The organism is Streptomyces sp. NPDC029674 (assembly GCF_044903205.1).
Lineage (GTDB): Bacteria > Actinomycetota > Actinomycetes > Streptomycetales > Streptomycetaceae > Streptomyces.
The window spans coordinates 70,285-177,199 of sequence record NZ_JBJDPY010000009.1; the positions used below are offsets into that span (position 1 = coordinate 70,285).

93 protein-coding genes, 2 tRNA genes, 1 pseudogene and 1 riboswitch are annotated in these 106,915 nt (G+C 71.1%); of the genes and pseudogenes, 57 read left to right on the plus strand and 39 right to left on the minus strand.

Going from position 1 to position 106,915, the window contains the following annotated elements; all coding sequences use genetic code 11:
• Window positions 1-205 precede the first annotated feature (205 nt).
• From ACI2L3_RS22255 to moeZ, 5 genes are all read left to right on the plus strand, one after another.
• Complete coding sequence (locus ACI2L3_RS22255; RefSeq protein WP_404754114.1) at window positions 206-1,948, plus strand: DUF3492 domain-containing protein; 1,743 nt, start codon at window positions 206-208, stop codon at window positions 1,946-1,948.
• Complete coding sequence (locus tag ACI2L3_RS22260; RefSeq protein WP_404754115.1) at window positions 1,945-3,309, plus strand: hypothetical protein; 1,365 nt, start codon at window positions 1,945-1,947, stop codon at window positions 3,307-3,309. Before ACI2L3_RS22255 ends, ACI2L3_RS22260 begins: the two co-directional genes overlap by 4 nt.
• A gap of 162 nt (window positions 3,310-3,471) precedes the next feature.
• Window positions 3,472-4,431, plus strand: a complete 960-nt coding sequence (locus tag ACI2L3_RS22265) for an NAD-dependent epimerase/dehydratase family protein (protein WP_404754116.1) — start codon at window positions 3,472-3,474, stop codon at window positions 4,429-4,431.
• Entirely contained in the window at window positions 4,419-5,168 is a 750-nt protein-coding gene (locus tag ACI2L3_RS22270; RefSeq protein ID WP_404754117.1) for a spherulation-specific family 4 protein, read from the plus strand. Before ACI2L3_RS22265 ends, ACI2L3_RS22270 begins: the two co-directional genes overlap by 13 nt.
• A gap of 63 nt (window positions 5,169-5,231) precedes the next feature.
• Window positions 5,232-6,410 (plus strand): adenylyltransferase/sulfurtransferase MoeZ, encoded by a 1,179-nt coding sequence (moeZ, locus tag ACI2L3_RS22275; protein ID WP_404754118.1) that lies wholly within the window; start codon window positions 5,232-5,234, stop codon window positions 6,408-6,410.
• A 45-nt stretch (window positions 6,411-6,455) separates the two neighbouring features.
• Here moeZ and ACI2L3_RS22280 read toward each other — a convergent pair whose 3' ends face one another.
• The 3 genes from ACI2L3_RS22280 to ACI2L3_RS22290 all read right to left on the minus strand — a co-directional run bounded on the left by ACI2L3_RS22280 (window position 6,456) and on the right by ACI2L3_RS22290 (window position 12,527).
• Complete coding sequence (locus ACI2L3_RS22280) at window positions 6,456-8,024, minus strand: alpha/beta hydrolase (protein WP_404754119.1); 1,569 nt, start codon at window positions 8,022-8,024, stop codon at window positions 6,456-6,458.
• 93 nt (window positions 8,025-8,117) lie between these two features.
• Window positions 8,118-9,662: an alpha/beta hydrolase gene (locus tag ACI2L3_RS22285; RefSeq protein ID WP_404754120.1), complete on the minus strand. Its 1,545-nt coding sequence runs from the start codon at window positions 9,660-9,662 to the stop codon at window positions 8,118-8,120.
• An 81-nt stretch (window positions 9,663-9,743) separates the two neighbouring features.
• Complete coding sequence (locus ACI2L3_RS22290) at window positions 9,744-12,527, minus strand: lysylphosphatidylglycerol synthase domain-containing protein (RefSeq protein ID WP_404754121.1); 2,784 nt, start codon at window positions 12,525-12,527, stop codon at window positions 9,744-9,746.
• Window positions 12,528-12,691: 164 nt separating this feature from the next.
• Here ACI2L3_RS22290 and ACI2L3_RS22295 point away from each other — a divergent pair, with 164 nt between their 5' ends.
• The 6 genes from ACI2L3_RS22295 to nudC all read left to right on the plus strand — a co-directional run bounded on the left by ACI2L3_RS22295 (window position 12,692) and on the right by nudC (window position 23,775).
• On the plus strand, window positions 12,692-13,069 hold the full coding sequence (locus tag ACI2L3_RS22295; protein ID WP_404754383.1) for an MGMT family protein: 378 nt from the start codon (window positions 12,692-12,694) through the stop codon (window positions 13,067-13,069).
• A gap of 167 nt (window positions 13,070-13,236) precedes the next feature.
• Complete coding sequence (locus ACI2L3_RS22300; RefSeq protein ID WP_404754122.1) at window positions 13,237-16,833, plus strand: ATP-dependent helicase; 3,597 nt, start codon at window positions 13,237-13,239, stop codon at window positions 16,831-16,833.
• Window positions 16,834-16,974: 141 nt separating this feature from the next.
• Window positions 16,975-17,676 (plus strand): hypothetical protein, encoded by a 702-nt coding sequence (locus tag ACI2L3_RS22305; RefSeq protein WP_404754123.1) that lies wholly within the window; start codon window positions 16,975-16,977, stop codon window positions 17,674-17,676.
• 83 nt (window positions 17,677-17,759) lie between these two features.
• On the plus strand, window positions 17,760-21,347 hold the full coding sequence (locus ACI2L3_RS22310) for a UvrD-helicase domain-containing protein (RefSeq protein ID WP_404754124.1): 3,588 nt from the start codon (window positions 17,760-17,762) through the stop codon (window positions 21,345-21,347).
• 10 nt (window positions 21,348-21,357) lie between these two features.
• The gene (locus ACI2L3_RS22315; protein ID WP_404754125.1) at window positions 21,358-22,761 is read left to right on the plus strand and encodes a dipeptidase; all 1,404 of its coding nucleotides are present in this window, start codon (window positions 21,358-21,360) and stop codon (window positions 22,759-22,761) included.
• A gap of 66 nt (window positions 22,762-22,827) precedes the next feature.
• On the plus strand, window positions 22,828-23,775 hold the full coding sequence (gene nudC, locus ACI2L3_RS22320) for an NAD(+) diphosphatase (protein WP_404754126.1): 948 nt from the start codon (window positions 22,828-22,830) through the stop codon (window positions 23,773-23,775).
• 5 nt (window positions 23,776-23,780) lie between these two features.
• Here nudC and ACI2L3_RS22325 read toward each other — a convergent pair whose 3' ends face one another.
• Window positions 23,781-24,023, minus strand: a complete 243-nt coding sequence (locus ACI2L3_RS22325; protein WP_404754127.1) for a mycoredoxin — start codon at window positions 24,021-24,023, stop codon at window positions 23,781-23,783.
• Window positions 24,024-24,113: 90 nt separating this feature from the next.
• Here ACI2L3_RS22325 and ACI2L3_RS22330 point away from each other — a divergent pair, with 90 nt between their 5' ends.
• The 5 genes from ACI2L3_RS22330 (at window position 24,114) to ACI2L3_RS22350 (ending at window position 28,064) form a co-directional block, all read left to right on the plus strand.
• Entirely contained in the window at window positions 24,114-26,381 is a 2,268-nt protein-coding gene (locus ACI2L3_RS22330; RefSeq protein ID WP_404754128.1) for an ATP-dependent DNA helicase UvrD2, read from the plus strand.
• Between the two features lie 163 nt (window positions 26,382-26,544).
• Window positions 26,545-26,883: a hypothetical protein gene (locus tag ACI2L3_RS22335; RefSeq protein ID WP_404754129.1), complete on the plus strand. Its 339-nt coding sequence runs from the start codon at window positions 26,545-26,547 to the stop codon at window positions 26,881-26,883.
• A 169-nt stretch (window positions 26,884-27,052) separates the two neighbouring features.
• Entirely contained in the window at window positions 27,053-27,421 is a 369-nt protein-coding gene (locus ACI2L3_RS22340) for a WhiB family transcriptional regulator (protein ID WP_404754130.1), read from the plus strand.
• On the plus strand, window positions 27,418-27,741 hold the full coding sequence (locus ACI2L3_RS22345; protein ID WP_404754131.1) for a hypothetical protein: 324 nt from the start codon (window positions 27,418-27,420) through the stop codon (window positions 27,739-27,741). The genes ACI2L3_RS22340 and ACI2L3_RS22345 overlap by 4 nt, the downstream gene beginning before the upstream one ends.
• A gap of 131 nt (window positions 27,742-27,872) precedes the next feature.
• On the plus strand, window positions 27,873-28,064 hold the full coding sequence (locus ACI2L3_RS22350) for a hypothetical protein (RefSeq protein ID WP_404754132.1): 192 nt from the start codon (window positions 27,873-27,875) through the stop codon (window positions 28,062-28,064).
• A gap of 19 nt (window positions 28,065-28,083) precedes the next feature.
• On the opposite strand, the gene ACI2L3_RS22355 is transcribed toward ACI2L3_RS22350, so the two are convergent.
• Together ACI2L3_RS22355 and ACI2L3_RS22360 are read right to left on the minus strand one after the other, a co-directional pair.
• Entirely contained in the window at window positions 28,084-29,475 is a 1,392-nt protein-coding gene (locus tag ACI2L3_RS22355) for an ABC1 kinase family protein (protein WP_404754133.1), read from the minus strand.
• A gap of 41 nt (window positions 29,476-29,516) precedes the next feature.
• Window positions 29,517-30,677 (minus strand): TOMM precursor leader peptide-binding protein, encoded by a 1,161-nt coding sequence (locus ACI2L3_RS22360; RefSeq protein ID WP_404754134.1) that lies wholly within the window; start codon window positions 30,675-30,677, stop codon window positions 29,517-29,519.
• A gap of 202 nt (window positions 30,678-30,879) precedes the next feature.
• Here ACI2L3_RS22360 and ACI2L3_RS22365 point away from each other — a divergent pair, with 202 nt between their 5' ends.
• The 4 genes from ACI2L3_RS22365 (at window position 30,880) to ACI2L3_RS22380 (ending at window position 34,761) form a co-directional block, all read left to right on the plus strand.
• Window positions 30,880-31,503 carry a M48 family metallopeptidase gene (locus ACI2L3_RS22365; protein ID WP_404754135.1) on the plus strand — a complete coding sequence of 208 codons (624 nt, stop codon included), beginning with the start codon at window positions 30,880-30,882 and terminating at the stop codon, window positions 31,501-31,503.
• 117 nt (window positions 31,504-31,620) lie between these two features.
• Window positions 31,621-33,297: a TerD family protein gene (locus ACI2L3_RS22370; protein WP_404754136.1), complete on the plus strand. Its 1,677-nt coding sequence runs from the start codon at window positions 31,621-31,623 to the stop codon at window positions 33,295-33,297.
• 11 nt (window positions 33,298-33,308) lie between these two features.
• Window positions 33,309-33,989 (plus strand): AIM24 family protein, encoded by a 681-nt coding sequence (locus ACI2L3_RS22375; RefSeq protein WP_404754137.1) that lies wholly within the window; start codon window positions 33,309-33,311, stop codon window positions 33,987-33,989.
• A gap of 16 nt (window positions 33,990-34,005) precedes the next feature.
• A complete protein-coding gene (locus ACI2L3_RS22380) occupies window positions 34,006-34,761 on the plus strand; it encodes an AIM24 family protein (protein ID WP_404754138.1) in 756 nt (251 codons plus the stop codon).
• A gap of 113 nt (window positions 34,762-34,874) precedes the next feature.
• Here ACI2L3_RS22380 and ACI2L3_RS22385 read toward each other — a convergent pair whose 3' ends face one another.
• Both ACI2L3_RS22385 and ACI2L3_RS22390 read right to left on the minus strand, forming a co-directional pair.
• Window positions 34,875-35,399 carry an NUDIX hydrolase gene (locus ACI2L3_RS22385; protein ID WP_404754139.1) on the minus strand — a complete coding sequence of 175 codons (525 nt, stop codon included), beginning with the start codon at window positions 35,397-35,399 and terminating at the stop codon, window positions 34,875-34,877.
• A complete protein-coding gene (locus tag ACI2L3_RS22390; RefSeq protein ID WP_404754140.1) occupies window positions 35,396-36,877 on the minus strand; it encodes a zinc-dependent metalloprotease in 1,482 nt (493 codons plus the stop codon). Before ACI2L3_RS22390 ends, ACI2L3_RS22385 begins: the two co-directional genes overlap by 4 nt.
• Window positions 36,878-37,068: 191 nt before the next feature.
• Between ACI2L3_RS22390 and ACI2L3_RS22395 the strand changes: the two genes are divergently transcribed.
• The 4 genes from ACI2L3_RS22395 (at window position 37,069) to ACI2L3_RS22410 (ending at window position 40,204) form a co-directional block, all read left to right on the plus strand.
• Window positions 37,069-38,181, plus strand: coding sequence for an SDR family oxidoreductase (locus ACI2L3_RS22395; protein WP_404754141.1), 1,113 nt, complete (start codon window positions 37,069-37,071; stop codon window positions 38,179-38,181).
• A gap of 116 nt (window positions 38,182-38,297) precedes the next feature.
• On the plus strand, window positions 38,298-38,759 hold the full coding sequence (locus ACI2L3_RS22400; RefSeq protein ID WP_404754142.1) for a molybdenum cofactor biosynthesis protein MoaE: 462 nt from the start codon (window positions 38,298-38,300) through the stop codon (window positions 38,757-38,759).
• Between the two features lie 122 nt (window positions 38,760-38,881).
• Window positions 38,882-39,052 (plus strand): hypothetical protein, encoded by a 171-nt coding sequence (locus ACI2L3_RS22405; RefSeq protein ID WP_404754143.1) that lies wholly within the window; start codon window positions 38,882-38,884, stop codon window positions 39,050-39,052.
• 60 nt (window positions 39,053-39,112) lie between these two features.
• A complete protein-coding gene (locus tag ACI2L3_RS22410) occupies window positions 39,113-40,204 on the plus strand; it encodes a PDZ domain-containing protein (protein ID WP_404754144.1) in 1,092 nt (363 codons plus the stop codon).
• Between the two features lie 81 nt (window positions 40,205-40,285).
• On the opposite strand, the gene ACI2L3_RS22415 is transcribed toward ACI2L3_RS22410, so the two are convergent.
• On the minus strand, window positions 40,286-40,825 hold the full coding sequence (locus tag ACI2L3_RS22415) for a PPA1309 family protein (RefSeq protein WP_362996365.1): 540 nt from the start codon (window positions 40,823-40,825) through the stop codon (window positions 40,286-40,288).
• A 159-nt stretch (window positions 40,826-40,984) separates the two neighbouring features.
• On the opposite strand from ACI2L3_RS22415, the gene ACI2L3_RS22420 reads away from it, so the two are divergent.
• From ACI2L3_RS22420 to ACI2L3_RS22435, 4 genes are all read left to right on the plus strand, one after another.
• Window positions 40,985-43,912, plus strand: coding sequence for a UPF0182 family protein (locus ACI2L3_RS22420; protein WP_404754384.1), 2,928 nt, complete (start codon window positions 40,985-40,987; stop codon window positions 43,910-43,912).
• Between the two features lie 50 nt (window positions 43,913-43,962).
• A tRNA-Met gene (locus ACI2L3_RS22425) sits at window positions 43,963-44,036 on the plus strand.
• 233 nt (window positions 44,037-44,269) lie between these two features.
• A complete protein-coding gene (locus ACI2L3_RS22430) occupies window positions 44,270-46,063 on the plus strand; it encodes a sel1 repeat family protein (RefSeq protein WP_404754145.1) in 1,794 nt (597 codons plus the stop codon).
• A gap of 116 nt (window positions 46,064-46,179) precedes the next feature.
• Window positions 46,180-46,253: transfer RNA gene (locus ACI2L3_RS22435), tRNA-Met, on the plus strand.
• Window positions 46,254-46,307: 54 nt separating this feature from the next.
• On the opposite strand, the gene ACI2L3_RS22440 is transcribed toward ACI2L3_RS22435, so the two are convergent.
• The 4 genes from ACI2L3_RS22440 to ACI2L3_RS22455 all read right to left on the minus strand — a co-directional run bounded on the left by ACI2L3_RS22440 (window position 46,308) and on the right by ACI2L3_RS22455 (window position 49,662).
• The gene (locus tag ACI2L3_RS22440; RefSeq protein WP_404754146.1) at window positions 46,308-47,447 is read right to left on the minus strand and encodes an ABC transporter substrate-binding protein; all 1,140 of its coding nucleotides are present in this window, start codon (window positions 47,445-47,447) and stop codon (window positions 46,308-46,310) included.
• Window positions 47,444-48,316 carry an ABC transporter permease gene (locus ACI2L3_RS22445; RefSeq protein ID WP_404754147.1) on the minus strand — a complete coding sequence of 291 codons (873 nt, stop codon included), beginning with the start codon at window positions 48,314-48,316 and terminating at the stop codon, window positions 47,444-47,446. The genes ACI2L3_RS22440 and ACI2L3_RS22445 overlap by 4 nt, the downstream gene beginning before the upstream one ends.
• The gene (locus ACI2L3_RS22450) at window positions 48,313-49,089 is read right to left on the minus strand and encodes an ABC transporter ATP-binding protein (RefSeq protein WP_404754148.1); all 777 of its coding nucleotides are present in this window, start codon (window positions 49,087-49,089) and stop codon (window positions 48,313-48,315) included. Before ACI2L3_RS22450 ends, ACI2L3_RS22445 begins: the two co-directional genes overlap by 4 nt.
• 156 nt (window positions 49,090-49,245) lie before the next feature.
• A complete protein-coding gene (locus ACI2L3_RS22455) occupies window positions 49,246-49,662 on the minus strand; it encodes a Fur family transcriptional regulator (protein WP_404754149.1) in 417 nt (138 codons plus the stop codon).
• A gap of 139 nt (window positions 49,663-49,801) precedes the next feature.
• On the opposite strand from ACI2L3_RS22455, the gene ACI2L3_RS22460 reads away from it, so the two are divergent.
• Complete coding sequence (locus tag ACI2L3_RS22460) at window positions 49,802-51,271, plus strand: catalase (RefSeq protein ID WP_404754150.1); 1,470 nt, start codon at window positions 49,802-49,804, stop codon at window positions 51,269-51,271.
• Window positions 51,272-51,337: 66 nt separating this feature from the next.
• On the opposite strand, the gene ACI2L3_RS22465 is transcribed toward ACI2L3_RS22460, so the two are convergent.
• On the minus strand, window positions 51,338-51,745 hold the full coding sequence (locus ACI2L3_RS22465) for a cyclic nucleotide-binding/CBS domain-containing protein (protein ID WP_404754151.1): 408 nt from the start codon (window positions 51,743-51,745) through the stop codon (window positions 51,338-51,340).
• 200 nt (window positions 51,746-51,945) lie between these two features.
• Entirely contained in the window at window positions 51,946-52,746 is an 801-nt protein-coding gene (gene hisN / locus ACI2L3_RS22470) for a histidinol-phosphatase (protein ID WP_404754152.1), read from the minus strand.
• A gap of 159 nt (window positions 52,747-52,905) precedes the next feature.
• Here hisN and ACI2L3_RS22475 point away from each other — a divergent pair, with 159 nt between their 5' ends.
• Complete coding sequence (locus ACI2L3_RS22475) at window positions 52,906-53,511, plus strand: TetR/AcrR family transcriptional regulator (RefSeq protein WP_404754153.1); 606 nt, start codon at window positions 52,906-52,908, stop codon at window positions 53,509-53,511.
• Between the two features lie 15 nt (window positions 53,512-53,526).
• Here ACI2L3_RS22475 and ACI2L3_RS22480 read toward each other — a convergent pair whose 3' ends face one another.
• The 4 genes from ACI2L3_RS22480 to ACI2L3_RS22495 form a co-directional block, all read right to left on the minus strand.
• Window positions 53,527-53,850 carry a multidrug efflux SMR transporter gene (locus tag ACI2L3_RS22480; protein ID WP_362996345.1) on the minus strand — a complete coding sequence of 108 codons (324 nt, stop codon included), beginning with the start codon at window positions 53,848-53,850 and terminating at the stop codon, window positions 53,527-53,529.
• A 121-nt stretch (window positions 53,851-53,971) separates the two neighbouring features.
• Window positions 53,972-54,982, minus strand: a complete 1,011-nt coding sequence (gene rsgA, locus ACI2L3_RS22485) for a ribosome small subunit-dependent GTPase A (RefSeq protein WP_404754154.1) — start codon at window positions 54,980-54,982, stop codon at window positions 53,972-53,974.
• Window positions 54,983-54,998: 16 nt separating this feature from the next.
• Window positions 54,999-56,348, minus strand: coding sequence for a 3-phosphoshikimate 1-carboxyvinyltransferase (gene aroA / locus ACI2L3_RS22490; protein ID WP_404754155.1), 1,350 nt, complete (start codon window positions 56,346-56,348; stop codon window positions 54,999-55,001).
• 92 nt (window positions 56,349-56,440) lie between these two features.
• Complete coding sequence (locus tag ACI2L3_RS22495) at window positions 56,441-57,175, minus strand: M50 family metallopeptidase (protein WP_404754156.1); 735 nt, start codon at window positions 57,173-57,175, stop codon at window positions 56,441-56,443.
• Window positions 57,176-57,276: 101 nt separating this feature from the next.
• Here ACI2L3_RS22495 and ACI2L3_RS22500 point away from each other — a divergent pair, with 101 nt between their 5' ends.
• The 10 genes from ACI2L3_RS22500 to ACI2L3_RS22545 all read left to right on the plus strand — a co-directional run bounded on the left by ACI2L3_RS22500 (window position 57,277) and on the right by ACI2L3_RS22545 (window position 67,372).
• Entirely contained in the window at window positions 57,277-58,098 is an 822-nt protein-coding gene (locus ACI2L3_RS22500) for an SOS response-associated peptidase (RefSeq protein ID WP_404754157.1), read from the plus strand.
• A gap of 1 nt (window position 58,099) precedes the next feature.
• Window positions 58,100-58,738, plus strand: a complete 639-nt coding sequence (locus tag ACI2L3_RS22505) for an alpha/beta family hydrolase (protein ID WP_404754158.1) — start codon at window positions 58,100-58,102, stop codon at window positions 58,736-58,738.
• Between the two features lie 231 nt (window positions 58,739-58,969).
• Window positions 58,970-59,653: a sigma-70 family RNA polymerase sigma factor gene (locus ACI2L3_RS22510; RefSeq protein ID WP_404754159.1), complete on the plus strand. Its 684-nt coding sequence runs from the start codon at window positions 58,970-58,972 to the stop codon at window positions 59,651-59,653.
• Window positions 59,650-59,958: a mycothiol system anti-sigma-R factor gene (rsrA, locus tag ACI2L3_RS22515; RefSeq protein ID WP_404754160.1), complete on the plus strand. Its 309-nt coding sequence runs from the start codon at window positions 59,650-59,652 to the stop codon at window positions 59,956-59,958. Before ACI2L3_RS22510 ends, rsrA begins: the two co-directional genes overlap by 4 nt.
• Before the next feature lie 165 nt (window positions 59,959-60,123).
• Window positions 60,124-61,470 carry an HD-GYP domain-containing protein gene (locus tag ACI2L3_RS22520; protein ID WP_404754161.1) on the plus strand — a complete coding sequence of 449 codons (1,347 nt, stop codon included), beginning with the start codon at window positions 60,124-60,126 and terminating at the stop codon, window positions 61,468-61,470.
• Complete coding sequence (locus ACI2L3_RS22525; protein WP_404754162.1) at window positions 61,467-62,726, plus strand: HD-GYP domain-containing protein; 1,260 nt, start codon at window positions 61,467-61,469, stop codon at window positions 62,724-62,726. The genes ACI2L3_RS22520 and ACI2L3_RS22525 overlap by 4 nt, the downstream gene beginning before the upstream one ends.
• Before the next feature lie 139 nt (window positions 62,727-62,865).
• Entirely contained in the window at window positions 62,866-63,846 is a 981-nt protein-coding gene (locus tag ACI2L3_RS22530) for a tetratricopeptide repeat protein (RefSeq protein WP_404754163.1), read from the plus strand.
• Between the two features lie 63 nt (window positions 63,847-63,909).
• On the plus strand, window positions 63,910-64,560 hold the full coding sequence (gene def / locus ACI2L3_RS22535) for a peptide deformylase (RefSeq protein WP_404754164.1): 651 nt from the start codon (window positions 63,910-63,912) through the stop codon (window positions 64,558-64,560).
• A 314-nt stretch (window positions 64,561-64,874) separates the two neighbouring features.
• Complete coding sequence (gene cyc1 / locus ACI2L3_RS22540) at window positions 64,875-65,999, plus strand: epi-isozizaene synthase (protein ID WP_404754165.1); 1,125 nt, start codon at window positions 64,875-64,877, stop codon at window positions 65,997-65,999.
• Window positions 65,996-67,372, plus strand: coding sequence for a cytochrome P450 (locus tag ACI2L3_RS22545; RefSeq protein WP_404754166.1), 1,377 nt, complete (start codon window positions 65,996-65,998; stop codon window positions 67,370-67,372). The genes cyc1 and ACI2L3_RS22545 overlap by 4 nt, the downstream gene beginning before the upstream one ends.
• A gap of 67 nt (window positions 67,373-67,439) precedes the next feature.
• Here ACI2L3_RS22545 and ACI2L3_RS22550 read toward each other — a convergent pair whose 3' ends face one another.
• The 8 genes from ACI2L3_RS22550 to ACI2L3_RS22585 form a co-directional block, all read right to left on the minus strand.
• Window positions 67,440-68,462 carry a ribonucleotide-diphosphate reductase subunit beta gene (locus ACI2L3_RS22550; RefSeq protein ID WP_404754167.1) on the minus strand — a complete coding sequence of 341 codons (1,023 nt, stop codon included), beginning with the start codon at window positions 68,460-68,462 and terminating at the stop codon, window positions 67,440-67,442.
• Window positions 68,462-70,873, minus strand: coding sequence for a ribonucleoside-diphosphate reductase subunit alpha (locus ACI2L3_RS22555; RefSeq protein ID WP_404754168.1), 2,412 nt, complete (start codon window positions 70,871-70,873; stop codon window positions 68,462-68,464). Before ACI2L3_RS22555 ends, ACI2L3_RS22550 begins: the two co-directional genes overlap by 1 nt.
• 130 nt (window positions 70,874-71,003) lie before the next feature.
• Window positions 71,004-71,140, minus strand: a riboswitch (cobalamin riboswitch).
• A gap of 48 nt (window positions 71,141-71,188) precedes the next feature.
• Complete coding sequence (locus ACI2L3_RS22560) at window positions 71,189-71,689, minus strand: GNAT family N-acetyltransferase (RefSeq protein WP_404754169.1); 501 nt, start codon at window positions 71,687-71,689, stop codon at window positions 71,189-71,191.
• Between the two features lie 79 nt (window positions 71,690-71,768).
• Entirely contained in the window at window positions 71,769-73,397 is a 1,629-nt protein-coding gene (mctP, locus tag ACI2L3_RS22565) for a monocarboxylate uptake permease MctP (protein ID WP_404754170.1), read from the minus strand.
• Entirely contained in the window at window positions 73,394-73,648 is a 255-nt protein-coding gene (locus ACI2L3_RS22570; RefSeq protein WP_404754171.1) for a DUF3311 domain-containing protein, read from the minus strand. The genes mctP and ACI2L3_RS22570 overlap by 4 nt, the downstream gene beginning before the upstream one ends.
• A gap of 121 nt (window positions 73,649-73,769) precedes the next feature.
• Complete coding sequence (locus tag ACI2L3_RS22575) at window positions 73,770-73,967, minus strand: CstA-like transporter-associated (seleno)protein (RefSeq protein WP_404754172.1); 198 nt, start codon at window positions 73,965-73,967, stop codon at window positions 73,770-73,772.
• Entirely contained in the window at window positions 73,964-76,078 is a 2,115-nt protein-coding gene (locus ACI2L3_RS22580; protein WP_404754173.1) for a carbon starvation CstA family protein, read from the minus strand. The genes ACI2L3_RS22575 and ACI2L3_RS22580 overlap by 4 nt, the downstream gene beginning before the upstream one ends.
• A 100-nt stretch (window positions 76,079-76,178) precedes the next feature.
• On the minus strand, window positions 76,179-76,961 hold the full coding sequence (locus ACI2L3_RS22585; RefSeq protein ID WP_404754174.1) for a GntR family transcriptional regulator: 783 nt from the start codon (window positions 76,959-76,961) through the stop codon (window positions 76,179-76,181).
• Between the two features lie 288 nt (window positions 76,962-77,249).
• Here ACI2L3_RS22585 and ACI2L3_RS22590 point away from each other — a divergent pair, with 288 nt between their 5' ends.
• From ACI2L3_RS22590 to ACI2L3_RS22605, 4 genes are all read left to right on the plus strand, one after another.
• Window positions 77,250-78,524: an extracellular solute-binding protein gene (locus ACI2L3_RS22590; RefSeq protein WP_404754175.1), complete on the plus strand. Its 1,275-nt coding sequence runs from the start codon at window positions 77,250-77,252 to the stop codon at window positions 78,522-78,524.
• A 95-nt stretch (window positions 78,525-78,619) separates the two neighbouring features.
• Entirely contained in the window at window positions 78,620-79,609 is a 990-nt protein-coding gene (locus ACI2L3_RS22595) for a carbohydrate ABC transporter permease (RefSeq protein WP_404754176.1), read from the plus strand.
• Window positions 79,606-80,436, plus strand: a complete 831-nt coding sequence (locus tag ACI2L3_RS22600) for a carbohydrate ABC transporter permease (RefSeq protein WP_404754177.1) — start codon at window positions 79,606-79,608, stop codon at window positions 80,434-80,436. Before ACI2L3_RS22595 ends, ACI2L3_RS22600 begins: the two co-directional genes overlap by 4 nt.
• 6 nt (window positions 80,437-80,442) lie before the next feature.
• Window positions 80,443-81,951 carry a glycoside hydrolase family 3 protein gene (locus tag ACI2L3_RS22605; RefSeq protein WP_404754178.1) on the plus strand — a complete coding sequence of 503 codons (1,509 nt, stop codon included), beginning with the start codon at window positions 80,443-80,445 and terminating at the stop codon, window positions 81,949-81,951.
• A gap of 106 nt (window positions 81,952-82,057) precedes the next feature.
• On the opposite strand, the gene nagB is transcribed toward ACI2L3_RS22605, so the two are convergent.
• Window positions 82,058-82,843 (minus strand): glucosamine-6-phosphate deaminase, encoded by a 786-nt coding sequence (nagB, locus tag ACI2L3_RS22610; RefSeq protein WP_404754179.1) that lies wholly within the window; start codon window positions 82,841-82,843, stop codon window positions 82,058-82,060.
• 246 nt (window positions 82,844-83,089) lie between these two features.
• A complete protein-coding gene (locus ACI2L3_RS22615; RefSeq protein WP_404754180.1) occupies window positions 83,090-83,896 on the minus strand; it encodes an SDR family oxidoreductase in 807 nt (268 codons plus the stop codon).
• Window positions 83,897-83,990: 94 nt separating this feature from the next.
• Here ACI2L3_RS22615 and ACI2L3_RS22620 point away from each other — a divergent pair, with 94 nt between their 5' ends.
• Both ACI2L3_RS22620 and ACI2L3_RS22625 read left to right on the plus strand, forming a co-directional pair.
• Window positions 83,991-84,608, plus strand: a complete 618-nt coding sequence (locus ACI2L3_RS22620) for a TetR/AcrR family transcriptional regulator (RefSeq protein ID WP_404754181.1) — start codon at window positions 83,991-83,993, stop codon at window positions 84,606-84,608.
• A gap of 299 nt (window positions 84,609-84,907) precedes the next feature.
• Window positions 84,908-86,374: a sensor histidine kinase gene (locus ACI2L3_RS22625; protein ID WP_404754385.1), complete on the plus strand. Its 1,467-nt coding sequence runs from the start codon at window positions 84,908-84,910 to the stop codon at window positions 86,372-86,374.
• A 187-nt stretch (window positions 86,375-86,561) separates the two neighbouring features.
• Here ACI2L3_RS22625 and ACI2L3_RS22630 read toward each other — a convergent pair whose 3' ends face one another.
• Both ACI2L3_RS22630 and ACI2L3_RS22635 read right to left on the minus strand, forming a co-directional pair.
• A complete protein-coding gene (locus tag ACI2L3_RS22630) occupies window positions 86,562-86,819 on the minus strand; it encodes a WhiB family transcriptional regulator (RefSeq protein WP_016639615.1) in 258 nt (85 codons plus the stop codon).
• Window positions 86,820-87,135: 316 nt separating this feature from the next.
• A complete protein-coding gene (locus ACI2L3_RS22635) occupies window positions 87,136-88,104 on the minus strand; it encodes a diacylglycerol/lipid kinase family protein (protein ID WP_404754182.1) in 969 nt (322 codons plus the stop codon).
• An 80-nt stretch (window positions 88,105-88,184) separates the two neighbouring features.
• Here ACI2L3_RS22635 and ACI2L3_RS22640 point away from each other — a divergent pair, with 80 nt between their 5' ends.
• On the plus strand, window positions 88,185-88,643 hold the full coding sequence (locus tag ACI2L3_RS22640; protein WP_404754183.1) for a hypothetical protein: 459 nt from the start codon (window positions 88,185-88,187) through the stop codon (window positions 88,641-88,643).
• Between the two features lie 61 nt (window positions 88,644-88,704).
• Here the strand turns inward: ACI2L3_RS22640 and ACI2L3_RS22645 are convergent, their stop codons facing one another.
• From ACI2L3_RS22645 to ACI2L3_RS22655, 3 genes are all read right to left on the minus strand, one after another.
• Window positions 88,705-89,736, minus strand: a complete 1,032-nt coding sequence (locus tag ACI2L3_RS22645) for an RNA polymerase sigma factor SigF (RefSeq protein WP_404754184.1) — start codon at window positions 89,734-89,736, stop codon at window positions 88,705-88,707.
• Window positions 89,733-90,146: an anti-sigma regulatory factor gene (locus ACI2L3_RS22650; RefSeq protein ID WP_404754185.1), complete on the minus strand. Its 414-nt coding sequence runs from the start codon at window positions 90,144-90,146 to the stop codon at window positions 89,733-89,735. The genes ACI2L3_RS22645 and ACI2L3_RS22650 overlap by 4 nt, the downstream gene beginning before the upstream one ends.
• A gap of 247 nt (window positions 90,147-90,393) precedes the next feature.
• On the minus strand, window positions 90,394-90,654 hold the full coding sequence (locus ACI2L3_RS22655) for a UBP-type zinc finger domain-containing protein (protein WP_404754186.1): 261 nt from the start codon (window positions 90,652-90,654) through the stop codon (window positions 90,394-90,396).
• Window positions 90,655-90,700: 46 nt separating this feature from the next.
• Here ACI2L3_RS22655 and ACI2L3_RS22660 point away from each other — a divergent pair, with 46 nt between their 5' ends.
• Window positions 90,701-92,299: a Na+/H+ antiporter gene (locus ACI2L3_RS22660; protein WP_404754187.1), complete on the plus strand. Its 1,599-nt coding sequence runs from the start codon at window positions 90,701-90,703 to the stop codon at window positions 92,297-92,299.
• Between the two features lie 129 nt (window positions 92,300-92,428).
• On the opposite strand, the gene ACI2L3_RS22665 is transcribed toward ACI2L3_RS22660, so the two are convergent.
• From ACI2L3_RS22665 to ACI2L3_RS22675, 3 genes are all read right to left on the minus strand, one after another.
• Window positions 92,429-93,373, minus strand: coding sequence for a 1-aminocyclopropane-1-carboxylate deaminase/D-cysteine desulfhydrase (locus ACI2L3_RS22665; RefSeq protein ID WP_404754188.1), 945 nt, complete (start codon window positions 93,371-93,373; stop codon window positions 92,429-92,431).
• Between the two features lie 85 nt (window positions 93,374-93,458).
• A complete protein-coding gene (locus ACI2L3_RS22670; RefSeq protein ID WP_404754189.1) occupies window positions 93,459-94,049 on the minus strand; it encodes an N-acetylmuramoyl-L-alanine amidase in 591 nt (196 codons plus the stop codon).
• 138 nt (window positions 94,050-94,187) lie between these two features.
• A complete protein-coding gene (locus tag ACI2L3_RS22675; RefSeq protein WP_404754190.1) occupies window positions 94,188-94,424 on the minus strand; it encodes a hypothetical protein in 237 nt (78 codons plus the stop codon).
• Window positions 94,425-94,767: 343 nt separating this feature from the next.
• Here ACI2L3_RS22675 and ACI2L3_RS22680 point away from each other — a divergent pair, with 343 nt between their 5' ends.
• The 8 genes from ACI2L3_RS22680 (at window position 94,768) to ACI2L3_RS22715 (ending at window position 102,431) form a co-directional block, all read left to right on the plus strand.
• A complete protein-coding gene (locus ACI2L3_RS22680) occupies window positions 94,768-96,174 on the plus strand; it encodes a family 2B encapsulin nanocompartment shell protein (protein WP_404754191.1) in 1,407 nt (468 codons plus the stop codon).
• A gap of 102 nt (window positions 96,175-96,276) precedes the next feature.
• Entirely contained in the window at window positions 96,277-97,347 is a 1,071-nt protein-coding gene (locus ACI2L3_RS22685) for a family 2 encapsulin nanocompartment cargo protein polyprenyl transferase (protein ID WP_404754192.1), read from the plus strand.
• Window positions 97,348-97,498: 151 nt separating this feature from the next.
• The gene (locus tag ACI2L3_RS22690; protein ID WP_404754193.1) at window positions 97,499-98,164 is read left to right on the plus strand and encodes a GNAT family N-acetyltransferase; all 666 of its coding nucleotides are present in this window, start codon (window positions 97,499-97,501) and stop codon (window positions 98,162-98,164) included.
• A gap of 52 nt (window positions 98,165-98,216) precedes the next feature.
• Complete coding sequence (locus ACI2L3_RS22695) at window positions 98,217-98,519, plus strand: hypothetical protein (RefSeq protein WP_404754194.1); 303 nt, start codon at window positions 98,217-98,219, stop codon at window positions 98,517-98,519.
• A 340-nt stretch (window positions 98,520-98,859) separates the two neighbouring features.
• A complete protein-coding gene (locus ACI2L3_RS22700; RefSeq protein ID WP_404754195.1) occupies window positions 98,860-99,621 on the plus strand; it encodes a hypothetical protein in 762 nt (253 codons plus the stop codon).
• A 107-nt stretch (window positions 99,622-99,728) separates the two neighbouring features.
• Window positions 99,729-100,358, plus strand: coding sequence for an HAD-IA family hydrolase (locus tag ACI2L3_RS22705; RefSeq protein WP_404754196.1), 630 nt, complete (start codon window positions 99,729-99,731; stop codon window positions 100,356-100,358).
• A gap of 139 nt (window positions 100,359-100,497) precedes the next feature.
• A complete protein-coding gene (locus tag ACI2L3_RS22710; protein WP_404754197.1) occupies window positions 100,498-101,436 on the plus strand; it encodes an oxidoreductase in 939 nt (312 codons plus the stop codon).
• Between the two features lie 62 nt (window positions 101,437-101,498).
• Window positions 101,499-102,431: a sigma-70 family RNA polymerase sigma factor gene (locus ACI2L3_RS22715; RefSeq protein ID WP_404754198.1), complete on the plus strand. Its 933-nt coding sequence runs from the start codon at window positions 101,499-101,501 to the stop codon at window positions 102,429-102,431.
• Window positions 102,432-102,441: 10 nt separating this feature from the next.
• On the opposite strand, the gene ACI2L3_RS22720 is transcribed toward ACI2L3_RS22715, so the two are convergent.
• A complete protein-coding gene (locus ACI2L3_RS22720) occupies window positions 102,442-104,535 on the minus strand; it encodes a GTP-binding protein (RefSeq protein ID WP_404754199.1) in 2,094 nt (697 codons plus the stop codon).
• The gene (locus tag ACI2L3_RS22725; protein ID WP_404754200.1) at window positions 104,474-105,631 is read right to left on the minus strand and encodes a lysostaphin resistance A-like protein; all 1,158 of its coding nucleotides are present in this window, start codon (window positions 105,629-105,631) and stop codon (window positions 104,474-104,476) included. The genes ACI2L3_RS22720 and ACI2L3_RS22725 overlap by 62 nt, the downstream gene beginning before the upstream one ends.
• Before the next feature lie 119 nt (window positions 105,632-105,750).
• On the opposite strand from ACI2L3_RS22725, the pseudogene ACI2L3_RS22730 reads away from it, so the two are divergent.
• A pseudogene (locus ACI2L3_RS22730) lies at window positions 105,751-106,915 on the plus strand (sensor histidine kinase); the annotation flags it as partial.

Consider the following 106,915-nt stretch of genomic DNA (forward strand, 5'->3'; position numbering starts at 1 on the left):
CGTCGACGTTCCCGCGTGCGGCGCCGCCCCCCCCCCCCGCGCGCGCCCGCCCCCCCCCCCCCCCCCCCCCGCCCCCCCCCCCCCCGCCCGCGCCCCCCCCCCCCCCCCCCCCCCCCCCCCCCACCCGCATGACCGCATACGTTCGTCCCGCTGCGAGCCGCCGGCCCAACGGCGGCTCACCGAACGGGAGATCGGGGGTGCGCTCGTGCGCGTCGGACTGCTTACGGAGGGTGGCTATCCGTATGTGAGCGGTGAGGCGAGGCTCTGGTGCGACCGGCTCGTACGGGGGCTCGGGCAGCACGAGTTCGACATCTACGCGCTCAGCCGCAGCGAGGGGCAGGAGGCGCGGGGCCGGGTCGAACTGCCGCCCCAGGTCGCCCGGGTGCGCACGGCACCGCTGTGGACCGTCGACGACGAGGCGCTCCGCGCGGCGGGACCCCGTGGCGGCCGCGGACGGCGGGCGCGGCGGAGGTTCGCCGAATGCTTCGGAGAATTGGCGGGGGCGGTGTGCGAGCCACCCAAGCCGTCAGACCCGCCCCGGGATGTGGCGGACCGTTTCGGCAACGCTCTGTACGGGCTCGCCGAACTCGCCCGCGACGAGGGCGGTCTGGTCGGCGCACTGAGATCGGAGTGCGCCGTCCGGGCGCTGGAGAGCGCCTGCCGCGCGCCCGGCGCACTGCGCGCCGCCCACGCCGCGCGAGTGCCCGACCTGCTCACCGTCGCGGCCCTGATGGAGCGGGCGCTGCGGCCGCTCTCCCTCGACTGGTACGGGGCCGACGGCCTCGCCGCCGTCGACCTCTGCCACGCCGCGTCCGGGGGACCCGCGGCGCTGCCGGGGCTACTGGCCGGACACTTCGACGGGGTGCCCTTACTCGTCACCGAGTACGACGTGCGGCTCCGCGCGCGCTACCTCGCCTCGGGCGACACGGACCTCGGCGCGACGGCCCGGGCGCTGCTCGCCTCCTTCCACGGCCTCCTCGCCGCCGAGGTCTACCGCCGGGCCACGCTCATCACCCCCGGCGACACCCATGCCCGGCGCTGGCAGGAGCGCTGCGGCGCCGACCGCGCCAAGCTGCGCACGGTCCACCCCGGCATGGAGTCCGACCGCTTCTCGGAGATCGGCGAGGGGGGCTACGACGACTTCCCCGCCGACCCCGACACCCTCCTGTGGGTCGGCCGTATCGAGCCCGCCAAGGACCTGGTCTCGCTGCTCCACGCCTTCGCGGAGATCCGCGGGAAGGTGCCGGGGGCGCGTCTGCGGGTCGTCGGGGCGCCCGCCGAGGGGCCCGAGGCCCTGGCCTACCTCGCACACTGCCGGGCGCTCGCCGCCCAGCTCTTCCCCGACGAGGTGAAGGGCGCGCACTCCGTGGGCGCAGGCCCGGTCTCCTTCGAGGAGCTCGGCGGGCCCGACGTGCCCGGACTCACCGAGGCGTACGCCTCCGCGGGCGTCGTCGTCCTGTCGAGCGTCGTCGAAGGCTTCCCGGCCGGCCTGGTCGAGGCCATGTTCTGCGGGCGCGTGACCGTCTCGACGGACGTCGGCGCGGTGGTGGAGGTCATCGGCGGCACGGGGCTCGTCGTGCCGCCGCGCGATCCGCGGGCGCTCGCGGAGGCGTGCGTGGCGCTCCTGCGCGACCCCGCGCGCTGCGCGCGCCTGGGGGCGGCGGCGCGGGCACGGGCGCTCGAGCTCTTCACCGTCGAGCAGAACGTCGCAGCGTTTCGAAGCATTTACCTGGAGATCGTCTCGCACTGCCCGGTCCGCAGGGACGCGGTGAACGAGGCGGGCGAACCGGTGCCGTTCGCGCATCCGGCGGAGGCGTATCTCCCGGGGCGCTGGGCGGTCACGGTGGGCCCGGCATCCGGGGCGGAGCCGGGGGCCGAGGGCGGCGGGGTGCCGAGCTGGGCCGCGGAGGAACCGGCTCAGGAGCCGCTGAAGGGAGCCGCCGTATGAGCCGTACGAGCCGTATGAAGCGGGACGAGCTGCCGGGGGCCGGGGTGACCTCGCTGGTCGGCGGGGGATCGGTTCCCGGGTTCGGGGAGGGCGCGCTCGGTGAGCTGAGCGGTGACGACGACGGTGACAGCGGGTGGGACGCGCGCGGCAAGGGCGGACGCGACAGCGGTGACGGCGGTGGTGGCGCACCGTCCTCGCGCGCTGCCGCCCCCGCCGAGCCTCCGAGGCGCGGCCCCGCCGACCCCGTGAAGGCCCTCATGCACCGCCACCGCGACCTGTGCGAGCGCGCCGTCGACCCGCTGGAGATCGCGGCGGGCCTGGAGGCGCACGGCGTTACCGACCGGGTGGCCGCGAACTTCCGGCACCGGGACGTGTTCGCACTGGCCGAGGAGATGTACGCGCGCGTGCCCGGCGTCACCGCTCCCGACGACGTGGGTACGGGACGGGGCGCACACGGGGTACCCGAAGTGCCGCGCGGCTGGGCCCTGTTCGCGCTGCTGCCCGGCGCCGTGTGCGCGGCAGCCGTGGCCGGACTCGGATTCGGTCCCGGGTTCGGTCTCGGCGAGGGGAGCGCGCGCCTTGCGCTCGCGCCCCTCGGCGCGCTCGCCGTGGGCGCGGCCCTGCACATCGCCCTGCGGTACGGGCCGTTGCGCACCGTCGCCCCTCGATCGCCCGCCACGCGCGCGTGGGTGTGCTGGCTCCTCGCGTACGCCCTTCTCGGCGACGGCCTCCTCAAGGGCATCGTCGCGGGGGACCCGGACGGGCCCGGCGACCTCTGGGACCCGGCGGTCGCCACGCTGCTCGGCCTCGCGCTGGCCGTCGCGCCCGCGATCTGGTGCGCTCGCCTCTTCGCGGTACGGGCCGGGAAGCGGCTCGCCACCAGCCGCGGACTCGCCGAATTCACCGCCTCCGTAAGGCCGTTGCTGCTCGGTGTGTTCGCCCTCTTCCTGGGGGCGCTCGTGGCGGTGCTCGCGCTGGCGTACGCGCTGCTCGGCAAGACGGGGACGAGCGCGGACGGCGGCGCATCGGCCCTCGCCGGTGCCGCCGCCCTCGGAGCGCTGCTGCTGCTCGCGCGGCTGCTCGGCGTCCACGGCTTCGTACGCGCCCCCGCCCTGCTGCTCGGCGCCGCCGGTGCCGCTGAAGCGGCCGCGCCGGCGCTGGTGTTCGCGGGCCGGCTGCCCGGATGCGACGCGCTGGCCGCGCCCGTCACGCGCGCCGTCGAGGCGTGGGGCCCCGGTGTCGTACCGGCCACCGCCTGCGGTGCCGCCGCCCTCGTCCTCCTGGTCCACGCGGCCAGGACCCTGACCCTGGCCTCCGCCCACGCCGGTTCCCGTGACGCGCCGAACGACGACGCGCCGTGAGGCAGCGCCCGCGGCCCGGACCACAGACCCACCAGACCACTCTCCCGCGGGGCCGACACCGCGGGCCCGATCCCGTGCACCACGGCAACGTCCTGAAGGAGAAAGACAGATGACCACCCGCAGCCGTCTCCGCCGCCGAGCGGCCACCCCGGGAGGCGCCCGATGAGGGTGCTGCTGATCGGAGCCAACGGATACCTCGGCCGGTTCGTCGCCGACCGGCTGCTCGCCGACCCGGCGGTGCAGCTCACCGCACTCGGCCGCGGCGACGACTCGGACGTACGGTTCGACCTCGCCAGCGGGAGCCCCGGCGCGCTCACCCGCTTCCTGGACGCCGTGCACCCGGGCGTCGTCATCAACTGCGCCGGTGCCACCAGGGGCGGCGCCCGCGACCTGACCCGGCACAACACCGTCGCCGTCGCCACCATCTGCGAGGCCCTGCGGCGCAGCGGCTGCGGGGCGCGCCTCGTGCAGCTGGGCTGCGGCGCGGAGTACGGGCCGAGCCAGCCGGGCTCGTCGACCGCCGAGGACGCGGTGCCCCGGCCCGGCGGTCCCTACGGAGTCAGCAAGCTGGCCGCCACCGAGCTGGTGCTCGGCTCCGGGCTCGACGCCGTCGTCCTGCGGGTCTTCTCGCCCGCCGGGCCCGGCACGCCCGCAGGATCGCCCCTCGGGCGGCTCGCGGAGGCCATGCGGCGCGCGATGCAGGCGGGGGACGGCGAGCTCAAGCTCGGCGGGCTCGGCGTGCAGCGGGACTTCGTCGACGTACGCGACGTGGCGCGCGCCGTGCACGCCGCCTCGCTCTCCGCCGCGCAGGGCGTCGTGAACATCGGCGCGGGCCGCGCCGTACGTCTGCGTGACGCGGCCGCCGTGCTTGCCCGCGTCGCGGGGTACGGCGGAGCGCTGCACGAACTCGACCAGGTGCCAGTGCGGGCATCCATCGGCCACCCCCGGGGCGAATCGGAGCACGGGCTGCCGGCCGCCGCCGCGTACCCCTACCCGGACGGCTGCGGCAGCTGGCAGCAGGCCGACGTGCGCACCGCGCGCGACCGGCTCGGCTGGCGGCCCCGCATCAACCTCGAAGAGTCACTCGCCGACATCTGGATGGAGGCCGCATGCCGCATCTGACCAGGACCAAAAGGGGCGCCGCGAGCACCGAGGTGCGCATCGGCTTCGGCATCCCCGGCTTCGCCCACCCGCTCGTCGCTCCCGTCGAGTGGTCACAGCTCGCCCGCCCCGGCACCCCTTTGAAGTGGGTTGTCCTGAATGTGGCGAACGGTCCGGGGGAGCGGCCCGACCCGCACTGCCTGGAAGCGGCGGGCCGCCTGCGGAACGCGGGCGTCCGCGTACTCGGCCACCTCGACACGACGTACGGCGCCCGCTCCTTCGGCGAGCTGGTCTCCGACGCGCACCGCTACCTCGACTGGTACCAGGTCGACGGCTTCCTCCTGGACCGCTGCCCGACCGGGCGGGCGGCGCTCCCGGAGGTGCGCAGGACGGTCGCGACCCTGCGCGCCCTGGTCGACGACGCGCACATCGTGCTGGGCCACGGCACCCACCCGTACCCCGGATACGCCGAGACGGGCGACCAGTTGGTGACCTTCGCCGGCCCCTGGAGCGACTACCGCTGGTCGCAGGTGGCCGAGTGGACCGCCGACTACCCGCCCGAGCACTTCTGCCACTTCGTGCACGGCATGCCGCGCGGACATCTCGACGAGGCGCTGCGCATCGCCCGCTGGCAGGGCGCCTCGACGATCTACTTCACGGACCGGGTGGACGGGGGCGGCCCGGGTGACCCCTGGGAGTCCATGCCCGGGTACTGGGACGAAATCGTCTCGCGTATCGGAACAGGTGTCTCGGAATGAAGAAGGGCGTGGCAGTGTTACTTGCAGAACAACCGTTCCGCATTACCGACCAACGGAGTCCCCGTGTCGCTGCCACCCCTGGTCGAGCCCGCATCCGAGCTCACCGTCGATGAGGTTCGCAGGTACTCCCGCCACCTGATCATCCCCGACGTCGGGATGGACGGGCAGAAGCGGCTGAAGAACGCCAAGGTGCTGTGTGTCGGCGCCGGTGGCCTCGGGTCGCCGGCGCTGATGTACCTGGCCGCGGCCGGTGTCGGCACGCTCGGCATCGTCGAGTTCGACGAGGTCGACGAGTCCAACCTGCAGCGCCAGATCATCCACAGCCAGGCGGACATCGGCCGCTCCAAGGCGGAGTCCGCGAAGGACTCGGTCCTCGGCATCAACCCGTACGTGAACGTGGTCCTGCACGAAGAGCGGCTCGAGGCCGACAACGTGATGGACATCTTCAGCCAGTACGACCTGATCGTCGACGGCACCGACAACTTCGCGACCCGTTACCTGGTCAACGACGCGTGCGTGCTGCTCAACAAGCCGTACGTGTGGGGCTCCATCTACCGCTTCGACGGCCAGGCGTCCGTCTTCTGGAGCGAGCACGGCCCGTGCTACCGCTGCCTCTACCCGGAGCCCCCGCCGCCCGGCATGGTCCCCTCCTGCGCCGAGGGCGGCGTGCTCGGCGTGCTGTGCGCGTCGATCGGCTCCATCCAGGTCAACGAGGCCATCAAGCTCCTCGCGGGCATCGGCGAGCCGCTCGTCGGCCGCCTGATGATCTACGACGCCCTGGAGATGCAGTACCGCCAGGTCAAGGTCCGCAAGGACCCCGACTGCGCGGTCTGCGGCGAGAACCCCACCGTCACCGAGCTCATCGACTACGAGGCCTTCTGCGGCGTCGTGTCCGAGGAGGCCCAGGAGGCGGCGGCCGGTTCGACGATCACTCCCAAGCAGCTCAAGGAGTGGATCGACGCGGACGAAAAGATCGAGATCATCGACGTCCGCGAGCAGAACGAGTACGAGATCGTCTCGATCCCCGGCGCCAAGCTGATCCCGAAGAACGAGTTCCTCATGGGCACCGCCCTCCAGGACCTGCCGCAGGACAAGAAGATCGTCTTGCACTGCAAGACGGGTGTCCGCAGTGCGGAAGTCCTCGCGGTGCTGAAGTCCGCGGGCTTCGCGGACGCGGTGCACGTGGGCGGCGGCGTGATCGGCTGGGTCCACCAGATCGAGCCGGAGAAGCCGGTCTACTGACCTGCTGAAGAGGCCCCGCTCACCTTCGGTGAGCGGGGCCTTTCTTCATGAGCAGACCTTGCCGTCCTTCGGCGCCTTGCCGTCCAGCAGATACGTGTCGATCGCGCCGTCCACGCAGTCGCTGCCGTTGCCGTACGCCCCGTGGCCCTCGCCCTTCCAGGTCAGGTGGACGCCGACGCCCTTGCCGAGCTCGTCCGCCATCTTGCGGGCACCTTCGTAGGGAGTGGCCGGGTCACCGGTGTTGCCGACGACGAGGATGGGAGCGGCGCCGGGCGCGCTCACCTCGGGGGAGTCGTGCAGCCCGGCCACCGGCCACTCGTGGCACCAGCCCGCCGTGTCCCAGCCCAGGAACTCCCCGAAGACCGGCGATATCTCCCGGAACCGGTCCAGGCGCTTCTCCGCCTCTTCCGGAGTGGTCCGCACCTTGGCGTCCAGGCAGGAGATCGCCCGCTGGGAGTGGCTCTGCGTGCTGTAACGCCCAGAAGCGTCACGTTCGTTGTACGCGTCGGCGAGCTGGAGCAGGGTCGAGCCGTCGCCCTTCTCGGCGTCCTCCAGGCCGCGGGTCAGCGCGGGCCAGGTCTGCTTGCTGTAGAGGGTGACCAGGATGCCGGTGTGCGCGAGGGACTCGGTGAGCTTCCGGTCGCCCGAGGTGCGCATCGGCTCGGCGTCCAGGCGGTCGAAGAGCTTCTCTATCTTCGCGGAGCCCGCCTTCGGGTCCTCGCCGCGGGACTTGAAGTAGTTGTCGAGGGCGCGCTGGAAGCCCCGCGCCTGGTTCTCCGCGTGGCCGATCGGGTCCGCGCTCGGGTCGACGACCGCGTCGAAGACGGCCCGGCCCACCCTCTTCGGGAACAAGTGTGCGTACACGCCGCCGAGTTCGGTGCCGTACGAGACACCGAAGTAGTGCAGCTTGTCGTCGCCGAGGACCTGGCGCATGACGTCCATGTCGCGGGCGGCGTCGTCGGTCGAGATGTGCCCGATGAGCTTCTTCGAGCCGCGCTCGCAGCCCGCGCCGAAGTCCGCGGCGTCCTTGAAGTACGCCTCCTTTTCGGCCGCGGAGTCCGGCGTGAGGTCGACCTTCTTCTCGGCGGCCTGCGTCGCCCTGTCGTCACGGCAGCGCACGCCCTCGCTCGCCGCGACCCCGCGCGGGTCGAAGCTCACCAGGTCGTACCGCTCGCGCAGCGCGTCGTACGAGTCGGCGAAGGACGGGAGCCCGGAGACGCCCGAGCCGCCGGGACCGCCGAAGTTGAAGAGGAGGGAGCCGATGCGGTCGCCCTTGCCCGTGCTCCTGGCGCGGATCAGGGCGATCCCGATGGTCTCGGCGTCCGGCTTGTTGTAGTCCAACGGCACCTTGAGCGTCGAGCACTGCCACTCGGCGCCCGGCGCGCTGCCTCCCTCGGGTGCCTTGCAGCGGCTCCAGTCCAGCTTCTGGGAGGTCAGCGAGGCGGGCAGGGGCGAGGAGGGATCCGGCTTCGGCCGCGGTTCGGGAGCGCTCGCCGAAGGGTTCTTCCCGTCGCTCCCGTCCCCGCTGTCGTCGGACGAGCCACAGCCGGCGGCCAGGCCCGCCACCAGCACTCCCGCGGCGGCCATGGCCGCGGACCGTACAAAACGCTGCATAGAAGCGCTTCCCCCCTCGGAAGACAGTTCAGGCCATAGTAGGCGGGGCCTCCGACAGCGGTTCGGGGCGGTTCCGACAGCGCTTCGGGGCGGTCAGGAGCAGACCGTCCCCGCCTTCGGAACCTTCCCCTCCAGCAGATAGCCGTCCACGGCGTCCCGCACGCACTTGTTCTTGCTGTCGTACGCCCCGTGGCCCTGGCCCTTGTACGTCAGCTCGACGCCGACTCCCTTGCCGAGCGCCCGCGCCATCTTGCGGGCGCCCTCGTACGGTGTGGCCGGGTCGCCGGTGTTGCCGATGACGACGATGGGCGGCGCGCCCTCGGCGCTCACGTCGGGGTGGTCGGCCTGGCCCTCGACCGCCCAGTCGGTGCACCCGACCATGCCCCACGCCAGATAGTCACCGAACAGCGGTGAGGCCTTCCGGAACTCGGGGAGCTTCTTCTCGACGTACTCCGTGCTGTAACGCGCCTTGTCGTCGGCACAGTTGATGGAGACGTTTGCGGACTGGATGTTGCTGTACTCGCCGTCCTCGTTGCGTCCGTTCATCGAGTCGGAGAGCGCCATCAGGATCTTGCCGTCGCCCTCGTAGGCCTCTTCGAGGCCCTGCGTGAGGTAGGGCCAGAAGTCTTTGGAGTACAGGGACTGCGCGATGCCGTTGGTCGCGGCGGTCTGCGTCAGTTCGCGCGGCGGCAGGCCGGTGATCGGCTTCTTGTCCAGGTCCTTCAGGAGCTTCGCGATCCGGTCCTTGACGTCCTGCTCGGTGTCGCCGACCGGGCAGTCCGCCTCCTGCGACGTGCAGTCCTTCGCGAAGTTGTCGAGCGCGAGCTGGAACCCCTCGGCCTGGCCGCGCGAGCCCTGTTCGGCGGTCTCGGTGGGGTCGACGACCGCGTCGAAGACGGCCCGCCCCACCTTCTTCGGGAACAAGTGTGCGTAGACCCCGCCGAGTTCGGTGCCGTACGAGATGCCGAAGTAGTGCAGCTTGTCGTCGCCGAGGACCTGGCGCATCAGGTCCATGTCGCGGGCCGCGTCGGTGGTGCGGACGTGCGCGAGGGTGTCGCCGGCGTTCTTCTCGCAGCCGCTGTTGAACGCCTTGACGTTGTCGACGAGCTTCTTCTTCTCGGCCTCGTCGTCGGGCGTGGAGTCCTGCTGGAAGTACGTGTCGAGCTTGTCGTCGTCCTCGCACTCGATGCCCGCGCTGCGGCCGACGCCGCGCGGATCGAAGCTCACCAGGTCGTAGCGGGTGCGCAGCTTGGCGTACTCGTCTCCGAAGGCGGGCAGCGTGGTGATGCCCGAGCCGCCCGGGCCGCCGAAGTTGAAGACGAGGGAGCCGATGCGGTCCCCCTTGTCACCGCCGGCGGCCGCCTTGATCAGCGCGATGTCGACCGTGTCGCCCTTGGGCTTCGCCCAGTCGAGAGGCGCCTTCATGGTGGCGCACTGCCACTTCGCGCCGCCCGGCAGCGGGGACGGGGCGTCGCCGCCGCCCTCGGAGGCGGCGGGCGCGGGACAGTCCTTCCAGCTCAGCTTCTGAGCGGACAGGTCCTCGTCCTTGGAGTCGCTGCCGCCGCACGCCGCGAGCGTGGCGGACAGCAGCAAGGTGGCGGCGGCCAGCGCGGTGGCGCGCGGTTGGTGTGTGGGCATGTGCTCATCCTGAAGGGGGAGCAGGCGGGACGCTCGGGGCGCGGGCCGTGTGGGTGAGAAATCGGCCACAGGGCCCGGGGCTCAGAGCAGCCCCTTCCTTGTCAGGTGGTTGAAGAACAGCCACCCCGGAAGCACCGGCAGCCACAGCGTCAGGAGCCGGTAGAGCAGCACCGCGGGCGCCGCCACGTCCTTGGGCACACCCACCGCGATCAGGCCGAGTGTCAGCGTCGCCTCGACCGCGCCCACACCGCCGGGCGTCGGCGCCGCCGAGCCCAGGGCATTGCCCGCGAGGAAGACGACCGCGACGCTCGCGAGGCTCAGCGACGTCATCTGTTCGTTGCCGAAGGCCCGCACCGAGGCGTCCAGGCAGAGCACGAACATCAGGGTGAGCAGCAGCATCCCGCCGATGCCGGTGAGCAGCTTCTGCGGCCGCTGCAGCACGTCCAGCATGCGCGGCACGACACCGGCGAAAAGCGACCGCACGCGCGTGACGACGAATTTCCGCAGGAACGGGATGGCGGTCACCACGAGGACGAGCACCGCGACCGACAGCAGACCGGCGATGACGGTGCGGGACGGCGTGAACGACGGCGTCTTCTCCGTACCCGTCAGATAGCCGAAGATCAGCAGCAGCAGGATGTGCGAGCCGAGTCCGAAGAGCTGCGAGGCGCCGACGCTCGCCACCGCGAGCCCCGAGCGCACCCCGGACCGCTGGAGGAACCGGGTGTTCAGCGCGACACCGCCGACCGCCGCGGGCGCCACGATCTTCACGAACGACCCGGCGACCTGCGCCGCCACCGCCCGCAGGAACGGCACCCGCTCCGGCACGAAGCCGAGCAGGCTCATCGCGGCGGCGAAGTAGCTCAGCGCGGAGAAACCGACGGCCGCCGCCACCCAGCCCCACTCCGCCTCCTGGAAGAGCGTGCCGAATTCGACGTGGGTGAGCTGCGACAGCAGGAAGTAGGCGCCGATGGCACCGGCGATGAAGCTGATCAGCGTGCGCGGCCTGATCCGCTCCAGCTGCGCCGGCTCGACCGGCGCCGTCGGGCGGATGAGCAGCACCTGGTGGCGGATCTGGGTGAGCAGATCCTCCTCGCGGGCCTGCTCCAGGGCGTCGTCTATGGCCTGTTTCTCGGCCTGCCGCTCCTGCTTGGCCGCCTGCTTCTCCTGCTTCGAGGACTGCTTGTCCGTGCGGCCGTCCCCGGCCACCTCGGCGCGCACGCTCTGCCGGGACTTGCGGGAGGCCTCCAGGACGGCCTCACGCTCGCGCTGGGACCGTTCCCGGGCCAGCCTGGCCAGGGTGGAGCGGGTGGAGCGGGTGAGGGCGATGGGCTGCAGCAGCGGCAGGCAGTCGGCCACCGCGTCCGGGCCGAGGACCTCGACGGCGGCGGCGACCGCGCGCTCGGCGCCCACCCGCAGGCCGAGGGCGGTCAGGAGCTGGGCGATGTCGATGCGCAGGACCAGGTCGCCCGCGGCGATCTCACCGCCCCGCAGGTCCGTGAGGATCACGGTGCCGGAACGATCCACCAGAATCGCGTCGCCCGCGAGTCTGCGGTGCGCGATACGGCGTGATTGCAGCGCCTGCACCTGCCGCCAGGTGTCGCACAGCAGTTCGTCGGTGACGGCCTCGTCCGGCAGCGAGTCGAGGGTGCGGCCGCCCGTGTGCTCGTAGACGAGCATCACGGCGTCGGGGCCGAGCTCGGAGGTGGCGATCAGCTTGGGCGCGTTCGCCCCGGCCGCGATGGCCGCGTACGCGAGCAGGGCCTCCTGCTCCAGGGCCTGGCGCAGCGACTGCAGGCTGCGCCGCTGGGTGATGCCCCGCAGGGTGAGCCTGCGCCAGACGCGGTAGAAGAAGCCCTGCGCCTGCTGCTCGCGGTCGATGACCGTGACGTCGAGGGGCGGGCCGTCCTCCAGGGTGACGAAATAGCGGCGGCCGCGGTCGCCGTGCTCGCTGTCCGCGGCGTCCTCGCGGGCGGCGCTCACCGGGTGGAAGCCGACGTGCCGCAGGCCCACGAGCAGGGTCTGGCCGGTCGGCCGTACGTTCGGCGAGCCGACCGCGTAGAGCGTTCCGTACGCCACGGCCCAGCCGATGAGCACCGTGAGGATGATCGAGAACGGCGTCGTGTAGCCGGTGACGAGCATCGTGAACGCGTCGAGCAGCAGCACCACGAAGAGCACCAGGCGCCAGCGCGGTCTGCGGGACATGCCGACGGCCGTCATGTACGCGATGACGGGCGCGAGGTAGCCGTGCACCGGATCGGTGAACGCGTGGAGGTCGGCCGGGGACGGCTTGGTCAGCGCGTCCTGGATGGAGCCGGGGGCGGCCTTCGCGACCCAGAGGTCGGTGGCCAGCGTCACACCGTGCGCGAGCACGGCCGCCAGCACGCCGTCCGCGATGCGGAGCCCGTCCCGTTTGATCAGCCGCTCGATCGCGAAGGCGACGGGGACGAGCAGCACACCGATGCTGGCGACCAGTCCCGCGACCTTGATCAACAGATCGGGCGCCTGCTCGGTGCCCTTGTCGATGTCCTGTTCGAGCCCGGACGTCGTGCCATGTGCGAACGCGGCGATGGCCAGCAGCACCGCGATGGCGAGGACGCCGACGAGGAGCCGCATGAGGTCCGAGGGGCGGTGCACGCGCGCGGCGAGGAGCGGCTCGTCGCCGGCGACACGGTCGGCGTGGGCCCCGTCGTCGGAGCAGCCCGCGCCCTGCGCGAGGTCGTCCCCGACGCCTTGCTTCTCGTTCTTTTCGCTGTTCAGGGGGTGCTCACCGGTGTCCGGGCGCGACTCGGACGCAGAGGTGCCCGCCTTCTCATCGGGATGCACGCCCTGCCGCTCCGTCGTCTCTTCTTGATCTCGTATCACCAGTCACCGCCCGCACGATGGTGGCATGTCTCGGTCCGGGAGGGAGGCATCAGGGGGCAACGCAAGGCTGCGAAGTGGTCACGAAACGACACTTTGCGCCCCGTCGCGCGGGCCGGGGCACGCTCTGTGCCGAGCCCGTCACCATGTCGGTGGGGTACGGCAGGATGGTCCGGATGAGCGAGTTGCCGGAGTACGCGGAACGGGTCCTGGAGGTCGCGGAGCTGATCCCTCCGGGTCGGGTGATGACCTACGGGGACGTCGCCGAGTGGCTGGAGGAGGGCGGCCCACGACAGGTCGGACGCGTGATGGCCCTCTACGGAGGAGGCGTTCCGTGGTGGCGCGTGGTGCGCTCGGACGGCGTGCTGCTGGCGGGCCACGAACTGCGTGCCCTGGAGCGGTACCGCGAGGAGGGCACTCCGCTGCGCCGGGCGTCGCGCACCGCCCAGGGGCACGTTCCGAAGCTCGACATGCGGCGGGCCCGGTGGGACGGCGGGGCGGGCGGCGCGGACGGCCGGGCGGGCGGCGCGGGAGCTCACACCTGACAGCTTCCGGCATCCGGCGGACCGGCGGGGGACCGATGGCCCGTACGGGGGAAGCCACGCGTCCTCCGCGCCCACTGGCGTAGCGTCGACAGCACGCATCCCCTTCACCCCGCGGCCATCGCGCAGCCGCTCTTCGACCAGCACACCCACCAGGACCGGCGACCCACGTGAGCTCCCCTTCTTCCACTCGGCACATCGGGCACCCGCCGCACCACCAGGTGCGACAGGGGACCCGGGATGCCTACCGACTGGTGCGTACACCGCCGACTCCGTCGGACCCCCCTCGCTTGGACGCAGGTCAGCGGCGTGTGGTTGACCACAAGGGGGGTCCGCTGCTGGTCCTGGCGGGGCCCGGCACGGGCAAGACGACCACCCTTGTGGAGGCCGTCGCCGCGCGGGTCGCCCGGGGCGGGGACCCCGCGCGGATCCTGGTCCTCACCTTCAGCCGCAAGGCCGCGGTGGAGCTGCGCGACCGCATGGCGCTGCGCATCGGGGCGGCGCGTGCCCCGCAGGCCACCACGTTCCACTCCTTCTGCTACGCCCTTGTCCGCGCCCACCAGGACGCCGAGCTGTTCGTGGAGCCGCTGCGGCTCCTGTCGGGACCCGAACAGGACGTGGCGGTACGTGAACTGCTCGCCGGCCAGATCGACCTCGCGCAGGAGGGCCGCGGGCACATCCGCTGGCCGGACGAGCTGCGCGCCTGCCTCACCACCCGGGGCTTCGCCGACGAGGTCCGTGCCGTGCTCGCCCGCAGCCGTGAGCTGGGCCTCGGCCCTGACGCCCTGGAGGCCTTCGCCCGCCGCAGCGGCCGGCCCGACTGGGGCGCGGCGGCGGCCTTCCTCGCCGAGTACCTGGACGTACTCGACCTGCAAGGAGTGCTCGACTACGCGGAACTGGTGCACCGCGCGGTGCTGCTCGCGCGCCGCCCCGAGGTGGCGCGCGAGCTCGGCGCGCGGTACGACGCGGTCTTCGTGGACGAGTACCAGGACACCGACCCCGCCCAGGTACGGCTGCTGCACGCGCTGGCCGGCGGCGGCCGCACGCTCGTCGCCTTCGGCGACCCCGACCAGTCGATCTACACCTTCCGGGGCGCCGATGTGAACGGCATCCTGGAGTTCCCGCACGACTTCCCGCGCGCCGACGGCAGCCCGGCGCCGGTCGAGGTCCTGACGACGTCCCGCAGGTCGGGCGCGGGTCTCCTCGCTGCCACCCGGCTGCTCACCCGGCGCATGCCGCTGACCCGGCTGCCCGCCGAGAAGGTACGGGCCCACCGGGAACTGTCGCCGGTCAGGGACGGCGGCGGCGTCGAGGTGTACACGTACCCGACGGCCGGTACGGAGCTCGACAACATCGCGGACATCCTGCGCCGCGCGCACCTGGAGGACGGCGTCCCCTGGGGAGAGATGGCGGTCCTGGTCCGCGCCGGCGCCCGCACGATCCCCGCGGTCCGCCGCAGCCTCAGCGCGGCCGGTGTCCCCCTGGAGATCGACGGCGACGACATCGCGCTGCGCCACGAGCCGGCGGTGACACCGCTCCTGACGGCGCTTCGGGTGGTGGCGACGGCGGTCGACGCGGAGGCTTCTGGGGGTGAGCCGGAGTCCGGGGGGGAGCCCTCTGGGGTGGAGGAGCGTGAGGCGGGGGTTTCCGGAGGGAACGTCTCTGAGGCGGACGGAACTGAGGCGGAGGGGCTTGGGGCTGAGGGAACTGAGGCGGGCGGAACTGGGGCGGACACCTCCGTAGTCGCGCTCTCCGAAGAGACCGCTGAGAGCACTGCCTCCGGTGCGGTCGCCCCCGAAGCCGCCGCTCCGGAAGCCGCCGCTCCCGAAGCCGCCGCTCCGGAAGCCGCCGCTCCCGAAGCCACCACCCCCAACCCCGAATCAGCCGCCCCCAGCTGGCTCGACACCGAGACCGCCCTCGCCCTCCTCACCTCGCCCCTGGCCGGCATGGACGCCGCCGACCTGCGCCGCCTGGGCCGCGCCCTGCGCGAGGAGGAGCGCGCGGCGGGCAACCACCTGCCGCCGCCCTCCGACGAACTCCTGGCCCGCGCCCTCGCCGAGCCGGAGCGGCTCGTCGCACACGATCCGACGTACGCCCGCGGCGCCCAGCGGCTCGGCGCGCTGCTCCGCAAGGCCCGTGAGCGCCTCGCGGGCGGCGGCACCGCCGAGGAGGCGCTGTGGGAGCTGTGGGACGGCACGCCGTGGCCAAGGCGCCTGGAGCGCACCGCGCGCCGCGGCGGCGCGGCCGGCCGCAACGCCGACCGCGACCTCGACGCGGTGTGCGCCCTGTTCGCCGCGGCGGCCCGCGCGGAGGAGCGCACGGGCGGACGCGGTGCCCTCAACTTCCTGGAGGAGACCGAGGCGCAGGACATCGCCGCGGACACCCTCACGCGCCGGGCGGCACGCCCCGACGCCGTACGCCTGATGACGGCGCACCGCTCCAAGGGCCTGGAGTGGCGGCTCGTCGTGGTCGCGGGCGTCCAGGAGGGCCTCTGGCCCGACCTGCGCCGCCGCGGTTCCCTCCTGGAGGCCGACCGCATCGGCCGGGACGGCCTCGCCGAACCGCTCAGCCCCGGAGCGCTCCTCTCCGAAGAGCGCCGCTTGTTCTACGTGGCCGCCACGCGCGCGCGTGAACGCCTCGTCGTGACCGCCGTGAAGGCCCCGGCGGACGACGGCGACCAGCCGTCCCGCTTCCTCACCGAACTCGGCGTCGAACCGAAGGACATAACGGGCCGCCCGCGCCGCCCCCTGTCCGTCGCCGCCCTCGTCGCCGAGCTGCGCGCCACCACCGTCGACCCGCGGGTCTCCGACACCCTGCGCGAGGCTGCGGCCCAGCGCCTGGCCCGCCTCGCCGCGCTCAGCGACGCCGACGGCCGTCCGCTGGTGCCGGCCGCACACCCCTACCGCTGGTGGGGCATGTACGAGCCGACGGCTAGCGAGGTCCCCCTGCGGGACCGCGACAAGCCCGTCGTGCTCTCCGGAAGCGCCCTCGACCAGCTCGCCAACACCTGCTCCCTGCAGTGGTTCCTCGGCCGCGAGGTGAAGGCCGACGCACCCGCGACCGCCGCCCAGGGCTTCGGCAACGTGGTGCACGTCCTGGCCGACGAGGTGGCCTCCGGACGCACCCCCGCCGACCTCGCCGTCCTGATGGAACGCCTCGACTCGGTGTGGGACGCGCTCGCGTTCGACGCGCCCTGGAAGTCGGCGCAGGAGAAGGAGCACGCGCGCGTGGCGCTGGAGCGCTTCCTCCAGTGGCATGTGATGGACCGCGCGAGCCGCACCCCCGTCGCCAGCGAGCACGGCTTCGACGTGACCCTGGAAGCCGGTCCCTACGAAGTACGCGTACGCGGCTCCATGGACCGCATCGAACAGGACGCCGAAGGCCGTGCCTACGTAGTCGACTTCAAGACCGGCAAGCAGTCCCCGACCGCCGCCGAGGTCGCCCGCCATCCGCAGCTCGCCGTCTACCAGCTGGCGATCCGCGAGGGTGCTGCGGACGAACTCTTCGAAGGAGTACGTCCCGAACCCGGCGGCGCCGAACTGGTGCAGCTGCGCCAGGGCGCCGCCAAGAAGAACGGCGGCGAGACCCTCCCGAAGGTGCAGGCCCAGGAGGCGCTCTCCGGAGAATGGATCGGCGACCTCCTCGCGACGGCCGCCGGCAAGGTCCTCGATGAACGCTTCACGCCCACCACGGGCCAGCACTGCACGCACTGCGCCTTCCGCGCCTCGTGCAGCGCACGCCCGGAGGGCCGCCACGTGGTGGAGTGACTCCGGCACGCCCGCACCACCCGTGGCGATTGTCACGACGCGTCACCCGGGCACATAGCAGCCTCCGGAGCGATCTAAAGTCTCCGTAAAGACATCCTGTGCACCGGCTGAAGGTGCACCTTTTCGAGGAGATGCGCGTATATGGCAGCCAACCGGAAGCTCCTGGCAGTGGCCGTCACCTGTGCCGCTGCCATCATCGGCGTCACGGGCTGCAGCAGCGACGGCGGCGACAAGGACCCCTTCGACGGCATGAGCGCCGACAAGATCGCCGAGAAGGCCTCCAAGGCGTCCAAGGACGCCGGGTCCTACCGGATGAAGGGCCAGATGAAGCAGAGCGGCCAGGTGAGCGACATCGAGTTCGCGGTCGCGGAGTCCGGCGACTGCAAGGGCACGATGGGCTCGGCCGAGAAGGGGAAGGCCGAGTTCCTGTCCGCCGGCGAGTTCTCCTACTCCAAGGGTGACGACAAGTTCTGGGAGGCCACCGGCGGCGGCGCCACCGCCGAGCTCCTCAAGGGCCGCTGGGTGAAGCAGCCCAACAAGGGCGGCAAGGCCGTCTGCAACCCGGACGACATGTTCAGCAACAAGAACCTCAAGAAGCTGAAGCGTGAGGACGACGCCGAGGTCGGCGGCGCGAAGGCGGCCGTCCTGACGCGCAAGAAGGGCGACGAGACCACCACCTTCTACGTCGCCCTGGAGGGCAAGCCGTACTTCCTGAAGGTCGTGAACAAGGGCAGCGACGGCCCCGGAACCGTGACGTTCAGCGACTACGGCAAGAGCGTCGAGGTCAAGGCCCCGCCGGCCAGTGAGGTCGTCGACCCGAAGAAGCTGGCCGCGGGTTCCTGACCCCACGCCTCCCTAGAGCGGACGGTGGCCGCTCGCATCCGGGTCCGCCCCGGTTGTCAGTGGCCACCGCTAGCCTCTCTGACGTGTCACCTCGCATCACCGACCCCGAGCAGCTCAAAGAGCTCCTCGGCATCCCGTTCACCCCGGAGCAGACGGCCTGCATCACCGCGCCGCCCGCCCCGCAGGTGATCGTGGCCGGAGCGGGGTCGGGCAAGACGACGGTGATGGCGGCCCGCGTGGTGTGGCTGGTCGGCACCGGCCAGGTCGCCCCGGAGCAGGTCCTCGGCCTGACGTTCACGAACAAGGCGGCGGGAGAGCTCGCCGAGCGCGTGCGCCAGGCGCTGATCAGGGCGGGCGTCACCGACCCCGACGCGGTCGACCCGGACAACCCGCCGGGCGAGCCGGTCATCTCCACGTACCACGCCTTCGCGGGCCGCCTCCTGACCGACCACGGCCTGCGCATCGGCCTGGAGCCGACCTCCCGCCTCCTCGCCGACGCCACCCGCTTCCAGCTCGCCGCGCGCGTGCTGCGCGAGGCGCCCGGTCCCTACCCCGCGCTGACCCGCTCCTTCCCCGACCTCGTCAGCGACCTCCTCGCCCTCGACAGCGAGCTCGCCGAACACCTCGTGCGGCCCGAGCGGCTCCGCGCGTACGACGGCGAACTGCTGCGGGCCCTGGAAGGCGTGAAGCTCACCAACGCCGACCTGCGCAAGGTCCCCGAGACGGCCGCGGCCCGGCTCGAACTGGCCGAGCTCGTCGAGCGGTACCGCGCGGCGAAGCGCTCCCGCGACCTCCTCGACTTCGGCGACCAGATCGCCCTCTCCGCGACGCTGGCCCGCACCCGCGCGGAGGTCGGCGAGATCCTCCGGGACGAGTTCCGCGTCGTCCTCCTCGACGAGTACCAGGACACGTCGGTCGCCCAGCGCATCCTCCTGTCCGGCCTCTTCGGAGGCGGCACGGGCCACCCGGTGACCGCGGTCGGCGACCCCTGCCAGGCCATCTACGGCTGGCGCGGCGCCTCCGTGGCCAACCTCGACGACTTCCCCGACCACTTCGCGTACGCGGACGGCCGCCCCGCCACCCGCCACGCGCTCAGCGAGAACCGCCGCAGCGGCGGCCGCCTCCTCGACCTCGCCAACGGCCTCGCGGAGCCCCTGCGCGCCATGCACGCGGGCGTGGAGGCCCTGCGGCCCGCGCCGGGCGCCGAGCGCGACGGCGTGGTGCGCTGCGCCCTCCTGCGCACGCACGCCGAGGAGATCGACTGGCTCGCCGACTCGATCGGCCACCTCGTCCGCACCGGCAAGGCGCCCGGCGAGATCGCCGTCCTGTGCCGCACGGCCACGGACTTCGCCGAGATCCAGTCCGCGCTGGTCGCCCGCGACATCCCGGTGGAGGTCGTCGGCCTCTCCGGACTGCTGCACCTCCCCGAGGTCGCCGACCTCGTCGCCGTCTGCGAAGTCCTCCAGGACCCGGGGGCCAACGCCTCCCTGGTGCGGCTCCTGACCGGCCCGCGCTGGCGCATCGGCGCCCGCGACCTCGCCCTCCTGGGCCGCAGGGCCCGCCTCCTCGTCCGCCCCGGGCACGCCGCCCCCGACGACCCGGACCGCCGCCTCGCCGAAGCCGTCGAGGGCGTCGACCCGGCCGAGGTGATATCGCTCGCGGACGCGCTGGACACGTTCCTGGAGTCCCCCCTCGACCCGAACGCCGCCTCCGGAGCGGACGACGGGCTGCCCTTCTCGGCGGAGGCCAGGGTGCGCTTCGCCCGGCTCGCCGCGGAACTGCGCGAGCTGCGCCGGTCACTGGCCGACCCGCTGATGGACGTGCTGCACCGCGTGCTCGCCGTGACCGGCCTGGAGGTGGAGCTCTCCGCGTCACCGGGCGCCCTGGCGGCCCGCCGCCGCGAGACCCTCTCCAACTTCCTGGACGTCGCCGCCTCCTTCGCCGCCAACGACAGCGGCGCGTCGCTCCTCGCCTTCCTCGGCTTCCTGCGCACCGCCGCCCAGTACGAGAAGGGTCTCGACAACGCCCTGCCGGGCGGCGAGAACACCGTCAAGGTGCTCACCGCCCACAAGTCCAAAGGCCTGGAGTGGGACGTCGTCGCCGTCCCCGGCCTGGTCAACGGCACCTTTCCCAGCGCCCAGGGCCGCGAGAAGTGGACCGCTCAGGCCAAGGTGGTCCCGCACGAGCTGCGGGGCGACGCGGCCACGCTGCCCGACATCGACACGTGGGACGCCAAGGGCATGAAGGCCTTCCACGAAGAGATGAAGGACCACCAGCGCACCGAGGAGCTCCGCCTCGGGTACGTGACGTTCACGCGCCCCCGCTCCCTGCTGCTCGGCTCGGGCCACTGGTGGGGCCCCTCCCAGAAGAAGCCGCGCGGCCCCTCCGACTTCCTCCAGGCCCTGCACGACCACTGCGCGGCGGGCCACGGCGAGATCGAGGCCTGGGCGGACGCGCCGGCCGAGGACGAGGAGAACCCCGCGCTCCACGAGGCGACCGCCGACCAGGCATGGCCCCTCCCGCTGGACGACGCCTCCCTGGCCCGCCGCCGCGCCGCCGCACAGACGGTCCTCGCCCACCTGGACCGCCTGACGGGAGAGGGCACACCGGAGCCCGCCCGCTCCCACGAAGAGACCCACCCGTCGGCGCACGACGACGTGCCCCCGGCCGCCGACCCCGAATGGCCACCCTCTCCGGAGGACGACGAACCTCCCTACGACGACCTCGGCGTCCCCGACGCCGACCCGGCGGACTGGGACTCGCTGGCCACCGAGCGCCCGGCGGCCCCGCACCCCGCGGACGCACCGGGCGGTGACGGCCACGCACGCGTGCCGCACCCCGCCCCCGCGCCCGACGCCCGCCCGCACCCCGCCGACCGCGTCCCGGACAGCCGCCCCGCCCCGGAGCAGCCCGGCCCCCGCCTCACTCCGGAGGAGGCCCGCACCCTCGCCTCCTGGGACCGCGATCTGGACGCCCTGACCGGAGAGCTCCTGCGTGCCCGCGAAGCCGTCAGGGACGTGCCCGTGCCGCCCTCGCTCACCGCGTCCGAGCTGATGCGCCTGGCCGCCGATCCCGAGGGCTTCGCACGGGACCTCGCCCGGCCCATGCCGCGCCCGCCGCAGCCCGCGGCCCGCCGCGGCACCCGCTTCCACGCCTGGATCGAAACCCGCTTCGAGGAGCTCACCCTGCCGATGCTCTCCCCGGAGGAGCTGCCCGGCGGCGGACCCGACGAGGCCGAGATCGCCGACGAGCGGGACCTCGAAGCCCTCAAGGAAGCCTTCGAACGCACCGAGTACGCCCACCGAGCGCCCTACCGCGTCGAGGTGCCCTTCCAGTTCGTGATCGCGGGCCGCGTCATCAGGGGCCGCATCGACGCCGTCTACAAGGAAGGCGACGGCGCCGACACGACGTACGAGATCGTCGACTGGAAGACCAGCCGCACCCGCACCGCCGACCCCCTCCAGCTCGCCGTCTACCGCCTCGCCTGGGCCGAGCAGCAGGGCGTCCCCCTGGAGTCGGTGAAGGCCGCCTTCCTCTACGTACGCAGCGGGGAGGTCGCCCGCCCGAGGGACCTGCCGGGCCGCGACCGGCTGGAACGCCTCCTGCTGGAGGAACCGGCAGGCGTCCCGGGTGACGAGCCGCCGGACGAGCCCGCCCCGGATGGCGGATAGGCTCGTGACCATGAGCGAGACACCGGACAACGCCGTCCGCACGTACATCGAGAACCACCGCGCCGCCTTCCTCGACGACCTCGCCGAGTGGCTGCGCATCCCGTCCGTGTCGGCCCAGCCCGACCACGCCGGGGACGTGCGCCGCAGCGCGGACTGGCTCGCCACAGCGCTCAAGAAGACCGGCTTCCCGACCGCGGAGGTCTGGGAGACGCCCGGTGCGCCCGCCGTCTTCGCCGAGTGGCCCTCCGACGACCCGCAGGCACCCACCGTGCTCGTCTACGGCCACCACGACGTCCAGCCCGCGGCCCGCGAGGACGGCTGGCACACGGACCCCTTCGAGCCCGTCATTCAGGGCAAGCGCCTCCACGCGCGCGGGGCCGCCGACGACAAGGGCCAGGTGTTCTTCCACACCCTCGGCGTCCGGGCCCACCTCGCCGCCACCGGCCGCACGGCACCCGCGGTCAACCTCAAGCTGCTCGTCGAGGGCGAGGAGGAGTCCGGCTCCCCGCACTTCCGGGCACTCGTCGAGGCCCACAAGGACCGCATCGCCGCCGACGCGGTGATCGTCTCGGACACCGGCATGTGGTCGGAGGACACCCCGACCGTCTGCACGGGCATGCGCGGCCTCGCCGAGTGCGAGATCCAGCTGTACGGCCCCGACCAGGACATCCACTCCGGCTCCTTCGGCGGCGCCGTGCCGAATCCCGCCACCGAGGTCGCCCGCCTCGTCGCCGCACTCCACGACGAGCACGCGCGCGTGGCGATCCCCGGCTTCTACGAAGGCATCGTCGAGCTCACCGACCGCGAGCGCGAACTCTTCGCCGAGCTGCCCTTCGACGAGGGGCGCTGGCTGAGCGCGGCCAAGTCGCACGGCACCCGGGGCGAGGCCGGGCACACCACCCTGGAGCGCATCTGGGCCCGCCCCACCGCCGAGGTCAACGGCATCGGTGGCGGCTATCAGGGAGTGGGCAGCAAGACGATCATCCCGTCGTCCGCCCTGGTGAAGCTGTCCTTCCGGTTGGTCGCCGGCCAGGACCCCGACCGCGTGGAGAAGGCCGTGCGCGCCTGGGTCGCCGACCGCGTCCCCGCCGGCATCCGCCACACGGTCACCTTCGCCGCCGCCACGCGCCCGTGCCTGACCCCGCTCGACCACCCCGCCCTGCAGTCCGTCGTGCGCGCGATGGGCCGCGCCTTCGAGCAGAAGATCCGCTTCACGCGCGAGGGCGGCTCGGGCCCGGCCGCCGACCTCCAGGACGTCCTCGGCGCGCCCGTGCTCTTCCTCGGCATCTCCGTCCCCTCCGACGGCTGGCACGCGCCGAACGAGAAGGTCGAGATCGACCTGCTGCTCAAGGGCGTCGAGACGACCGCTTACCTGTGGGGCGACCTTGCGGAGAACTGGCGCGATGCACACTGACAGCCGCCGGCCCGCCGCACCCGTCCCGCCGCACCACCCAATCCATCGGGGGAGTTGGAAGCACCTGTGACCACCTGGACCGACCGCACCGCAGACCGGCCCGTCTCGCTGACCGCGCCGAGCGGCATCGACCGCGCGGCGCACCACCGCATGGACGAGGCGTGGCTGGCCGCCGCCTGGAGCCATCCCACGACCCGGGTCTTCGTGGTCTCCGGCGGCCAGGTGCTCATCGACGAGACGCCCGAGGGCGACACCGAACTGGTGATGACGCCGTCCTTTGAAGCGCCCCTCACCGAGGAGCACCGCTACTTCCTGGGCACGGACGACGACGGCGTCAGCTACTTCGCGCTCCAGAAGGACACCCTGCCGGGCCGCATGGACCAGTCGGCGCGCCCGGCCGGACTGCGCGAGGCGGGGCTTCTGCTCTCGCCCAGGGACGCGGGCCTGATGGTGCATGCCGTCGCCCTGGAGAACTGGCAGCGGCTGCACCGCTTCTGCTCGCGCTGCGGCGAGCGCACGATCATCGCGGCGGCCGGCCACATCCGCCGCTGCCAGGCCTGCGGCGCCGAGCACTACCCGCGCACGGACCCCGCCGTGATCATGGCGGTCAGGGACAGCGAGGACCGCATCCTCCTCGGCCGCCAGATGCACTGGCCCGAGGGACGCTTCTCCACCCTCGCGGGCTTCGTCGAGCCGGGGGAGTCCATCGAGCAGTCGGTGCGGCGCGAGGTCTTCGAAGAGGCGGGTGTCACGGTCGGCGACGTCGAGTACGTCGCGAGCCAGCCCTGGCCCTTCCCGTCCAGCCTGATGCTGGGCTTCATGGCCGACGCCACCTCATCGGAGATCAACGTCGACGGCGAGGAGATCCACGAGGCCCGCTGGTTCTCCCGGGAAGAGCTGCGGGCCGCATTCGAGTCCGGGGAGGTCCTGCCTCCCTACGGAATCTCGATTGCGGCCCGGCTGATCGAGCTCTGGTACGGCAAGCCCCTGCCGAAGCCGGGGACCGTCGGCTAAGCCGCTCAGACGGCCAGCTTCTGCTTGACCTGCGCCAGCGAGGGGTTCGTGAGCGTCGAGCCGTCCGGGAAGAGAACGGTGGGAACCGTCTGGTTTCCGCCGTTCGCCTTCTCGACGAAGGCCGCGGAGTCCGGGTCGTGCTCGATGTTGACCTCGGTGTACGCGATGCCCTCACGGTCCATCTGGCCCTTGAGGCGGCGGCAGTAGCCGCACCATGTGGTGCTGTACATCGTCACAGTGCCCGGCATGTCTCGTGTGCTCCTTCGTTGCTCGGGGTGCGTCATCGCAATGGGTCGAACGTACGCGACCCGGCCACCATTCCCGCATTAGTACGACCGGTGACGTCCCCCTGTGGACAACCGGCTCGTCCGCCCCTTGCGACCTGGCAAGCTGGCTGGGTGACATCAGCAACGCACTCCACCCTCTTCCCGCAGGTCCCGGACTCCCCTGACGCGGTGCTCGACGGGCTCGACCCGGAGCAGCGCGAGGTCGCCACCGCCCTGCACGGGCCGGTGTGCGTCCTGGCGGGCGCGGGCACCGGCAAGACCCGCGCGATCACGCACCGGATCGCCTATGGGGTGCGCGCCGGAATGCTGCAGCCCGCCAGTGTGCTGGCCGTCACCTTCACCAATCGCGCCGCGGGCGAGATGCGCGGCCGCCTCCGCCAGCTCGGTGCCTCCGGCGTCCAGGCCCGGACGTTCCACTCCGCGGCCCTGCGCCAGCTCCAGTTCTTCTGGCCGAAAGCAGTCGGTGGCCCGCTGCCCCGGATCGTCGACCGCAAGATCAAGCTCGTCGCGGACGCGGCCGCCGCCTGCCGCATCCGCCTCGACCGCAATGAGCTGCGCGACCTCACCAGCGAGATCGAGTGGTCCAAGGTCACCCAGACCGTCCCCTCGGACTACGCGGCCGCGGCCGCGAAGTCGGGCCGCGACGTCCCGCGCGACCCGGCCGAGATCGCCCAGCTCTACGCCGCGTACGAGGACCTCAAGCGCGACCGCGCCGTCATCGACTTCGAGGACGTGCTGCTGCTCGCCGTCGGCATCCTCCAGGACCGGCACGACATCGCCGAGCAGGTCCGATCCCAGTACCAGCACTTCGTGGTGGACGAGTACCAGGACGTGAGCCCGCTCCAGCAGCGCCTCCTGGAGCTGTGGCTCGGCGAGCGGGACAACCTGTGCGTGGTCGGCGACGCCAGCCAGACGATCTACTCCTTCACCGGCGCGACCCCCGACCACCTGCTGAACTTCCGCACCCGCCACCCCGGGGCGACGGTCGTCAAACTGGTCCGTGACTACCGCTCCACCCCCCAGGTGGTCCATCTCGCCAACGGCCTGCTGTCCCAGGCCCGCGGCCGCGCCGCCGACCACCGCCTGGAGCTGATCTCCCAGCGCGAGCCCGGCACCGAGCCGGTCTACACGGAGTACGCGGACGAGCCGGCCGAGGCCGAAGGCGCCGCCCGCCGCATCCGTGCCCTCCTGGCCGACGGCGTCCCCGCCAGCGAGATCGCGATCCTCTTCCGTACGAACTCGCAGTCGGAGATCTACGAACAGGCGCTCGCCGACGCGGGCGTGCCCTATCAGCTCCGCGGCGCCGAGCGGTTCTTCGAGCGCACCGAGGTGCGTGAAGCGGGCGCGGCCCTGCGCGGCGCCGCCCGCTTCGGAGGCAACGACGCCCTCCTCGACGACGTGGTGGACCTGCCCTCCCAGGTGCGTGCCGTGCTCTCCACCAAGGGCTGGACGACCGAGCCGCCCGCGGGCTCCGGGGCAGTCCGCGACCGTTGGGAGTCGCTGGCCGCGCTGGTGCGGCTCGCCGAGGACTTCTCGCGGGCCAGGCCGGAGGCGACCCTCGCCGACCTCGTGGCCGAGCTCGACGAGCGGGCGAACGCCCAGCACGCGCCCACCGTCGAGGGCGTCACCCTCGCCTCGCTGCACGCGGCCAAGGGCCTGGAGTGGGACGCCGTGTTCCTGGTGGGCCTCGCCGAAGGCATGATGCCGATCACGTACGCCAAGACGGACGAGCAGATCGAGGAAGAGCGCCGCCTCCTCTATGTGGGGGTGACCCGCGCCCGCGTCCACCTCTCCCTCTCCTGGGCCCTCTCCCGGTCGCCGGGCGGCCGTCCGAACCGGCGCCCCAGCTGCTTCCTGGACGGCCTGCGACCGGGCTCCGGAGCGGGTTCGGCCGCCCGCGCCGCGGGTGGCGGTCCCGGTGGTGTCGAGCGCGGCAGCGGCGGCGCGGCGGGCACGACGGCGGGCAGACGCGAGCGGAAGAGCCGTACCCCGGCCCGCTGCCGGGTCTGCGGCCGGACCCTGACCGACGCGGGCGAGATGAAGCTCATGCGGTGCGAGGACTGCCCGTCCGACATGGACGAAGGGCTCTACGAGCGGTTGCGGGAGTGGCGGGCCGGCCAGGCGAGGGAGCTGGGACAGCCCGCCTACTGCGTCTTCACGGACAAAACCTTGATCGCCATCGCGGAGGCCGTGCCCGACGACGAGGGCGAGCTGGCCCGGATCCCCGGGGTCGGGGTCCGTAAGTTCCACCGCTTCGGAGCCGACGTCCTCGCCATCTGCGCAGGTCAGGAGCGTGTAAGGGGCGCCGATGAGGAATGATTCAAACTCGTCGAAAAAATAGTTTGCGCATGCGCGACGAAGACCCATAGGTTCTTAACACGGAAACGGCGGCTTCTCCGAAGCCCCGGTTCCGTGCTGTACTTGATAGCCCGCAGGATCGGTTCCGGTCGATCCCCTAGACGCCGAGAGGAGGCGAATTCCAGTGATCAGCATCAACGAGAGCTTCATCAGCACCGCGAAAATGACCGATCGCTCGGTCGTCGCTTCCTGCCTGCTCGGCTGCTCGAACCAGGGCACCGGTCTGTCCGGCGGCATTCCCGCCATGCGTCCGATGTCCTCCCTGCCTCTCGCCGGTCTTCGCGTCAGCGTGGCCAATGAGGGCAATGAGCGACCGACCAAGGCACCGGAAGCAGCAGTAGCGGAGGCGCAGGCCCAGGCCTATGCCTTTGCGGCAGCCGGTGCCGGATTCCGGAAGCAGACGACGCAGCACCACACGATGTGGGCCTTCCGTGGGCTCGAACCCTGGAGTGATCCAGTCTGATCCTCGATCAGACCGGCGCCTTCAGGGCCGCGGAACCCCACCCGGGATCCGCGGCCCTTCTGTTTTCCCCAAAACAGGGAGACAGAGCGAAGGGGCCGACAGCAAGACCCGGTACCAGCCGCCAACCGGCCGACCCAGGCCGGCACGACCAGACGAGGAAAACACCACCGTGCAACTCGAAGCGCACGCCCCGTCCGTACCGCCTTCACAAGCGATCACCCCGCCCACACCCACGGAGGACCCGGCCTTGACTCCCCTCACCGCGCTCACCGCGCTCGACGACGCCATCGAGAACCTCGGCGTACCCGTCCCCTGCCGTGCCTACGACCCGGAGGTCTTCTTCGCGGAGTCCCCGGCCGACGTCGAGTACGCCAAGTCCCTCTGCCGGACCTGCCCGCTGATGGAGGCCTGCCTCGCCGGCGCCAAGGAGCGGCGTGAGCCGTGGGGCGTCTGGGGCGGCGAGCTGTTCGTCCAGGGAGTAGTCGTTGCCCGCAAGCGGCCCCGTGGCCGCCCGCGCAAGAACCCGGTCGTCGCATGAACACCGCCGGAACCATCGACCGCCCCCTCACGCACGACCCCAAGAAGCAGGCCCCGATGAAGGCAGCCACCCGCGAGCCCGCCGGCTCCGCGACCCCAGACTTCACCACCACCGGCGCGCACGTCCCGCGCCAGAACAGGACCCGTGAGATGCAACTCATCCCAGAAGCCATGGCTCGTGCGCATATGCACGAACGCATGCGTGAGGCCGACGCCCAGCGCCCGGCCCAGCGCCTGCTGGCGGCCCGCCGTATGCAGCGCCGCGCGGAGCGCGCCTCGCTGCGTGCCCGGCGCGCGCTCGCCATCGCGGTCATGCAGTAAGAGCCGCGAAGGCGCGACGCCACGACGACAGAAGCCCGCGGGGGACGGTCCGAACGGACCGTCCCCCGCAGTGTGTTGTGCTCCGTGCGTTGAACTCGGCGAACACCTCGGTACGGCGATATGGTCGGCCGGTGGACCAGCAGAATCCCCGGCCCGCGGAGACGGCGAACCTCGTCTGCTCCCGCTGCGGCACGGTCGCCGAAGGCACACCACCGACCTGGACCTGCTCCGTGGAGAACGGCACCCGTCACTACTTCTGCGACGCCTGCTCGCGCGAGAACCTCAGAGCCATCGAAGGACGCCTCGACTCCGACTGGTGGTGAGCGGCGGACCTTCCGAGGCTCAGGCCTCCACCGCCGCGCCCTCCTCCTCGATCTCCTCGGCCTCCCCTGCCTCCTCGAGCTCCTCCGTCTCCTCCACGAAGCCGGGCAGCCACTCCTCCAACTCGTCCCGCATCCGTACCGTCGCGCCCAGCTGGCACAGCACCCCGATCGTGCTGATCGTGACGCGGTGGATCAGCAGATACGCCGGAGGCAGGTTCAGATACCGGCCCAACTGGTAGGCGGGGGAGCGGACATCGGCCAGCCGGGCCGCGTTCTTGCGCATCCAGGCACGTGTGAACGTGTACTCGTCTACCGCTACGGGCTCGATGATCGGCAGCAGGTAGTCGAGCACCGCCTGCGGTTCCAGATCGACGGACTCCTTGACGAAGCCCTCCTCGCACAACATGTCGTAGACGGCGTCGGCCTCGTCCTCCAGCGTCAGCCGCAGCGACCTCCCGATGGTCGGGGGCAGCCCGTCGGGCAGCCGGTCGACCGTGCCGAAGTCGAGGACACCGAGGCGGTACCCAGCCTTCTCGTCGTGGAGCAGGCGGAAGTTGCCTGGGTGCGGGTCGGCGTGCAGCAGCCCCGTGCGCGTCGGCCCGGAGAAGAGGAAGCGGGCCAGCAGCTGGCCCGCCCGGTCGCGCTGCTCCTGTGTGCCGTCGGAGATCACCTCCGAGAGAGGCGTCCCCTCCATCCACTCGGTCACCAGGACCTGCTCGCCCTGGTGCACCACCTGGGGCACCACCACGTCCGGGTCGTCCGCGAACTCGTCCGCATGCGCCTGCTGGGCCTGCGCCTCCAAGGCGTAGTCGAGCTCCTCAGACACACGGTCGCGCAACTCCGCGATGAGGGGCTTTATGTCCATCCCCGGTATCAGCGGTCCCAGGAGCCGGGCGAACCGGCTGAGTTGGTTGAGGTCGGAGAGCAGCGCCTCGCCCGCCCCCGGGTACTGGACCTTGACCGCCACCTCACGGCCGTCCGACCAGACGGCCCGGTGGACCTGCCCGATGGACGCCGCGGCCGCCGGCTTCTCCTCGAACTCCAGGAAAAGATCGCGCCAGTCCTCGCCCAGCCGCTCCTCGAGAACGGAGTGCACGGTGCGGGTCGGCATCGGGGGCGCCGCTTCCTGCAGCTTCGTCAGGGCCGCACGATACGGTCCCGCGATCTCCTCCGGCAGCGCGGACTCGAAGACGGACAGCGCCTGCCCGAACTTCATGGCACCGCCCTTCAGCTCGCCGAGGACCTTGAAGAGCTGCTCGGCCGTGCGCTGCTGCAGCTCGCGCCCCACGATCTCCGCCGACTTGCCCCCGATCCGCTTGCCGAGCCCCCAGGTCGCCCGCCCCGCGAAGCCGAGTGGCAGTGCGGCCAGTTTGGCGGTTCGGGTGACCGCCTTCCGGGGAAGATCAGACATGCGCCCCTCCAAATCCCAGACAGCCGCGCCTTCTCAGGCGGTTACCCGGCCATTGTTGCGTGCGGCTCCGTGTCAGCGGTGGGCCGATCCCCCTTAACGGACACACCCGCCCCACAAGAGCATGATGGATGCGGCCAAATCGGGCTCGAGCGCCACTCGAATCCGGGGACAGAGGCCGTCCAGCGCACCCCCGCGTCGGCCGGTGAGGCGCCGTCCAGGAAGGCGAGGGCATGCCCCGCCGCAAGCCCGGCGACCGACGTGGACAGGGCCAGGTCGCACGCCGGTGCCTGGCGCGCGGGCCCGGAGCGCCACTGGGCCAGCATCCGGGGCCAGGTGGGATCGCGGTCCGCGCGCTGCCGGAACAGACACTCGGCACACGCGGTCGTCCCCGGCAGGACCAAGGGGCCCACCACTCCGGTCCCTTCGATCACTCCGGCGTAGAGATGCGGGATACCGGACGCGAGCAGCTCCTCGGCCGTGGCGGGTGCGGGAGCGTACGCATCCAGGCCGTCCCTCGGAGCGATGATCACGAGAGACAGGGCCGCTTCCCCGTCGGAGTCGGCGGACGGGCGCGGTTGCCGAGGTGGCCTGCCGGGTGCCGACTGCCGCACGATCCGGCGCGCGGTCGTGTCTCTGCGCTCCCCGACGGACTCGGCGGGCAGCCCGCCCGGTGCGACGTCCCACGGCTGTACATGCCCGCCGTCCAGCACATCGACGCGGCCGACGCCCGCGCCCGCCAGCACGGAGGCCACCACGGCGCCGACCCGCCCCGCGCCCCTGACCCGCACCCGCATCGCGCGCCGCGCCGCGACCTTCGCCATAGCGTCGCCCGGCTCGGGCGACAGGAGCGACAGCGAGGCCAGATCGGCGCGCAGCCGGTCCATGACCTCACCCTGCTCACGCAGCGCGTCGGCCGCGGGGCCGCCGCCCGTCGAGTCGTCGAGGAGGCCGGCCCGCGCGAGCTCGCCCAGGAGTCTGTCCACGTGCCCGTCGGGCAGTCCCATCCGCCGGGCCTCCTCGCGCAGGAGCGGCACTCCGCGGGTGCCGTCCAGCAGGGTCAGGAAGCTGCTCGTCGCCGTGTCCATCGGGCCGAGCACCAGGGCGTGCGCGGGCGCCACCCCGAACTGCACGGTGCTCAGGTCCCGCCAGCCGCGCCGCAGCGCGGGCTTCAGGATCGGATGTGTGGTCGGTGCGCTCGTCATGGTCGTCCCCCGTCGGCCGGCCGTCGCGGTCCCGTTCGCCGCGTCGATCGAATGCCAGAATGCCCGCCTCACCGAACGCCCGCGTCGCGTTGTCCACAGGCGGTGGGTATTCGTCGTACTAATCAGACGCACGGGGAGCGGAACAGCGCCGAACCGTCCCGGAGGCGGGACTTCCCCCATGCCCAGCGGGTAACGTCGGGGCGTGCCCGCCGACCCGTCCTCTCGCGTCGCTGGGGAGACCTCGGTGCGTCGCGCCGGAGCTCCACAGCGCAGCACGACCAGCCCGTCACCCTCCGGTGCGGGGGCCAGTGCGGTCGAGGTCCGGCGGAGCGCCCGTCGCCGCAGAACGGTCTCCGCGTACCGGGAGGGCGACCGCACCGTCGTCCTCATCCCGGCCCGCATGTCCGAGGCCGAGGAGCAGCGCTGGGTCAACGTGATGCTCGACAAGCTCGCGGCCCAGGAGAGCAAGCGCCTCCTCGGCGACACGGAGCTCGCCGAGCGCGCCGGGCAGCTGTCGGAGCAGTACTTCGGCGGCCGCGCCAGGCCGGCCTCCGTTCGCTGGGTCACGAACCAGAACACCCGCTGGGGTTCCTGCACCCCGGCTGAGGGCAGCATCCGTCTTTCGCACCGGTTGCAGGGCATGCCCGAGTACGTCGTGGACTACGTGCTCGTCCACGAGCTCGCCCACCTTCTCGTCCCCGGCCACGGGCCCCGTTTCTGGCGGCTCCTGGAGGCCTATCCCCGCACCGAGCGGGCGCGGGGGTACCTCGAAGGGGTGGTCGCGGCCGGTCGGCTGCCCCATCTTCCCGCCGCCCGCGAGGAGTGAACGTCCGCCGCGTCTCGCGGTTGTGTAGCGGGTCTGTACCGGCTTCGCCCGTCGTCGGACTTTGCGGTTAGCCTGACGCGACGCATTCACATTCGGGATGGGGGACGGTCGTTACGTATGGCCAGGGAATTCCAACGCGGCCACAAGGCCAAGGTCAGTGACCTCACCGCGGGCACCGATCTGTACGTCGGCGTGCAGATCTCCGCACCGGGACTGACGTTCGACATCAGCTGCTTCGGCCTCGACGCGAGCGAGCGGCTCTCGGACGACCGTTACTTCATCTTCTTCAACCAGCCGAAGTCACCCGAGGAGTCGATCCAGCTCCTGGGCGCCCAGGCGGGCGACACCGAGTCCTTCCGGGTCACCCTCGACCGCATCCCGCCGCAGATCCAGCGGCTGTCGTTCACGGCGACCATCGACGGTGCCGGACAGATGTCGCAGGTCGTCTCCGGGTACGTGCGCATCGTCGCGGGCGGCGAGGAAGTGGCGCGCTACGCCTTCAGCGGCGCGGAGTTCTCCACGGAGCGCGCCGTCATGCTGGGCGACTTCTACATGAAGGACGTCTGGCGCTTCGCCGCGATCGGCCAGGGCTTCGACGGCGGGCTCGACGCGCTCCTGAGGAACTTCGGCGGCGAGGTCGCCGAGGAGGAGCCCGCCGCCCCGCAGCCGCAGGCCGCCGCGCCCTCCTTCGCGCCGCCCGCGCAGGCCGAGGCACCGCCCGCGTTCGGCGCCCCCGCGGCCGCCGCGCCGCCCCAGGTGCCCGCACCCGCCCCGGCTCCGGCCCCGGCCCCGGCTCCTGTGCAGAACTTCGCGCCGCCGCAGGGCGCCACCCCGCCCCCGCCGCCCGCTCCCGCGGACCCGTCGGTGCACGCCGCGCAGACCGTCGTGGCCCCCATGCACCAGCCGCCGACGGCCCCCTCGCCGTACGGCCAGCCCGGTCAGCAGCCTCCGCAGCAGCCGCAATTCGGCCAGGTCCCCGGCCAGCAGCAGATGCCGGGCCAGACCCCGCCCCCGCCGCCCGGCTACGGCCAGCAGCCCGCCGCCCCCGTGCCGCCGCCCGGCTACGGGCAGCAGCCCCCCGTCGGCCAGTACCCCGGCCAGCCCGCCGCCCCGCAGGGTGCGGCACCGCAGGGCGCCGGTGTGGCCGCGGCCCTCCAGAAGTACCGCGAGGCCCCCACCGGCCAGCGCTGGACGCAGCAGAACGAGAAGCTGGTCCGCGTCGACCTGGGCGTCGCCGACCAGCCGATCCTCGCCCGCCAGGGCAGCATGGTGCTCTACCAGGGCAAGGTCGAGTTCAGCTACAAGGGCGCGGGCTTCGCCGGGCGCATCGTGGGCAACTCCACCGGCCAGGAGATGCAGCTGATGCGCTGCTCGGGCCGTGGACAGGTCTTCCTCGCCGAGGAAGGCACTCACTTGCACCCCATCGAACTCCAGGGCGACGCGATCTGTGTCTCGGCGGAGAACGTCCTCGCCTTCGACGAGTCGCTCCAGCACGAGGTGCGCAGGATCGAGGGCCACGGCATCCCCGGTGGCGCGCTGTTCGTCATGCAGTTCCAGGGCACCGGCACCGTCATCGTGAAGACCCACGGTGTGCCCGTCGTGCTGCCCGTCACGCCGACGACCTTCGCCGACTGCCACGCCGTCGTCGCCTGGTCGGCCGCCGCCCAGGCGATCGTTTCCAGCCAGGTCCGGCTGCGCAGCAACGCGTACGCGGGGTCCACGGGGGAGAGCGTGAACCTCCAGTTCCGCGGCGCGCCCGGCAATTTCATCGTCGTCCAGCCGTACGAGGTCTGAGGGAGCCCGTCATGAATCAGCAGCTCGCGGGCTTTGCTCCCGCACCCGTCGCCGCCCGCATGGAGAACCACGGCCACCACATGGTCAAGGTGGCCATGCAGACCGGCAACGACCTCCTCGCGCGCGTGGGCTCGATGGTCGCCTACGAAGGGTTCGTGCAGTACGAGCCGAATCCGCCCGCCGTCCGCCAGGTCGCGCGCGAGTGGATGACCGGCGAGGGCGCGCCCTTGATGAAGTGCTCCGGAGACGGTCTCCTCTACCTCGCCGACTACGGAGCGGACGTCGTCGTCATCAACCTGGCGGGCGACTCCCTCTCGGTGAACGGCACCAACCTCCTCGCCTTCGACACGTCCCTCCAGTGGGGCGTCGAGCGGGTCAAGGGCATGGCCAAGTTCGCCGGGCAGGGCCTGTGGAACATCAAGATCTCCGGTCAGGGCTGGGTGGCGCTGACGTCCCGGGGCACCCCGATCGTCGTCGACTGCGGCCGCGGCGAGGACGAGACGTACGTCGACCCGGACGCCCTGATCGCCTGGTCCCCGAACCTCAAGGTCAAGGGCAAGCGCAGCTTCAAGGCCGGCTCCCTCATCGGGCGCGGCAGCGGCGAGGCCTACCAGATGGGCTTCTCCGGAGAGGGCATCGTCGTCGTACAGCCCAGCGAGGACAGCACCGACCGTCTCCGAGCACGGGGCTGAGGGGGAGCACAACACCATGCAGAGCCCACTTTTCGCACACGCCGAGCAGCAGACCCAGGAGCGCTACTCCGTCCAGAACCCGCAGCTGCTGCGGGTCGCCCTGGAAGGCCACGACGACGTCCTGGCCCGCAAGGGGTCGATGGTCGCCTACCAGGGGCTGATCGAGTTCGACGCCGAGTACCAGAGCCAGGGCAACCAGCGGGCCCGCGCGCACACCGGCGAGGGCCTGGACCTGATGCGCTGCCACGGCCAGGGCACGGTCTATCTCGCCAACCTCGCCCAGTACATCCACGTAGTGGATGTGGACCAGGACGGCCTGACCGTGGACAGCAGCTACGTCCTCGCGATGGACTCGTCGCTGACCCACCAGGTCATCGCCGTCGACAGCCAGTACGGCATCTCCGGCTCCGGCAAGTACCAGCTCAACATCTCAGGGCGCGGCAAGGTCGCCCTGATGACGTCGGGCCAGCCGCTGATGCTGCAGGTCACGCCCGACCGGTACGTCAACGCGGACGCCGACGCGATCGTCGCCTGGTCCAACGGCCTGCGCGTCCAGATGCAGGCCCAGACCCATTCCTCGGGTGTCTGGCGGCGCCGCGGCAACACGGGTGAGGGCTGGGAGCTCAGCTTCATGGGCCAGGGTTACGCCCTCGTCCAGCCCAGCGAGATGCTGCCGCCCCAGAACGCGGTCATCGGGCGGGGCGCCCAGGCGCAGTTCGGTGTGGGCCAGCAAGGGGCTCGGGGGCAGAACCAGGGCAACGTCTGGAGTTAGCCACCGGAAACCCACCGGAACCCACCGGAACCCATCGGAACTGAGGGGCGCGGGGATCTGCGGGCCGTATGTGGCTGGTCGCGCAGTTCCCCGCGCCCCTGACGGGGCACGCCCTACAGGCGTGCCCTCGTCGCCTCCACCAGCCGTACCACCGACTCGTCCGCCACCCCCGCCACCTCGTCGTACGCGAACCAGCGCAGGTCCAGTGACTCGTCGCTGATCGCCTCGACCGCGTCGGACGGGGCGAGCGCGGCGTACTGGACGTCGAGGTGCCGGGTGCACGGGCCCGGGATCGGGTGCCTGTCCAGGCGGACCGGGCCGCCCGCGAGGAGCGTCAGGCCGGGCACGCCGGACTCCTCCGTGGCCTCACGCAGCGCCGCAGCGGCCAGGGTCGTGTCGCCCGGCTCGCAGTGGCCGCCCATCTGGAGCCACATCCGCAGCTTCTTGTGCAGGGTCAGCAGTACGCGCCCACGGGACGGGTCGACCACCAGGGCGCTGGCCGTCACGTGCCCGTCCGTGCAGGCCTTCCACATGCCGTCGTCACCGTGCGCGGACAGGTGGTCCAGGTAGGCCTGGCGCAGTTCGGGCTGGTCCTCGTACCCCTTGAGCACGAGGACCGTGTCGTCGTACAGGCTCACTTGTCGTCGCCCTCGGAGGGCCGCTCGTCGCCCTCGTCGCCCTCGTCCTTCTTCAGGTCCGGCTTGGCGGAGGAGCCGCCGCCCGCCGCCTCGCCGAGCATCTTGTCCAGCTCGGAGAAGTCCAGCTGCTCGCGGTGGACGAAGCCGTCCGGGTCGTCCAGGTCGGAGGCAGTCGGCAGCATGTCCGGGTGCTCCCACAGGCCGTCGCGGCCGTCGACACCGCGTGCGTCCGTGAGCGAGGCCCACAGGCGCGAGGCGTCCCGCAGCCGGCGCGGGCGCAGCTCCAGGCCGATCAGCGTGGCGAACGTCTGCTCCGCGGGGCCACCCGTCGCGCGGCGGCGGCGCAGCGTCTCCCGGAGGGCGTCGGCGGACGACAGGCGGGGCTTCGCGGCCGCGTGGACCACCGCGTCCACCCAGCCCTCCACGAGCGCGAGAGCCGTCTCCAGGCGCGCCAGAGCGGCCTTCTGGGCGGGGGTGTCCTCCGGCTGGAACATGCCCTGCTGGAGCGCTTCCTGCAGCTGCTCCGGGTTCTGAGGGTCGAGCTGGCCGACCACGTCCTCCAGCTTGGCCGTGTCGACCTTGATCCCGCGGGCGTAGCCCTCGACGGCGCCGAACAGGTGCGAGCGCAGCCACGGGACGTGGGCGAAGAGCCGCTGGTGGGCGGCCTCGCGCAGCGCCAGGTAGAGCCGCACCTCGTTCTTGTCGATGCCCAGGTCCTTGCCGAAGGCCTCGATGTTCACCGGGAGCAGCGCGGCCTTGCCGGACGGGCCGAGCGGAAGGCCGATGTCGGTGGAGCCGACGACCTCGCCCGCGAGCACGCCGACGGCCTGGCCGATCTGCTGGCCGAACATGGCGCCGCCCATGGAGCGCATCATGCCGATCAGCGGGCCCGCCATGGCCTGCATCTCCTCGGGCAGCACGTCGCCCATGGCCAGGCCGACGCGCTCGGCGACCGGGTCGACGAGCTCCTTCCAGACCGGCAGGGTCGCCTCGACCCACTCGGCGCGGCTCCACGCCACGGCCGTGCCGGACCCGGACGGCAGCGACGTCGCGTCGTCCAGCCACAGGTCGGCCAGGCGCACGGCCTCCTCGACGGCGGAGCGCTCGGCGGGGCCGACGCTGGCGTCCTTGGTGCCGTCCGCCGTGCCCTGCGACACGGTCTGGCGGGCGATGTCCTTGGCCATGTCCCAGTTCACCGGGCCGCCCTCGTACGAGAGCATCTGGCCGAGCTGCTGGAACGCGGCGCCCAGATCGGTCGGGTTCATGGAACCGAACATCGCGGCGAACGGATTGTCACCGCCGCCCGGCCCGCCCATTCCGGGGAACCCCCCGAAACCGAACGGGTTCGCGGGGCCACCGGCGCCCTGCCCGCCCTGGCCCCCGCTCTGTCCCTCTCCAGGGGATCCCTTCTTCTTGCCCTCGTCGCCGTCTTCCGGCTCCTCCGGCGGAAGGCCGAATCCGAATGGGGTGTCACTCACGGGATTCCTCGGCTCGTCAGGCCGCCGGTATCGTTCCGGCGGCGGCTGCCCTACAACACCACCCAGCGTAGACACCGTGACGGGTTCGGGCCTCGGTGCTTCGCCGACTCATGGCCTGCGGCAGGATGGATGCCACCTGGTACGTACGCGTCATACACGTACGTACTGAAGACAACCGCTGGAGACGCCCGGTGAGTTCCCCAGATCCACAGGTTCGCGCAGCGCGAAACCCCTCAACCCCGGCCCCCGTCCGAGGCCCCGTGGTCGCCGTGACCGGCGCCGCCTCCGGAGTGGGCGCGCTGCTGACCGAGCGCCTCGCCGCATCGGAGGCGATCAAGCAGGTCATCGCCATCGACGAGCGCCGGGGCGACTGTACGCAGGCGCAGTGGCACATCCTGGACGTACGGGATCCGGCCATCGCGGAGAAGCTGCGCGGGGCGGACGTCGTGGTGCACCTGGCGCTCGATCTCGACCTGGAGACGGACGCCGCGGCCCGCACCGCGTACAATGTACGAGGCACCCAGACCGTGCTGACCGCGGCCGCGGCGGCCGGTGTGCACCGAGTCGTGCTCTGCACGTCGGCGATGGTCTATGGAGCGCTGCCCGACAACGAACTGCCCCTCTCCGAAGACGCCGAACTGCGCGCCACCGCGGAGGCCACCGGTGTCGGCGACCTCCTGGAGGTCGAACGCCTGGCCCGCCGGGCGCCCCGCGCGCACCCCGGTCTCAACGTCACCGTCGTGCGGCCCGCGATCCTGGTCGGCGGTACGGACACGGCCCTCACGCGCTACTTCGAGTCGCCCCGGCTCCTGGTCGTGGCGGGGTCCCGCCCCGCCTGGCAGTTCTGCCACGTCGAGGACCTGTGCAGCGCTCTGGAGTACGCCGTCCTGGAGAAGGTCGACGGCGAGCTCGCCGTCGGCTGCGACGGCTGGCTGGAGCAGGAGGAGGTCGAGGAGCTCAGCGGAATCCGGCGCATGGAGCTGCCCTCGACGGTCGCGCTCGGCGCCGCCGCCCGGCTGCACCGCATCGGCCTGACCCCGTCCCCGGCCGGTGACCTGGCGTACACGATGTACCCCTGGGTGGTCAGCGTCAGCGGGCTGCACGACGCCGGATGGCGGCCGCAGTGGACCAACGAGGAAGTCCTCGCGGAGCTGCTCGAAGAGGTCTCCGGGCGGCGCACCGTGGCCGGCCGGCGGCTCGGGCGCAAGGACGCCACGGCCGCGGGCGCGGCCGGCGCGACGGTCGCCCTGCTGGGTGCCGCGGCGGTGGTGCGCAGGGCGCGGAAGGCGCGGCGGAGGATCTGAGACGCGCCGGGTCGCCGTCCGGAGGCAGTCCCTGTAGGGAGCTCCAAGGCGGCACGCGTGCGTGCCGGGCGAAAGGTCTATTCCGCGATGACCGTGCCGTGCGGCACCATGGCCGCATGGCACGCACCACGATGGACCACCCCGGCGAGCAGGCCGCGCAGGACCCGATCCGACTCCTTGCGATCCGTGACGCCCCGCTCTCCCTGGACGAGGTCTTCCGGGCCGTCGGTGACGACGCGGCGGGCGGCACGGCGCTCTTCGTGGGGACCGTGCGCAATCACGACGGCGGCGCGGACGTCGACGAGCTGGGGTACTCGGCACACCCCACCGTCGAGGCCGAGATGCGCCGGGTGGCCGAGAAGGTCGTCGCCGCGTACCCGGTGCGGGCCCTCGCCGCGGTGCACCGCGTCGGGGACCTCGCCGTCGGCGATCTCGCGGTGGTCGTGGCCGTCTCCTGCCCGCACCGCGCCGAGGCCTTCGACGCCTGCCGCCAGCTGATCGACGACCTCAAGCACGAGGTGCCGATCTGGAAGCACCAGCGTTTCTCGGACGGCAAGGAGGAATGGGTGGGCGCGTAGCGCCTCACCGTGTGACCGGTGTTCCGGTTGCGTAACCCGACCCCTGCCGTGAGCGTTGACCATGCGGATGGTTAATCTGCTGATCAGTCAGTTGCGGTGGCTCACGGGGTCGGGAGGTCGACATGGCATCACTTGCCTGGTTGCTGATTCCGCTCCTGGCGGCCATCGGTGCGGGGCTGTGGGCCAGCTGGGCCGCCCGCGCCCGCAAGTCCGGCCGCACAGGTGACACCCACGAGCTCAACGGCTACGCGGCCTTCCGCGAGGCGATGGAGAAGTCCCGCACCGGGTCCTGAGATCCCCGTACGGACCGGCCCCGGGGGTGCCCTCACAGGCAGGTCCCGTACTGTCGTTCCATGCCACGCCGCACCGCGACGATGCTCGCCTCCACCTTGATGCTGATCGCGCTTCTCTGCGCCGGAGTGCTCATCAAAGTGCCGTACTCGGAGATGTCTCCCGGGCCCACGGTGAACACCCTCGGCGACCACGACGGCGAACCGGTGCTGCAGATCTCCGGACACAAGACCCACCCCACGACCGGCAACCTCAACATGACGACGGTCAGGGTCACCAGCGCCGACTACAACATGAACCTCGCGGAGGCCGTCTACGGCTGGCTGGCACACGACAACATCGTGGTGCCGCACGACACGCTCTACCCGGACGGCAAGACCGAGCAGCAGTCCTCGCAGGAGAACGCCGAGGAATTCAGCCAGTCCCAGGAGAGCGCGAAGGTCGCGGCGCTGCGGCAGCTCGACATCCCGGTGAAGTCCCAGGTGATCGTCTCCACCGTCTTCAAGGGCGACCCGGCGGAGGGCAAGCTGCACGCGGGCGACGTCATCCGCAAGGTGGACGGCAAGCCCGTCAAGGAGATGACGGACGTCGCGAAGCTCGTCACCGACCACAAGCCCGGCGACACCGTCACGTTCACCGTCGTCCCGGTCAAGGTTGCGGCAGCCGCGGAGAAGGCGGGCAAGGCGCCGACCGAGACCGAGGACATCAAGATCACGACGAAGGGCGCGGAGGACGACGCCGACCGCGCGGTCGTCGGCATCAAGGCGGGCACCGACCACACCTTCCCGTTCACGATCGACATCAAGCTGGCCGACGTGGGCGGTCCCAGCGCGGGCCTCATGTTCGCCCTCGGCATCGTCGACAAGCTGACCCCGGACGACCTCACCGGCGGCAACTTCGTGGCCGGCACCGGCACCATCGAGGACAACGGCAAGGTCGGCCCGATCGGCGGCATCGAGATGAAGACCGTCGGCGCGCGCGACAAGGGCGCCGAGTACTTCCTCACCCCGAAGGGCAACTGCTCGGCCGCCGCGGAGGACGTCCCGGACGGCCTCACGCTCGTCAAGGTGGACACCATCGCCGACGCCGTGAAGTCCCTGGAGAAGATCCGCAAGGGCGACACCGACGGCCTGCCGAAGTGCACCACGAGCTAGGGCGTGTCTTTCGGGGCCTGAGACAGCTGTACGCGGGCGGGGCGCCCCCACCCGCGTACAGAACGGAACTTTGACCCGCCGCTACGCGAACGTCGCCGCGAGGGCCTCCGCCAGGCCGGGCACCAGGTCCGAGCCGGTGAGGACCTCGGTCGGCGAGTCCTTCTCGCGCAGCCGCAGCGCGGATTCGCGCGCACCGTCACGGAGCACCGCGACCGTCATCCGGACCTCCTGACGGTCCGGGTGCTCGGCCACCCACTTCGCGAGCTGCGCCTCACCGAGACCGTCTGGGACGGACGCCTCGGCGGACGGCGGCAGCATGAGGCGCTCCACCGTGAGGGCGCAGCCGGCCACCGCGTCCGGCCAGGCGATGGTGCCGAGGAATTCGTCCAGCGGCTTGTCCGCGGGGATCTCCTCCTGCTCGATGGGGGTCAGGCCGGCGTGCTCCACGCCGTCGTCGAGGCCGAGCTGGGAGGCCAGGCCGGGTTCTTGGGTGCGCAGTCGCGCCGTGTCGACCAGCGCGAAGAGGCGGGCGGGCCGGTCCCAGCCGAGGCCGGATACGTACTCGTCGATCTCGAGTACCGCCCGGGTGAGGGGGCTCGCTGCCATGGGAGTGTTGGACATGGTCACAATCCTGCCTCGTTAGTCCCGAGAAACGGGAACCGAGTAAAGCGTAGGTAAGTTGCATAGGTGTGGCTCCACGATCTCCGGGGCCTGACGGACCAACAGCGAATCAACACCGAATCAACAGCGAACTTCGAGGTGCGCACCTTGGCTTTCCAGATGCCGGACCGCGGCGGAGGCCCGACCGGGCCACGGATCAGAGTGGGCCGACCCTCCCGGCGTGTCCGGACCCTGCTCATGACGTTGGGGGTCCTTGCCGTACTGGCCATGGCCTTCGTCATGTTCTCGGGGTTCTGGACGGACTGGTTGTGGTACCGCTCGGTCAATTACTCATCGGTCTTCGCGACGACCCTGTGGACCAAGATCGGCCTGTTCTTCGTCTTCGGCCTCCTCATGGCGGCCGCGGTGGGCGTGAACATCTGGCTGGCGCACCGGCTGCGCCCGCCGCTGAGTGCCATGTCGATGGAGCAGCAGAGCCTCGACCGGTACCGCATGGGCATCGCCCCCTACAAGAAGTGGCTGCTCATCGGGGTGACCGCCCTGGTGGGGCTGATCGCGGGCGCGTCCGCCGCGGGGCAGTGGCGCACCTGGCTCCTGTGGGTCAACGGCGTGTCCTTCGGCCAGAAGGACCCGCAGTTCCACATGGACGTGTCCTTCTTCGCGTTCGACCTGCCCTGGTACCGCTTCCTGCTGGGCTTCGGCTTCGCGGCCACGGTGCTCTCCCTGGTCGCCGCCGCCCTGACGCACTACCTGTACGGCGGGCTGCGGATCACCAGCCCCGGCGCGCGCGCCACCGCCGCGGCCACCGGTCACCTCTCGGTGCTGCTCGGGGTGTTCGTGTCGCTCAAGGCCATCGCGTACTGGCTCGACCGGTACGGCCTCGCGGTGAAGTCCAGTGACTTCAAGGCGACGGACAACTGGACCGGCCTCAAGTACGTCGACGCGAACGCGTACCTGCCGGCGAAGACGATCCTGTTCTGCATCGCCGTCATCTGCGCCGTCCTCTTCTTCGCCACGCTGTGGCGGCGCACCTGGCAGCTGCCGGTCATCGGCTTCGGCCTGATGGTGCTCTCGGCGATCCTCATCGGCGGTCTCTACCCCGCGATCGTCCAGAAGTTCCAGGTCCAGCCGAACGAGCAGGCCAAGGAAGCGCCGTACATCGAGAAGAACATCGAGGCCACCCGGCACGCCTACGGCATCAGCGGTGTGAAGCCCGAGGACTACAAGGGCGCGGGCAAGGTCGACGAGGACGCCAAGAAGAAGCGCGCCGACGCGGACACGGCGGCCAACTACCGGCTGAACGACCCGAACATCGTCTCGCCGACGTTCCAGCAGCTGGAGCAGGAGCGCAGCTACTACCAGTTCCCGAAGACGCTGGACGTGGACCGCTACAACGGCCAGGACACCATCGTCGGCCTGCGCGAGCTGAACGTGAACAAGCTCGACAAGCGGAACTGGATCAACGACCACTTCGCCTACACGCACGGCTACGGAGTGGTCGCCGCCAAGGGCACGGAGACCAAGCCCGGCTCCAAGGGCGCCCCGGCGTTCACCGAGTCCGGCCTGCCCACCAGCGGCACCCTCGGCGAGTACGAGCAGCGGATCTACTACGGCGAGAAGACGTCGCAGTACTCGATCGTGGGCGGGCCCCAGAAGGAGCTCGACTACGAAGAGGACAGCGGCGGTCAGAAGACCTACAGCTACAAGGGCGACAGCGGCGTCAACCTCTCCAACCCGATCAACCGCGCGGCGTACGCGGTGTCCTTCGGAGAGCCGCAGATCCTCTATTCCGGAGCCATCGGCGACGGTTCGCGGATCCTCTACAACCGCACTCCGAAGGAGCGCGTGGAGGCCGTGGCCCCGTGGCTGACCATCGACGGCGACGTCTACCCGACGGTCGTCGACGGCCGCATCCAGTGGGTCGTCGACGCCTACACGACCAGCAACGGCTATCCGTACGCCTCGCGGACGACGCTCGGTGACACCACCGCCGACTCCCTGTCGCAGGCCGACAGCCAGCGCACGGTGATCGCCCAGCAGAACCAGGTCAACTACATCCGGAACTCGGTGAAGGCGACCGTCGACGCGTACACCGGCGACGTCAAGCTCTACACCTGGGACGAAGAGGACCCGGTCCTCAAGACCTGGAAGAAGGCGTTCCCGGACACCGTCAAGGACAAGAGCGAGATCCCGCCGAAGCTGATGGACCACCTGCGCTACCCGCAGGACATCTTCAAGGTCCAGCGCGAACTGCTGACGAAGTACCACGTCACGGACCCCGGCCAGTTCTACAACGCGAGTGACGCCTGGCAGGTGCCGAACGACCCGACGAAGAAGGACGACAGCGCGGTCCCGCCGTACTACCTGTCCTTGAAGTCGCCGGGCCAGACGCAGCAGCAGTTCTCCCTGACGACGACGTTCACCCCGAGTGAGCGGCCCAACCTGCGGGCCTTCATGACGGTCGACGCCGACGCCAGAAGCCAGAACTACGGCAAGATGCAGCTGCTCAGAGTCCGGGGCGACGTCGACGGACCGGAACAGGTGCAGAACAAGCTGAACTCCATGAAGGAGGTCGGTACGTTCGTCCGTGACATGAAGGGCGCCGACTCCGACATCCTCTACGGCAATCTGCTGACCGTGCCACTGGACGACGGCTTCCTGTACGTCGAGCCCGTCTACGTACAGGGACGCAATTCGGCGTACCCCCTCCTGAAGAAGGTCGCCGTGTCGTACGGCACGGAGACCGTCTTCGCGGACTCCCTCAGCGACGGCCTCAACCAGGTCTTCAGTACGGAAGGCGGCACCAAGCCACCGGCCGAGGACTCGGACGGCGACGAGCCGACCAAGCCGCCGAAGACGAGCGACCCGACGGTCCAGGACGCGCTCGACGACGCCCAGAAGGCCTTCGAGGACGGCGAGACCGCCATGAAGGAGAACGACTGGAAGGCGTACGGCGAGGCGCAGGACCGGCTCCAGGAGGCTCTGGAGCGGGCCGAGGAGGCCTCGGCGAAGGCCAAGGAGAAGGACGACAAGGCCGCCGACAAGGGCCGTGACGCGGAGAAGCCGGAGTCCGAGAAGACCGAGTAGTGAGTGGTCAAGAGGCCACCTCGCGCCGTGGTACGGTTTCATCACAACGGCGCGGGGTGGAGCAGCTCGGTAGCTCGCTGGGCTCATAACCCAGAGGTCGCAGGTTCAAATCCTGTCCCCGCTACTGCAAGGTGAAGGCCCGGATCCTTACGGATCCGGGCCTTCGTCGTGTGTGCCCGCTGCCGGTGCGCGTCGTGTGCGGGTGTCCTATGCCAAGACATGCGAACGCTGCCACGTAGGGGGAGAGTTGGGAGATCTGTGTTTGACTTATCTCTCTGTGGGCATGTCGACAAAACGCTGAAGTGACCTCACTGGCTGCGGTATACCAGGTGTACCCAGGTTGCAGGTGGTGCGACGATGGACGTTATGGGGGACAAGGCAACTCTGTTGGAGACAGGGCGGTTTGTGCAGCCGGCCGACCGGGAGGATCCCGGGGCGGCCGCGGAGGAGATGCGCCACCGGCTGGCCGCCGAGGCCGGCGACGTGGACGCGATGAGCGTTCTCGGAAGTCTTCTGCTGCGCCGCGGTGATCTCGACGGGGCCGAATCTCTGCTGCGCGCGGCCACCGCCGAGGGCGACCGTGCCGCCGCCAACAACCTCGGAGTCCTCCTCCACCAGCGCGGATACGCCGACGAGGCGGCCGGCTGGTGGCGGGTCGCCGCCGTCGCCGGTTCCGCCGCGGCCGCGCACGCGCTCGGCCGGCACCACCGCGAGCGCGGCGACGAGCCCGCCGCCGAGTACTGGCTGCGCCAGTCCGCCGAGCAGGGCCACACCCTCGGGGCGTACGCGCTCGCGGACCTCCTGGAGCACCGCGGTGACGTCGGTGCCGAGCGCTGGCTGCGGGTCGCGGCCGAGCGCGGTCACCGGGAGGCCGCGTACCGTCTGGCGCGCGCGCTCGACCGGCGGGCCGACACGGAGCACGCCGACGGCGCCGCGCGTACGCCCGCCGACGAGGCCGAGCAGTGGTACCGCCAGGCGGCCGCCCGCGGCCACCGGCGCGCCGCGCTGCACCTCGGCTCGATCCTGGAGCGCCGCGGCGAGCTGAAGGAAGCGGGCCGCTGGTACCTCAACTCCGCCAAGGACGGGGAGGCCAGAGCGGCCTGCGCCCTCGGCTTCCTGCTGCGGGACGCGGGCGACGAGGAGAGCGCCGCCGTGTGGTGGCTCAAGGCCGCCCAGGACGGCGACGGGAACGCCGCGAACGCGCTGGGCGCGCTGCACGCCGAGCGGGGCGAGACGCAGACCGCCGAGCGCTGGTACCGCGCCGCCATGGACGCGGGCGATGTGAACGGCGCGTACAACCTCGGGCTGCTCTGCGCCGAGCAGGGCCGCACCGCGCACGCCGACCAGTGGTACCGCCGTGCCGCGTACGCCGGACACCGCGAGGCGGCCAACGCGCTCGCCGTGCTGCTGCTCCAGGGCGGCGACGCGGCCGGGGCCGAGCCGTGGTTCTCCAAGGCCGCGGAGGCGGGCAGCGTCGACGCCGCGTTCAACCTCGGGATCCTGTACGCCAGCCGGGACGACGAGGACGCCGCCCTGCGCTGGTACGAGCGCGCGGCCGCCGCCGGGCACACCGACGCCGCGCTCCAGGTCGGCACCGCGCGGCTGCGCGAGGGCGACGACCAGGAGGCCGAGCGGCACCTGCGGTGCGCGGCGGGAGGCGGCAGTGCCGAGGCGGCATACCGGCTCGGGATGCTGCTTGACGCGCGTCGACCCCCGGCGGGTCCGCCGGCGCTCGGCGAGCCCGCCGCGGAGAAGACCGAGTGCGAGGAGTGGTACGAGCGGGCCGCCCAGCAGGGCCACCGCCGTGCCCAGGTCCGGGTCGGCATGCTCGCCTCGGGCCGGGGCGACGTCGTCGAGGCCGCCAAGTGGTACCGCAAGGCGGCGGAGGCCGGCAGCCGGAACGGCGCGTTCAACCTCGGGCTGCTCCTGGCCCGCGAGGGCAGCGAGCCGGAGGCCGCCCTGTGGTGGACACGGGCCGCCGACGCGGGCCACGGCCGCGCGGCGCTCCGCCTCGCCCTGCTCTACGCCCGCCGCGGGCAGCTGGCGCAGGGCCAGCGGTGGGCCTCGCGGGCGGTGGACCTCGGCCCCGCGGAGGTCGCCGAGCGCGCTGGGCGGCTGCGTGAGGCGCTGCGGCAGGAGCTCACCGCGTAGGTCGCCCCGGGGGCCTCGCGGGGGCTGTGAATGGGCGGGCTGCCCCCGCCCGCGTCAGGGGTCGGCAGAACAGATTTGCGCTGGTCGTAGCGTTGACGTACTGTTGTGTTTACCGACGCGGGGTGGAGCAGCTCGGTAGCTCGCTGGGCTCATAACCCAGAGGTCGCAGGTTCAAATCCTGTCCCCGCTACTGAAACCGAAGGCCCGGAACCAGATCATGGTTCCGGGCCTTCGGCGTGTTCCGCTATCGGTGCCCCACCGCCTCCTCGTACAGCTCGCGGTTCACCGCCTTCCCCTCCGGCACCTTCTCGCCCTCCGAGACGCCCGCCGCGCGGTACGCGTCCTGGAGCCGGTCCGTCGTGCCCGCACGGATCTCCCAGTCCATGCGGAGGGGCGGCGTGGAGAGCAGGACCTCCTCGTCCGTCTCGAGGAGCTCGGCGAGCTTCGACGCGAACGCCTTGTCGGTCTTGTAGTCACCCGCGAAGTACGTGTTCACCGTCCGGATGTACGCGCGCAGCAGGGCGACGCCCGCGTCCGGGTCCTTCTTGAGGAGGTTCGGGCCGAAGAGGAGGCCGCCCAGCGGTTCGCCCCGGGGCTGGCCGCCCAGGAACGCGTACCGCTCGTCGCCGTCGACCTTGCGCCAGACCGGGTCGAGCAGCCAGGCCGAGTCGGTGCCGCCGTTCTGGAGGGCGGTGAGGACGTCCGCCGAGCCCAGCTGCTGGAACCGGATCTTGTCGAGGCCGCCGCCGTGCTTCTTCAGGGCCTTGTTCATGGGATACGCGATGACGGACCCCTTGCCGATCATCGTGCCGAGCTTGCGGCCGGCCATGGGAACCCGGTCCGCGGACTCGTTCTCCTTCAGCCGTACCCACAGGCCACTCTTCGAACGGGCGTCGGGGGAGAAGTTGCCGGCCGTCCACTTGATGTCGAAACCGCTGGTGATGCCGTTCATCACGGCCGCTTCCGGAGCCGCCCACTGGGCGTCGATGTCGCCCTTGGCGAGGAGGGGGAGCGCGTCGGGGGTGGGCAGCACCTTCAGGCCGACGTTCAGGCCCTCCTTCTTGAACTCGCCCTTCTCAATCGCCATTTGGAGGGGCGCGACGTATTCGGCGCTCAGGGTTCCGGTCGCGATCGTCAGCCTGCGCTCCTCAGGGAGTGGTTTCGGCGCAGGGGTGTTCGGGGCGCACCGGGCCGGCTTGCGGTCCGGGGACAGGTCGGCGGGGTCGGTCCAGCTGCCCTTGCCGCAGCCGGATACCGGGCGCACCTCGCGCGGCCCGGTGGGCGCGGCGGTCTCCTCGCCGTCGTCGTTCTTCGCGCAGCCCGACGCGGCGGCCAGCGAGCCTGCCACGAGCAGCGCGAGCGCGGTGGTGCGCAGGCGCGTCACGACTGGCTCCGGCCGCGGTCGCGCGGTGCCCAAGGGGTGAGCAGCCGCCCCGCGATGCGCACCAGTTCGGAGAAGACGACGCCGAGTACGGCGACGCAGACGATGCCGACGAACATCACGTCGTTCTGGAAGAGCGCGCGCGAGTCGAAGATGAGGTGGCCGAGGCCGTCCGCCGCGGCGATCTGCTCCGAGGCGACGATCACCAGGACGGCGACGCCCGCGGCGATCCGCGCGCCGACCAGGACGGCGGGCAGGGACGCGGGCAGCAGTATGTGGCGGAACATCTGCCAGGGCGAGGCGCCGAAGACCTGGCCCGCGTCGCGGTGTCCGGACGGCACGGCGAGGACCGCCGCCATCGTCGAGATCCAGACGAAGAAGAAGACCGTGGTGGCGACGAGCGCGATCTGCGGGCCCTCGCCCAGCCCGAACATGTTGAGGAAGACGGGGAGGAGCGCCAGCTTCGGCACGACGTACAGGGCGTCGAGCGTGGGCTCCAGTGCGGCTCGTACGACGGAGAGCGAGCCCATCAGGAGCCCCAGCGCGTACCCGGCGACCGTGCCGATCGCGTACCCGGCGAGCACGCGCTTCAGTGTGGCCCACACGTCCGGCCACAGCTCCCCGTCGGCGGCGCGCCGCCAGCCGTCCTCCAGGATGGTCTGCGGCGCCGGGTAGACGCGGTCGTCGATCCAGCCCGAGACGGCGGCCAGCTGCCACAGCAGGAGCAGGGCGAGGGGCACCCCCGCGGCGAGCGAGAGTTCCAGGGCGCGGCGGCGGCGATGGGTGCGGACGGGGTGCAGCTCCTGCGGGCCCGGCCTCCTGACCAGGGTGTTCTCTGGAGGGGCGGGGCTCTTGTCGGTGGTGGTCGTCATGCCGCGGCCTCCGTGCCGACCTCGTCCCGCAGCAGCTCCCACAGCTCGCTCTTCAGCGCCGTGAACTCGGGTGCCGCGCGGACCTCTCCGCCGCGCGGGCGCGGGAACGGCGGACGGCGCTCGGCGATGACGCGGCCCGGTCGCGCCGACATCACGAGGACGCGGTCGCCCAGGACGATCGCCTCTTCAAGGCTGTGGGTGATGAACAGGGTGGTCGTGCGGGTGGTCTGGGTGAGGGCGAGCAGCTCATCCTGGAGGATGACGCGGAGCTGGGCGTCAAGGGCGGCGAAGGGCTCATCCATCAGGAGGATCTCGGGCTCCACAGCCAGGGCGCGGGCGATCGCCACGCGCTGGCGCATGCCGCCGGAGAGGGCCGCGGGGTAGGCGTCGGCGAAGTCGGCGAGGCCCATGCGGGTCAGCCAGTCCGTGGCGCGGGCGTCGGCCTCGCGGCGGGGGACCTTCTGGATGTCCAGGCCGAACCTGACGTTGGCCCGGACGGTCTTCCAGTCGTGGATGCCGTAGTCCTGGAAGATCATCGCGACGGGGCGCCGGGCCGCCGAGCGGATGCTCAGCTCGCCGGAGCTGGGGCGCAGGAGGCCGGCGGCGATGCGGAGGAGGGTCGACTTCCCGCAGCCGGAAGGGCCGACCACGCAGGTGAACTCGCCGGGGGCCATGTCGAGGTCCATGGGGCCAAGCGCGTGCACGGCGCCGGCGGATCGGCCGAAGGTTCTGGTCACCGCGCGGGCGCGGAGCTTGGGGTGCGGATCTTCCACGGCTTCTCCTCGCGGAGGGCGGGCGGATGTCGGGCGCCGCAGAGAATATGACGATCAGTCAGATACTGGAAGAGGTCGGCACCGACCGTGGTGCGCACGGCGAAGGCCCCCGGCGTCATGCGCTGCCGGGGGCCTTCGGAGTCGTACGGAAAAGCGCTACGCCGCCGCGCAGCTGGGGCAGACGCCCCGGTACGTGACCTCCACGTCCTCGACCGTGAAGCCGAAGCGTTCCGAGTCGGGGAGGCTGGCGAGGGGGTTGCCCGTGGGGTGGACGTCGCGGATCGCGCCGCAGCGGGCGCAGACCAGGTGCTGGTGGGGCCGGTGCGCGTTCGGGTCGTACCGCTTGGCGCGGCGGTCGGTCGAGACTTCGAGGATCTCGCCGAGGGTCACCAGCTCGCCCAGGGTGTTGTAGACGGTGGCCCGGGAGATCTCGGGCAGCTTGTCCGTGGCGCGGGCGTGCACCTCGTCCGCCGTGAGGTGGACGTGGTCCCCGTCGAGGACCTCGGCCACGACGCGCCGCTGCGCCGTCATGCGCCAACCGCGTCCGCGCAGTCGTTCCAACAGGTCACTCATACAGGCCAGCCTAACAGGCGGGGGACCTCAGTCCCGAACGGGTGTGACTTTGGATTGTCGCTTGACTTAGACAAAGTCCATCGTAGGATCGAGTACGGCAAACGCCAAGGGACAGGGCCGACGGACAGGACTGGCAGGAATGACGCAGGAGGCGCACGTGACGCAGGGACCGCTCACCACAGAGGCCGGGGCGCCGGTCGCCGACAACCAGAACAGCGAGACCGCGGGCGTCGGCGGTCCGGTTCTGGTCCAGGACCAGCTGCTCCTGGAGAAGCTCGCCCACTTCAACCGTGAGCGGATCCCGGAGCGGATCGTGCACGCCCGCGGCGCCGGCGCGTACGGCACCTTCACGCTGACCCGGGACGTCTCGCAGTGGACGCGTGCGAAGTTCCTCTCCGAGGTCGGCAAGGAGACCGAGACCTTCCTGCGGTTCTCCACCGTGGCCGGCAGCCTCGGCTCGGCCGACGCCGTGCGCGACCCGCGCGGCTGGGCGCTGAAGTTCTACACCGAAGAGGGCAACTACGACCTCGTCGGCAACAACACCCCGGTCTTCTTCATCCGGGACGCCATCAAGTTCCCCGACTTCATCCACACCCAGAAGCGGGACCCCTACACGGGCTCGCAGGAGGCGGACAACGTCTGGGACTTCTGGGGCCTCTCTCCGGAGTCCACCCACCAGGTGACCTGGCTCTTCGGAGACCGCGGCATCCCCGCCTCGTACCGTCACATGGACGGCTTCGGCTCGCACACGTTCCAGTGGAACAACGAGGCCGGTGAGGTCTTCTGGGTCAAGTACCACTTCAAGACCGACCAGGGGATCAAGAACCTCACCGCCCAGGAGGCGGAGATCCTCGCGGGCCAGGACCCCGACTCCCACCAGCGCGACCTGCGCGAGGCCATCGAGCGCGGCGACTTCCCGTCCTGGACCGTGCAGGTGCAGATCATGCCGGCGGCCGACGCGGCGAACTACCGCTTCAACCCGTTCGACCTCACGAAGGTGTGGCCGCACGCGGACTACCCGCCGATCGAGATCGGCAAGCTGGAGCTCAACCGCAACCCGGAGAACGTCTTCGCCGAGGTCGAGCAGGCCATCTTCAGCCCCGCGCACTTCGTGCCGGGCATCGGCCCGTCCCCGGACAAGATGCTCCAGGGCCGTCTCTTCGCGTACGGCGACGCCCACCGCTACCGCGTCGGCATCAACGCCGACCACCTGCCGGTGAACCGCCCGCACGCCACCGAGGCGCGCACCCACTCCCGTGACGGCTTCCTGTACGACGGCCGCCACAAGGGCGCGAAGAACTACGAGCCGAACAGCTTCGGCGGCCCGTTCCAGACGGACCGGCCGCTGTGGCAGTCCGTCCCGCTCGCGGGCGGCACCGGCAATTACGAGCCGGCCAAGCACGCAGAGGACAACGACTTCGTGCAGGCGGGGAACCTCTACCGCCTGATGTCCGAGGACGAGAAGGGCCGCCTGATCGACAACCTGGCGGGCTTCATCTCCAAGGTCTCGCGCGACGACATCGCGGAGCGCGCGATCGACAACTTCCGTCAGGCCGACGGTGACTTCGGCAAGCGGCTGGAAGCCGCGGTCCAGGCCCTGCGCGGCTGACCAGCACCACTTGTCGTAGGAGAGCGGCGGGCCGGTTCCCTCACGGGGGCCGGCCCGCCGCCGCGTTCAGCCCGCCATCGTGGCGGTGGCCGCCGCGCGCCTGTCCGGTGCCCAGCAGCGGATGATGTCGCGGACCGAGACGATCCCGGTCGGCTCGTTCCCGTCCATGACGACCAGGTGCCGGAAGCCGCCGTGCGACATGGCGTCCGCGGCGTCCTCCAGGGTCCACGAGGGGCAGGCGAAGACGATCTCCGTGGTCGTGTGCGTGCCGGCGACCTCCTGGTCCGGGTCCTGGCCGAGGCCCAGGGAGATGAGGATGTCCCGCTCGGTGAGAATGCCGAGGCCACAGGTGTCGGGGTCCAGGACGACGGCCGCGCCGACGCGGCGGGCCGCCATCAGGTGGGCGGCCTGGCGGAGTGTGTGGGCGGGGCCGATGGTGAGGACCATCGAGCTCATGGCGTCGCGGACGAGCATGGGCGTGAGCCACCTCCTTGGTGAAACCGAGGTCTCCCGGTGGGCGAAGGATTGCCTCCGCCACCGGCTTGGAGAACGGATTCACAAGTTCACAAGTGGGGGGATTCTCAGAGTCGCAGCCATGCCGGGGGCGAGCAAGGGGGCGTGCGCGGTCAGTTCGGGCCGGTCGGTCCGGCTCAGTAGCGCTGGTTCGGTCCGACTCAGTAGCGCTGGTTGAGATAGCCGAGCAGCTCGTCGTGGAGCAGGCCGTTCGACGCGGCCGCGTTGCCGCTGTGCGGGCCCGGCCTGCCGTCGAGGCCGGTGAAGGTGCCGCCCGCCTCCGTCACCACGATCGCGGTCGCCGCCATGTCCCAGAGTGAGAGCTCCGGCTCCGCGCAGAGGTCGACCGACCCCTCGGCGACCATCATGTACGGCCAGAAGTCGCCGTATCCGCGCGTGCGCCAGACCGCGCGCGTGAGGTCCATGAAGCCGTCGAGACGGCTCTGCTCCTCCCACCCGGAGAGCGAGGAGTACGCGAACGAGGCGTCCGAGAGCCGCGAGACCTTGGAGACGTGCAGGCGGGTCGCCGAGGTGAGGGAGCGGCCCGTGTACGCGCCGCCGCCCTTCGCCGCCCACCAGCGGCGGCCGAGCGCGGGCGCGGAGACGACGCCGACCACCGGCTGGTAGCCGCCCTCGCCCGCCTCCATCAGGGAGATCAGGGTGGCCCACACCGGAACACCGCGTACGTAGTTCTTCGTCCCGTCGATCGGGTCGATCACCCAGCGGCGCGGGCCCGTGCCCTCGACGCCGTACTCCTCGCCGAGGATCGCGTCGCGCGGCCTGGCCCGCTGGAGGTTGCCACGGATCAGCTCCTCGGCGGCCTTGTCGGCCTCGCTCACCGGCGTCATGTCCGGCTTGGTCTCGACCTTCAGGTCGAGAGCCTTGAACCGGGCCATGGTCTGGGCGTCGGCGGCGTCCGCGAGGACGTGGGCGAGACGCAGATCATCGTGGTAGTCGGGCATGGATGAACAGTATCGATCTCGTTCGGCACGATCCACAGCGCCGGGTCCGAGGCGCTTCACGGCGCTTGCGCCGGAGCTATTGACAGTGCTGCCGAGCGCGTCAACTCTGGCACGGGAGCCCCTATGGGCCTGTCCGGCCCTGGGCCCGGGGAGGCGACGATGCCCGCAGCACGGGAGTCCTTACTCGACGCGGCGTACACGGCGCTCGCACGGCGGCCGTGGCCCGGCGTCCGCATGGTCGACGTCGCGGCCACCGCCGGGGTGTCCCGGCAGACCCTCTACAACGAGTTCGGCAGCAAGGACGGCCTGGCCCGCGCCCTGCTGCGGCGCGAGACGGACGGCTATCTGCACGGCGTCGAGCGGGCGCTCGCCGAGGAGCGCGAACCCGCCGACCGGCTCGCCGCGGTGGCCGCGTGGACGGTCGGCGCCGCCCGCGCCAACGCGCTCGTGCGGGCCGCGCTCACCGGCTGCTGGAGCGAGCGGCTGCCCGCGCCGGGCCGGGCGGCCGGCTCCACCTCGTCGGTGCCGGCCCAGCGCCGCGCGGACGCGGGGGTGCCCAGCGCCCCGGAGCTGCTCGCGCACGTGCGGGACCGGGCCGTCCTCGCGCTCGGCGGCCGGGGCCGGGTCCGCGACCCCGAACTCGCCCGCGCCTGCGAGAGCGCCGTCCGCCTCGCCCTGTCCTACGTCGTCGCGCCGGCCGGGAACGACGACGACCCCGCGGAACTGGTCCGCGGGGCCATAGGGCGCTGGGTGAGCACCAAGTAGGGCGAGGCGTAGGCCCTAGTGGGCCGAACCGGAGAGCTGGAGGCCGATCACGCCGATGATGACGAAGGAGATCGAGACGATCTTGAGCGTGGAGACCAGGTCGTCGAGGAAGATCATGCCGTAGATGGCGGTGCCGGCGGCGCCGATGCCCGTCCAGACCGCGTACGCGGGCCCCACGTCCAGCTTCTTCAGCGCCAGGGTCAGCAGACCGAAGCTGCCGAGGGCGAAGCAGGCGAACGCGATCGTGGGCCAGAGCCTGGTGAAGCCGTGCGACAGCTTGAGACAGACCGCGAAGCCGGTCTCGAGAATCCCGGCGACGATGACCAGCAGCCACGCCATGTCCATGCCTCCCGTACTCGTCCACGATGTGCGGCCGCTTCGCCCGGCTGGAATCCGACTCCGCGCGACTATGCGCGATTATGCATTTACCTTCGCCCGCGTGGCGCAAACAACGGGGAGGTCAGTCGTCGTCCCGCCGCTCCCGTGTCGCGAGAAGCCTGCGCAGTGAGTAGAGGCGCTGCGGGTCCGCGTGCCCGGCGGCCACCCACGCGTCCAGGGCGCAGTCCTTCTCGTCGTGGCTGCAGCCGCGCGGACAGTCCGCCGTCCCCGGCTCCAGGTCGGGGAAGGCGAGGATGACGCGGGACGGGTCGACGTGGTTGAGACCGAACGACCGCACGCCCGGCGTGTCGATCACCCAGCCGCCCACGTCCGCGAGCGGCAGCGCGAGCGCGGACGTCGTGGTGTGCCTGCCGCGGCCCGTGACCGCGTTGACGTGCCCGGTCGTACGCCGCCGCTCCTCCGGGACGAGCGCGTTGACGAGCGTCGTCTTGCCCACTCCGGAGTGCCCCACGAAGGCGGTGACCTTGCCGTCGAGCAGTTCGTGGACCCGCGCGAGCTCCGCGCCGTCGGTGAACTCCTCGCGGCTGGTGACCACGTAAGGGATGTCGAGCGTGGAGTACGTCTCCAGGAGCTTGTCGGCGGAGGCCAGGTCCGACTTGGTGAGGACGAGGATGGGCTCCAGGCCGCCGTCGTACGCCGCCACGACGCACCGGTCGATCAGCCGCGGACGCGGTTCGGGGTCGGCGAGGGCGGTGACGATGGCGAGCTGGTCGGCGTTGGCGACGACCACCCGCTCGTACGGGTCGTCGTCGTCGGCGGTGCGCCGCAGGACGGAGGTGCGCTCGGCGATCCGGACGATCCGCGCGAGCGTGTCCTTCTTGCCGGACAGGTCCCCGACCACTGCGACCCGGTCGCCCACGACGGCGGCCTTGCGGCCCAGCTCGCGGGCCTTCATCGCCATCACGATCCGGTCGTCGACCAGGACGGTGAGCCGCCCCCGGTCGACGGTGAGGACCATGCCCTCGGCCGCGTCCTCGTGCTTGGGCCTGATGTGGGTGCGGGGGCGGTTGCCCTTGCGGTTGGGGCGGACGCGGATGTCGTCCTCGTCGGGGTTCTTGCCGTAGCGGCGCATGTTCTCGTTCCGCCCGTCAGTTCCCGAGCATCCCGGTCCAGAGGTCGGGGAAGTCCGGGAGGGTCTTCGCCGTCGTCGCGACGTTCTCGATCTGTACGCCGTCCACCGCGAGGCCGATGATCGCGCCCGCGGTCGCCATGCGGTGGTCGTCGTACGTGTGGAAGATGCCGCCGTGCAGCCGGCGCGGCCGGATGTGCAGGCCGTCGGCGGTCTCGGTGACGTCGCCGCCCAGTTCGTTGATCTCCTTGGTGAGCGCGGCCAGGCGGTCCGTCTCGTGCAGGCGCAGGTGGGCGACGCCGCGCAGCGTCGAGGGGGAGTCGGCGAGCGCCGCGACCGCCGCGATGCCGGGGGTGAGCTCGCCGACCTCGCTCAGGTCCACGTCGATGCCGTGGATCGAGCCGGAGCCGGTGAAGACCAGGCCCTGCTCGGTCAGCTCGCAGGAGCCGCCCATCTCCGTGAAGATCTCGCGCAGCGCGTCGCCGGGCTGCGTGGTGCGGGACGGCCAGTCCGGGACGGTGACCGTGCCACCGGTGACCAGGGCAGCGGCGAGGAACGGCTGGGCGTTCGACAGGTCGGGCTCGATGGTCAGGTCACGGCCGAGGAGGGCGCCGGGGGCGACCCGCCACACGTTCGGCTCGCCGCCCGCCTCGGGGGTGTCCACCTGCGCGCCGACGGCGCGGAGCATGTCGACGGTCATCCGGATGTGCGGCATCGACGGCAGCGCGCCGCCCACGTGCCGGACCTCCACGCCCTGGTTGAAGCGCGGGCCCGAGAGCAGCAGGGCGCTGACGAACTGCGAGGACGACGAGGCGTCGATCTCGACCCGGCCGCCCTCCAGGGCACCGCCGCCGTGCACGGTCAGCGGCAGCGCGCCCGGGCTGCCCTGCGAGGCGTCGTCGATGCGGGCGCCGAGGGCGCGCAGGGCGTCGATGACACCGTGCAGCGGACGCTCGTACGAACGGGGGTCGCCGTCGAACCGGATCGGACCGTCGGCGAGGGTGGCGACCGGGGGCAGGAAGCGCATGACCGTGCCGGCGTTGCCGACGTCGACCGTGGCCGGGCCGTGCAGACCCGAGGGGATCACGCGCCACGCCTCGCCGGAGGTCTCCTTGCCGCCCGCGACGGACGAGCTCGACGACACGGTCTCCTCGATGCCGACGCCCATGGCGCGCAGCGCGCCCGCCATCAGCAGGGTGTCGCGGGAGCGCAGCGGACGGCGCAGCCAGCCCGGCTCCGCGGCCAGCGAGGCCAGGACCAACGCGCGGTTGGTGACCGACTTCGAACCGGGGACGTGGACCGTCGCGGTGACGGCTCCGCTTGCGTGCGGGGCGGGCCAGAGGGCGGTGTTCGCCGGGGTTTCGGTCATGCCCTCACTTTAGTGGCTGCGGGTGACCGGGAATCTTGATCAAATGTGGTGAAATCCAGGCGAAACAGAGAAGTGGTAGAAGCCCGGACCGCTCACACGTCGACCAGCCAGCGCCCGCCGCCCATCAGGGAACAGAGCGAGACGGCGTGGAAGAGGAAGAGCCACAGGCCCGCGGGGACGTGCGTGAGCCGCGACAGCTGGTCCGCGTCCGAGTCGCCCGCGCCCCCGCGCCTGCGCTTGGACTGCAGCTCGAAGGCGGGGCGTACGCCTCCCAGGAGCAGGAACCACACCACCGCGTACGCGAACGCCGCCTGTACGTCGGTGTTCGCCAGCCAGGACACGAGCAGGAAGGTGCCGCCGGTGAGGATCACGGTCAGCGCTCCGTACGCGTTGCGGATCATCACCAGCATCACGACGAGCAGCGCGGTCGCGATCCACAGGAACGCCGTGATGCGCCCCGACGCGAGCAGCGCCGCGCCGCCCAGGCCGAGCAGCGGCGGCGCGGTGTAGCCCGCCGCCGCGGTGAGGATCATGCCGAGGCCGGTGGGCCTGCCGCGCGAGACGGTCAGGCCCGAGGTGTCGGAGTGCAGCCGGATGCCGTCGAGGCGGCGCCCGGTGAGCAGGGCGACGAGGCCGTGGCCGCCCTCGTGCGCGATGGTGATGGCGTTGCGGGCCAGGCGCCATATGCCGTGCGGGCCGACGACGGCCAGGGCGACGAGGCCCGTCGCGATCACCAGCCACTGCTCGGGAGCCGCCTGGGTGCCGAAGACGCGGTCCCAGAGGTCGGTCAGGCCGGCGTCGGCGGCGGTTTCGATTCCTATGGCCATTGCTGGGACCGGCTCCTCTGGTCGATCAGGCTGGTGCTGCGCGGAGCGCATCGTTGAGGGGTGGTGGTCGGGCGACGGGCGGGCCTGGCAGTCTGGCACGTATGTGCGGACGGTTTGCATCCAGTCGTAGGCCCGAGGATCTCGCGGCGACCTTTGAGATCGAGAAGTGGGAGGAGGAGCCCCAGGAGGAGTTCGTCCCCGATTTCAACGTGGCTCCTACGAAGGAGGTCTACGCCGTCCTCGACCGTCCCCTGAAAGACGCCGAGGACCCGCGTCCGGTTCGCCAGCTGCGCACCCTGAAGTGGGGCCTCGTGCCCTCCTGGTCCAAGACGCCCGAGGGCGGCGCCCGGATGATCAACGCGCGCGCGGAGACCGTCCACGAGAAGCCGTCCTATCGCCGCGCCTTCGCCTCCCGCCGCTGCGTCGTCCCCGCCGACGGCTATTACGAGTGGGTGACCGCGCCCGAGGAGCGGCAGCTGGAGGTCGAGGGCAAGAAGAAGCGGCCGCGCAAGCAGCCCTACTTCGTGACGCCCGCCGACGGCTCGGTCTTCGCCATGGCGGGGCTCTACGAGTTCTGGCGGGACAAGACCCTGCCCGACGAGCATCCCCTGGCCTGGTGGGTGACGTGCACGGTGATCACCACGGAGGCGGAGACCGCGCCCCTCGCCGTCGCCCCCGAGGAGGGCCCGCGCTCGCTCGCGGACATCCACCCGCGCATGCCGCTGATGCTCACGCCGGACCGCTGGGACGCCTGGCTGGACCCGTCCCGCACGGACGTCGACGAGCTCCGCACCCTCCTGGAGCCGCCGCCGCACGGCCTGATGCGGGCCTACCCGGTCTCCACGGCGGTCAGCAACGTACGCAACAACGGACCGGAGCTGCTGAAGGAGCTCGAAGGACCCGAAGAGGGCACACTCTTCTGACGTGACCCAGAGCGAGATCATCCAGACCGATGCCGGTGAGGCACGCATCACGTGGCGTCCGGCGACGAAGAAGGCCCGGTTCGTACTGGCCGTCAGCCACGGCGCCGGCGGCGGCATCGAGGCCCGCGACCTCCAGGCCCTCGCCGCCGTCCTGCCCGCGCACGGCGTGACCGTCGCCCTCGTGGAGCAGCCCTGGCGCGTCGCGGGCAAGAAGCTGGCGCCCGCGCCGAAGACGCTGGACGTGGGGTGGCGCGGCATCTGGCCCACGCTGGAGAAGAAGGGGCTGCCGGTGATCTCGGGAGGCCGCAGCGCGGGCGCGCGCGTGGCCTGCCGCACCGCCACGGAGCTGGGCGCCGCCGCCGTGCTCGCCCTCAGCTTCCCCCTGCATCCCCCGGGCAAGCCTGAGAAGTCCCGCGCCGACGAGCTCCTCGGCGCCGGCGTGCCCACCCTCGTCGTGCAGGGCGGCAACGACCCCTTCGGGAAGCCCGCGGAGTTCCCCGAAGGGCCGTACGAGCTGGTGGAAGTCCCCTACGGAGACCACGGGTTCGCCGTGCCCAAGCGGGCGGACATCGGGCAGGACGAGGCAGTGAAGCGCATCACGGACGGCGTCACCCGCTGGGCGGGAATGCTGGGCGGGTGACCTCTGTTGTTGCGGACAGACGGTGAACGCCGTCGGTAGCTGTTCGTACGAGAGGGAGTCCGCCGCATGGGTTCGACCATCTGCCCGAACCGCTCCAGCGCCTCTGACCTGGAGTGGACGGTGCTGAGCGCACCCAAAACCGCATCTATTCGGGCGGCGCGGGGACCGGGTCGTCGTCTATCCTCCGATTCGAGTGGGGCTGCTTTCGGCCTCGTCACGTCGTTGGAGGAGGTGGGTCCGGTCACTGGGACCGACGCAGGGACCGAGAACGGTCAGGCGGAGCAGCCCCGAGAGAATTCGGAGAGGTCCGAGACGGCCGCGGAGCGCACGGCCCGCTTCGAGCGGGACGCCCTGACGTTCCTCGACCAGATGTACTCGGCGGCGCTGCGCATGACGCGCAACCCGGCGGACGCGGAGGACCTGGTGCAGGAGACCTACGCCAAGGCGTACGCGTCGTTCCACCAGTTCCGCGAGGGCACCAACCTCAAGGCGTGGCTGTACCGCATCCTCACCAACACCTTCATCAACTCGTACCGCAAGAAGCAGCGCGAGCCCCAGCGCAGCGCCGCCGAGGAGATCGAGGACTGGCAGCTCGCGCGCGCCGAGTCGCACATGTCCACCGGTCTGCGCTCCGCCGAGTCGCAGGCCCTCGACCATCTGCCGGACTCGGACGTGAAGTCCGCGCTGCAGGCGATCCCCGAGGAATTCCGCATCGCCGTCTATCTGGCCGACGTAGAGGGCTTTGCGTACAAGGAGATCGCGGACATTATGGGGACACCCATCGGTACGGTGATGTCCCGACTGCACCGGGGCCGCCGCCAACTGCGCGGCATGCTGGAGGACTACGCCCGTGAGCGCGGGCTCGTCCCGGCAGGTGCCGGGGAGTCGAACGGAACGAAAGGCTCAGGCTCATGAGCTGCGGAGAGCCGCACGAGACTGACTGCAGTGAAGTCCTGGACCATCTCTATGAGTTCCTCGACCACGAGATGCCGGACAGCGACTGCACCAAGTTCGAGACGCACTTCGAAGAGTGCTCTCCGTGCCTGGAGAAGTACGGCCTCGAGCAGGCCGTGAAGAAGCTGGTGAAGCGCTGCTGCGGCCAGGACGACGTCCCCGTCGACCTGCGGGCCAAGGTCATGGGGCGCATCGACCTCATCCGCTCCGGGCAGGCCGTCCCCGAGCAGGACATCACTCAGGACGCGGCCCCTTCGGAGGCCTGACAGCGGCCTGAACGGCAGGCCTGCACAGCGGCCTGAACACGCGGGGTCCGGTCTCGGGCCCCGCTCTCCTCTCCCGTCACTCGAACGTGCTAATTACCGGCAGCCGGGCGCTGGCCGGGTGAGCGCCGTTCTAGTCTCCGGACCGGAAACGGGGAGGAGACCTCCATGCGGTCGGTGCCGGTGCGGGCCCGCGTCTACATCCTGTGCGTCGCCCTGGCAGGCGTGGCCTGCGCCGTACCCGCCGTGGGTCAGCGCCCCTCGTGGCCGGCCGTCGCGCTCCTCGCGTTCCTCTACGCCGGGTGCGAGCAACTCACCCGATGCCGCTTCGTCGGCCGCCGCGCCCCCCGCGGCCTCGGCACCTTCTTCCCCGTACTGCTCGCCGGAGTCTTCCTGCTGCCGCCGTCGGCCGCCGCGCTCGTCGCGGTCCCCGGCGCGCTGCTCGCCCGCGTCGACCGGCACCCCCGCGGGGTGCGCCGCCTCTGGCGCGCCGCGCAACTCGCGCTGGCCGCCTGGGTGTCGGCGGGGGTGTACGGGGCGCTGGACGGCCCCGCCGCCACTGCCGCGCCCGACTTCCCGTACGTGCTCGGGCCCGCCGGAGCCGCCGTGCTCGCGTTCTCCGCGGTGCTCACGGTGCTCGACGGCGGCGTCCTCGTCACCGCCGAGCGCGTTCCCGCGCGCACCGCCTGGCGCGGGCTCTTCCCGCGCTCCCTCGCGCCCGTCACCGTGCACGGCCTGGCCGGGCTGATGATGGCGGTGCTCTGGACCAGCCCGTACGGGCCGCCCGCCGCGCTGCTCGTGCTGCTCCCGATGGGCGTCTCCTGCTGGGTCTTCGCGCAGTACCACCGCGAGCGCGCCGCCCACCAGGCCACCATCCGCGCGCTCGTCCAGGCCGTCGACATCAAGGACAAGTACACCCGCGGCCACAGCGAGCGGGTCGGCCGCGCCTCCGTGATGATCGCCCGCGAGCTGGGCATGGACGACGAACGCGTCGAGGTCCTGCGGTTCGCCGGAATCCTGCACGACGTCGGCAAACTCGGGGTGCCCACCCGGCTGTTGCGGAAGGACGGGCCGCTGACGCCGGAGGAGCGGCGCGTCATCGAACTGCACCCCGAGTACGGGCACGAGATGGTGCGCGGCATCGGCTTCCTCGGGGAGGCGCGGGCGGCGATCCTGCACCACCACGAACGGATCGACGGCAGCGGATACCCGTACGGGCTCGCCGGGCCGCAGATCCCCGAGTGCGCGCGGGTGGTGGCGGTGGCCGACGCCTTCGACGCCATGACGTCCACCCGGTCCTACCGCCGGGCCCGGCCCGTCGAGGCGGCCGTCGCCGAGCTCACCCGGTGCGCCGGGGCCCAGTTCGACCCCGAGATGGTCGGGGCGCTGGCGAGGGCCCTGGACCGGCACGGCTGGCACCCCGAGGTCACCGCGGACGTGCCCGACCAAGGCGCCGGCGTGCCACCGGGGCCCGGACTGCCCGCGCCCGCCGTGTCCCGTCCGGTGGCACGGTGAGCGCCGCGTCCCGGCTGCCCCCGACCGTCACCTGTCTGGCCGGGCTGCTCGCCGCGGTCTCCCTCGCCTGGACCCTCTGGTACGGCATCGCCGAAGGCCGGGCCGCCCTCGCCTTCGGGGTGCTGATCGCCCTCGGGGAGCTGGCCCGGTGGGGGAGCGGGGAGGACCGGGAGCCCGCGCCGCTGGGCGCCGCGGGGGCGCTCGCGTACGCCCTGCTCGGCGAGAGCGCCGGGCAGCCCACGCACCACGGGGTGCTCCAGGTGATCACCGTGGTCGTCGCGGCGGCCCTCGTCGGAGCGGTGCCGAACGTGGCGCTCGGCCGCGGGCCCACGCTGGACCATCTGGCGCGGCGGGTGCTGACCGTCGGGTTCGCCGCCGCCTGCTTCCAACCTCTCTACAACTCCGGCAAGTTGGCGGAGTGGGTGGGGCACGGCCCGTACTTCGCGCTCGTCATCGTCGCCCTGCTCGCCCTCACCGCGCTCTGCGACGCCGTCCTCGCCGCCGTGACGGCGCACGCCCGCACCCGCTGGCCGTTCGGGCCGCTCCTTCGGGAGGAGCTGCGGGCGATGCCCGGCATCGGCTCCGCCGTCTGCGCGACCGGTGCCGTCATGGCGCTCGCGGTGGCCGTGGCCGGCCTGTGGGCGCTGCCCGTCTTCAGCCTGCCGCTGCTGCTCACCCAGCTCTCCTTCCGGCGGTACGCGGCGGTGCGGGCGACCTACCGGCAGACCATGGCCTCCCTGGCCAGGGCCACCGAGATCGCCGGATACACCCCGCAGGGCCACGCCCACCGGGTGGCGGGCCTGAGCCGGGCCGTGGGGCGGGACCTCGGCCTCTCCGAGTCCGATCTCACCGTCCTGGAGCACGCGGCGCTCATGCACGACATCGGCCAGTTGTCCCTCGTCGACCCCGTCCCGGCGGGCGCCACCGCCACGCTCTCCGAGGCGGAACAGCGCCGAATAGCCCTGCTCGGCGGCGCCGTCGTCCGGCAGACGGGGGTGGACGCCGCCGTCGCCGTCGTCGTGGAGCGGCAGGCGGATCCGTACCGCGAGCAGCCCCTCACGGCACGTATTGTGCGGACCGCGAACGCGTACGACGAGATGGCGCGGGGAGAAGGACCATCGGGGGCGCTGGGCGGCCCGCTGCACGCCCTGGAGAGGCTGCGCCTGGCCACGGGCCACGACTACCAGCCGGAGGTCGTGGAGTCGCTGGCCCGGGTCCTTTCCAGGGACGGTCTTACCTCGCGTGCGGCTGGGTAACCCATGGGTAATGAGCGGCTGTCCGACCGTACGTGGTTGGATGCGAAGAAGAGGGTGCACGGGGGCGACGACCCCGGCACTGCGCCCCGACGAGATGTGACCTACCAATTACGTGGCAGGCGGGAATCAGGCGGGAATCGTGAGGATCTTCGGCAAGGGACGGCACCGGCCCTCCGCCTCATGGCGGCAGGCGACCGACCGCGCGTTCACGCTGATCGGCGACGGCCGGTACGAGGACGCGGGGGCACTGCTCACGCGCGCGGCGGATCTCGAACCCTGGCTGTCCGAGTCCTGGTTCAACCTGGCGCTGCTGCACAAGTTCCGGCACGACTGGGAGCAGGCACGGGCGGCCGGGCTGCGCGCCGTCGCGCTGTTGGACCGCTCCGCGGGCGCGCCCGACTGGTGGAACGTCGGCATCGCGGCGACCGCGCTCCAGGACTGGCCGCTGGCCCGCCGCGCCTGGCAGGCGTACGGCCTGCGGGTGCCGGGCGGAGTCGCCGCGTCGGGCGAGCCCACGGGCATGGAGCTCGGCAGCGCGGCCGTGCGGCTCTCCCCGGAGGGCGAGGCCGAGGTCGTGTGGGGGCGGCGGCTCGACCCCGCCCGCATGGAGGTGCTGTCCATTCCGCTGCCCTCCTCCGGGCGCCGCTGGGGCGAGGTCGTGCTGCACGACGGCGTGCCGCACGGCGAGCGGACGACGGCGGCCGGGCACTCGTACCCCGTGTTCGACGAGATCGAGCTGTGGGCGCCCTCGCCCGTGCCGACCTGGGTGGTCCTCCTGGAGGCCGCCACCGAGGACGACAGGGACGCCCTGGAGCGGCTCGCGGCCGACGCGGGCTTCGCCGCCGAGGACTGGTCGTCCTCCGTGCGGCTGCTCTGCAGGATGTGTTCGGAGTCGCGGATGCCGAGCGACGAGGGCGACGGCGAGCACCTGGACCCGCACGACCACAGTGAGCCGGGCCACCCGGGTCCGCTCGGCCACCGCAGTCCGGGCGCCCTGTGGGTGCCGGAGCGGGAGTGCGGCCTCGCGGCGCCCGCGGGGCTCGTGCGCGGACTGCTCGACGGCTGGGTGGCGGACAGCCCGGATTCCCGTGACTGGCGGGATCTCGAAGAGGTCTGCTGACACTTCGCCGTAGGCTGTACCGGCACAAACTCTTGAGGGTTTCAAGGAAGGCGTACGGCGGACATGGCGCAGGACACTGAGCAGCAGGCTTCCGGCGGGGTGCTCCCCGTCGACGACGAGGGCTTCGTCATCGACACGGAGGACTGCGAGGAGCGGGAGACGGCCTACCGCGAGCGCGGTACGTCCCGGCCGATCACCGTCGTCGGCAACCCGGTGCTGCACAAGGAGTGCAAGGACGTCACGTCCTTCGACGACGATCTCGCGAAGCTGATCGACGACATGTTCGCGACCCAGCGCGTCGCGCAGGGCGTGGGCGTGGCCGCCAACCAGGTCGGCGTCGACCTGAAGGTCTTCGTCTACGACTGCATGGACGACGACGGCGTGCGCCACGTCGGCGTGGTCTGCAACCCGGTGCTCCAGGACCTGCCCGCCGACCGGCGCAGCCTCGACGACTCGGGCGAGGGCTGCCTCTCCGTCCCCACCGCCTACGCGCCGCTGGCCCGCCCGGACTACGCCGAGGTGACCGGGCAGGACGAGAAGGGCAACCCGATCAAGGTGCGCGGCACGGGCTACTTCGCGCGCTGCCTGCAGCACGAGACGGACCACCTGTACGGGTACCTGTACATCGACCGCCTCTCCAAGCGGGAGCGCAAGGACGCACTGCGCCAGATGGAAGAGGGCACCCCGCGCTACCCCGTGGTGGCGAATGACTGACGCACGCGCCGCCTGAGAGGTGCGGGAACCGCGTGACACGAGCGGCCCCTGGTCCGGGAAGTACCCCGTGACCAGGGGCCGTTGGCATGCACGGGCATGAGCCGCTCGCTTGTGCGAGCAGAACAGGCTGCCAGTGATCCATATTCAGTCACGTACGTGGATGTTCTCGGCACTGGGGGGTAGTGAATGGCGCAAATCTGTTCCCTGAACGGTCAGTTGTGGTGCTGAATGGAAAGCGCGGGGATACGCAACGGCGCGCGCCCGGCACGGCGGGAGGGGCGTGTGTCCTCAGGGCGGCTGAAAGGGGTTAGTTCGTGCCTGCATATTCCGGAAGCACTTCACAGACACACCCACACACACGGCCACACTCATCGGCGGTATCGGTGCCGCCGGCACTGGCTCTTCCGGTGATCGAAGCGACGTTCCCTCGCCGTCTGCATCCGTATTGGCCAAAGCTTCAGGAGAAGTCCAGGACCTGGCTGCGCGAAATGCGGCTCATGCCCCCGGACAAGGTCGAGCGGTACGCGGACAGCCTCTGCTACACGGATCTCGTCGCCGGCTACTACATTGGCGCCCCCGACGAGTTGCTCACCGCGATAGCGGACCTCAGCAGCTGGTTCTTCGCCTGGGACGACCGGCACGACCGGGACTCGGTGCACGGCAGGACGGCCCGGTGGCGGCGGCTCTGCCGCGGCCTGCACGGCACCCTCGACGACCCCCGGCAGTACCTGCACCACAAGGACCCCTTGGTCGCGGGGTTCGCGGACTGCGTCCTCCGCCTGTACTCCTTCCTGGGGCCCAGCTGGAACGCCCGGTTCGCCCGGCACTTCCACCCGGTGATCGACGCGTACGACCAGGAGTTCCGCAACCGCCGCTTCGGCACCGTGCCGACGGTGGAGGCGTACATCGAGCTGCGCCGCCTCACATTCGCGCACTGGGCGTGGATCGACCTCCTGGAACCCACCGCCCGGTACGAGCTGCCGAGCACCGTGCGCAGACACCCCGCATACCGGCGGGCGGCGCTGGCGACCCAGGACTTCTCGGCCTGGTACAACGACCTGTGCTCACTCCCGAAAGAGCTCGCCGGAGACGAACTGCACAATCTCGGGATCAGCCTCATCCAGCACGAGGGAATGCGGCTCGAAGAGGCGGTGCGCGAAGTTCACAGGCGCGTCGGTCAATGCGTCACAGATTTCATCGAAGCCGAACGGGAAGTTCTCCTGTTCGCGGAAGAATTGGCGGACGACGGCGAGAACGGCGGGGAACTCGCGGACGCGGTGAAATCCTGCGTCTTCAACATGCGGAACTGGTTCTCTTCCGTGTACTGGTTCCATCACGAATCCGGCCGCTATCGGGTGGACAGCTGGGACGACAGGTCCATGCCCCCGTATGTGACGGAAGAAGCCCTGGCGGAAAACGAACTGGTAGGTGAGGAATGAGCGTCGAATCCGCAATACCCGCCCCCTCCGCGTCCGGACCGGGGACGCTGCGCACCCCGCCCCTCGTCCGCGGCGGAGCCCCGGTGCTCGGCCACGCCTGGAACCTGGTGCGCGACCCGCTCGGCTTCCTCTCGGCACTGCGCGATCACGGCGACCTCGTACGGATCAGGCTGGGACCCCGGACGGCGTACGTGGTGTGCGATCCGCAACTGGTCGGCGCCATGCTCAAGAACCCCGAGTACGTCGTCGGCGGACCGCTCTGGGACACCCTGGAGGTGCTCCTCGGCAAGGGCGTGGCGACCAGCAACGGCAAGCTGCACCGGCGCCAGCGGCGCATGATGCAGCCCGCGTTCCGGCCCGAGCGGATCGCGGACTACGCCAAGGTGATGGAGGAGGAGGCGCGCGCCACGGCGGCCCGCTGGCAGCCCGGCGCCACGGTCGACGTGGGCGCGGAGATGTTCCGCACCGCCGTGCGCATCGTCTCGCGCTCCCTCCTGGAGGTCGACTCGATCGCGGAGAAGGCGGACCGCATCGCCGACTCGCTGCACACCGTCTTCGAGGGCCTCTACCGCCGGATGGTGCTCTCGGTCGGGCCGCTCCACCGCGTGCCGACCCCCGCCAACCGGCGCTTCGAGAGGGCGCTCGCCGATCTGCACGCGCTCGTCGACGAGATCGTCGCGGAGCGCCGCGCGGCCGGCCCCGGCGGACCCGACGACCTGCTCGCGCAATTGCTGCGGGCCACGGACGAAACCGGGGCGCCCATAGCCGACCAGGAGATCCACGACAACGTGGTATCCCTCGTGGTGGCGGGCGCCGAGAATGTCGCGTCGACGCTGGCGTGGACGTTCCAGCTGCTCACCGAACACCCCGAGCAGGAAAGGCGGTTGGTTGAAGAGGTAAATTCCGTGGCCCCGGATCGCGCGATCACATTCGCCGATCTCAAGGACCTGCCGTACACCCGCAATGTCGTCACCGAGGCGATGCGGATACGGCCGGCCGCCTGGATATTCACGCGCCGGTCCGTGGCCGAAACCGAACTGGGCGGCTATTCGATTCCGGCCGACGCGGACATCGTCTACAGCGTGTACGCGATGCAGCGCGACCCGCGTTCCTTCGAGCGGCACCTCGACTTCGACCCCGACCGCTGGATACCGGAACGCGCCGGTGCCGTGCCGGAGTTCGCGATGATGCCGTTCAGCGTCGGCAACCGGAAGTGCCCCGGCGACCACTTCAGCCTGGCCGAACTCGCCCTGATCCTGGGGACCGTGGCGCCGAAATGGCACCTGGCGCCGGTCGAGGAGACGGACGCCCGCACCCGGGTCGGCATCACCCTGCACCCGAAGCGGCTCGTCCTGCGGGCCATGCCGCGCTGAACACACGGGTGCCCGCCCCGCCCGGCGAAGGGCGGGGCGGGCACACCGCAGGCGCCGCGCGCCAGGGCTAGAACTCGTCGTCGAAGGAGACCGACCCCTCGACCGCGACCTGGTACGCCGAAGGCCGCCGCTCGAAGAAATTGGTCAGCTCCTGCACGCCCTGCAGCTCCATGAAGGAGAAGGGGTTCTCAGAGCCGTAGACCGGCGCGAAGCCGAGGCGCTGCAGCCGCTGGTCTGCGACGCACTCCAGGTACTCGCGCATCGAGTCGGTGTTCATGCCCGGCAGACCGTCGCCGCACAGATCGCGGGCGAACTGCAGCTCGGCCTCGACGGCCTCCTTCAGCATGTCCGTGACCTGCGTCTGGAGCGCGTCATCGAAGAGCTCGGGCTCCTCCTTGCGGACGGTGTCGACCACGTCGAAGGCGAAGCTCATGTGCATCGTCTCGTCACGGAACACCCAGTTGGTGCCGGTCGCCAGACCGTGCAGCAGACCGCGGCTGCGGAACCAGTAGACGTACGCGAAGGCACCGTAGAAGAAGAGGCCCTCGATGCATGCCGCGAAGCAGATGAGGTTGAGCAGGAAGCGGCGGCGGTCGGACTGCGTCTCCAGCCGGTCCAGCTTCTCGACCGAGTCCATCCACTTGAAGCAGAACTGCGCCTTCTCGCGGATGGAGGGGATCTCCTCCACCGCGTCGAACGCGGCGGCCCGGTCCTCCGGGTCGGGCAGGTAGGTGTCGAGCAGCGTCAGATAGAACTGGACGTGCACGGCCTCCTCGAAGAGCTGTCGGCTCAGGTAAAGGCGCGCCTCGGGGGAGTTGATGTGCTTGTAGAGCGTCAGGACCAGGTTGTTCGAGACGATCGAGTCGCCGGTCGCGAAGAACGCGACGAGCCGGCCGATCAGGTGCTGCTCCTCGGGCGTCATCTTCGCCAGGTCGGCGACGTCCGAGTGGAGGTCGACCTCCTCGACGGTCCAGGTGTTCTTGATCGCGTCCCGGTAGCGCTCGTAGAAGTCCGGGTAGCGCATGGGGCGCAGGGTCAGCTCGAAGCCCGGGTCGAGGAGGTTCTTCTCGCTGTTCGTGGTGGAGCTCATTACTGGCAGGCCTCGCAGGACTCGGGGTTTTCCAGGGAGCAGGCGACGGCGTCTTCGGCCGTGACCTGCGCGGGGACGGGGGCGGTGGCCGCGGCGCCGGAGCCGCCGGCCGCGCGGGCGATGCGCGTCGCGGGGCGCGAGCGCAGGTAGTACGTGGTCTTCAGGCCCCGCTGCCAGGCGTACGCGTACATCGAGGAGAGCTTGCCGATGGTCGGCGTCTCCAGGAAGAGGTTGAGCGACTGCGCCTGGTCGAGGAACGGGGTGCGGGCGGCGGCCATGTCGATCAGGCCGCGCTGCGGGATCTCCCACGCCGTGCGGTACAGCGCGCGGACGTCCTCGGGGATCCAGTCGAAGCCCTGCACCGAGCCGTTGGCCTCGCGCAGCGCCTCCCGGGTCTTCGCGTCCCAGACGCCCAGCCGCTTCAGCTCCTCCACGAGATAGGCGTTGACCTGGAGGAACTCACCGGACAGCGTCTCGCGCTTGAAGAGGTTGGAGACCTGCGGCTCGATGCACTCGTAGACACCGGCGATGGAGGCGATGGTCGCGGTCGGCGCGATGGCGAGCAGCAGCGAGTTGCGCATGCCGGTGGCGGCGATACGTGCGCGCAGCGCCGCCCACCGCTCCGGCCAGGTCAGCTCGACGCCGTAGTGGTCGGGGTGCAGGACGCCGCGCGCGGTGCGGGTCTTCTCCCAGGCCGGGAGCGGACCGTTCCGTTCGGCCAGGTCCGCGGACGCCTCGTACGCGGCGAGCATGATCCGCTCGGCGATCCGGGTGGAGAGCGCGCGCGCCTCGGGGGAGTCGAAGTCCAGCTTCAGCTGGAAGAAGACGTCCTGGAGGCCCATCGCGCCGAGGCCCACCGGACGCCACTTGGCGTTGGAGCGGCCGGCCTGCTCGGTCGGGTAGAAGTTGATGTCGACGACGCGGTCGAGGAAGGTGACGGCGGTGCGGACGGTGTCGTCGAGCCGCTCCCAGTCGATGTCCCCGTCGCGTACGAAGGCGCCGAGGTTCACGGACCCCAGGTTGCAGACGGCGGTCTCCCCGTCGTCCGTCACCTCCAGGATCTCCGTGCAGAGGTTCGAGGAGTGCACGGTGTGGCCGGGCTCGGCGGTCTGGTTGGCGGTGCGGTTGGCGGCGTCCTTGAACGTCATCCAGCCGTTGCCGGTCTGCGCGAGGGTGCGCATCATGCGGCCGTACAGGTCGCGGGCCGACATCGTCTTCTTCGCGAGCCCGGCGGCCTCCGCCTTCCGGTACGCGGCGTCGAACTCCTCGCCCCACAGGTCGACGAGCTCGGGCACGTCGGACGGCGAGAACAGCGACCACGGCTGGTCGGCGGCGACCCGGCGCATGAACTCGTCGGGGATCCAGTGCGCGAGGTTGAGGTTGTGCGTGCGCCGCTGGTCCTCACCCGTGTTGTCGCGCAGCTCCAGGAACTCCTCGATGTCGGAGTGCCACGTCTCCAGGTAGACCGCGGCCGCGCCCTTGCGCCGCCCGCCCTGGTTCACGGCGGCGACCGAGGCGTCCAGCGTCTTCAGGAACGGCACGATGCCGTTGGAGTGCCCGTTCGTGCCGCGGATCAGCGAACCCCGGGAGCGGATCCGGGAGTACGAGAGGCCGATGCCGCCCGCGTGCTTCGAGAGCCGCGCGACCTGGTGGTAGCGGTCGTAGATCGAGTCGAGCTCGTCCAGCGGGGAGTCGAGGAGGTAGCAGGACGACATCTGCGGGTGGCGGGTGCCGGAGTTGAAGAGCGTCGGCGAGGACGGCAGGTAGTCCAGGCGGCTCATCAGGCCGTAGAGCGCGGCGACTTCGTCGACGGCGCGGGCGCTCCCATCCTCGGCGAGGCCGCTCGCGACGCGCAGCATGAAGTGCTGCGGCGTCTCGATGACCTGCCGGGTGATGGGGTGGCGCAGCAGATAGCGGCTGTGCAGGGTGCGCAGGCCGAAGTAGCCGAAGCGGAAGTCGGCGCCGTCGGCGAGCGCGGCGTCCACGAGCGCGTCGAGCCGGGCCGCGTGCTCCGTCACGAAGGACGCCGTGCGGTCGGCGATCAGGCCCTCGCGGTGGCCGACGGCGATCGACTCGGTGAAGGAGCGCACGCCCTGCGACGCGGCCTCGGTGGCGATGGAGAGGCTGAGCAGCCGCGCGGCGAGCCGGGAGTACGCCGGGTCCTCGGAGATGAGCCCCGCGGCCGCCTCGGTCGCCAGCTCCCGCAGCTCCGCCTCGTCGGCCCGGGCCGACCGGCCCCGCAGCGCCGCGGCGGCGACCCGGCCGGGGTCGGTGTCGGGGAGGTCGGCGGTGAGGTCGGTCAGGGTGCGCAGCAGTACGGCACCCGGTCCGTCGGTGCCTTCGGCACCCTCGGTGCTGTCGGTGGGCTGCGGTGCCCGCGCTGACGCAGGTTCGGCAGGCGCGATGGTCACGTGGAGCTCTCCCTCGCTCGGCTCTGGGCCTGGGGGAGGGGATGGCACACACGGGCGCACCCGGGCAGGGCGGCGTACCGCGTCCACCGGCCCATTCCACGAGGCCCGGACGGTCGGCACCCGGGCCGGACGGCTCGGGTGCACTGCCGGCAGGTCTTCGGACTCCGCGTACGACAAATGCGTACACGTCTACCGTTGCGGGACAGTTCCGGACTTGCACCGGATTCCCCTGCGGCGACAGCGAGCACGAGCATACATCTTGTGCCGCGCTCCTGAAGCGGGCCCACATCTTGTGTCGGCCCAGGGGGCTTGCGGCTAGAGCTTCAGCGCGTACGCCAGCAGCGGCACCGTCTCGATCGGCCTCCAGTCGCGCTCGGGCGTCCGCACGAAACCGAGGCGCTCGTACAGCCGGTGGGCGGCGTGCATGGACGTCTGCGTGGACAGGACGAGCGCGCCGCGACCCGCCTCCGCGGCGCGCCGCACGCACTCCCGTACGAGCGTCTCGCCCACGCCCCGGCCGCGCGTCCCGGGGGAGACGGCCAGCATGCGGATCTCCGCCTCGCCGTCCCGCGCGATGTCGGCCATCGGGCCGCCGGCCGGCACATAGGTGACGCAGCCGAGTATCTTCCCGTCCGCCGCGGCCACCAGGACCTCGGCCGCCGCCGCCCGCGACGGCACGTCGCGCAGCACCGCGAGATAGGGGTCGTCCGCCCCGAAGTCCAGGTGTCCGCCGTCGAGATAGGCCTGCGCGGTGAGGTCGCCGAGCGCCTCGTACTCCTCGGGGTGCGCCCCTCTGATGGTGATCGTGAAGTCCATGGGGCGAAGTGTGCAACAGGAGTACGACGATGGGCCGCCGGTTTTCCGGCGGCCCATGTCACGTGCGGGGGAGCGGTGTTCAGTGTCCGGCGCCCGCCGTCGCCTTCGGGAGTTCCTGTACGACGCCGGGGTCGCCCGCGTCCGCCGTGTAGTCCTCCGGCGACGTCTCGTCGATGCCCTCGGGGGCCTTCAGCGCCTTCAGGACGAAGGTGAGGACCACGGTCACGACGACGTTCAGGACGAACGCGGTGAGACCGATGTAGCCGATCTCGCCGATGCCCGGGATCGTGTCGGAGGAGCCACCGAAGTGCTTCTGCGTGGGCGAGGCGACGCCGTACGCGGCGAGCGTGCCGTAGACCATGCCGACCGCCCAGCCCGCGAGCAGCGCCCAGCGGTGGAACCACCGGGTGAACAGGCCGCCGACCAGCGCGGGCATCGTCTGCAGGATCCAGATGCCGCCGAGCAGCTGGAAGTTGATCGCCACGGTCTTGTCCATGCCGAGGACGAAGACGAGGGCGCCCACCTTCACCATGAGCGAGACCAGCTTGGAGACCTTGGTCTCCTGCTCGGGCGTCGCGTCGGGCTTGAGGAAGTCCTTGTAGATGTTCCGGGTGAAGAGGTTCGCGGCCGCGATGGACATGATGGCGGCCGGCACGAGCGCGCCGATGCCGATCGCCGCGAAGGCGACGCCCGTGAACCAGTCGGGGAACATGTCCTCGAAGAGCTGCGGGATCGCGAGCTGGCCGTTGTCGACCTTGACCCCGGCCGCGATCGCCATGAAGCCGAGCAGCGCGAGCAGGCCCAGCATCAGGGAGTACAGGGGCAGGATCGTGGTGTTGCGGCGGATCACGTTGCGGCTCTTGGAGGAGAGCGTCGCCGTGATCGAGTGCGGGTACATGAAGAGCGCGAGGGCCGAGCCGAGCGCCAGCGTCGCGTACGTCCACTGACCGGCCTCCGGCGGCGCGAGCGCGCCGCGCGGCTTGTCGGTCGCCGGGTTGGTCTGCGAGAAGGCGTCGCCCGCCTTGGCGAAGACGTCGTCGAAGCCGCCGAGCTTGATCGGGATGTAGATGATCGCGACGACGATGACGAGGTAGATCAGGCCGTCCTTCACGAACGCGATCAGCGCGGGCGCGCGCAACCCCGACGAGTAGGTGTACGCGGCGAGCACCGCGAACGCGATCAGCAGCGGCAGGTCCTTGATGAACCAGTTGGTGTCGGGCCCGCCGCCGATGCCCATGACGTCGAGAACGGCCTGGATGCCGACCAGTTGGAGCGCGATGTACGGCATCGTGGCGAGGATGCCGGTGACCGCGACCGCCAGCGAGAGCCCCTTGGAGCCGAAGCGTCCGCGCACGAAGTCGGAGGTGGTCACATAGCCGTGCTTGTGCGAGACGGACCACAGGCGCGGCAGGAAGGTGAAGATCAGCGGGTAGACGAGGATCGTGTACGGCACGGCGAAGAAGCCGGCCGCGCCCGCCGCGTAGATCGCCGCGGGGACGGCCACGAAGGTGTACGCGGTGTAGAGGTCGCCGCCGAGCAGGAACCAGGTGACCCAGGTGCCGAACGAGCGGCCGCCGAGGCCCCATTCGTCCAGGCTCTGGTCGTTCTCGGCCTTGCGCCAGCGGGCGGCCAGGAAGCCCATGACCGTGACCGCGAGGAAGAAGAAGATGAAGACGGCGAGTGCGACGCCGTTGACTCCGTCGTTCATGACCGCGCCTCTTCCTTGCGGGCGCGCTGGTCACGCTGCCACAGCTTGTACGCGATCATCGTGAGCACCGTGGAGATGAGCACCCACAGCATCTGGTACCAGTAGAAGAACGGGATGCCGATGAAGGTCGGCTCGATCTTGGCGTAGGAGCTCACCCACAGCATCGCCACGAAGGGCGCGACAAGGCAGACGGCGATGACCACGCGGACCGGCGTGACGACCGGTCTGTTCACTTCCGGCGCATCTGACATAGCGCGGCTCCGTTCCCTCACTTATCCCGTGCTTAACGTGCGGGAAATCTAAGCGAGAGTCTTGATCTATGGAACCCCTGTCCGGATAACGGACGAGTCACCGGACCGTCGATGTGCCTGCTCAGCAGCAGCGGAAGCCCTGTCGCGGGTCCGACTCCTGTTGGTCTGTCCGCATGCGCTCAAATGCGCGGCGGCTGGGGACGGCTGCGGCCGGATGGTCCCTTCGCAAATGAGCCACATAGCGGTCGTACGCCGACTCGTCCGTCAACTCCCGTGCGTACCAGCGAATCCACCGCAGCCCTCGCAACACCCACGTCATGGGGTGAGCTCCCGCTTCTCCTCCGCGGTCGCGAAGAGCCCGGCCGGCGCGGCCAACTTCGACTCCACGTACGGCGCTTCGCTCAGCCGCGAGGCTGCGGGGTTGCGGACGTGCCGGACGCACACGCGGGCCGCGTCCACGATCACGATGACGATGAGCAGGGCGAGGGTCGCCGAAAGGACGCCGTCCACCGTGGAGTTGGTGACGACGGTGTGCATGTCGTCCATGGTCTTGGCGGGCGGCAGGATCTTGCCCTCGTCGATGGCGTCCTGGTAGTTCGCGCGCTGCTGGAAGAAGCCGACGCGCGGGTCGCTGGAGAACACCTTCTGCCAGCTCGCGGTGAGCGTCACCGTCGCGTCCCAGGCGAGCGGAACGCCGGTGATCCAGGCCCACTTGAGGCGCCCGGACTTGACGAGCAGCGTGGTGCAGACGGCGAGGGCGACGGCCGCGAGGAGCTGGTTGGCGATGCCGAAGATCGGGAAGAGCTGGTTGATCCCGCCGAGCGGCTCGTGCACGCCCACCCAGAGGAAGTATCCCCACAGACCGGTGACGAGGGCGCTCGTGATGATGAGTCCAGGTTTCCAACTCACCCTCTTGAAGGGCTTGTAGACGTTCCCGAGCATGTCCTGCAGCATGAAGCGGCCCACGCGCGTGCCCGCGTCCAGCGCGGTCAGGATGAAGAGCGCCTCAAACATGATCGCGAAGTGGTACCAGAAGGCGCGCATCGAGCCGCCGGTGACCTTCGAGAAGATCTCCGAGACGCCGACCGCGAGCGTGGGCGCGCCGCCGGTGCGGGAGAGCAGCGAGGACTCCTCGACGTTCTTGGCGGCCTGCGCCAGTTCGGCCGGCGAGATGGAGTACCCGAAGCCCGCGACGGCCTTCGACGCCTCCTGGACGGTGTCGCCGACGACGCCCGCCGGCGCGTTCATCGCGAAGTACAGGCCCGGGTCGATGATCGAGGCCGCGACGAGCGCCATGACCGCGACGGACGACTCCATCAGCATGGAGCCGTAGCCGATCATCCGGACCTGCGTCTCCTTCTGGATCATCTTCGGCGTCGTGCCCGAGGAGATCAGCGCGTGGAAGCCGGAGAGCGCCCCGCAGGCGATGGTGATGAAGACGAAGGGGAAGAGCGAGCCCGCGAATACGGGCCCGTCGCCGCGCGAGGCGAAGTCGGTCACCGGGTCCATCTTCAGCGTGGGCAGCGTGACCACGACGCCGAGCGCGAGCAGGACGATGGTGCCGATCTTCATGAAGGTGGAGAGATAGTCGCGCGGCGCGAGCAGCATCCACACCGGCAGGATCGAGGCGACGAATCCGTACGCCACCAGCCAGATGACCAGCGTCGAGGGTGCCAGCGTGAAGGTGTCCGCGAGGGACGACTCGGCGACCCAGCGCCCGCCGACGAGTGCGAGCAGCAGCAGCGCGATGCCGATCAGCGAGACCTCGCTGACCCGGCCGGGGCGCAGTACTCGCAGGTAGAAGCCCATCAGCAGGGCGATCGGAATGGTCATCGCGATGGAGAAGGTGCCCCACGGCGACTCGGCGAGCGCGTTGACGATGACCAGCGCGAGCACCCCGAGCAGGATGATCATGATGGCGAAGGTGGCGAGCAGCGCGGCGGCGCCCCCGAACGGGCCGATCTCCTCGCGCGCCATCTGCCCGAGCGACTTGCCGTCGCGCCGCGTCGAGAAGAACAGCACGACCATGTCCTGCACGGCGCCCGCGAAGATCACGCCGACGATGATCCAGATGGTGCCCGGCAGATACCCCATCTGGGCGGCGAGGACCGGGCCCACCAGCGGCCCCGCGCCCGCGATCGCCGCGAAGTGGTGGCCGAGCAGCACGCGCCGGTCGGTCGGATGGAAGTCGATGCCGTTGTCGAGCCGCTCGGCCGGGGTGGCGCGGGTCCTGTCGACCTTGAGGACTTTGTACGCGATGAACTTCGAGTAGAAGCGGTACGCGATGGCGTACGTGCCGAGGGCCGCCGCCACCATCCAGGCGGCCGACACCTCCTCGTCGCGGGCGAGTGCCAGGACGGTCCAGCCCGTGGCGCCGACCAGCGCGACGAGGGACCAGATGACGATGGATCGAGGGTTCGCTCTGCGCACCGGGTCGTCCTCCCGCTCATCTTGCGATGACGTTCATCGTGCGATGACGGGAGGAACCTAGGGCAGGGAGGTGATCCGCGCCAGACCCCCGGGTGTGCGGTCAGTCCGTGGGTCTCTTGAGGCGGGCGACGAACTTGTACCGGTCGCCGCGGTAGACGGAGCGCACCCACTCCACCGGCCGGCCGTTTCCGTCCTGCGAGTGACGGGAGAGGAGCAGCATCGGCAGGCCGACGTCGGTGCCGAGCAGGCCGGCCTCGCGCGGGGTGGCGAGGGAGGTCTCGATGGTCTCCTCGGCCTCCGCGAGGTGCACGTCGTACACCTCGGCGAGCGCCGTGTAGAGGGAGGTGTACTTGACCAGGGAGCGGCGCAGGGCGGGGAAGCGCTTCGCCGACAGGTGGGTGGTCTCGATGGCCATCGCCTCGCCGTTGGCGAGCCGCAGCCGCTCGATGCGCAGGACGCGGCCGCCGGCGCTTATGTCGAGCAGGCCCGCGAGGGTGTCGTCGGCGGTGATGTAGCCGATGTCGAGGAGCTGCGAGGTCGGCTCCAGGCCCTGGGCCCGCATGTCCTCCGTGTACGAGGTGAGTTGCAGGGCCTGCGACACCTTCGGCTTGGCGACGAACGTGCCCTTGCCCTGGATCCGCTCGAGCCGGCCCTCGACGACCAGCTCCTGGAGGGCCTGGCGGACCGTCGTACGGGAGGTGTCGAACTCGGCGGCGAGCGTGCGCTCCGGGGGGACGGGGGTGCCGGGCGGCAGCGTCTCCGTCATGTCCAGCAAGTGCCGCTTCAGGCGGTAGTACTTGGGCACGCGCGCGGTGCGGCCGACGCTCGGGCTCTCCGGGGGCGCGCCCACATCGGTCCCGGTACTGCCCGCTTCGGTGCCCATGCTCCGCCTTCCCGGCTCCTGTGCTGCTGCCGTCACCGGCTCCTCCGTCTGTCGCGGCTCACATCGTGGCACGGTACGGGCCGACCCGACTCTGCCTGCTCAGGTGTCGGTCCGATAACGGACGCGACAGCCCTTCTTATACACCCTTGACACCCCTAAAGGTCTAGGCCAAGCTCCCCCGTACTGGTCTACACCATTAAAGACCAGGTTCCAGTCCCACGGGCAGATCTCGGTCCATTCGGTCGCTGCGGGTGGGGGGTTGACTGGCATCCCTTGAGGAGGGTGAACGTGAAGCGCAAGCTCATAGCGGCCATCGGTGTCGCGGGCATGTTGGTCTCGGTCGCGGCCTGCGGCAGTGACGACGGCGACAAGAAGTCCGGCGGGGCCGACGGCTTCAAGGGGGAGACCCTGACGCTCTGGGCGATGGACGGTTCCACGCCGGACAAGTGGCAGAAGGACGTCACGGCGGCCTTCGAGAAGAAGACCGGCGCGAAGCTGAAGTTCGAAGTCCAGCAGTGGAACGGCATCCAGCAGAAGCTGACCACCGCCCTCTCCGAGGAGAACCCGCCGGACGTCTTCGAGATCGGCAACACCCAGACCGCCGCGTACGCCAAGACGGGCGGCCTCGCCGAACTCGGCGACCTCAAGGAGTCCATCGGCGCCGACTGGACCGAGTCGATGAACAAGGCCTCGGTCGTCGACGGCAAGCAGTACGCCGCCCCGTGGTTCGTCCTCAACCGCGTCGTGATCTACAACAAGAAGATCTGGGCCGACGCCGGCATCAAGAAGACCCCCAAGACGCGCGCCGAGTTCCTCAAGAACCTCAAGCAGATCGGCGAGAAGACCGACGCCGAGCCGATCTACATGCCCGGCCAGTTCTGGTACCACTTCGTCGGCCTGACCATCGGTGAGGGCGCCGAGCTGGTCAAGAAGGACGGCGACAAGTACGTCTCCAACCTGGACGACCCGAAGGTCGTCAAGGCCATGAAGACGTACCAGGAGTTCCAGAAGCTCTCCAAGGCCCCCAAGAACAAGGACGAGGCCACCCCGCAGCAGGGCGAGGTCTTCGGCAAGGGCAAGACCGCCACGATGATCGCCATGCCGTGGGAGGCCGCCCTGGCCATCAAGGCCGACAAGAAGATCGAGAAGGACATCGGCTACTTCACGATCCCGGGTGCCACCGCGGACAAGCCCGAGGGTGTCTTCCTCGGCGGCTCCAACCTCGCCATCGCCGCGACCAGCAAGAAGCAGGAGCTCGCCAAGGAGTTCCTGAAGATCGCGCTGAGCGACAAGTTCGAGGGCCAGTTCGCCAAGGAAGGCGGCGTCATCCCGAACAAGAAGTCGCTGGAGTCCTTCCTCGCGGGCAACCCGGCCGCCAAGGCCATGTCCCCCGCCACCCCCGGCGGCGGCATCACGCCGCTGATCCCGGAGTGGGGCGCGGTCGAGAACCCGCCGAACCCGATCAAGAACTACATGACCGCGGTGCTCAACGGTAAGTCGCCCGAAGCCGCCGCCAAGCAGGTCGAGGGCGAGCTCAACAAGCGCCTGTCGCAGAAGCAGTAAGACCACCCCCTCTCGCCGGGGGCGGCGGGTGACACGCCCTCGCCGCCCCCGGCACACCTCTGCGTACCGCTATGCCCACGAAAGAGATGGCGAGCATGACCGTGCAGAAGACCGAACGGCCGCCCTCCGGCCCGACGGAGGTGCAGACACCGGGTGGCGGGCCACGGCCAGAAGGCCCCCGCAAGTCCCGGGGACGTCTCGCCGGCCTCACGCCCTATCTGCTTCTTGCCCCCGCGATCATCGGCACCCTGCTGCTGCTCGGCTGGCCACTGGTCAACAACGGGATCCTGTCGTTCCAGAACCTCAACATGCGGCAGTTCATTCTGCACTTGACCGAGTGGAACGGATTCGACAACTACAAGGACGTCCTCACCGGCGAGGACTTCTGGCGGGTCGTGGGACGCTCGGTCGTCTTCACCGCCGTCAACGTCGTCCTGATCATGATCCTCGGCATGCTGGTCGGACTGCTGCTCGCGCGGCTCGGCCGGAAGATGCGGACGTTCCTCATGATCGGGCTGGTGCTGGCCTGGGCCATGCCCGTCGTCGCGTCGACCACGGTCTACCAGTGGCTGTTCGCGCAGCGCTTCGGCGTCGTCAACTGGGTGCTCGCCAAGATCGGCTTCGAGTCGATGGCCGACCACGACTGGCTGGCCACGCAGTACTCGACCTTCTTCGTGGTGCTTCTCCTGATCGTCTGGCAGTCGATCCCCTTCGTGGCGATCAACCTGTACGCCGCCACGACGACCATCCCCAAAGAGCTGTACGAGGCCGCTTCCCTGGACGGTGCCGGTGCCTGGAAGCAGTTCACCCAGGTGACGCTGCCGTATCTGCGGCCCTTCCTCTACGCCACGACGTTCCTGGAGATCATCTGGGTCTTCAAGGCGTTCGTGCAGGTCTTCACGCTCAACGAGGGCGGGCCCGACCGGCTCACCGAGATCCTCCCCGTCTACGCCTACATCGAGGGCATGGGCAACCAGCACTTCGGCATGGGTGCCGCGATCGCGATGCTCACCATCGTCATCCTGCTGGCCATCACCTCGTACTACCTGCGGATCGTGCTCAAGCAAGAGGAGGACGAGCTGTGAAGCGCTCGCTGATGGGCCGGCTCTGGCCCAACCTGACCGCCGTCGTTCTCTTCGTCCTCTCCGTCTTCCCCGTCTACTGGATGTTCGCGACGGCCTTCAAGCCGACCGGCGACATCATCGCCGAGGACCCGGTCTGGTTCCCGACCGACGCCACCCTCGAGCACTTCAAGACGGCGATGGACGTCGACCACTTCTGGACCATGGTCGGCAACTCCCTCACCGTGACGATCCTCGCCGTCGTCTTCTCCCTCATCATCGGCGTGACCGCGGCGTTCGCCCTCGCCCGGATGCGCTTCAAGGGGCGGCGCGGGTTCATCATCGGCTTCATGCTGGCGCAGATGGCGCCCTGGGAAGTCATGGTCATCGCGATCTACATCATCGTGCGCGACGCGGACATGCTGAACAGCCTGATCCCGCTGACCCTGTTCTACATGGTGATGATCCTGCCCTTCACCCTCCTCACGCTCCGCGGCTTCGTCGCCGCGGTGCCGAAGGAGCTGGAGGAGTCCGCCATGGTCGACGGCTGCACGCGCATGCAGGCCTTCCGCCGCGTCATCCTGCCGCTGCTCGCGCCGGGCCTCATGTCGACCTCGCTCTTCGGCTTCATCACCGCCTGGAACGAGTTCCCGCTGGCCCTCGTGCTCAACAAGGAAGCGGACGCCAGGACGCTGCCGATCTGGCTGTCCAGCTTCCAGACCGCCTTCGGCGACGACTGGGGCGCCACGATGGCGGCGGCCTCCCTCTTCGCCATCCCGATCCTGATCCTCTTCGTCTTCCTGCAGCGCAGGGCCGTCAGCGGCCTCACCGACGGCGCAGTGAAGGGATAACGCCTGATGACGACTCTCACGACGCACGCCGGTGACACGCTCACCCGCAACGCCCTCGCAGTCCTGCAGCCCGGCTTCGACGGCACCGCCACCGTGCCGGACTGGGTGCGCCACCGGATCGGCGAAGGCCTCGCCTCCGTCAGCCTCTTCGGCCGCAACGTGCGCACCGCCGAGCAGGTCGCCGCGCTCACCGCGCAGCTGCGTGCCGAGCGCGACGACCTCCTGATCGCCATCGACGAGGAGAGCGGCGACGTCACCCGCCTGGAGGTGCGCACCGGCTCCTCCTACCCGGGCAACCACGCACTCGGCGCCGTCGACGACACGACGCTGACTCGCGAGGTCGCCGCCGACCTCGGCCGCCGCCTCGCCGCCTGCGGCATCAACTTCAACTGGGCGCCGTCGGCAGACGTCAACGCCAACCCCGACAACCCCGTCATCGGCGTACGCTCCTTCGGCTCGGACCCCGACCTGGTGGCCCGGCACACGGCCGCCTACGTCGAGGGCATGCAGTCGTCCGGCGTCGCCACCTCCGCCAAGCACTTCCCGGGCCACGGCGACACGGCGATCGACTCGCACCACTCCGTGCCGGTCATCGACGTCGACCGGGACGTGCTGAACTCCCGCGACCTGGCACCGTTCCGCGCCGCCATCGCCGCCGGCACCCGGGCCGTGATGAGCGCCCACGTGCTGGCCCCGGCCCTGGACCCGGACAACCCCGGCACCCTCTCCCGCCGCATCCTGACCGGCCTGCTCCGCGAGGAGTTCGGCTACGACGGCCTCATCGTCACCGACGGCATGGACATGCAGGCCATCGCCGGTACGTACGGCTTCGAGCGCGGCTGCGTCCTCGCCATCGCCGCCGGCGCCGACGCGATCTGCACGGGTGGCGGGCCCTCGGACGAGGGCACCGTGCTGCGGCTGCGGGACGCCTTCGTCGCGGCGGTGCGCTCGGGCGAACTGTCCGAGGAACGGCTCGCCGACGCGGCCGACCGCGTGCGGGCACTCGCGGGCTGGGCCGCGTCGTCGAAGGCGCCGGGCGCGGACGGGCGTCCGGGCAGCGCCCCCGACTCCGGCATCGGCCTGGTCGCGGCCCGCCGCGCACTGACGGTCACCCGCGGCGAGACCTACGCGGCCCCGGTCACCGAGGCGCCCTACGTCGCCACCTTCTCCCCCCTCCCCAACATCGCGGTCGGCGACGAGACCCCCTGGGGCGTCACCGCCGAACTGACGCGCCGCTTCCCCGGCACGGCATCCGGCACCTTCTCCGGCGACGGCGCCGGCGAGCAGGCCCTCGCGGCAGCGGGGCAGCGCCGCATCGTCGCCGTGGTCCGCGACGCACACCGCCACGTGTGGATGGCGGACGCCCTGAAAACCCTCGTCTCGTCCCGCCCGGACACGGTCGTCGTGGAGATGGGCGTCCCCCAGTCCACCCCGACCGGCGCCCTCCACGTCGCCACACGCGGCGCGGCCCGGGTCTGCGGCGAGGCGGCGGCGGAGGCCGTCACCACGGGCTGATCCATCCGCAAGGCACGTAGAAGGGGCGCCCCGGATGGGGGCGCCCCTTCTACGTGCTTTGCGGGTGCTTGCCTGTGGGTGCTTGTACGGCCCCTTGCGGGTGCTGCTACAGCCCCTGCCAGTCCGGCTTGTTCGCGTACGTGTGCCGGAAGTACTCCGCCAGCTTCAGCTTCGATGCCGCGGCCTCGTCCACCACGACCGTGGCGTGCGGGTGCAGCTGCAGCGCCGAGGCGGGCACGACCGAGGCGACCGGCCCCTCCACCGTCGCGGCCACCGCGTCCGCCTTGCCCTCACCCGTGGCGAGCAGCACCAGGTGCCTCGCCTCCAGGATGGTCCCGATGCCCTGGGTGATGACGTGGTGCGGAACCTGCTCGATGTCCCCGTCGAAGAAGCGCGCGTTGTCCACCCGCGTCTGCTCCGTCAGCGTCTTGATCCGCGTCCGGGACGCGAGCGACGAACACGGCTCGTTGAACCCGATGTGCCCGTCCGTGCCGATCCCGAGCAGTTGCAGATCCACCCCTCCGGCCTCGGCGAGCGCCTTGTCGTACGCCACACATGCCGCCTGCACGTCCTCGGCGCTGCCGTCCGGCCCCATGAAGGAGGCCTCGCTCAGCCCGAGCGGCTCGACGACCTCGCGCAGCACCACGGACCGGTACGACTCGGGGTGCCCCGGCGGCAGCCCCACGTACTCGTCGAGCTGGCAGATGCGCGCCCGCGAGGCATCCACGGACCCGGCCGCGACCTTGGCGGCCAGCGCTTCGTAGATGGGCAGCGGGGTGGATCCGGTGGCGACACCGAGCAGGGCGTCAGGCTTACGGCGCACCAGGGCGGCCATGGCCTCCGCTATGAGCTCGCCGCCTGCCTTGGCGTCCGGGACGATGACAACTTCCACGCTGGGCCTGCCGATCTGGAGTGGTGATACCGACTGGTGGTATAGACCAATCTAGCAGAGCTGCCTGGAACCGCACCGCCGGAACAGCCGATTCCTGCGGTTCCTGCGGTCCGGTTCCGGGCCCCGGTCCCCGGGCTCCGGTCCCCGGCCGCCGGTCTCGGGTCTCCGGTCCATGCTCGGCTCTCCGTCCCGCGTCCGCCCGTCGAGCGGTCGGCGTTACGGCAGCCCATCGCGGACCAACCCCCGTCACACCCCCAGCACCGACCCTCCCGTCGCGTCGATGTACTGGCCGGTGATCCAGCGCGCGTCGTCCGACGCCACGAAGGAGACGATGTCCGCCACGTCGGCGGGCTGGCCTATGCGGTCGAAGGCCGAGTACCCGGCCATCTCCGACCGCTGCGCCTCGGGGATGCCGTCCATCATTTCCGTCTGGATGATGCCGGGCGCGACCGCGTTGACCGTGATCCCCCGCGGGCCGAGCTCCTGGGCCAGGGTGTGGGTCAGCACGTTCACCGCGCCCTTCGTCATCGAGTACGCCACGGTGATCGGGAAGGCGATGCGCGTGACGCCCGACGAGATGTTGATGATCCGTCCGCCGTCGCGCAGCCGGTCGAGCCCCTTCTGGACGACGAAGAACAGCGCCTTGGTGTTGACGGCGAACACGCGGTCGTAATCCGCTTCCTGGACCTCTGCCACGTGGCTGTACAGGCCGATGCCCGCGTTGTTCACCAGGATGTCCAGGCCGTCCGCGTGCCGGTCGAACTCCGACCAGAGCGCCTCGGCGTCACCGGGCACCCCCAGCTCCGCGCCGAAAGCGAAGGCCGAGCCGCCCGCGGCCTCGATCGCCGCCACGGTCTCCTTCGCCGCCACCTCGTTGCTGCCATAGTGCACGGCGACCCGCGCCCCGTCCCGGCCGAGGCGCTCGGCGATGCCCCGCCCGATGCCGCGGCTGCCGCCGGTGACCAGCGCCGTCTTCCCCGCGAGCCTGCCCCGCTGATTCCCCTGCTCGGTCCCCTGCTCGTCCCGCTGCTCGGTTCCCTCGAACGCACCCATGTCAGGCGCCCCCTCTTTCTCTAGTGGTCGCTACAGAAAGAACGCTACCCCACGCCCCATCCCTTTTTCTAGTGCCCGCTATACAATTCACTCCATGGCGACGAAACAGCGTGGACGCCCCCGCTCCTTCGACCGCGAGACGGCCCTGGAGCAGGCGGTCCGTACTTTCTGGGAGAACGGATACGAGGCGACGTCCGTCTCGGACCTCACACGCGTCATGGGTATCGGGGCGCCCAGCCTCTACGCCGCGTTCGGCGACAAGCGCAAGCTCTTCGACGAGGTCGTGGTGAGGTACGGGGCGACGCACGGATCCTTCGGCGGCCGCGCCTTCGACGAGGAGCCGACCGCGCGCGCCGCCGTCTCCCGGCTGCTGCACGAGGCCGCGGCCGAGTTCACCGACCCGGACCACCCTCGCGGCTGCCTCGTCATCACGGCCGCCACCAACTGCACGACGCCGGAGGTCGAGCAGGACCTGCGCGAGCGGCGCAACGCCAACGTGGCGGTCATCGAGTCCCGTATCCGCGCGGCCGTCGCGGCGGGGGAGCTGCCGGGCCATACCGACCCCGCCGCCCTCGCCCGTTACACGGCAGCGGTCTTCCAGGGGATGTCGCACCAGGCCAGGGACGGCGCCACCAGGGCCGATCTGGAGGCGGTGGCGGATCTCGCCATGCGGGCGTGGCCGGCCCACCAACAAACATCCGTCGACGCATAGACACAGGAGAATGGTCTAGTCCACAATGCGTGGGTAAAGCCTCCGCTCTTCCCGCACAGGAGAGCGGATCGAGGAACCGGCGCTCTCTGCCCTGACCGCGTCGGAACCTCCTGATCGGCTGTTCAGTACCGCACATTCTGGCGGCCGATGCACCTGAAGGGCTGCGGTGCCGTGGGTGGGTTGAGGGTCCCACCCTGGCGCCGCGGCTCGTCGGGCACGCCCGGAGCTCGGTCACCGTCCGGAGCTTCGACGGCGCGGGCCCGCCGGACGTGAAAGGTACGCTCGCACACGTGCCCTCCATGAACGACCTCGTACGCCAGCACACCGCCCTCGGTGACTCCGACCTCGAGTGGCTGCATCTGCTGGTCTCGGAGTGGCAGCTGCTCTCCGACCTCTCCTTCGCAGACCTGGTGCTCTGGGTCCCCACGCGCGACGGAACCCGCTATGTCTCCGTGGCGCAGATGCGGCCCAACACCGGCCCCACCTCCTACCAGGACGACATGGTCGGCCACCTCGTCCCGCGCGGCCGCCGTCCCCTCCTCGACGCCGCCCTGGACGAGGGCCGCATCGTGCGCGAGGGCGACCCGGAGTGGCGCGAAGAGGTGCCGGTGCGCGTCGAGTCCATTCCCGTACGCAGGGAGGGGCGCGTCCTGGGTGTCATCGCCCGCAACACCAACCTGCTCACCGTGCGCACCCCTTCACGTCTGGAGCTGACCTACCTCCAGTCGGCGTCCGACCTCGCGCAGATGATCGCCGCGGGATCGTTCCCCTTCCAGGGGCAGCAGGTCGACATGGACGCCTCCCCGCGCGTGGGTGACGGTCTGCTGCGGCTCGACGCCGAAGGTGTCGTGCAGTACGCGTCGCCGAACGCGCTCTCCGCGTACCACCGCCTCGGTCTCGCGTCGGACCTGGTGGGCCACCACTTGGGTACGGCGACGGCCGAACTCGCGCCGTCCCGGGGCCCGGTGGACGAGGCCTTGGCCAAGCTCGCGAGCGGCTGGGCGCCGCGCGAGTTCGAGATCGAGGGCGGCGACGGCGTGATCCAGCTGCGCGCGATCCCGCTCAAGCCCAAGGGGCCGCGCATCGGTTCCCTCGTACTCGTGCGCGACGTGACGGAACTGCGCCGCCGCGAGCGGGAGTTGATCACCAAGGACGCGACCATCCGGGAGATCCACCACCGGGTGAAGAACAACCTCCAGACGGTGGCCGCCCTGTTGCGGCTGCAGGCCCGCCGCATCGACTCCGCCAAGGGCCGCGAGGCCCTGGAGGAGGCCGTGCGCCGCGTGGGTTCCATCGCGATCGTCCACGAGACGCTCTCCCAGAACCTCGACGAGCGCGTGGAGTTCGACGAGATCGCCGACCGGGTGCTCGCGATGGTCGCCGAGATCTCGCCCGGCAAGGTCACGGGCCGGCGCACCGGCCGCTTCGGAATCCTGGACGCGGAGGTCGCGACACCGCTGTCGATGGTGCTCACGGAAATTCTGCAGAACGCTCTGGAGCACGGCTTCCGCGAGGGGGACACCGGCACGGTCGAGGTGTCCGCCGTGCGGGGCGGCACCACCAAGGAAGCGCGGCTGCTGATCACCGTCCAGGACGACGGCATCGGTCTGCCCGCGGACTTCGACCCGCACCGCTCGGGCAATCTCGGCCTGCAGATCGTCCGCACCCTGGTCGAGGGCGAGCTGGGCGGCACCTTCGACATGGTCCGCGCCCCGGAGCGCGGCACACGGGTGGTCCTGGACATTCCGGTGCGCGGCGACAAGTAACGGCGGCAAACGGTCGGCGCGAGTGCCCACATGGAAAGAAAGCAGTGAGCCCCGGACCTGAGTGGTCCGGGGCTCACTGCTCACGTTGCGATGCGCATCGGGGGTACTGCGCGGCTGCGGCTCGGGGGCGGGAGTTGCGTACTCGCCGTACGCGCCGCCAAGCTCAGGCTCGTGGGGGGCGTGAGCGTCAGGCGCTGGCCTGGCGAGCACGGTTGCGAGCGGCGCGGCGCTTCATTGCACGGCGCTCGTCCTCGCTGAGGCCACCCCAGACGCCGGAGTCCTGGCCGGACTCGAGCGCCCACTGCAGGCACTGCTCCATGACGGGGCAGCGGCGGCAGACGGCCTTGGCTTCCTCGATCTGCAGCAGCGCAGGACCGGTGTTGCCGATGGGGAAGAAGAGCTCGGGGTCTTCCTCGCGGCAAACGGCGTTGTGACGCCAGTCCATGGCTGCTACCTCTCCTTGGTATTACATGCGGGTTGCTTGTGAATGTGAACGCTTTCACGAATCCCCCCGCACGGGAAGGGCCGACGCCCAGTTGCCTGGTGTGGACCTGTGGTGGAGGAGGGGTTCTGGCGATCTGTGGGGCCGATGTTGCGGGCCGTCCCGATCGCCATGTAGAGATTCGCAAACCTCGGCTGCGGATACAACCCCTTCAGGAAAGTTTTTTTTGATTCCTCAGTGTCGACTGGGTCACAGCCGTACTTCCATGGGGTGGACCCTGGCCTAAACGTTCGAGTGAAAGGACTTTAGCCCCTTCCACTCACACAATCACACGCAGTGCACGGCGTACGCCTGTGAACGTCACGCTCGTCCGCAGCCCCAAGTGGTCACCGTCCATCTGGAGGGGCAGGGGCACCTTCGAATGCAAGGTGAAGTCCGTGAGGTCGTGGAGCGTAACCGCGTGCTTACCGTGCGGTCCGCGCTCCGGCGTCGACGTCAGAAGTTGAGTGCCGTACCGGGCCACCGCGGCCGTCGAGAGCTTCTTCAGGCCGAGGACGTCCAGGCCCGTGTCGAAGGAGGCCTGCGGGGACGCGTACAGCGGGCGATTGCCCAGGTAGGAGTACGGAGAGGTGTTGCACACTATCGACATGACCAGGTCGGTCACCGGGTCCTCGCCGGGCCGCTCCAGGGTGATCATTCCGTGCCTGCGGTGGGGCTCGTCGATGAACTGCCGGAGCACCTGGCGCACATAGAGGGCGTGCGTCGAGCGCCGGCCGAGCTCACGCTGCTGTTCGACTCTGCCGACCACTCCGCCGTCGAAGCCGAGGCCCGCACAGAACGTGAACCAGCGCGAGGGCACGGCCTCGTCCTCGGTTCCCGGCGTGCCGCCCGCGATACCGAGGCCCACCGTGCGCTCGCTGCCCTCGCGCAGGGCGTCCAGGAGGGCGCCGGTGGCCTCCACGGCGTCGTTGGGCAGTCCCAGGGCGCGGGCGAAGACGTTGGTGGAGCCGCCGGGGACGACGGCCAGGCGGGGGAGGCGGTCGGGATCGGGGCCGTGGTGCAGCAGACCGTTGACGACTTCGTTGACGGTGCCGTCGCCGCCGAGGGCGACGACCAGCTCGATGTCCTTGCTCTCCGCGGCCTGCCGGCCGAGGTCCCTGGCGTGGCCGCGGTACTCCGTGGTGACCGCGTCGAGCTTCATCTCGCTCGCCAGTGCGTGCACCAGCACATCACGCGTACGCGCACTGGTGGTGGTAGCCGCCGGATTGACCACGAGGAGTGCACGCATGCGAAGCAGACTACCTAGCGCTCTCGGGGCGGCCTAGACCGAGGTGCCGGGGCGGAGGGCCCCGGAGCTACCCTGCTCGGGTGAGTACTGAGCGGAAATCCACCCCCGAAGCCCCGGAGCCGGCCGAGCCGGGCCCGCGTCCCGCGCGGGTGACCGCCGCCGCGGCCCTGGTCGCGCTGGAGGGCGTCGCCCTCCTTGCCGGGGGCGTGTACATGCTCGTGATGAGCCTCGCCGGATCGTCCGACGACCCGAAGTCGGCCGGGACCGGCGGCATCACGCTGATCGTCCTCGCGCTGCTTCCGCTGCTCGCCGCGCGCGGACTGCTGAAGCTGCGCCGATGGAGCCGCGGACCCGCGATCATCACCCAGATCCTGGCGCTTCCGGTCTCCTGGCAGATGCTGCAGGCCGACAGCGTGGCGATCCCGGCCGGCATCGTCCTCGCGCTCACGGCGGTCGCGTCGCTCGTCTTCCTGGTCAACCCGGCGACCACCGAGGCCCTCGGCATCCAGGGCCCCGGCAACGTACAGGATCAGAAGTAGGACACGTGGGGTATCAGGAGCGAGCCGCTCGGGTTACGGAGCGCATCGCTACGGAGAGTGACTACTCCTCGACGAGAAGCTTCTCCCGCAGCTGTGCGAGCGTGCGCGCCAGCAGGCGGGAGACGTGCATCTGGGAGATGCCGACCTCCTGCGCGATCTGCGACTGGGTCATGTTGCCGAAGAAGCGCAGCAGCAGGATGCGCTTCTCGCGCGGGGGCAGGTCCTCCAGGAGCGGCTTGAGCGACTCGCGATACTCGACGCCCTCCAGGGCCTCGTCCTCGGCGCCCAGGGTGTCCGCGACCGCCGGAGACTCGTCGTCCGTGTCGGGGACGTCCAGGGACAGCGTGGAGTAGGCGTTGGCCGACTCCAGGCCCTCCAGGACCTCCTCCTCGGAGATGGCCAGCTTCTCGGCCAGCTCGTGCACGGTCGGGGAGCGGCCGTGCAGCTGGGAGAGCTCGGCCGTCGCCGTCGTCAGCGCGAGACGCAGCTCCTGGAGGCGGCGCGGGACGCGGACCGCCCACCCCTTGTCGCGGAAGTGCCGCTTGATCTCGCCGACGACCGTCGGTGTCGCGTACGTGGAGAACTCCACGCCGCGCTCCGGGTCGAAGCGGTCCACGGACTTGATCAGGCCGATCGTGGCGACCTGGGTGAGGTCGTCGAGGGGCTCGCCGCGGTTGCGGAAGCGGCGGGCCAGGTGCTCGACGAGCGGCAGGTGCATGCGGACCAGCTGGTTGCGCAGCTCCGCGTACTCCCGACTGCCGCCGTCCAGGGTGCGCAGCTCGATGAACATCGCGCGTGCGCCGCTGCGGTCCTGCGGATCGTGCCGGCCGTGCTGGTGCTCGCTCATGTTTCCCGCCCGTCGCCCGCCGCCCCGGCCGGAGAGCTGCTTGAGCTCGTCCTTGGCGGTCGGCTCTGCCTGCTCCGACACATCGGCCACCCTCAGCGGACCCGGCTGCTCCGGCTCCTCCGGGTGCGGTTTGGCCTGCTGCTCGGGGATTCCGGTGGTCATACGGCGCAATCCCTCCCTGCCGGCGGCGGGCAGACCCTGTGTGCCGCGCTCTTCGTCCCGCACCGGCCCGTCCCCGTCCCTCACGCCGGCCCGGGTCCCGCGCCGCGCTTCTTGTAGAGGCTGATCGAGACGGTGTTGTCGTCGGCGACGGTCGAGTCCACCTGGCCCGCGAGGGCCGACAGCACAGTCCAGGCGAAGGTGTCCCGCTCCGGGGCCCGGCCGTCGGTCGTGGGCGCCGAGACCGTCACCTCCAACGAGTCGTCGACGAGCCGGAAGACGCAGCTGAGCACCGAGCCGGGCACGGCCTGCTGGAGCAGGATCGCGCAGGCCTCGTCGACCGCGATGCGGAGGTCCTCGATCTCGTCGAGAGTGAAGTCCAAACGCGCCGCGAGGCCGGCAGTCGCCGTCCGCAGCACCGACAGGTAGGCACCCGCAGCAGGAAGACGGACCTCCACGAAGTCCTGATTCCCGGGCTCGCCTGCGATCTGGGACACCCTCACCTCCAAGGTGGTACAAGCACTTTCGGGGTTCCGGGACCGCCGCCCAGCGGTGGTCCGGACTGCGTCACACGGGTAACGCACCACGTCGTTCTGCGGTGACGCTACCGCGCTCCCCAGCTCCGTGTCCCGGGGACCCCGCCTTGATGCTGTCACTCATAGTAAGCCTATGAGTACGGACAGTGGCTAGGGGTCGCGCAGGCCCAATTGGAAAGAACAGGCGCCGGGTTGACGTACCCAGGCGTCAGACGATCGAACCGTCCACAAAGCACCAGCGCCAGCTCTCGCCCGGCTCGAAGGTCCTCATCACAGGGTGTGAGGTCTCCTTGAAATGCGCCGTCGCGTGCTGGAAGGGCGACGAGTCGCAACAGCCCACATGACCGCACTCCAGGCACAGCCGCAACTGGACAGGGTGACTGCCGGCCGCCCGGCACTCGAGACACGTCTCGCTCAGCGGGGACACCTCGGGGTGCGGCAGCGCTGCCACGTGCGGGCACTCGTTCATGATTGCCAGGTTACGACGGGATCGCGGAGGGCGGAGGGGTCTGCCGATGGATGTACTGCCCCTGGTGGGACTGATCGCGGCGAGCGCCGTGGTGGCCGGCGCGGCGCGCAGGACCCCGGTGCCCGCGCCGCTGCTCCTGGTCGGTGGGGGGCTCGCCGCCTCGTACCTGCCCGGCGTGCCCGACTACCACCTCGATCCGCACATCGTGCTGCCCCTGATCCTGCCCCCGCTGCTGCACACCGCCGCCCTGGAGAGCTCCTATCTGGACCTGCGCGCCAACATCAGACCTGTCGCGCTGCTCTCCGTCGGGTACGTCCTGTTCGCCACGGTCGCCGTCGGCTGGCTCGCGTATCTGCTCGTCCCCGACCTGCCGCTGACCGCCGCGCTCGTCCTCGGCGCGGTGATCGCGCCCCCGGACGCGGTCGCCGCGACCGCCATCGCGCGCAAGGTGGGGCTGCCCTCGCGGATCACCACGATCTTGCAGGGCGAGTCCCTGGTGAACGACGCGACCGCGATCACCGCCTACAAAGTGGCCCTGGCGGCGGCCGTCGGCGAAGGGGCCAGCTGGTCGGGCGGTGTCCGGGAGTTCCTGGTGGCCGCGGTCGGCGGGGTCGGCGTCGGGCTGCTCCTCATGGTGCCGATCCACTGGCTGCGCACCCACCTGAAGGAGGCGATTCTGCAGAACACGCTGTCCCTGCTCATCCCCTTCGTCGCGTACGCCGCCGCCGAACAGGTCGGTGCCTCCGGAGTGCTCGCCGTGGTCGTCGTCGCCCTCTACCTGGGGCACCGCTCCTGGCAGGTCGACTTCGAGACGCGGCTGCAGGAGGCGGCGGTGTGGAAGGTCGTCGGGTTCATCCTGGAGTCGGCGGTCTTCGCGCTCATCGGCCTGCAGCTGCCCGTGGTGCTCAGGGGGCTCGGCGAGTACAGCGTGGCGCAGGCGGTCTGGTACGCCGTCGGGGTCTTCGTCTTCGTCGTGGTGGCGCGCTTCGTGTGGTCGTACCCGGCGACGTACCTCCCGCGCGGGGTGTCGGCGCGGATCAGGGAGCGCGAGGGCGACATGGACTGGCGGCGGCCGCTGATCGTCAGCTGGGCCGGGATGCGCGGTGTGGTCTCGCTCGCCATCGCCTTCTCGATCCCGCTCGTCATGGACGACGGAGAACCCTTCCCGGCGCGCAACCTTGTCTTGTTTCTTACGTTCACCACGGTCATCGGAACGCTCGTCGTGCAGGGCCTCTCGCTGCCGTGGCTGATCCGTGTCCTGAAACTGCCCGGCCGTGACGCGCAGGCCGAGACGCTCGCCGAGGCGCAGGCGCAGAACGCCGCCTCGGAGGCCGCGGAGGCCCGGCTGGAGGAACTCATGCGGGATGAGCGCAATCGCCTGCCACAGCCCCTTCAGGACCGTCTGCGCACCGTCCTGGAGCGGCGGCGGAACTCCGTGTGGGAGCGGCTGGGGCAGGCCAACCCGGTGACGGGGGAGTCCGCGGACGGCACGTACCGCCGGCTGGCGCGCGAGGCGATCGCCGCGGAGCGCGAGGTCTTCGTGAAGATGCGGGACGAGCGGCGCATCGACGACGAGATGATGCGGACGCTGCTGCGCAAGCTGGACCTGGAGGAAGCGGCCGCCCACCGGGAGATCGAGGACTGAGGCGCCTGGCACGGCGCCTCGCGGCGTTGTCGCATCACCCACGGACACCCGGTCCGCGGGCGATGCTCCGCCTTGCGATCCACCGCACCAGACGCCGCGGGCTGTCCGGACCGATCCAAAAGACACGCCCTAGTCGCCGGCCGACGCGGCGGCAGGCTCCTCACGGGTGCCGGTGATCACCGCGGTGAGGCGGGTGCCGGGCCGGAAGGCGCCCTCTTCGGAGAGGACGGTCAGGGCGTGGAGGAGCTTCGCGACGTAGAGGTGCTCTACGGAGAGGCCGATTTCGCGGCCGTGGCGGGCTTCGAAGTCCTCGGCGAAGGCGACGAGCTCCGGCGGGGTGCGGGCGTAACCGCCCCAGTGGAAGCGGTCGTCCAGGCGCCAGTTGGCGGTCGGCTCGCCGAACGTTTCCCGCTGCAGCGCCGCTATGTCGTCGCCCAGGAAACCGCCCTTCAGCACCGGTATGCCGAGGGCCTGCCGGTCCGGGCCGAGCCCGGCGGCCAGGCCCGCGAGGGTGCCGCCGGTGCCGCACGCGACGGCCGCCACGTCGGTGTGCTCGCGCAGCTCCTCACCGAGAGCCGTACAGCCCCGCACGGCGAGGGCGTTGCTGCCGCCCTCGGGTATCACGTACGCGGCCGGGGCGTCCGTCGCGCGCAGGAGCGCCGTCAGGGTCTCCGGCTCCGCCTTCCGCCGGTAGGTGGCCCGGTCGACGAAGTGCAGGCGCATGCCGTCGGCAGCGCAGCGCGTCAGGGACGGGTTGAGGGGGCGCCCGGCGAGTTCGTCGCCACGGACGACGCCGATCGTGGCGAGGCCGAGGAGGCGGCCCGCCGCGGCGGTGGCGCGCAGATGGTTGGAGTAGGCGCCACCGAAGGTGAGGAGGGTGTCGTGGCCCGCGTCGGCGGCGGCCCGCAGGTTCAGGACGAGCTTGCGGTACTTGTTGCCGGGCAGATCCCGGTGGATCAGGTCGTCCCGCTTGAGGAGCAGTTCCACTCCGCGGCGGGCGAAGCGGTCGTCCGCCACGCGTTGCAGCGGGGACGGCAGCCGGGGGTTCAGACCGGCGGGCGGGGTGGGGCACACCCCGCCATTGTCTCCCGTGGCGCGCGGTCCGGCAGGGGAGCCCTTCACCGGGGGCTCCCCGGGTGTTCCGCCGCGCCCGCGGGGTCTATTTGAGGCGCTCCTCGATGCGGGCCCGCATCGAGTCCATCGTGAAGCCGCGCGGGTCGACCTTGCCCGGCTGCCACTCCAGGTGGCCGATCACCGAGCGTTCCGTCCAGCCGTGCACACGGCAGACCGCCGCCGAGACCTTCTCGATGGCGTCCAGCTGTTCCTCGGGCCACGGGTCCTCACCGTCGCCGAGGTTCTCGCACTCGAAGCCGTAGAAGTGGCGGTTGCCGTCGGTGTTCGCCTCGTTGTCCGGAGGCAGGCGCTTCTCGGCGATGACCGCGCGGAGCACGTCGTCGTCGCCCAGGCCCGCGTGGTTGGCGCGGCCGTAGCCGACGAGGTGGACGCGGCCGTCCTTGGTGATGACGCCGTGGCAGAGCGGCCCGGGGAGCGAGGCGAAGCCGTCGCGGCAGATCTCCACCGTGCGCTCGCTTCCCGAGGTCACGGTGTGGTGGATCACCACGCCGTGCACGGGGCCCCAGGGGCCTTTGTGGTTGCGGTTGTGGTGCTCCCAGTCGCCGACCTCGACGACGGTCACGCCTTCGTCCCGCAGGGCCTGGAGAAAACTGCCCGCGGACATGGGTGGGGCCATGACCCCTCCTTTGCAAGGCGGGACGGCCGCCGGTCGCAGGCCGTCTCGTATGCCCTGCTTGTACCGGAACTACGGTGCCCGGACCAGCTGTTCGGAAGCGATCCGAGGCCTGTTCGGACACCGTGCGAGCCGATCCGGTCAGTTCCCGTGCAGGAAGCCGTCCCCGTGCGTCGCGACGTGGGACTCCACGGCCTGCAGTGCCTGCTGGGTGTCCTGTGAGGAACCGGTGCCGCGACGCTCCGCGTAGTACGCGGCGCCGAGCTTCTTCAGGAGGGCGTCGCCGGCCCGCTTCTCCTGCACCTCGTCGATCTTCTGCTTGCCCTGGGTGAGGCCCCGCTGAGCCTGCTCTTTGGCGCGATCCAGGAAGCCTGCCATTGCTGTCTCCTGCCGATTGGTACGAAGGGGGCGAAGCCGTGCGAAGGGGTTCGCCGCGGGCGGCGCGAGGGGCGCGTCGTCCCGTGCGGGTTGAACGGTGACGCGGATCTTGGAGTTCCCCGCGCTCCCGAGCCCATCAGGCTGCCCGGCGCGGCACCTCCCGAGTTGCGCCGAACGGGTGGAAACGCCCCTCCTGCCCCGCCGGGGCGTGATCCATTCCCGCTCGTTTGTGTAATGGCGCGGCCACGTTCCGTCCTGGAAGGGTTGGGCGGGCAGATCACCGCAGGCGTCAGACCACCGCACGCACCAGATCACCGCAGGTATTTTCGGGAGGGCATAGCCAATGTCGGTAGGCGAAGAGATCCGGACCGAGTCGGAGAAGCCGCAGCAGAGTCTCGGCACATCCGCCGCGCGGAATCTGGCCACCACCACCAAATCCGCGCCGCAGATGCAGGAGATCAGCTCCCGCTGGCTGCTGCGGATGCTGCCCTGGGTCGAGGTGCAGGGCGGCACGTACCGGGTGAACCGAAGGCTGAGTTACTCGGTCGGTGACGGCCGGGTGACGTTCGTCAAGACGGGCGACCGGGTGCAGGTCATCCCGGCTGAGCTCGGCGAGCTGCCGTTGCTGCGGGACTTCGAGGACGAGGACGTGCTGGGGGAGCTGGCGCAGCGCTGCCAGCAGCGGGAGTTCGCCGCGGGCGACGTCCTGACGTCCTTCGGCAGCCCGGCGGACGAGGTGTTCCTGCTCGCGCACGGCCGCGTGGAGAAGGTCGGCACGGGCCCCTACGGGGACGACACGGTGCTGGAGACGCTCGCCGACGGCGCCTACTTCGGCGAACAGGCGCTCATCGACTCCGAGGCCATCTGGGAGTACACCGCTCGTGCGGTGACCGCGTGCACCGTCCTCGCACTGCCCCGCCAGGACCTGGAGCAGATCGCGGAGCGCAGCGAGTCGCTCCGCGGCCACATCCAGCGGCTGCGGTCCATCCCGCCGCAGCGCACCAACCAGTTCGGCGAGGCGCCCATCGACCTGTCCGCCGGCCATGTCGGCGAGGCCGTGCTGCCGGGCACCTTCGTGGACTACGAATCGGCGCCGCGTGAGTACGAGCTGAGCGTCGCCCAGACCGTGCTGCGCATCCACACGCGCGTGGCCGACCTGTACAACCAGCCGATGAACCAGACCGAGCACCAGTTGCGGCTGACGGTCGAGGCGCTGAAGGAGCGCCAGGAGCACGAGCTCATCAACAACCGCGAGTTCGGCCTCCTCAACAACTGCGAGTACGAGCAGCGGATCCAGCCGTACGCCGGTGCGCCCAGCCCGGACGACCTGGACGAACTGCTCAGCCGCAGGCGCGGATCCAAGCTGTTCCTCGCCCACCCGCGGGCCATCGCCGCGTTCGGCCGCGAGCTCAACAAGCGGGGACTCGTCCCCGAGACCATCGACATGGGAGGCAACAGGATCCCGACCTGGCGCGGCGTGCCGATCTTCCCGTGCAACAAGATCCCGGTCACCGAGGCCCGCACGACCTCCATCATCTGCATGCGTACGGGAGAGGAGGAGCAGGGTGTCGTCGGCCTCCGGCAGACCGGCATCCCGGACGAGATCGAACCGAGCCTGTCCGTACGGTTCATGGGCATCAGCGAGCAGGCGATCATCTCGTACCTGGTGTCGACCTACTACTCGGCAGCGGTCCTCGTACCGGACGCGCTCGGTGTCCTGGAGAACGTCGAGATCGGCCGCTGGACATGACCCCGCGGCCGTGTCCACGGGCGTGGCACGGGGTACACCCCCTCCGTACGCGCCCACAGGCCGAGGAACCGCCACCATCCGCATTCTTCGCGGAGTAGGTCCATGACGGACACGACGACGGACATGGCAGGCAAGACGGCAGAGGGGTGCGAGGCCGCGGAGATCCTGGCGTCGGCGCGAGCGTACGTCGATCCGGAGCTGCGCAGGGCGATCGACACGCTGCCCGGGTCGCTGCGCCGGGTCGCGCTCTATCACTTCGGGTGGGAGAGGGCGGACGGCACGCCGGCCTCCGGGCACGCGGGCAAGGCGATCAGGCCCGCGCTCGTGCTCACGGCGGTGCGGGCGCTGGGTGGGGAGCCCGCCCTGGCCGTGCGGGCGGCGGCCGCCGTGGAGTTGGTCCACAACTTCACGCTCCTGCACGACGACGTGATGGACCGCGACACCACGCGCAGGCACCGGCCCACCGCCTGGACCGTGTTCGGCGCCGCCGACGCGATCCTCGCCGGTGACGCCATGCAGGCGCTGGCGCAGCGGCTGCTCGCCGAGGACCCCCACCCGGGGGCCTCGGTGGCGGCCGCCCGCCTCGCCGCCTGCGTCATGGAGCTCTGCGCGGGGCAGCACACGGACTGCGCGCTGGAGCACCGCGGTCCGGACGAGGTCACGCTGGACGAGTGCCTCGCCATGGCCGAGGCCAAGACGGGGGCGCTGCTCGGCTGTGCCTGTGCGCTCGGGGCGGTGTACGCGGGGGTGGGGCGGGAGGAGATCGACGCGCTGGACGGGTTCGGCCGGGAGGCGGGGCTCGCGTTCCAGCTCATCGACGACGTCATCGGGATCTGGGGCGATCCCGAGCACACCGGCAAACCCGCGGGCGCCGACCTCGCGGTCCGCAAGAAGTCCCTGCCGGTCGTCGCGGCTCTGGCCTCGGGCACGCCGGCCGCGGCGGAACTGGCCGAGCTGTACGGGAGGCCGCCCGGTGGGACGGAGGGGGGCGCGGAGAACGCGGCGCGCGCGGCGCGGGCCGTCGAGAGCGCGGGCGGCCGCGACTGGGCGCAGACGCACGCGGCCGATCGGATGTCCCGCGCGATGGGCCAGCTCGCCAGGGCGGTGCCGGACCCGGAGGCGGCGGGGGGACTGCTGGCGCTCGCCGAGTTCGTGACGCGGCGTACGCATTGAGGGGGGGGCGTACGCATTGATTGAAAGGGGGTGTGGGGCCCTTCCGTGGGGACGGGCGTGATCACTTACGCTGCAACCGGCGGCCGACGGCTCGGAGTTGGTGAGTGGGTGGGCGCGCCGTCGGAAGCGGGCGAGCGGTGAGGGGCGGGCTATGGGTGTGGCGATCCGGAGGGCCGGAGAAGGTGACCGGGAGGACGTGGTCCGGCTGCTCGACGCGGCGTTCATGCGGGATCCGGTGAGCAGTTGGATCTTCCCGGACGAGGAGCACCGGCTGCGCACCCACGGTGCGTTGATGAGTGCGTTCTTCGATCTGGCGCTCAGCGAGGGGTACGTCGACGTCACCGAGGATGGCGCGGCCGCGGCCCTGTGGTGGTCCGTTCCGGCGGGCGAGCACCGCGCGGGTGAGGAGAGCCGAGGCGGTGTGAGTGGTGACCGTGTTGGGGGTGGGGTGAGTGAGGAGGACGGTCCGGCTCTGCTGCGGGAGGCCGTTGATCCGGACAATGAGCGCGTCGAGGTCATCGGCCGGCTGACCGACGCGATCCATCCGGCCGACCGCGCGCACGAATACCTGCACCTCATAGCCGTGCACCCGGACCGGCAGGGCGAGGGGCTCGGCACGGCACTCGTCACCGCCGTGCTCGACCGGTGCGATCGCGAGGGCCTGCACGCCTACTTGGAGGCGAGCAACGAGCGCAGCCGTGACCTGTACGCGCGCCTGGGATTCGCCTTCATGGGGACGACGCTCGATCTGCCCGACGGCCCCCGGATGTGGCCCATGTGGCGTGAGCCGCGGACGGCGGGAGAGTCCACCGACTAGCGGGCGGTCGCAGGGCTGCCCCGGTGGGCCGTACCGGAATACTCTGGGCGGTATGGGCAGCGAAGGGCCACGGACCGGCCCCGCCCCGCAGGACGAGCCGGTGTGCGAGGCCTGCGGAGGGCCGGTGGGTACGGCGATCCGGCGGCGCAAGGTGCTCGGGGTGTTCGTCCCCGTGTGGGGCCCCGGGCCGTGCCGCAACGCGCAGTGCGAGGCATGCGTCGACGCGGTGGACGCGGAGTCGGGCCGGCCGGGCGGTAGGGCGGGCGGCCGCGCGAGCGGTCGCGCTGGTGCGAGGCGTTCCCGGTCGCGGCACGGCAGGAGGCCCGGCGCGCCCGGCGACAGCGAGGGCAAGTGACGCACCCTGCCCCGGAGCCGGTCGTCGATCGATCGTGGCGGCGGTGGCGGTAGGGTCCCCGGCGGATCAGTGGTGATGCCGGTGGGGGAGGGGTGCGGTGAAGGCGCGGTGGGGCGTACTCGCTGTGGTGGGCGTGGTGTTGGCGGGGCTGGAGGGGTGCGGCTCCGGGGCCGGTACGGGAGCGGATGACGATTCGCTGCCCGGATACGCGCGGGCACCCGGGGTGCCGCGCGTGAAGAGTGAGGGGGATATGCCGGCACTCCCCTTGGAGAAGTATGAGTTGAGCAGCGAGGACCACAAGCGCCTGGGGAAGGCGCGTCATCGGTTGCAGTGGCAGTGCATGCGGTCCCTGGGATTCGATGACTTCCCGCTCGGCCCCGACCCCGAGTCCAGCTTCGGCTTCGACCTTCTGGACGGGCAGCGTATGGCGTCCGCCTTTTACTCGACGATGGTCTCCGTGTCCCCGTACGGGATGCTCGACCTCGACCATGTCCGCCGGTGGGGTTATGGCCTCGACCCCGACCAGGCCAAGAAGCTGGAGGCCAGAGCTCGGTCGGCAGGCAGAGACCTTACGGACCGGGAGCGCGAAGCGCTGTACGGATCCGAGACGGAGAAGGGCGGCCGTTCGGTGGTGAACGGCCGTGAGGTTCCGGAGGGCGGCTGTGCCGAGGAGGCGACGCGGCGGACCACGAGGGGTGTGGCCGATGCGGACCGGCTGTGGAGTTATGTGCCCGAGCGCACCGTGGAGATCGACAAGGTCGTCGCCAAGGACGAGCGCGTGCGCAGAGCGTTCCGTGACTGGTCGCGCTGTGTCGAGGACAAGGGCTTCAAGCGGTACGAGAACCCCACGGAGGCCTTTCTCGACAAGGCGTGGTGGAAAGGGCGCGAGGACGGTGGCAGTGCGCGGTCGGAACGGGAGTTGGGCACGGCGGTCGCCGACGTCGAGTGCAACCTGAAGCTGAACACGGCCGGCGTGTGGTGGAGCGTCAGCAAGGAGAAGCAGCGCGAGGAGCTGCGCCGCAACAAGTCGCGGTACGAGGCCGTGCGCAGGGATGCGGACCGGGTGCGGGCGGAGATACGCGAAGCGCTGGGCGAGAAGTGACGGGTGAGAAGTGACGGGCGTGACGCCCGCGTGTCCCGGTGCGGGGTGCACGGGCGGTCCGGTGCCGGGCCCGCGGGCCGTCCGGGGGCGCGTGATAGACACATGGGATGACGAGAAGCGGCTGGGCGTTCGACGCCGTACTGACTGATCTCGACGGCGTGATCCGCTTCTACGAAATGGCGGAGCTGGAGCAGTTGGAGCGCTCGGCCGGGCTGCCGGAGGGCAGTACCGCAGAGATCGCCTTCCAGCCCGAGACCGACATGCCGCTGATGCGCGGGGAGATCACCAAGGAGCGGTGGATCGAGTCGATCGCCGACGGGCTCGCCGACCGGGTGCCGTGGGCGCGCGGGTATGAACTCGGGACGACGCTCGCCGAGACCAAGTTCCGGGCCGACGACGCCGTGGTGGGGCTGCTGCGGCAGGTGCGCGCGGCCGGGCTGCCCGTCCTGCTCGTCACGAACGCGACGCCGTGGCTCGCCGACGATCTCGCCCTGCTCGGTCTCACCGGGCCGGACGGCTGCCTCGACGACGTCATCAGCAGCGCCGACCTCGGCATCGCCAAGCCGGACCGGCGCATCTACGAGACGGCCGCTGAGCGCGCCGGCGTCGCCCCGGACCGCTGCCTCTTCGTGGACGACCGGCAGGAGAACGTGGACGCCGCCGTCGCGTTCGGCATGACCGGCGTGCTCTACCGCGAACCGGCCGACCTGCGCGGGGCGTTGGCCCCGGTGGTCTGACCAGAGGCCAACTCACTCCCGGACGAAAAGACGTCGGCCGCGCTGCGGCGCCGGCCCGGCGGGGGTTCGGCGCGCGCAGTACGCGCGGCACGCAAGGCAACTATTGACACTGAGTGCCACGTGGGGCAGCTTGTGTCGTATGAGTAATCAGCGTGGCTGGACCGCCGAGCAGATCCCTGACCAGAGCAACCGAATCGTCGTCGTCACCGGGGCCAACAGCGGCCTGGGGCTCGCGACCACCCGGGCGTTGGCGCGCAAGGGCGCGCTCGTGATCCTCGCCGTGCGCGACGAGGCGAAGGGCCGGGCCGCGGTCGAGCAGCTCACCGCCGAGGTGCCGGGCGCCGCCCTGGAGGTGCGACGCGTCGACCTGGCGGACCTGGACTCCGTCCGCGCCTTCTCCGACAAGCTGCACGCGGAACACGCGCGCGTGGATGTGCTCATCAACAACGCCGGCCTCATGGCGCCGCCGAACCGGCTGCTCAGCCCCCAGGGCCACGAGGTGCAGTTCGCAGCCAATCACCTCGGCCACTTCGCGCTCACCGGGCTGCTGCTCGACCTCCTGGAAGCCGGTCACGACCCCCGCGTCGTGACCGTGAGCTCGCCCAACCACCGCCAGGCCGACCTCTTCTTCGACGACATCAACGGCGAGCGCAAGTATGCGCCGATGGGCTACTACAACCAGTCGAAGCTGGCGAACGCCGTCTTCGGCTGGCAGCTCCACCAGAAGCTGACCGCGGCGGGCAGCCGGGTGCGCAGCCTGCTCGCCCACCCCGGCTACACCGCGACCAACCTGCAGACGAGTTCACCCGCGGGCATGGTGAAGTTCCTGTTCGGGCGGTTGCTGCTGCCGCTCGCCCAGACCCCCGCCCAGGGCGCGCTGCCCACGCTGTTCGCGGCGACCGACCCGAGCGTGACGGGTGGCCAGTTCATCGGCCCCGACGGCATGGCCGAACTGCGCGGCGCGCCGAAGACGGTGGAGCTGGCGCCCCGGGCCGCTGACGAGGCGAGCGGTCGCAGGCTGTGGGACCTCTCGGAGGAACTCACCTCCGTGCGCTACGAGTTCCGCGCCGCCGCCTGATCGGGGTCCCGGGAGCCCAGGGCGGCCGCCCGCGTCGGGGAACCCTCCTGTTCAATTGGCGGATGGACGAGAACGGATCGGCTCAAGTCGCCCTCGCCGCGCGGTTCGAGGAGCACAGGCCCCGCCTGAACGCGGTGGCGTACCGCATGCTCGGCTCGCTGAGCGAGTCCGAGGACGCGGTGCAGGAAGCCTGGTTCCGGCTGAGCCGCGCCGAAGCGGGGCCGGAGGCCGGGGAGGTGCGGAACCTGGGCGGCTGGCTGACCACCGTCGTCGGCCGCATCTGCCTCGACCTGCTGCGCGCCCGCAAGTCCCGGCGCGAGGACTCCCTCGACGCGTCCGTCCAGGCCTACGGCGAGGCCCACGTCCCGGACCCGATCGTGACCCGCGCCGACGTCACCGACCCCGAACAGCAGGTGCTGCTCGCCGACTCGGTGGGCCTCGCGCTCCTCGTCGTACTGGAGACGCTGGCGCCCGCCGAGCGTCTCGCGTTCGTGCTGCACGACATGTTCGCCGTGCCCTTCGACGACATCGCGCCCATCGTGGAGCGTTCGGCGGCCACGACCCGGCAGCTGGCGAGCCGGGCCCGCCGCCGCGTGCAGGGCTCCACGCCCGCGGCGGAGACCGACGTCGTCAAGCAGCGCGAGGTCGTCGAGGCGTGGATGGCCGCCACCCGCGCCGGTGACTTCGACGCGCTCCTCGAACTCCTCGACCCGGACGTCGTGTTGCGCGCGGACACCGGCGAGCTGGCGTCCGGCCTCTCCAAGGTGGTGCGCGGCGCCGCCGCGGTGGCCGGGCAGGCCGCGATGTTCGCGCGGGCCGCCGCGGAGCCGCGCGTGGTGTTGATCAACGGCATGCCGGGCCTGATCGCCCTCCCCGGCGGCGAGCCGGCCTCGCTCGGCTCCCTGACCGTCGTGAACGGCCGGATCGTGGAGATCAACATCATCGCGGACCGCGAGCGGCTCGAGGTCCTCACGCGCTCGCTGAGGGACGGCTGAGACCTCCGGGTCACCGAGCGGTGGTGGTCGTAGTGGTGGCGGTGGCGGCGCCCTCCCGTCCGCCGCCACCGGTCCGGCGCACCACGCGCAGCAGGTACTCCTTGCGGTGGAGCGGATCGTGGTCGGTCCGCTCGCGCGTCGGAACTGTGTCGCCGCGCACGGGCCGGTAGTGGTCGAAGGCCGACTCCAACTCGCCCTCGCCGCGCGTGAGTCCGGGCAGCAGCTGCTCCAGTGTGTGCACCTGCCGCGCGGGGATGTCCCCTTCAAGCCGGTACGACGTGCCGCTCGTCGTCGGCGTGTGCGGGACGGCACGCAGCCGGGAGAGGGCGGGCAGGACCGCGCCGACCGTGTCGGCCGGCACGTCGAGCCGGAAGCGGTGCATCGGTTCGTGCACCGCCGTGCCCGCCGCCCGCAGCGCGTCCATCAGGACCAGGGGCGTCAGGTGCCGGAAGTCCCCGGCGGTGCTCGACATGCTCTTGTCGAACGTGCCGTGGGCGTGGCTCTGCCGCGGCCAGTAGCCGGAGTGCGTCATCGTGACCGTGCAGTCGGGGACGCGCCAGCCGTGGATCCCCTGCTGGAGCGTCTCCCTGACCGTCTCCTCGACGGCACGGAAGAACGCGTACGGCATCGAGCCGAGCTCGACCTCGAGACGGAACTCCACCCCCGCCCCGACCGGCGCGGGCTCCACCCGTAGCCCGACCGTCGCCAGGAACGGGTTGGGGTCCGTGTCGATGATCTCGTACGCCGAGCCGGTGCCGACGACCCGCTCCACACAGATCGTCGTGGTCTCCCGGAACGACACGTCGAGCCCGTACTCCTCGGCGAGCGTCGCCTGGATGACCTCCTTCTGCACCTCTCCGTAGAGCGAGACGGAGACCTCCCGACGGATGTCGTCCTGTCGCAGGTCGATCAGCGGGTCCTGCTCGGCGAGCTGGGTGAGCGCGAGGTGCAGGGCGCCGCGGTCGGCGGGGCGCACGGGGCTGACGACGGTCTCCAGGGTGGGCGGCGCGAAATGCCGCGCGTCGGCTCGCACGCCCTCTCGCGGTACGCCGATCACGTCCCCGATCCGTACGTCCCCGAGCCCCCACACCTTGCCGATCTGCCCCGCGCGGACCTCCGCCCGCCGCACGTCGGCGCCCTGCTCGAAGACGCTGACACCGGTGACCTTCCCTTCGCGGGCGGCCTCTTTCCCCTCGCTGCCCCCGCCGCCGTGGATGTCGAGGCGGTCGCGCGAGCGGATGGTGCCCGAGAACACGCGTACGTAGGCGATCTTCTCTCCGGCGGCGCCGCGCTCGACCTTGAACACACTGCCGGAGACGGGAGCGTCGGCGTCCCCGCGGCGAGCGGGCAGCAAGTCCCTGATCCCACGCATGAGTTCGGGGACCCCCACACCGGTGGCCGCCGACCCGAAGAACACCGGGTGCACGAGGGCGCGCCGGGCCTGCCGGGCGAGCTCGGTACGGAGCCGGTCGTACGAGAGGGACGCCGGGTCGTCGACGTACGCGGTGAGGAGCGCGTCGTCGTGCCCGGCGAGCAGCTCGGTGAGCCGGGCGGTGAAGACTTCGTCCCCGTCGGTGAACGGGACGAAGCCCGCGCCGCGCGTGCCGATGCCGGGGACGGATCCCATCGCGACGATCTCGGGGGTCAGCCGGTCGGCGATGTGCCGCAGCACGCCCTCGTACCGGGCGCCGCCGCGGTCGGTCTTGTTCACGAAGACCAGCGTGGGGATGCGGAGCCGCCGCAGCGTCCGGAACAGGACGCGGGTCTGCGCCTGGACGCCCTCCACGGCGGAGACCACGAGCACGGCGCCGTCGAGCACGCTCAGCACGCGCTCCACCTCGGCGATGAAGTCCGGGTGGCCGGGGGTGTCGATCAGGTTGACGGCCGTGCCGTCCACGGCGAAGGAGACGACGGCGGACTTGATGGTGATGCCGCGCTGCCGCTCCAGGGCGAGCGAATCGGTCCGGGTGTTGCCGTCGTCGACGCGGCCGACCTCGTCGATGACGCCGGCGGCATGCAGGAGCCGCTCGGTCAGGCTGGTCTTACCGGCGTCGATGTGGGCCAGAATGCCCAGGTTCAGGGTGTGCGGAAGGGGTGATTGCACGTACCGTCATGTCCTTTGGAAGAGGGGAAATTCCATTCGCGTGGGACATGCACGAACGCCGCATTTCCTTCTCCTCCGCAGACGACGCCGACCTTCCGCCGACACCCTCAGTCCAGCAACAGACGCCCCCATTCGGCAACCGATTAACCCCGCCCCACGCGGGGGCGGAGCACGGCACGGGCGCGGAGGCCGGGGTGACCGTGGCGATCCGGTGGCGGCTTGCCAGGCGCAGTACCAGCGCCGCGTACCCGCAGAGCATCAGCACGTCGACGCCCACCGCCAGCCGGTCCATGTCCGCCGCCGTCTCCTCGGAGGCGAGCGCACCGGCGATCGCCGCCGAGACGCCCATCGCCAGCAGGTTGTTGACCACGTGCAGGCCGATCGCGGCCTCCAGACCGCCCGTACGGACCGTCAGCACACCCGCGACAAGCCCGAACACCACCAGGTCCGCGAATCCCCACGGCGTGCCCCAGCCGTGCGCCGCCGCGAACAGCAGCGCCTGCGGCACCAGCGCCACCCACGGCGAACGGCACCACGCCCCGACCGCCTGGACGAGCCAGCCCCGGAACGCGTACTCCTCGGCCGACGCCTGGAACGGCACGAGCACGCACACCATCGCGAGGCCCAGCAGGAAGTCCGGCCACCCGGCCCACTCCACACCGCCACCGGTGCCCTCCATGCCGCCGCCCACCGGCTCGGGCAGCAGCAGCATGATCCCCAACGACGCGACGACCAGCGGCAGCGCGACCGCGAGACACCGCCCCAGCCAGCGCCACCTGAGCCTGCCCGCCACTGAGGAGAGGGTGCCCGCAGGACGTCGCTGCGCCCAGCGCGCGGCTAGGAACACCACCGGCGTCAGCAGGGCGAGCGAGAGCAGCGCGCTGCCCGTCTCCCCGATGCCGCCCCAGACGTGGAAGCCGTCCTTGTCGACGGGCCGGTCCAGGACGGCTCCCGCGATCTCGCTGACCAGCAGCACCGCCATCATCGCGACGAAGGTGCCGGCCAGCACCAGGCCGGTCCCGGCCAGGGGGCGCCACCAGCGGTGCAGGCCGGTGGCGTGGGCCAGGCGGTGGTAGGGGAGCGGTGTCGTGGTCATGGCCACCAGCATTCCCGCGGCGCCAGGCCCACGCGTCCGCCGCCCGCACGATCACGCTCTCCAACCAGAGATAGAGAGCGGCCCCTCCACGGCCCCTCCTCCGTATCATCGAGTCCGATATGGAGCGAATACGTGACTGGCTGCTGCCCGTCCTGCTGACGGCCCTGCAACTGGCCTACTGGCCGGGCCGCGCCCTGCGCGAGGACGATGCCGCGGCCGGGGCGGTCCAGCTGGTGGCGGTGGTCGCCGCCGCGGCCGTACTCACCGCGGCGCTCGCCGTACGCCGCCGTCGCCCCGTCGCCGCGGCGCTCACCGTCGAGGCCGTCCTGCTCGCCTGCGTGCCGCTTCCCGAGGACGCGACACTCGTGCATGCGTTGGGCGTGCTGATCGCCCTGTACTCGGTCGCGGTGCGCAGCCCCGGGCGGACGGCGGCCGTCGTCGGAGCCGTCCTCGGGATCTGCGAAACGGGCCGGTCGGCGGTGGTGCTCGACTCGGCGGCCGACGTGGTGGGCGAGACAGTGGTCAACTGCGTGCTCTTCCTGACCGTCGCGGGCCTCGGCCGCAGCCGCCGCCGCTGGCTCGCCGCCCGCCGGGCCGCGGCGCGCGACCTGGCGCGGGCCGAGTCCGAACGCGCGCGGGCCGCCCTCACCGAACGCGAACGCCTCGCCCGCGAACTGCACGACGTGAGCGCCCACCACCTCACCTCGGTCGTGGTCACCGCGGACGCCGCGCTGCGGCTCGGCGACCGCAGACCCGAACTGTCGGCCCAAGCCCTTGAGTTCGCCGCGGACACCGGCCGCGAGACGGCGGCGGCGCTGCACCGCCTGGTGGCGCTGATGCGGACCTCGGCGGCGGACGAGGAGAGCCCGCTCGGCGACCGCGTCACCGAACTCTCCGCCGGCTTCGCCCGCCTGGGCCTGCGCCCCGCCGTGCACGTGGCACCGGAGGCGGCGCCCCTGACGGGCCCGACGGCGGAAGCGGCCTTCGCCATCATCCGCGAAGCCCTCACGAACGCCCTGCGCTACGCCCCCGGTTCGACGGTGCGCATCCACATCCTGTCCGAGACCGCCGACGGCACGGTCGACGTCGCGGTGGAGGACGACGGGGCGGCGGACGTCGGTCCCGCGGCGAAGCAGCGGCTCGGGGGCGGGCGGGGGACCGCCGGGATGCGGGAGCGGGGCCCCCCGCGCGGGGGGCCGCGCACCGCCCGGGCGCGGCCGGGCGGCGCCGGGGGGGGGGGCCGCGCCCCCCAGCCCGGCGCGCCCCGCACCCCCCCCCCACCCG

Excerpts from the sequence above, each read along its gene's own strand:
- ACI2L3_RS22325 (WP_404754127.1), bottom strand. The coding sequence starts at position 24,023 with ATGCCGGGCACTGTGACGATGTACAGCACCACATGGTGCGGCTACTGC.
- hisN (WP_404754152.1), bottom strand. The coding sequence starts at position 52,746 with ATGCCCGACTACCACGATGATCTGCGTCTCGCCCACGTCCTCGCGGAC.
- ACI2L3_RS22700 (WP_404754195.1), top strand. The coding sequence starts at position 98,860 with ATGCGGTCCCTGGGATTCGATGACTTCCCGCTCGGCCCCGACCCCGAG.
- ACI2L3_RS22715 (WP_404754198.1), top strand. The coding sequence starts at position 101,499 with ATGGACGAGAACGGATCGGCTCAAGTCGCCCTCGCCGCGCGGTTCGAG.
- ACI2L3_RS22520 (WP_404754161.1), top strand. The coding sequence starts at position 60,124 with ATGCGGTCGGTGCCGGTGCGGGCCCGCGTCTACATCCTGTGCGTCGCC.
- ACI2L3_RS22445 (WP_404754147.1), bottom strand. The coding sequence starts at position 48,316 with ATGACGACCACCACCGACAAGAGCCCCGCCCCTCCAGAGAACACCCTG.
- ACI2L3_RS22285 (WP_404754120.1), bottom strand. The coding sequence starts at position 9,662 with ATGCCCACACACCAACCGCGCGCCACCGCGCTGGCCGCCGCCACCTTG.
- ACI2L3_RS22725 (WP_404754200.1), bottom strand. The coding sequence starts at position 105,631 with ATGACCACGACACCGCTCCCCTACCACCGCCTGGCCCACGCCACCGGC.
- ACI2L3_RS22635 (WP_404754182.1), bottom strand. The coding sequence starts at position 88,104 with ATGCGTGCACTCCTCGTGGTCAATCCGGCGGCTACCACCACCAGTGCG.
- ACI2L3_RS22475 (WP_404754153.1), top strand. The coding sequence starts at position 52,906 with ATGCCCGCAGCACGGGAGTCCTTACTCGACGCGGCGTACACGGCGCTC.
- ACI2L3_RS22400 (WP_404754142.1), top strand. The coding sequence starts at position 38,298 with ATGGCACGCACCACGATGGACCACCCCGGCGAGCAGGCCGCGCAGGAC.
- aroA (WP_404754155.1), bottom strand. The coding sequence starts at position 56,348 with ATGACCGAAACCCCGGCGAACACCGCCCTCTGGCCCGCCCCGCACGCA.
- ACI2L3_RS22685 (WP_404754192.1), top strand. The coding sequence starts at position 96,277 with ATGACGGACACGACGACGGACATGGCAGGCAAGACGGCAGAGGGGTGC.
- ACI2L3_RS22625 (WP_404754385.1), top strand. The coding sequence starts at position 84,908 with ATGAACGACCTCGTACGCCAGCACACCGCCCTCGGTGACTCCGACCTC.
- ACI2L3_RS22670 (WP_404754189.1), bottom strand. The coding sequence starts at position 94,049 with ATGGCCCCACCCATGTCCGCGGGCAGTTTTCTCCAGGCCCTGCGGGAC.
- ACI2L3_RS22630 (WP_016639615.1), bottom strand. The coding sequence starts at position 86,819 with ATGGACTGGCGTCACAACGCCGTTTGCCGCGAGGAAGACCCCGAGCTC.
- ACI2L3_RS22605 (WP_404754178.1), top strand. The coding sequence starts at position 80,443 with ATGACGACTCTCACGACGCACGCCGGTGACACGCTCACCCGCAACGCC.
- ACI2L3_RS22710 (WP_404754197.1), top strand. The coding sequence starts at position 100,498 with ATGAGTAATCAGCGTGGCTGGACCGCCGAGCAGATCCCTGACCAGAGC.
- ACI2L3_RS22380 (WP_404754138.1), top strand. The coding sequence starts at position 34,006 with ATGCAGAGCCCACTTTTCGCACACGCCGAGCAGCAGACCCAGGAGCGC.
- ACI2L3_RS22550 (WP_404754167.1), bottom strand. The coding sequence starts at position 68,462 with ATGAGCTCCACCACGAACAGCGAGAAGAACCTCCTCGACCCGGGCTTC.
- ACI2L3_RS22660 (WP_404754187.1), top strand. The coding sequence starts at position 90,701 with ATGGATGTACTGCCCCTGGTGGGACTGATCGCGGCGAGCGCCGTGGTG.
- ACI2L3_RS22420 (WP_404754384.1), top strand. The coding sequence starts at position 40,985 with ATGCCGGACCGCGGCGGAGGCCCGACCGGGCCACGGATCAGAGTGGGC.
- ACI2L3_RS22615 (WP_404754180.1), bottom strand. The coding sequence starts at position 83,896 with ATGGGTGCGTTCGAGGGAACCGAGCAGCGGGACGAGCAGGGGACCGAG.
- ACI2L3_RS22465 (WP_404754151.1), bottom strand. The coding sequence starts at position 51,745 with ATGCTCGTCCGCGACGCCATGAGCTCGATGGTCCTCACCATCGGCCCC.
- ACI2L3_RS22260 (WP_404754115.1), top strand. The coding sequence starts at position 1,945 with ATGAGCCGTACGAGCCGTATGAAGCGGGACGAGCTGCCGGGGGCCGGG.
- ACI2L3_RS22620 (WP_404754181.1), top strand. The coding sequence starts at position 83,991 with ATGGCGACGAAACAGCGTGGACGCCCCCGCTCCTTCGACCGCGAGACG.
- ACI2L3_RS22595 (WP_404754176.1), top strand. The coding sequence starts at position 78,620 with ATGACCGTGCAGAAGACCGAACGGCCGCCCTCCGGCCCGACGGAGGTG.
- ACI2L3_RS22410 (WP_404754144.1), top strand. The coding sequence starts at position 39,113 with ATGCCACGCCGCACCGCGACGATGCTCGCCTCCACCTTGATGCTGATC.
- ACI2L3_RS22560 (WP_404754169.1), bottom strand. The coding sequence starts at position 71,689 with ATGGACTTCACGATCACCATCAGAGGGGCGCACCCCGAGGAGTACGAG.
- ACI2L3_RS22655 (WP_404754186.1), bottom strand. The coding sequence starts at position 90,654 with ATGAACGAGTGCCCGCACGTGGCAGCGCTGCCGCACCCCGAGGTGTCC.
- ACI2L3_RS22360 (WP_404754134.1), bottom strand. The coding sequence starts at position 30,677 with ATGACGAGCGCACCGACCACACATCCGATCCTGAAGCCCGCGCTGCGG.
- def (WP_404754164.1), top strand. The coding sequence starts at position 63,910 with ATGGCGCAGGACACTGAGCAGCAGGCTTCCGGCGGGGTGCTCCCCGTC.
- ACI2L3_RS22405 (WP_404754143.1), top strand. The coding sequence starts at position 38,882 with ATGGCATCACTTGCCTGGTTGCTGATTCCGCTCCTGGCGGCCATCGGT.
- ACI2L3_RS22315 (WP_404754125.1), top strand. The coding sequence starts at position 21,358 with ATGAGCGAGACACCGGACAACGCCGTCCGCACGTACATCGAGAACCAC.
- ACI2L3_RS22270 (WP_404754117.1), top strand. The coding sequence starts at position 4,419 with ATGCCGCATCTGACCAGGACCAAAAGGGGCGCCGCGAGCACCGAGGTG.
- rsrA (WP_404754160.1), top strand. The coding sequence starts at position 59,650 with ATGAGCTGCGGAGAGCCGCACGAGACTGACTGCAGTGAAGTCCTGGAC.
- ACI2L3_RS22415 (WP_362996365.1), bottom strand. The coding sequence starts at position 40,825 with ATGTCCAACACTCCCATGGCAGCGAGCCCCCTCACCCGGGCGGTACTC.
- ACI2L3_RS22265 (WP_404754116.1), top strand. The coding sequence starts at position 3,472 with ATGAGGGTGCTGCTGATCGGAGCCAACGGATACCTCGGCCGGTTCGTC.
- ACI2L3_RS22460 (WP_404754150.1), top strand. The coding sequence starts at position 49,802 with ATGACGCAGGAGGCGCACGTGACGCAGGGACCGCTCACCACAGAGGCC.
- ACI2L3_RS22480 (WP_362996345.1), bottom strand. The coding sequence starts at position 53,850 with ATGGCGTGGCTGCTGGTCATCGTCGCCGGGATTCTCGAGACCGGCTTC.
- ACI2L3_RS22575 (WP_404754172.1), bottom strand. The coding sequence starts at position 73,967 with ATGACGTGGGTGTTGCGAGGGCTGCGGTGGATTCGCTGGTACGCACGG.
- ACI2L3_RS22455 (WP_404754149.1), bottom strand. The coding sequence starts at position 49,662 with ATGAGTGACCTGTTGGAACGACTGCGCGGACGCGGTTGGCGCATGACG.
- ACI2L3_RS22585 (WP_404754174.1), bottom strand. The coding sequence starts at position 76,961 with ATGGGCACCGAAGCGGGCAGTACCGGGACCGATGTGGGCGCGCCCCCG.
- ACI2L3_RS22495 (WP_404754156.1), bottom strand. The coding sequence starts at position 57,175 with ATGGCCATAGGAATCGAAACCGCCGCCGACGCCGGCCTGACCGACCTC.
- ACI2L3_RS22705 (WP_404754196.1), top strand. The coding sequence starts at position 99,729 with ATGACGAGAAGCGGCTGGGCGTTCGACGCCGTACTGACTGATCTCGAC.
- ACI2L3_RS22690 (WP_404754193.1), top strand. The coding sequence starts at position 97,499 with ATGGGTGTGGCGATCCGGAGGGCCGGAGAAGGTGACCGGGAGGACGTG.
- ACI2L3_RS22280 (WP_404754119.1), bottom strand. The coding sequence starts at position 8,024 with ATGCAGCGTTTTGTACGGTCCGCGGCCATGGCCGCCGCGGGAGTGCTG.
- ACI2L3_RS22305 (WP_404754123.1), top strand. The coding sequence starts at position 16,975 with ATGGCAGCCAACCGGAAGCTCCTGGCAGTGGCCGTCACCTGTGCCGCT.
- ACI2L3_RS22680 (WP_404754191.1), top strand. The coding sequence starts at position 94,768 with ATGTCGGTAGGCGAAGAGATCCGGACCGAGTCGGAGAAGCCGCAGCAG.
- mctP (WP_404754170.1), bottom strand. The coding sequence starts at position 73,397 with ATGAACGACGGAGTCAACGGCGTCGCACTCGCCGTCTTCATCTTCTTC.
- ACI2L3_RS22370 (WP_404754136.1), top strand. The coding sequence starts at position 31,621 with ATGGCCAGGGAATTCCAACGCGGCCACAAGGCCAAGGTCAGTGACCTC.
- ACI2L3_RS22295 (WP_404754383.1), top strand. The coding sequence starts at position 12,692 with ATGGTCCGGATGAGCGAGTTGCCGGAGTACGCGGAACGGGTCCTGGAG.
- ACI2L3_RS22500 (WP_404754157.1), top strand. The coding sequence starts at position 57,277 with ATGTGCGGACGGTTTGCATCCAGTCGTAGGCCCGAGGATCTCGCGGCG.
- ACI2L3_RS22675 (WP_404754190.1), bottom strand. The coding sequence starts at position 94,424 with ATGGCAGGCTTCCTGGATCGCGCCAAAGAGCAGGCTCAGCGGGGCCTC.
- ACI2L3_RS22375 (WP_404754137.1), top strand. The coding sequence starts at position 33,309 with ATGAATCAGCAGCTCGCGGGCTTTGCTCCCGCACCCGTCGCCGCCCGC.
- ACI2L3_RS22345 (WP_404754131.1), top strand. The coding sequence starts at position 27,418 with ATGAACACCGCCGGAACCATCGACCGCCCCCTCACGCACGACCCCAAG.
- ACI2L3_RS22570 (WP_404754171.1), bottom strand. The coding sequence starts at position 73,648 with ATGTCAGATGCGCCGGAAGTGAACAGACCGGTCGTCACGCCGGTCCGC.
- ACI2L3_RS22430 (WP_404754145.1), top strand. The coding sequence starts at position 44,270 with ATGGACGTTATGGGGGACAAGGCAACTCTGTTGGAGACAGGGCGGTTT.
- ACI2L3_RS22545 (WP_404754166.1), top strand. The coding sequence starts at position 65,996 with ATGAGCGTCGAATCCGCAATACCCGCCCCCTCCGCGTCCGGACCGGGG.
- ACI2L3_RS22695 (WP_404754194.1), top strand. The coding sequence starts at position 98,217 with ATGGGCAGCGAAGGGCCACGGACCGGCCCCGCCCCGCAGGACGAGCCG.
- ACI2L3_RS22355 (WP_404754133.1), bottom strand. The coding sequence starts at position 29,475 with ATGTCTGATCTTCCCCGGAAGGCGGTCACCCGAACCGCCAAACTGGCC.
- rsgA (WP_404754154.1), bottom strand. The coding sequence starts at position 54,982 with ATGCGCCGCTACGGCAAGAACCCCGACGAGGACGACATCCGCGTCCGC.